Here is a 114,128-nt window from a genome sequence, read left to right on the forward strand (position 1 = left end):
ATGGACGGCATTGGATCAGTCGATCGAGAGCGTGGTTAGCTGGGCCAGGCTCCAGAGCTACGGTAATTGAAATTCAACTAGGCAGCGTGCGAGCGAGGCCGTGACAGGGGGTAACGTGGTGGATTGGGCCTTGATTGCAGGCGGTCGTTGTCAGGGTGAGCCCTGGCGAGTTGGGATCGCTGGAATTCATCTAGGGGTGGAGGATGAGGCTTTCCTCTTGAGTGACGAACAGTGGACACGGCTGCTGTCGTTGCTTCCGCTGGAGCCCTTGCAGTTATATGGTGATGCCAACGGTCTGCGTTTCGAACGTTTGACCGCATTGACCGCGCAAGGCAGTCACGATGCTGTTCTTTTCATCGAACAGGATCTCCCTGGGCAGGGGGCATTGGCGGTTCCTGCCGACGTGCGCCGTTACCTGATGCGGTTGGAGCATACGGATGTGGCGAAAGGCGCATACGACCGTTTTGATCGGGTGTTTCTACCTGCTCGCGAGGCTTTTCAAGGGCAGCACCTGATTCGGCTGAATCAACCACTGGATGTGCCACTCCGGGATTTGCCACCGCGTCCGGCTTTCAACAACAGGGCCCATGTATTCGGGCGTGATGGGGTGAAACTCGAGCACGCTCATTTTGTCGTGTGTGATGCAGATGCCGAACTGGCGGGTTGGCTGTCGCCTAATTGGCAGGAGTGCTTGCTTTGCGGTGCAGTACCAGTGCACAAGGCCGTCACGCCTGTCCCCGACTGGTTTCCGGCTGATTGCTATGTGGATGGCACGGCGTTTGCCAATGACGCTGAGCTGCATGCTTTTCTCGATGCCATGGCCTGGAACGACTACCAGGCCATGGCAGTCCGCCTGCGCTCGTTTCTCATGCAGGGCAGTGCGCGTCCGGACGAGCGAATCTATCCCTATACCATCGACTTCTGGATCAACGCACTGACGTCCGGTATTGCGCTTGATGCTTCGCAGGCTCGTGGTGACGAGCTGTTGCTCAGCGTGGTGATTCCTGCCTTCAACTATGCCCGCTACCTGAAACAGGCGGTGAGTTCTCTGCTCAGCCAGGGCGTAGACTCCATAGAGGTTCTCGTCCTGGATAATGCCTCAACGGATGATACTCAGGATGTGATGGCGGCTTTCGCTGGAGATCCACGGGTGCGGTATATGCGCAACCGACGCAACTTCGGTGTCGGCAATAACAGCGTTAGTGGTCTTTGGGTTGCTAAGGGTAAGTACCTGATCTTGTTTATGGCGGATGATTTCATGAATCCGGGGCATGTGGCCCGGATTCTTCCCGCAATGGAGCGCGATGCCGGAATTGCTGTTGGCTACAGCACTATCAGTTGGGTAAATGAACAGGGTGCACCTTTGGTCGGGCCTCGCCATCCTGGCCACCGTGAGGTCGACTATATCGGTGGGCGCAACGAGGTCGCGGATCTACTGGTGTACGACAACTACATCACGCCCTCTGCGGCGATCATACGGCGACAGGCATTCTTTGAAGCCGGGCAGCGTGACACCAGAATTCGCGGGGCCGGAGATTGGAACCTTATGGTTCAGTTGGCCGAGCGTTACCCCGACTTCATATTTACTAGCACGCCGGGCGTTAGTTACCGCGTGCACGGTGCGCAGCACTCCAATGAATATTTCAGCTCATCTGCTCCGCTGGAAGGGCACCTGTGCATTCTTGAGGGGGTTTTCGAGCGAGGTGCTGAGACCCTCCTCAAGGAGCGCGGACTGGAGGTGGCGGCGCATCTGCGGCGGCGCATGGAGCAACATCCGAGTGAGCGTGAGAGTGAACTGGGTATGCGGGCCAGAAAACTCTGTGAACGCTTGAGCAGTCTTGTTCGAGAAAACGAATGTGCGCTGTTCTCCATCATCCTCACCACCTACAACCGCGCTGATCTGCTGCAGGACGCACTCGCCAGCGTCGGCAGCCAGAGCTTGCGCGACTTCGAAGTCATCCTGATCAACGACAACGGCGGGCCGGTCGAGCATCTGCTTGCCGCCTACGACTTCCCTATCACCTACATCCGTCAGGGGCGCAACCAGGGTCTGTCGGCGGCGCGTAACGCCGGGCTGGCGCTGGCGCGCGGGCGCTACATCGTCTATCTCGACGACGACGACATCTACCTGCCGAACCATCTAGCGGTGCTGGCCGAGGCCTTCGAGCAGCATCCGGACAGCGTCATCTATACCGGCGTGGAATACGTCAACGAGAAGCTCGAAGACGGCCAGCGCATCGAGCTGGGCCGTGGCCAGCCGTTCAAGCATGAGGTGTTCGACCGCGACCGCCTGTTCGTGCAGAACTACATTCCGGTCAATACCTGGGCGCATCCGCGGCAAATGCTGGCGAGCGTTGGTGAGTTCGATACCAGCCTGGCGGCGTTCGAAGACTGGGACATGCTCCTGCGTTTGGCCACGCGCTACCCGTTCGTGCATGTGCCGACCGTTACCAGCGAAGTGCACACGCGAGCGCCGGGTGCCGGTGGCGATCATATGCTGGGGCGCGAGCGTAAGAACTTCCCGGCGCTGTACCGTGAACTGTATGAGCGCTACGCGGGCTCTGCCAGCGAGGGGCTGCAGCAGGGTCGGCAGAAGATGCTCGAAAGCCTCGGGGAACGTCCTCAAGGCGGGCTGACGCAATGGCTGGCCGAACGCCTGCCGACAGCCACCGAGAACCGTTTGATCGGCGAGTACCTGCAGGTGCACCAGGGCGGCCCCTCTATCGGCGTTGTAGTGCTCGATAGCGAAGGGCAGTCTGAAGCCTTGATGGTCACGCTCAAGAGTTTGCTGGGTGAGCGCTTTCTCTACGCCACGTTGCGTATTCTGGTTATCACGCCAGCCGACGTGCCGAGCACATCGGCTGCGGACAAGCTGCACTTCCTGGCAATGACCGATGAGCCTATGGCGGCGCAGATCAATCGTGCCATCGAGGCGAGTGATTGCCAGTGGTTCATGCTGGCGCGCTCTGGTGATGAGTTCACCCAAAGCGGGTTGATGGTCGCGGCGTTAGAACTGGCTGGTAATCCAGATTGCCGCGCGGTTTACGGTGACCAGTTGCAGCGCTTGCCCGATGGCAGCCTGGGCGCCGCCTTCTTGCCGGGGTTCAACCTCGATTTGTTGCTCAGTTTTCCGCTGGTGATGGCGCGTTATTGGCTGTATCGCCGCGATCTCTTCATCAACGCTGGCGGTTTTGATGCCGAGTATCCCGATGCCTTCGAGTTCGAGTTGCTGACCCGGCTCATCGAGCAGGATGGGCTGGTGGGGCTGGGGCATATCGACGAGCCGCTGCTGATTACCGCTGCGCCGACGCTGCGCGATAACGCCGACGAGCGCCGGGTGATCGAACGTCATTTGCGCAATCGTGGCTATCAAGCCCAGGTTTTGCCCGGTTTGCCTGCACGCTACCGCGTGCACTACGGTCATGCTGCCACGCCGCTGGTGTCGATCATCTTATCCACTGATGTTCCACTGCCTGAGCTGCAGCGTTGTATCGACAGCTTGTTGGAAAAAACTGCCTACACCCATTACGAACTGCTGCTGGTTGATACCGGTGCGCGTGCTGACGTCAGTGCCTGGTTGCGAGATGTGGCCGCGCTGGGCGATGACAAGGTGCGTGTGTTGGCAGCCAGTGGTTCGGTGGTGCAGAACCACGCAGCCGAGCAGGCGCGTGGTGAATACGTGCTGCTGCTCTCCGGGGCGGCGGCAATCGTCAATGCGGATTGGTTGGACGAATTGCTCAACCATGCTCAGCGTCCGGAAGTAGGCGTGGTTGGCGGCAAGCTGCTTACACCTAACGGTCGCATTGCTCAGGCGGGTTTGGTGCTGGGGCTCAACGGCCCGGCTACACCTGCCTTCGCGGGCGAGCCGATGGAGGAGGCGGGTTATCTGCAGCGTCTGCAGGTCGATCAAAACTACAGCGCCGTGGGTGAGGCCTGCCTGATGGTACGTGCCGAATTGTTCCGTCAGCTCGGCGGACTGGATGCCAGCTTGGCCGCATTCCGTGACGTGGATCTGTGTCTGAAGGCGCGTGAGGCGGGTTACCTGACTGTTTGGGCGGCGCATGCGGTGGTTTTGCATGAGGCGCAGTCCCAGCCGGTGGAGGCTGCCGTGGAAGATCAGCTCTATGAGCGTTATCTGCCGCAATTGGCCAATGATCCGGCCTACAACCGCAACCTGGCACTCAGTGGTCGGGGGTTTGATCTGGAAAGTGACGTGTCACTGACTTGGCGTCCGCTCAGTTGGCGGCCCCTGCCGGTGATACTGGCGCACCCGGCTGACCCGTGGGGGTGTGGGCACTATCGAGTGATTCAACCATTCTCGGCCATGAAATCCGAGGGGCTTGCCGACGGCATGATGTCCATGGGGTTGTTGCAGGTCACCGACCTTGCCCGCTTCGAGCCGGATGTGGTCGTGCTGCAGCGTCAGATTGGTGACGAGCGCTTGGAGGCCATGCGCCGTATCCGCAAGTTCTCGCGCGCGTTTACCGTTTATGAGCTCGACGACTATCTGCCCAACCTGCCGTTGAAAAGCGTGCACCGTTCGCAGATGCCTAAGGACATCCTCAAGTCCCTGCGTCGTGGGTTGGATTTCGTCGATCGTTTCGTCGTCTCTACCGAGCCGCTGGCTGAGGCGTTTGCCGGATTGCATGGTGACATCCGGGTGATTCAGAACCGCCTGCCAGTGAACTGGTGGCAGGGGCTGGAAAGCCAGCGTCAGCGTGGCAGCAAGCCTCGTGTCGGCTGGGCTGGTGGCATTAGCCACACGGGTGACCTGGATCTGATCGTCGATGTCGTGCGCGAGCTGGCGAACGAGGTCGAGTGGGTCTTTATGGGCATGTGCCCGGATGTGCTCAGGCCTTACGTTCATGAATTCCACGGCGGGGTCGATATTGAATCGTATCCGGCTGCGTTGGCGAAACTGGACCTGGACTTGGCGCTGGCGCCGGTTGAGCAGAATTTGTTCAACGAGTGCAAGAGCAACCTGCGCTTGCTTGAATACGGTGCTTGCGGCTTCCCGGTGGTGTGCAGTGATCTGGTGTGCTATCGCGGTGATCTGCCGGTGACGCGAGTGAAGAACCGCTTCCGTGACTGGGTCGATGCCATCCGCATGCACATTAATGATCTCGATGCTTGTGCCGCAGCGGGTGATCGTCTGCGCGAGGCGGTGTACCGCGACTGGATGCTCGACGGCGAAAATCTCGCGCGCTGGCGCAGCGCCTGGATGCCGGATTGAGGCTGTAAATCCCGTCGGGTCAATACGATTGACCCGACGGGATTCAGACGAAAATCTGTCTTGCACCGTTTTTCCGCGTTAAGTGATTGTCTGTAAAGAATAAAAAAAAGCTTTAAAAAGCCTCTAAAGCTCCTGGGGGAGGCGCCGATAAAGAGATCGAATGCGAACTATCTGGGCGTCTGAGCAAGCAGGCCCGAGCTCGCAGGCTCAGACAAACGGTACTCAAGGTCATCTGGAGGCAATACCATGGCCCTTACAGTCAACACTAACGTTGCGTCCCTCAACACTCAGCGTAACCTGAACTCCTCGTCCAAAGGCCTGGATACTTCCCTCCAGCGTCTGTCCACCGGTTATCGCATCAACAGCGCCAAAGACGACGCTGCTGGTCTGCAGATCTCCAACCGCCTGACCAGCCAGATCAATGGCCTGGGCGTTGCTACTCGTAACGCCAACGACGGTATCTCTCTGTCGCAGACCGCTGAAGGTGCTCTGCAGCAGTCCACCGGTATTCTGCAGCGTATGCGTGACCTGGCCCTGCAATCGGCCAACGGCTCCAACGGCGCCACTGAACGTGCGGCACTGCAAGGTGAAGTGTCTCAGTTGCAACAGGAGCTGGATCGTATCGCTGACACCACCAGCTTCGGTGGCCGCAAGATCCTCGACGGCAGCTTTGGTTCGCAGAGCTTCCAGGTCGGTGCCAACGCCTATGAAACCATCAGCGTTTCCATCGGCTCGGCGGCCACTGATCGTATCGGTATCAACCGTGTTACCACTTCCGGTGGTGCTGCTCAGGCCACTGCTTCGGGCGCAGCTTTCAGCGCGACTTCTGGTAGTGCTTACGGCGACGCCTCGTTCAATATCAACTCCAAACTCTCTGATGGTGATGTCGCGATCGCCGGTACTGCAAGTGGTTCGGCCAGCGAAGTGGCACGTGCTATCAACGCCAAGAGTGATGAAACCGGTGTGACTGCTAACGCCCGTACCGTAGCTACCCTCGGTGGCATCACCGCCTCGGGTACTGTTTCGTTCAACCTGTCGGGCCTTACCAGCAAGTCGACGGCGAGTGACGCGGCCACCGTTTCTGCGGTGGTTAGCGACACCAGCGACCTGTCTTCGCTGGCCGATGCGATCAACCGTGAAACCGGTAAAACTGGTATCTCGGCAGTCTCCAAAGGCAATACCATCGAGTTGACCAGCTCTCGTGGTGATGCAATCAGCATCAGTAACTACGCAGGCTCGGGTGGCGCGACTCTGCAGGCCAATAGCTTTGACGGCACCAGCACTGTCGGTGCTGCTGCAACGATCGCCGTAGGCGGCGGTGCTCGCGCCGATGGCCAAGTGCAGTTGGAGGCGGCTGACGCCTTCCAGGTCAACGGCATGAGCGGTGGTCTGGGTAGTGATACCTTCAGCGAGCTGGATGCGGTTAACACCATCGACATCAGCACCTCAGCCGGGGCGCAGGATGCACTGGGTATCATCAACGGCGCGATCTCCAACATCGACAGCCAGCGTGCCCAGCTCGGTGCGGTGCAGAACCGCTTCGAGAACACCATCTCGAACCTGCAGAACATCTCGGAAAACTCCTCGGCCGCCCGTCAGCGTATCCGTGACACTGACTTCGCTGCCGAAACTTCGGAGCTGACCAAGAACCAGATCCTGCAGCAGGCCGGCACCGCAATCTTGGCCCAGGCCAACCAGTTGCCGCAGGCCGTGCTCAGTCTGCTGGGTTAAGGTAGAAGGCGCTAGACTACGGGGGGAAGGGCACAGCTCTTCTCCCCGTTACCTCATTCTGAGGATTAATTTATGGACGTCAGCTCGATAAAACCCCCGATCAACCCCACCGCTTCGCGCGACGTGGCATCCTCGGCTCCAGCCGTGACCGATTCCCAGCACAAGCAAGGGGTGCCTGGCGTTACGCCCGCTCAATCCACCGAAGAGCAAGGCAGCTCACTCGTCGCTCAGCCCACCGAGGAGGTGAGCCGCGACAAGGTAGAAGAGGCGGTGGCGACTATTCAGGAATTTGTTCAGACAGTGCGGCGCAGTATCAACTTTGCGGTTGACGATGGTTCTGGACGCGTTGTGGTCAAGGTGACCGATGCCGGCTCTGGCGACGTTATCCGACAAATTCCTTCGGAAGAAGCGCTCAAACTGGCAGAAAATCTGACAGAGGTGCGCAGCTTGTTGTTCAAAGCCGAGGCTTGAGAGGTAAACCTTGGCACGGGTTTTGACTGACACTTGTTCATTGAGCGAGTGAAGTCGAATTTTTGACGAGGTAACGCGACATGGCAGGTATCACAGGGATCAACTCGGGGCTCAATATTGACGACATCGTCAAAACATTGGTCAATGCGGAAAGTTCGCCCAAGACCAATCAACTCGATAACCTCGAGAAAGAAACCACGACGCGTATTTCGGCTATCGGTAACCTGACCGGCGCGTTGAATACCTTCAAGACGGCTGTTGACTCGCTGAACAAGACCTCCTTATTCGAGTCACGTACGGCCAGCACTTCCAGCAGCAGCGTGCTGAAAGCCACTGCAGGTGCCACCGCGTCGGCCGGCAGTTACAACGTGCAAGTTCAGCAATTGGCTACCAGCAGTAAGGTGGCTTTGCAGTCTGTCTCCGGCGGCTCTGCTGCAACTTTCAATAGCGGTACGCTTGAGATTTCCAGCGGTACAACCAGCATCAGTGTCGACGTGACGGCGGCCAATAACACCCTGGCCGGTATGCGTGATGCCATCAATGAGGCGGGCAAGGACAGCGGTATCAGCGCGACCATCATCACCGATGACTCCGGTTCTCGGCTGGTGCTTAGCTCCACCAAAACGGGTGCGGGCAATGATATCAATGTGGCTGTCACTGAAGATGGGGTCACGACTGGTAATAATCAGTTGACCTCTCAGGCGTTTGCTCCGACTGCAGATCCTGATAACGCTGATGCGTTCCTCAAGCCAAGTTCCGCTACTGGTGCCGGGGGCGTGATTTCTCAGGCTCAGTCGGCGAAGCTGACCATCGATGGTCTGCAGTTGGTGCGTAGCTCCAATCGAATCGACGATGCGTTGGAGGGGGTGACTCTCGATCTGGCTTCGGCGCAGAGCTCTAGCGATCTCGCAGATGGCAAAACCATCAGCTTGACCGTTGGCGTGGATCGCGCGGGTGTTAAAAGCAATCTGCAGAAATTTGTCGATGCCTACAACGCATTGATCACAACAACGACCCAGCTCACGGCTTATGTGCCAGTAGATGGTTCTGCGCCGGTAACCGGCCCGTTGTTTGGTGATACATCGGTGCGCAGCTTGCTTTCAGGCATGCGTAACGAACTGGTGAGCTCGCCTGGGCAAGAGGGTATTCAGGCTCTGGCGCAGTTAGGCATTACGACTGGCAAAGACGGTAAGTTGTCCCTGGATGACACCAAGCTGACTGCAGCTCTGGATGAGAATTTTGAGCAGGTAGGCGCTTATCTCGCCGGCGATAATGGCCTGATGGGGCGTCTGTCGAGTTTCACCAGCAACTATGTTTCCGATAACGGCGTGTTGAAGCAGCGCAATGATGCCTTGCAAGCTACCAAGAAGGACGTGGACAAGCAGCGCGAGGCGCTGACTAAGCGCGTTGAGAGCCTGCAGACCCGCCTTTACTCCCAGTACAACGCAATGGATTCGCTGGTTGGGCAGCTCAAACGAACCAGCGATAGCCTCAGTGGCATGCTCGCTAACCTGCCCGGCTTCGTGAGGAATGAATAAGGATACCTGGTATGAGTAAGAAGCCCATCGATACCTACAAGCAGGTCAAAACCAGTCAGGATGTATCGCCCTATCGTACCGTGCAGCTTCTGCTCGAAGGGGCATTACAGCGCTTGATGCTGGCACGTCAGGCCCAGGCTGAAGGCGACACGCAAATTCGCGGTATGGCAGTTGGTAGCACTATCACCATTCTGGGCGTGCTGCAGGCTGCGTTGGATAAAGAGCTCGGTGGTGAAATCGCTGAGAATCTCGACTCGCTCTACGACTACATGACCCGCCGTTTGGCTGGCGTTGCGCTGGACGACACTCCACGCACGCTCGATGAAGTACAGGCCTTGCTGGGCGATATCAAAGACGCCTGGGATGCCATCGGCCCCGAAGTTGAGCCTGCACCTGCTGTTTGAGCAAAATCGCTAAAGATTGGCAGAGGCTCGCCGATAGCCTGGATATCCCAGTTCATCGGTAGAGCGAGAGCGATTATGAATGCTATGGCGGCCCTCAAGCAGTACCAGACCGTCAACACCCAAGCCAAAGTGGTTGATGCCAGCCCTCACCGTCTGATTCAGATGTTGATGGAGGGTGGGCTGGCTCGTATCGCTCAGGCGCGGGGGGCGATGGAACGTGACCAAACTGCTCTTAAAGGCGAGTTGCTTGGCAAAAGTGTTGCGATTATCGCTGGCTTGCGTGAGAGTCTTGATCACCAGCAAGGTGGCGAGGTGGCTGCCAACCTCGACAAGTTGTATGAATACATGATCAATCGTCTGACTGAGGCGAATGTCAGCAATGAACCAGCCTTGCTCGAAGAGGTTTCGGGTTTGCTGCTCAACGTCAAGTTAGGCTGGGATGCCATCGCTCAATAAAGCGTGGTGTCGGAGGAGAAATGCAATGAATTCATCCGTCCAGCGTTTGGAAGCGACAGGTGTAGCGCTGCGAGATGCGTTAACCAAGCAGGACTGGGCTGCCATTGGCGAATTGGATTTGCAGTGCCGGATGGCGGTGGATGCGGCAATGGCTGACGGCATCCAAGATGAAGAGTTGTTGCGTAACAGCATGCAGCAACTGCTTAGCCTTTACCGAGAGCTGGTCACTGTTTGCCAGACTGAGCAGCAACGTCTGGCCAATGAGTTGGTGCAATTGAATCATTCCCATCAAGGCGCTAAGGTCTATCAATTGTTTGGTTGATAGCTGCGTCGACATAAGGGCTTGCCGAGAGGCGAGCCCTTCTTCGTTACAGTGTTTCTGCAGTGATGTGCGGCTTTTCATCGAATTCTCCTTCCCGATAATTCAAACAACTGCTTAGCTATTGTTTGCATGCGGGCAAAAAAAGCACGCCATAAAATTGACTGCGGACAAAATATTGACTTTACTAGTGGCCAGTTGCCGGTTATCGCCGAGTCCATGGCGTGCCATTCCTTTTCACTCCTTGGGTCAGACATACACAAGATGTGGCGTGAAACCAAGATTCTTCTGATTGACGACAATGCCGCGCGCCGCCATGAGCTGGCGATCATTCTGAACTTCCTTGGGGAAGAACACCTTAGCTGTAGCAGCCAGGAATGGAAGCAGGTGGTTGCTGCGCTCGATTCCAGCCGCGACGTCCTCAGCGTCCTCCTCGGGGAAGTGCAGAGCAAGGGTGGTGCGCTGGAACTGACTAAGCAGATCGTTGCTTGGGATGAGTTCCTGCCTTTATTGACCGTTGGTGATGCTCCTGCCACCAGTGAGTGGCCAGAGGATTTGCGTCGGCGCGTGCTGGCCGGTCTGGAGATGCCGCTGAGCTACAACAAGCTGCTCGATTCGCTGCATCGTGCTCAGGTATATCGGGAGATGTACGACCAGGCGCGTGATCGTGGACGCCAGCGAGAGCCCAATCTGTTTCGTAGCCTGGTGGGCACCAGTCGTGCCATTGGGCAGGTTAGGCAGATGATGCAGCAGGTGGCCGATACTGAGGCCAGTGTGCTGATTCTGGGTGAATCAGGCACCGGCAAGGAGGTGGTGGCGCGTAACCTGCACTATCACTCCAAGCGGCGTGAGGCCCCGTTCGTGCCAGTCAACTGTGGCGCTATTCCTGCTGAGTTGCTGGAGAGCGAGCTGTTCGGTCATGAAAAGGGCGCTTTCACTGGCGCCATTACCAGCCGGGCGGGGCGTTTCGAGTTGGCCAATGGCGGTACTCTGTTTCTTGACGAGATCGGCGATATGCCGCTGCCGATGCAGGTCAAGCTTCTGCGTGTGTTGCAGGAGCGCACCTTCGAGCGTGTTGGCAGTAACAAGACGCAGACCGCTGACGTGCGGATTATCGCGGCAACCCACAAGAATCTGGAGAAGATGATCGAGGAAGGTAGCTTCCGTGAGGATCTGTACTACCGCCTCAACGTCTTCCCGATCGAAATGGCGCCGTTGCGTGAGCGCATCGAAGACATCCCGTTGCTAATGAACGAACTGATCTCGCGCATGGAGCACGAGAAGCGTGGCTCCATTCGTTTCAATTCGGCAGCCATCATGTCGCTGTGTCGGCATGACTGGGCGGGCAACGTGCGTGAGCTGGCCAATCTGGTCGAGCGTATGGCCATCATGCATCCCTATGGCGTTATCGGGGTGGGTGAGTTGCCGAAAAAATTCCGCCACGTCGATGATGAAGATGAGCAGTTGGCAGCCACTTTGCGCGATGAAATAGAAGAGCGTGCGGCCATCGTGGCCGGCTTGCCTGGATTCGATACGCCGGCGATGTTGCCGCCTGAAGGGCTCGATCTGAAGGATTACCTGGGCAATCTGGAGCAGGGCTTGATTCAGCAGGCGCTGGATGACGCCGGTGGTGTGGTGGCGCGTGCGGCTGAGCGTCTGCGTATTCGTCGTACCACATTGGTCGAGAAGATGCGTAAGTACGGCATGAGTCGCCGCGATGAAGAGGGTGCTGACGAGGAGTAGTCCTAGTCTGTGACGCCATAATCGTGTCGGCATTGCCGAAACTAAAGCCGGAGCTTTGACGCAGACTCCGGCTTTATTTTTTAAGTTATTGAAAAATAACAATAAAAAAATAGGCACGGCTATTGCTAGTTCTCTTGTAAACGACCGTCTTCTGACGGCGCACTGCGAGAAACAGCGATGACTCTACCCATCAGCACTTTGGACGCGCTTAACCCGTCGTCCTCCGCTCCGCTTGAGCAGGCCAGCCGGGCAGGCATGGAGCAGGCTTTTGCTCTGTTCAGCCAGATGTCCAATCAACTCAACGAGTCTTATGGGCTCCTTGAGGCGCGCGTCAGCGAGCTCAAGGGCGAACTGGCGCTGGTCAGTGCTCAGCGTATGCAGGAATTGGCTGAGAAGGAGCGTCTGGCTCATCGACTGCAAAGCCTGCTGGATTTGCTCCCAGGCGGCGTGGTGGTGATTGATGGTCAGGGTGTGGTGCGAGAGGCTAATCCGGTGGCCTGTGCGTTGCTGGGCAAGCCGCTGGTCGGCATGTTGTGGCGTGAGGTCATTGCACGCAATTTCTCGCCTCGTGAAGATGATGGGCATGAAATATCCCTCAAGGATGGACGTCGTCTTTCGATCTCGACCCGCTCGCTGCATGGTGAGCCTGGGCAACTGATTCTGCTCAATGATCTGACGGAAACTCGGCGCTTGCAGGAGCAACTGGCGCGTCATGAGCGGCTGTCTGCGTTGGGGCGCATGGTGGCCTCATTGGCTCACCAAATTCGTACACCACTCTCGGCAGCCATGCTGTACGCCAGTCATCTCAGTGAACAGGTGTTGGCGCATGAACAGCAGCAGCGGTTTGCGGGGCGTCTGAAGGAGCGTCTGCACGAGCTGGAAAACCAGGTGCGCGACATGCTGATCTTTGCGCGTGGTGAGTTGCCGTTGCCTGATCGTTTGGCGCCGCAGGCGCTATTCGATGCATTGCGCGCAGCGGCTGAGCCTCATCTCGTTGGTCTGGCCGTGCGCTGGCAGTGCGATATCCGGGGCGGTGAGTTGTTGTGCAATCGCGATACGTTGGTTGGCGCGGTGATCAATTTGATTGAAAACGCCATCCAGGCCAGTGGTCGCCAGGCACGGCTGAAAATCCATTTTTACTCGCGCGCAAATGAGTTGCGCCTGTGCATCAGCGACAGCGGGCCAGGGATGGATAAGGCAACGCTGCTGCGCTTGGGCGAACCGTTTTTCACCACCAAAACCACGGGTACCGGTCTGGGCTTGGCTGTCGTCAAGGCTGTTGCCAAGGCGCATCAAGGGCGGCTTGTGCTGCGCTCGCGCCCTGGGCGCGGTACTTGTGCCACCGTTTCTCTGCCGCTGCTGAACACAGCGCCGCATGCCTACAGGGAGTAACCTCATGGTAGCCAAAGTCCTGCTTGTCGAAGATGATCGCGCGCTGCGTGAGGCCCTGGCCGATACCCTGTCCATTGGCGGTTATGCCTATCGCGCTGTGGATTGCGCAGAGGCGGCCCTGGCGGCGCTGGCGCAAGAGCCTTTCAGTCTGGTGGTCAGTGATGTGAATATGCCGGGCATGGATGGTCATTGGCTGTTGGCACAGATTCGCAGCCGCCACCCTCAGTTGCCGGTGTTGTTGATGACGGCCTTTGGTGCCGTTGAGCGTGCCGTGGATGCGATTCGCCAAGGCGCCGCTGATTACCTGGTCAAGCCCTTCGAGCCGCGTACCTTGCTTGAGCTGGTGGCGCGTCATGCGCTCGGTCGCCTCGGTGAGGGCGATCAGGCGGGGCCGGTGGCGCTGGAGCCTGCCAGTCGGCAGTTGCTGGAGTTGGCTGCGCGGGTGGCGCAAAGCGATTCGACGGTGATGATTACGGGGGAGTCGGGCACTGGTAAGGAAGTGTTGGCGCGCTATATCCATCAGCAGTCGCCGCGCGCCGCTGGCCCCTTCATCGCGATCAACTGTGCGGCGATTCCAGACAATATGCTTGAAGCTACGTTGTTCGGTCACGAGAAAGGCGCTTTTACTGGCGCGGTTAGTTCGCAGCCTGGCAAGTTCGAGTTGGCTGATGGTGGCACCATCTTGCTCGATGAAATTTCCGAGATGCCTCTGGGTCTGCAGGCCAAGCTGTTGAGGGTCTTGCAGGAGCGTGAAGTGGAGCGGGTTGGGGCGCGTAAGCCGGTGGCGCTGAACATCCGCGTGCTGGCGACCAGTAACCGTGATCTGGCTGGTGAAGTGGCGGCAGGGCGCTTCCGTGAGGATTTGTACTATCGCCTGTCGGTTTTCCCGCTGGCCTGGATGCCGTTGCGTGATCGTCCTGCCGATATTTTGCCGCTGGCCGAGCGCCTCTTGGCGCGCCACGTCAAAAAAATGAATCATGCGCCGGTACGTTTTTCCGAGGCGGCTGTGCAGTCCTTGGTCGAACATGCCTGGCCGGGTAATGTGCGGGAGTTGGATAACGCCGTGCAGCGCGCTCTGATTCTGCAGCAGGGCGGCGTTATTCAGCCTGAGGATCTGTGCTTGAGTGCGTTGCTTGGGCAGGCGGTGCGTATGCCTGCGCCGCGCTTGGCAAGCGTGTCTGTGAGTGCGCCAGCAGTGGCTGCGCCGGTTGCCCAGGCGGCTGCGCAGGCTGCCGAGGCGGGCGCGCTGGGCGAGGATCTGCGTCGCCGAGAATTCCAGGTGATCATTGATACCCTGCGCGCCGAACGTGGCCGCCGCAAAGAGGCTGCCGAGCGCCTGGGCATTAGTCCGCGTACCCTGCGTTACAAGCTCGCGCAAATGCGCGACGCCGGCATGGATGTGGAGGCTTACCTCTACGCCAGTTGATCCTGCCCTGGTAAAACTGCGTTCGCCATCGCCTGGCTCTTCATGTAGGAGCCATTTCACTTGCGATTCTGGCGGGCGCGGGGCTATCCCTTTTCGCGGATGAATCCGCTCCTACCGATTGCGCATCCCGTCACCGGGCTTGCTCTTGCCTGCAGCTTGTTGCTTGCAGTCGCTCTCTTGGCATCCTTGTTGCAGATACCCCTGTAAAGCACCGCTAGTGTCAAAAAGCGGGCAGTGGAGGATGTGATGAGTCAAGGTGTCGAATTCAATCGCTTGATGCTGGAAATGCGCGCTATGCAAGCCGAGGCCATGGCCCGGCAGAAGCCGGTTGCCAGCGAGCCTGTGCAGGGTGTGCCAAGCTTCTCGGAAATGCTTGGTCAGGCGGTGAATAAGGTCAACGAGACTCAGCAAGCTTCCAACAAGTTGGCGACTGCCTTCGAGATGGGGCAGAGCGGCGTCGATCTGACGGATGTGATGATCGCGTCGCAGAAAGCCAGCGTCTCTTTCCAGGCTGTGACCCAGGTGCGTAACAAGCTGGTTCAGGCTTATCAAGACATCATGCAGATGCCGGTCTGAGGATTGATCCATGGCTGAAGCCGCAGTAGCAAACGTACCGGCCAAGTCCGAAACGGCAGACTCGAAGAAGCCGTTGTTGGGGTTGAGCTTTCTGGAAAACCTCTCCGAAATGTCGGTGCTGCGCCAGCTTGGTCTGCTGGTCGGCTTGGCGGCGAGTGTGGCTATCGGTTTTGCTGTCGTGCTGTGGTCGCAGCAGCCTGATTACCGTCCTTTGTATGGCAGCCTCAATGGCATGGACGCGAGCCAGGTCGTCGATGTGTTGACCAACGCTGGCATCAACTACACCGTCGAACCCAACTCCGGCGCGCTATTGGTCAAGGCCGAAGACATGGCCAACGCACGTATGCGCCTGGCGGCAGCCGGTGTGGCCCCGACCGACAATAACGTCGGCTTCGAGATTCTCGACCGTGAGCAGGGCTTGGGCACCAGTCAGTTCATGGAGGCCACGCGCTATCGTCGCGGCTTGGAAGGCGAGCTGGCGCGTACCATTTCCAGCCTCAATAACGTCAAAGGCGCGCGCGTGCATCTGGCGATGCCGAAGGCCTCGGTGTTCGTGCGTGACGAACGCAAACCCAGCGCGTCGGTGTTGGTTGAGCTGTATCCGGGGCGTGGGCTGGAGCCGAGCCAGGTCATGGCTATCGTCAATCTGATCGCCACCAGTGTGCCGGAGTTGGACAAGAATCAAGTCACGGTTGTCGACCAGAAAGGCAATCTGCTGTCCGATCAGCAGGAGCTTTCCGAGTTGACCATGGCCGGCAAGCAGTTCGATTACACCCGCCGCATGGAAAGCCTGTTCACTCAGCGTGTGCACAATATTCTGCAGCCAGTGCTGGGCTCTGGTCGTTACAAGGCCGAGGTTTCGGCGGACGTCGACTTCAGTGCGGTGGAATCCACCTCCGAGATGTTCAACCCGGATCAGCCGGCGTTGCGTAGTGAGCAGCAGGTCAACGAACAACGTCAAAGCAGTCTGCCGCCGCAAGGTGTGCCGGGCGCGCTGTCCAATCAACCGCCTGGCCCGGCTGCTGCGCCGCAGCAGGCTGCTGGTGGGGCTGCCGCGCCTGCCGGGCCGATTGCCGCAGGCCAGCCACTGGTCGATGCCAATGGTCAGCAGATTATGGATCCGACTACCGGTCAGCCGATGTTGGCGCCGTATCCGGCCGACAAGCGCGAGCAGTCTACGCGTAACTTCGAACTGGATCGTTCGGTGAGCTATACCAAGCAGCAGCAAGGTCGCCTGCGTCGTCTGTCGGTGGCAGTGGTGGTGGATGATCAGGTGCGTGTCGACCCGGCTACCGGTGAAGCTACCCGCGTGCCATGGAGCGCCGACGATCTGGCGCGCTTCACTCGCCTGGTGCAGGACTCAGTAGGCTTCGATGCCAGCCGTGGCGATAGCGTCAGTGTCATAAACACGGCCTTCAGTGCGCTGCAGGGCGAAGAGATTCCCGATATCCCGTTCTACACCCAGCCCTGGTTCTGGGACATCGTCAAGCAAGTGCTGGGGGTGCTGTTTATCCTGGTGCTGGTGTTCGGTGTGCTGCGCCCGGTGCTCAACAACATCACTGGTGCCAGCAAGAGCAAAGAGTTGGCCGAGGGCGGCGATGTCGAGCTTGGGCGTATGGCCGGGCTGGATGGTGAGCTGTCCGATGACCGTGTCAGCCTGGGTGGGCCGCAAAGTATCATGTTGCCCAGCCCGACCGAGGGGTATGATGCACAACTGAACGCCATCAAAGGCCTGGTGGCTGAAGACCCAGGCAGGGTCGCCCAGGTGGTGAAAGAGTGGATCAACGGTGATGAGTGACAATCGTACTGCTACCAAGCTAACCAAGGTCGACAAGGCCGCCATTCTCCTGCTCTCGTTGGGCGAGACCGATGCCGCGCAGGTTCTGCGCCACCTCGGGCCGAAAGAGGTGCAGAAGGTTGGTCTGGCTATGGCCGGGATGCGCAATATCCATCGCGAGCAGGTGGAGCAGGTGATGGCCGAGTTTGTCGACATCGTTGGCGATCAGACCAGCCTGGGCGTGGGGTCCGACGGCTATATCCGCAAAATGCTCACCGCTGCGCTGGGTGAAGATAAGGCGGGCAATCTGATCGACCGTATCCTGCTCGGTGGCAGCACCAGCGGTTTGGACAGCCTCAAGTGGATGGAGCCGCGCGCCGTGGCTGACGTGATCCGCTACGAGCACCCGCAGATCCAGGCCATCGTGGTCGCCTACCTTGATCCTGACCAGGCCGGTGAGGTACTCAGCCACTTCGACCACAAAGTGCGTCTGGACATCATCCTGCGCGTGTCCTCGCTCAATACCGTGCAGCCCTCGGCACTCAAGGAACTCAACCAGATCCTCGAGAAACAGTTCTCTGGTAGCGCCAATACCTCGCGCGCCACCATGGGCGGCGTCAAGCGCGCGGCGGACATCATGAACTTCCTCGACAGTTCGGTCGAAGGTCAGTTGATGGATTCGATTCGCGAGGTGGACGAAGACCTGTCGACGCAGATCGAAGACCTGATGTTCGTCTTCGACAACCTGGCCGATGTTGACGACCGTGGCATCCAGGCGCTGATGCGCGAGGTGTCGTCCGAGGTGCTGGTGCTGGCGCTCAAGGGGGCCGACGATGCGATCAAAGACAAGGTCTTCAAGAACATGTCCAAGCGGGCTGCCGAACTGTTGCGCGATGACTTGGAGGCCAAGGGGCCGGTGCGCGTCAGCGATGTCGAGACGGCGCAGAAAGAAATTCTCACCATTGCCCGACGCATGGCCGAAGCCGGAGAAATCGTGCTGGGCGGCAAGGGCGGTGAGGAAATGGTGTAAAGCATGGTGGCCAAGGAGCCTGAAAGCGAGCTGATTCGCGCCAAGGATCTGTCCGTATTCGATCGCTGGGCGTTGCCCAGCTTTGACGAGCCGGGTGCGCCGGATGCCGAGTCACTCGAGGAGGAGGCTGTTGAGCCCGTCATTGAGGAGGCGGCTGCCGAAGAGTCGACGCAGTCCGAAGAAGTCCCTCTGGAAGATGTCAAACCACTGACACTCGATGAGCTTGAGGCCATTCGTCAGGATGCCTACAACGAAGGTTTCGCCACGGGTGAGAAGGACGGTTTTCACGCTGGTCAGATCAAAGCCAAGCAGGAGGGCGATGCGGCCCTGGCGGTCAAGGTCACTAGCCTGGAAACACTCATGAGGCAATTGCTCGACCCCATTGCCGAGCAGGATCAGCAACTGGAAGTGGCTTTGGTAAACCTGGTCAGCCACATGGTGCGAGAGGTGGTGCAGCGCGAGTTGAGCACCGATTCGAGCCAGGTTCGCCAGGTCTTGCGAGAAGCGCTCAAGCTGTTGCCGATGGGGGCTGAGAGTGTGCGTATTCACGTCAATCCGCAGGATTTCCAGACCATCAAGGCACTACGTGAGCGTCACGAAGAGTCTTGGAAAATCCTCGAAGATGAAAGCCTTTTGCCGGGCGGCTGCCGGATTGAGTCCGAACACAGCCTGATCGATGCGAGTATCGAAACGCGTCTGGCGCAGTCGCTCAAGCAGCTATTTGAGCAGCAGCATGCGCAAGTCTCCCAGCCGCCAGAGTCGGATATCAGCCTGGATCTGGAAACCGCCGATGCGCCTTGATCGAACCAGCTTCGCCAGGCGTCTGGCGGGCTATGTCGATGCGATCAACCTGCCCAGTCAGCCTGTCGTCGAAGGGCGTCTGCTGCGTATGGTCGGCCTGACCCTGGAGGCCGAAGGCCTGCGTGCCGCTATTGGTAGCCGCTGCCTGGTGATCAATAGCGACAGTTATCATCCGGTGCAGGTTGAGGCTGAGGTCATGGGCTTCTCTGGCGGCAAGATCTATCTGATGCCGGTTGGCAGTCTGGCCGGGGTCGCACCTGGCGCGCGCGTGGTACCGCTGCCCGATACCGGGCGCTTGCCCATGGGCATGTCGATGCTGGGGCGCGTGCTCGACGGCGCCGGGCGTGCCCTCGATGGCAAAGGTGGCATGAAGGCCGAGGACTGGGTGCCGATGGATGGCCCCGCGATCAACCCACTCAACCGCGACCCCATCAGCCAGCCGCTGGATGTCGGTATCCGTAGCATCAATGGTCTGCTCACTGTCGGGCGTGGCCAGCGCCTTGGCTTGTTCGCCGGTACGGGCGTTGGTAAGTCAGTGCTGCTGGGCATGATGACCCGCTTCACTGAGGCCGAAATTATCGTGGTCGGTCTGATCGGTGAGCGCGGGCGTGAGGTCAAGGAGTTCATCGACGAGATTCTCGGTGAGGAAGGCATCAAGCGCTCCGTGGTGGTGGCATCACCTGCCGATGATGCGCCGCTGATGCGTCTGCGTGCGGCGCAGTACTGCACCCGTATTGCCGAGTATTTTCGCGATAAGGGCAAGAACGTGCTGTTGTTGATGGACTCGCTGACCCGCTATGCCCAGGCGCAGCGTGAAATTGCCCTGGCCATCGGCGAGCCGCCTGCGACCAAGGGTTATCCGCCCTCAGTTTTCGCCAAACTGCCCAAGCTGGTCGAGCGGGCCGGTAATGCCGAGGCTGGTGGCGGCTCGATCACGGCGTTCTACACCGTTCTCTCCGAGGGTGACGATCAGCAGGATCCAATTGCCGATGCCGCGCGCGGTGTGCTTGATGGTCACTTCGTCTTGTCACGCCGACTCGCAGAGGAAGGCCATTACCCGGCCATTGATATCGAAGCGTCGATCAGCCGGGTGATGCCGCAGGTGGTGCCGCCTGAGCAGCTCAAGCGCGCGCAACGCTTCAAGCAGCTATGGTCACGCTATCAGCAGAGCCGTGATTTGATCAGTGTCGGTGCTTATGTGCCGGGTGGCGATGCCGACACTGACCTGGCCATTGCGCGTCAACCGCAAATGGCGCAGTACCTGCGCCAGGGGTTGGGTGAAAGTACAGGGATTGTTCAGAGCCGCGAACAACTGGCGGCAGTGCTGGGGGCGTGATGGCATGTCGCGCTGTGCTGTTGTCTGATTCAGGGGTGTCTGTCTGATGAGTCTGAGTCGCGCCAAGCGGCTGCAGCCCGTCGTGGAAATGGCTGAAAAGGCTGAGCGTGAGGCGGCGCGTCAACTCGGCCACTGTCAGGGCTTGGTCAGGCAGGCAGAAGCCAAGCTGGGCGAGCTGGAGCGCTTTCGCGGCGACTATCAGCAGCAATGGATCAGCGAGGGCAGTAAGGGCGTTTCGGGCCAGTGGCTGATGAACTACCAGCGTTTTTTGTCGCAGCTAGAAGGCGCCATTGGCCAGCAAAGCCAGAGTCTGGATTGGCACCGGGCCAATCTGGAGAAGGTGAGGGGCTTGTGGCAGCAGCGCTATGCGCGTCTGGAGGGGCTGCGCAAGCTTGTGCAGCGCTATCGCGACGAGGCGCGGCTGGCCGAGGATAAGCGTGAGCAGAAGTTGCTCGATGAGCTTGCACAGCGCCTGATCGATCGCGGCGAACCCTAGCTATTGAGCCTCTCTAGATGCCGCTGGCAAGTGCACGGGCTGTGCACTAGATTGCAGTTGCTGATAGATGGTCTTGGGTGCTACACCTTCTAATGCTGCATTCGCTTCTTATCGAGCAAAGCGGCTAAGCTGGGTGGATATCGTAAAAGGAGCAGGGCATGGCCATCATCTCGCAGGCATCTGCCGACGGGCAAGAGCTGACCATCGTGATTCGCGGGCGTTTCGACTTCGCCTCGCATCAGGAATTTCGTGACGCCTATGAGCGCGTCACTATCACCCCACGGCGTTATCTGGTCGATCTGCAGGACACTAGCTACCTCGATAGTTCGGCACTGGGCATGCTTCTGTTGTTGCGCGACCATGCCGGTGGTGAATCGGCGCAGATCCGCCTGACCAACTGCAGCAGTGATGTACGCAAGATTCTGGCGATCTCCAACTTCGAGCAGTTGTTTCAGATCATCTGACCATGGCCGATAGGCTTTCGATTCTGATTGCCGAGGACAACTCGGCAGATCGCATGCTTTTGTCGACCATCGTTAGTCGACAGGGACACCGCGTACTGACCGCCAGCAATGGCTTGGAGGCGGTGGCGCTGTTCGAGTTGGAGCGTCCGCAACTGGTGTTGATGGACGCCTTGATGCCGGTTATGGATGGCTTCGAAGCGGCGCGGCGGATCAAGCTGCAGGCTGGCGATGAACTGGTGCCCATCATCTTTCTCACTTCTCTTAGCGAGGGTGAGGCGCTGGTGCGCTGCCTTGAGGCTGGAGGCGACGATTTTCTGGCCAAGCCCTACAACCGAGTGATACTGGAAGCCAAGATCAAGGCCATGGATCGCTTGCGCCGTTTGCAGGCGACGGTGCTGCGTCAGCGCGATGTGATTGCTCAGCACAACGAGCACCTGTTGCGTGAGCAGCGTGTGGCCAAGGAAGTCTTCGATCGTGTCGCGCATTCGGGCTGCCTGAGCGCCTCGAACATCCGTTATCTGCAATCGCCTTATGCCCTGTTCAATGGCGACCTGCTGTTGGCTGCCTACAGGCCCTCCGGCGGTATGCACGTGATGCTCGGTGACTTTACCGGGCACGGCCTGCCTGCAGCGATTGGCGCTATGCCGCTGGCTGAGGTTTTTTACGGCATGACCGCCAAAGGGCATGCGTTGGCCGAGATTCTTCGCGAGATCAATGCCAAGCTCAAACGTATCCTGCCCGTTGGTGTGTTCTGTTGCGCCACGTTGCTCAATATCAGCAGCAAGCGCGGGCTGCTTGAAGTCTGGAACGGTGGTCTACCCGATGGGTATGTGCTGCACGAGGATGGCCGTCCGCGTCAGGCTCTGGTGTCGCGACATTTGCCGCTGGGTATTTTGGAGCCTGCTGCCTTTAGCGACCGTTGCGAGGTTTATCCGCTGCAGTTGGGCGATCGCATTCTTTTGCTCAGCGATGGCGTGCAGGAGGCGCGTAACGCCGAAGGTCAGTTGTTTGGGGAAAGCCGCCTGCTTGAGGTGATGAACGCCAATCAGCAGTCACGCATGCTATTCGATGAAATCCAGCAAGCCTTGGTTGCCTTTCGTGGCGAGCAGGAAGATGACGTCAGCATGCTTCAGGTCGGTTTCGAAGACGAAGGAACGGTGCTGCATCCGTTGGCGTTCGCTGATGCCGGGCACAGTCAGCCGCAGGACTGGTCGGCGAGTTTTGAGTTTCGCGCGCATAGCCTGCGCCATTTCAACCCCTTACCCTACCTGTTGCAGTTGTTGATGGATGTCAAGGCGCTGCGTCCGCGCGGCGGTGAAATCTATACCGTACTGACCGAGTTGTACTCCAATGCCTTGGAACATGGTGTGATTGGCCTGGATTCTGCGCTGAAGCGAGATGCAAAGGGCTTTGCCGAGTATTACCGCGAGCGCCGTCTGCGCCTGGCGCAACTGCAGGACGGCTACGTGCGTTTTCATCTGCAGTTGCGCGCGCTGGAGCGGGGCGGGCGCCTGACCGTCAGGGTCGAGGACAGTGGTGCGGGCTTTGATCCCCAGGCTCTGGCTGCCGCACCTGCGAGTTTCAGTGGGCGTGGCTTGGGGTTGATCCGGGCGCTGAGCGATGCCTGCTACTGTGGTAATGCTGAACCGGGTGTAAGCGTGGAGTTTTGCTGGGCCTCTGATGCATAATCCCGGCGCTGTTGTTTAGGGAGAGACTCCGTAGTGCCCGACATCCACCTTGATGATGCCGTTCTGGTCGCTTTGCAGGACGTCATGGAAGATGAATACCCGGTCTTGCTCGATACTTTCGTGGCGGATTCTGAGGAACGCCTACGCTCGATCCAGCAAGCTGATCGAGAGGCTGATGCGCAAGCCTTGCGCCTGGCTGCACATAGCTTCAAGGGCAGTTGCAGCAATATGGGCGCGGTTTGTCTGGCCGGTTTGTGCAAACAACTGGAAGAGGCCGGGCGCCGTGAGGAGCTTGAGTTGGCGCCGGAACTGATCGAACAGATTGAGCGTGAGTTCGCCATCGTGCGTATCCTGCTCAAAACCGAACGCCAGAGATACCGCGTCTGACCCACTGATGCAGCCAGGTTTTCATGTGCGCTGCACCGCTCGCTCTGAGTTGGCCCGTCCTTTGCTCTATTACCGTCATTACCCATCAGACGGAGAGCGTCCATGCCCGCGATGCCCGATCTACTGCTTCAGACCTCTTCTGAGGTAAAGAGCAAAGCGAAGCCGCCGGCCAAAGCGCCGCAGCCTAGTAATAACGAGCCTTCTAGCTTCGACAAGGTGTATGCCCGTGAGCGCCAGGTTCGCTCTGGCGAACGTCCTGCGGAAGCCAATAAGGCTACTGATTCGCGTGCTAGCGAGAAGCAGGACGACAGTGAAGCGGCAGTTTCGGATGAGACTGTGCCGCTTGAAGTTGCCGCCGACGGCAAGACCTTGCCGACCGAGGAACCGACTCAGGATGAACTGGATCCGCTGCTGGCGATGGCCATGAGCGGCATGCAGGCTCAGCCGCCGCAAGCAACTGAGGTCCCGGATGGGCAGGGTATGTTGCTTGCTAATACGGAGGCGGTGGTTGAAACAGCCGAAGCTGATCCGTTGGCTGCCGCTGATCCGGCTGACGTGATGCTGGGTAACATGCAGCTAGATAGCGCAAAACAGGTCAAGGTGCAGCCTGTTGTACATGAGAATGCCAAGGCATCGTCTACGTCGGACAGCGCGGATTTCGCCGAGGCCATGGCCAGTATGGGGAAAAAGCTCGAGAGCACTGAGGAGGGTAGGGAGCCCAGTGTCGAAATCGGTCTCGATAAAGCTGCTAGCGAAGCGCTGGATAGTCTCAAGGAAAGTACTCAGCCTAATCGACCGGATCAGTTTGTCAGTAAGCTCAATGCGCTGACGCAGGCCATCAACCAGCAAAGCACTGGCGTTCAGCGCGTGCCTATGGTGCCAGGGCAGCCGGTTGCCATGCAGCAAAATGGCTGGACCGAGGCTGTCGTCGACAAGGTGATGTGGATGTCCAGTCAAAACCTCAAGTCGGCGGAGATTCAGCTCGATCCGGCTGATCTTGGTCGGCTGGAGGTGCGTGTGCACTTGTCGCAGGATGCGGCTCAGGTGACGTTCGCCAGCCCCAATGCGGGTGTGCGCGATGCGCTTGAAGGGCAGATGCATCGGCTGCGCGATATGTTTACTCAGCAGGGGATGAATCTGGCTGACGCCAACGTATCCGACCAGTCGCTCAATCGTGGTTGGCAGGGACAGGAGCAAGGTGACGGCGGGCGTGGTGGCGCTCGTGGCAATGGCTTGTCTGCCGCAGGTGAGGATGGCAGCTTGTCTGTCACTCAGGATATTCGCAGTGAGCGGCTTAGCGTGGGGCGCGGGTTGGTTGATTATTACGCCTGAGGTGCGATAGCCCAGTGGGCTCCGCTAGACTGAGACTCGCCCGAGCGTTCGCAAGAACGCTCGGGCGAATGCATTTTGGGTGACAGAGAAGCGCTGGCACTGTTAAATCCGCAGCCCAGGATTGGACAATCCAGCTAAGTGGCTGGCATAACACTTGCTCTTAACCCTTTGAATGCGAAAAGAGCATAGGCACTGACGGATTATTGGCATGGCTAAAAAAGAAGCGGATTCGGCAGCAGAAGGGCAACCTGCTGGCAAGAGCAAGCTCAAACTCATCATTTTGATCGTCGTCGGCCTGTTGCTGGCCGTTGGTCTGTCCATCGGCGGTACTTGGTTCATTCTCAGCAAGAACGGTAAGACCGAGGAGCCCAAGCATGAGGAGGCTGCCGACGCGGCGCCCGTGCATCATGCGGCGGTCTATCAGGATTTGCAGCCAGCCTTCGTGGTCAACTTCAACGTCCAGGGGCGCACGCGCTACCTGCAGGTGAGCATGGCGCTGATGAGTCGCGATGCCGCTGGCATGGAAAAACTCAAGGTTCATGTGCCGGTACTGCGTAACCGTCTGGTGATGTTGCTCTCGGGGCAGGATTTCACCGCCCTGCAAACGCCGCTGGGCAAGGAAATGCTGCTGCAGCAGGCCCTGGCCAGCGTGCAGGAGTTGGCGCAAAAGGAAACCGGCAGCACCGTGGTTGAGCAAGTGCTGTTCACCAATTTCGTATTGCAGTAGGCGGGAGTCATCATGGCTGTTCAGGATCTGCTTTCCCAGGACGAGATCGACGCGCTACTCCATGGCGTGGACGACGGCCTGGTCGAGACCGAGGACGCCGCCGAACCCGGCAGTGTCAAACAGTACGATCTGACCAGTCAGGACCGTATCGTCCGTGGGCGCATGCCGACCCTGGAGATGATCAACGAGCGTTTTGCTCGTTACACCCGTATCAGCATGTTCAACCTGTTGCGCCGCTCGGCAGATGTCGCGGTTGGCGGTGTGCAGGTGATGAAGTTCGGCGAATACGTGCATTCGCTGTACGTGCCCACCAGCCTCAACCTGGTGAAGATGAAGCCGCTGCGCGGTACGGGGCTGTTTATCCTCGATGCCAAGCTGGTGTTCAAGTTGGTGGATAACTTCTTTGGTGGCGATGGCCGTCACGCCAAGATCGAAGGGCGTGAATTTACCCCGACTGAGCTGCGTGTCGTGAGGATGGTGCTCGACCAGGCATTCATCGACCTGCGTGAGGCGTGGCACGCGGTCATGGATATTCATTTCGAGTACGTCAACTCCGAGGTCAATCCGGCGTTGGCCAATATCGTCAGTCCCAGCGAAGTGGTGGTGGTGTCCACCTTCCATATCGAGCTCGATGGTGGCGGTGGCGATCTGCATATCACCATGCCGTATTCGATGATCGAACCGATCCGCGAGATGCTCGATGCGGGCTTTCAGTCCGATGTCGACGATCAGGACGAGCGGTGGGTCAAGGCGTTGCGCGAGGATATTCTCGATGTCAGCGTGCCGCTGGCCGCGACCGTAGCCCGGCGTCAGTTGAAATTGCGCGACATCTTGCATATGCAGCCCGGCGATGTGATTCCGGTCGAGCTGCCGAGCAGTGTCGTGATGCGCGCCAACGGTGTGCCGACCTTCAAGGTCAAGCTCGGCGCACACAAGGGCAACCTGGCGTTGCAGGTGCTAGAGCCAATTGAACGCCAGCGTTGATTAGATTCGTGGGCCCGCAACGTATGAGGCGGGCCTGATTCAGCACAGATTTCGAACCGGAAACAGGAGCCAGGCGAGGAACTACCATGGCAGACGAAGAAAACACTTCCAGCGAAGAGCAGGCGTTGGCTGACGAATGGGCAGCAGCGTTGGCTGAGGCTGGTGATGCAGATCAGGACGATATCGACGCCATGCTGGCGGCGCAGGAGCAACCCAAGCCAGCGGCTCCACGCGCACCGATGGAAGAATTCGGCAGTGCGCCGTTACCGGGTGTGGGGTTGCCTGCCGGGTTGGACGGCCCGAATCTGGACGTGATTCTCGACATTCCGGTGTCCATTTCCATGGAAGTGGGCAATACCGATATCACCATTCGTAACTTGCTGCAGCTCAACCAGGGCTCTGTGATCGAGCTCGATCGCCTGGCCGGTGAGCCACTCGATGTGTTGGTCAACGGTACGCTGATTGCTCATGGCGAGGTGGTGGTGGTTAACGAAAAATTCGGTATTCGTCTGACCGACGTGATCAGCCCCAGCGAACGCATCAAGAAACTGCGCTGACCATGAGCCGATTTTTCTTTTTGCTGATGGGCTTGCCTGGGTCTGTCTGGGCTGCCGAGGCACCGGCTAAGGCAGCGCCCGTGGCCGGAGGTGACTTGGTTGGGCAGCTTGGGCAAATGCTGTTGGGCTTGCTGTTGGTGATCGGCCTGATCTTCGCACTCGCCTGGTTGCTGCGCCGTGTGCAGCAACTGACGCCTCGCACCGGGCAAGTCATCAAGCTCTTGGCGACGCAGCCGTTGGGGCCGCGCGACCGCCTGGTGCTGGTGCAGGTCGGTAATGAGCAGATTCTGTTGGGCCTGTCTGCCGGGCGCATTGCACCGTTGCATGTGCTCAAAGAACCGATCCATCTGGCCGATGCCGAGCCAGCCACGCCCGAATTCGCGCAGCGCCTGATGGAGCTGCTGGGCAAGGATCAGAAGGACAAGTCCTGATGCTGCGCTTGTTGCTGGTGTTGCTGTTCAGTCTGGCTACCTCATTGGCCTTCGCTGCGGATCCGCCTGCAAGCGGTACGCTGACTCAGCAAGGCAATGGCCCGCTGTCGATCCCGGCGATTACCTTGTCCACGGACGCGCAAGGGCAGCAGGAGTATTCGGTCAGCCTGCAGATTCTGCTGATCATGACGGCGCTGAGCTTCATCCCAGCGTTCGTCATGCTGATGACCAGCTTCACCCGCATCATCATCGTCTTCTCCATCTTGCGGCAGGCGTTGGGGCTGCAGAGCACGCCTTCGAACCAGATTCTGGTTGGCTTGGCGCTGTTCCTGACGCTGTTCATCATGGCGCCGGTATTCGATCGGATAAACAACGATGCCTTGCAGCCTTATTTGAACGAACAGATCGTGGCGCAGGAGGCGATCAAACGCGCCGAGGTGCCCATACGAGACTTTATGCTGGCGCAAACGCGTGAGAGTGATTTGGCGCTGTTCGTGCGTCTGTCCAAGCGCACTGACCTGGCTGGCGCCGAGGATGTGCCGCTCACTATTCTGGTACCGGCTTTCGTTACTTCGGAGTTGAAGACCGCTTTTCAGATCGGCTTCATGATCTTCATTCCCTTCCTGATCATCGATATGGTGGTGGCCAGTATCCTCATGGCGATGGGGATGATGATGCTCTCGCCTTTGATCATCTCCCTGCCGTTCAAGATCATGTTGTTCGTTCTGGTCGATGGTTGGGCGCTGATCATGGGCACCCTGGCGGCCAGTTTCGGCACCATATAGCGAGGCGCACATGACTCCCGAGGTAGCGGTTGACCTGTTTCGCGAAGCGCTCTGGCTGATCGTGCTGATCGTTGGTCTGGCGGTGATCCCTAGTCTGGTTGTCGGTCTGATCGTGGCGATGTTCCAAGCGGCCACGCAGATCAACGAACAGACGCTGAGCTTCCTGCCGCGCCTGATCATCATGCTGGTCACGTTGATCTGGGCTGGCCCCTGGCTGGTACGCGAATTGATGGAGTACACCCAGACGCTGATTCAGAACATTCCGTACCTGATCGGGTGAGGCCTCATGGATAAATCGACTGTGCTCGACATCTCACGCTTCGGCTGTGCCGACAAGGCTCGTGTATTTCACGGCATTGCGCGTAGGCGAAACGCGGTCTGTTTGCGCTCGCAACGCTTTCCCCGTGAGCTCTGAAGCGTGGAGCTAAGCGACGCGCAGATCAGCGGCTGGGTGGCGCAGTTCATGTTGCCGTTCTTTCGCATCGCTGCGCTGCTGATGGTCATGCCGATCATCGGTACGCAACTGGTGCCGACCCGTGTGCGCCTGTATTTGGCGCTGGCCATCAGCGTGGTGCTGGTGCCCGGTATACCGCCGATGCCGCAGGTTGATGCCCTTAGCGTGCGCAGCATCATGATGATCGCTGAGCAAGTTCTCATCGGCGTGATGTTCGGGTTCATCCTGCAACTGTTCTTTCATATCTTCAGCGTCGCGGGGCAGATCATTGCCATGCAGATGGGCATGGGCTTCGCCTCGATGGTCGACCCCACCAATGGAGTTTCCGTGCCGGTGCTGGGGCAGTTCATGCTGATGCTGGTGACCTTGCTGTTCCTGGCAATCAATGGCCACCTGGTGGTGCTTGAGGTGCTTGCGCAAAGCTTTATCAGCCTGCCGCCTGGGCAGGGTTTGATGGTGCAACATTACTGGGAGCTGGCTGGCAAGCTCAGTTGGGTGATCGGTGCTGGTTTGTTGCTGACATTGCCAGCGGTGACGGCGCTGTTAGTGATCAACCTGGCATTCGGTGTGATGACGCGTGCGGCGCCGCAGCTCAACATCTTCTCAATCGGCTTTCCGCTGACTTTGGCTTTGGGTCTGGTGATTTTCTGGATCAGCCTGTCCGACTTTGGCAGCCTGTTCCAAGAACTTGCCAGTGACGCCTTGCAACAACTGGGCGATTTCGCCCGTACGCCCTGAGGAGCGGCCATGGCTGAGAGTGAGAGTGGCGCTGACAAGAGCGAGGAACCCACAGGCAAGCGACTTGAAGAGTCGCGCAAGAAAGGCCAGATCGCTCGCTCCAAGGAGCTCAATACGCTGGCAGTCATGCTGGCTGGCACCATCGCTCTGATTATCTTCGGCGCGCAATTGGGCGTAATGATGATCGATCTGATGCGTAGCAACTTCAGTCTGCCGCGTGAAGTACTGATGAATGAGGGCAGCATGGCGCAATACCTGTTTGCCTCGGGCAAGGAGGCGCTGGCGGCGCTACAGCCCTTTTTCATCGTCTTGCTGATCGCGTCGGTGATTGGCCCCATCGGCTTGGGGGGTTGGCTATTCTCGTCCGAAGCCTTGTTGCCCAAGGGCAGTCGGATGAACCCGCTGGCAGGTTTGAAACGCATGTTTTCCCTGCAGGCTCTGGCTGAACTGCTCAAGGCTTTCGTCAAATTCCTGGTGATTCTGGCTGTGGCACTACTGGTGCTGGCGTCGGATCAGGACGACCTGTTGGCGATTGCCAATGAGTCGGTTGAGCCCGCCATCCTGCACAGTCTGACAGTGGTGGGCTGGAGTGCTTTCTGGTTGTCTTGTGGGCTGATACTGATTGCCGCCGTGGATGTGCCATTCCAGCTCTGGAGTCACAAGCAGAAGCTGATGATGACCAAGCAGGAAGTGCGTGACGAATACAAGGACTCCGAAGGTAAGCCCGAGGTCAAGGGGCGTATTCGTCAACTGCAGCGCGAGATGGCCGAGCGCCGCATGATGCAGTCCGTGCCACAGGCCGATGTGGTGATTACCAACCCGACTCACTTCGCGGTAGCTCTGAAATATGACCAGGACAAGGGCGGTGCGCCGATGTTGCTGGCCAAGGGCAACGACTTCATCGCTCTGAAAATTCGTGAGATTGCCCAGGAACACAAGGTCATGGTGCTCGAATCGCCAGCGCTGGCGCGGGCCGTCTATTACTCAACAGAACTCGATCAGGAGATCCCTGCCGGTCTTTACCTGGCGGTTGCTCAGGTATTGGCGTACGTCTACCAGATTCGCCAGTTCCAGGCTGGTAAGGGTAAGCGTCCCGGCCCGCTGCCTGATCTGCCTATTCCGCCGGATCTGCGTCGCGACGAGTGAGGTGGTACAAGCTGTCAGCCTCCGGTTGCAGATAATGGCGCGCCAGAAGCCATCTCAGGATGGATTTAAGCCATTGGTTTAGCTGGCAAACGATTTTCTGGAACGCTTCTTGCCATAACCCCTTTAGGACGCGTTTTTGCGTCAAAAGATTGAATGAATTGGGGTAAGACCGTGGCAGTAGATCGCGCACAGTTGATCGGTGACGTACGCAGTAACCTGGCTGGGTTGCGGCAGGGCAATCTGGGTATTCCGTTGCTGCTGTTGGTCATGCTCGGCATGGTCATGCTGCCGGTGCCTGCCTTTCTGCTCGACGTGCTGTTCACTTTCAGTATTGCGCTGTCGATTGTGGTGCTGCTGGTCAGTATCTACGCGTTGCGCCCGCTGGACTTTGCCGTTTTCCCGACCATTTTGCTCGCTGCCACGCTGCTGCGTTTGGCGCTGAACGTGGCGTCGACCCGTGTGGTGCTGCTCAACGGTCACGAGGGGCACGGCGCGGCGGGGCAGGTGATTCAGGCGTTCGGTGAGGTGGTGATCGGCGGTAACTACGTGGTCGGTATCGTGGTCTTTGCCATCCTCATGATTATCAACTTCGTGGTGGTCACCAAGGGTGCCGGGCGTATCTCCGAAGTCAGCGCGCGATTCACTCTCGATGCCATGCCCGGCAAGCAGATGGCCATTGATGCTGACCTCAATGCCGGCATCATCGACCAGGCTGAAGCCAAGAAACGGCGTAGCGAAGTGGCGCAGGAAGCTGATTTCTACGGTTCCATGGACGGTGCCAGCAAATTCGTGCGCGGCGATGCCGTTGCCGGTCTGCTGATTCTTTTTATCAACCTCATCGGCGGCATCGCCATCGGCGTGCTGCAGCACCAGTTGGCTTTTGCTGATGCTGGCAAGGTCTACACCCTGCTGACCATCGGTGACGGTCTGGTGGCGCAGATTCCTTCCCTGCTGCTGTCCACCGCCGCCGCTGTCATGGTGACGCGCGTTTCCACCTCCGAGGATATGGGCGCGCAGGTCAACCGGCAGATGTTCGCTTCGCCCAAGGCGCTGGCGGTGGCTGCGGCCATCCTCATCGCCATGGGGCTGGTGCCGGGCATGCCGCACTTTTCCTTCATCAGCCTGGGTTTGATTGCTGCTGGTGGTGCCTACTGGATCGCGCACAAGAACCGCAAGACCAAGGAAGCCGAGGTCAAGGAAGTGCAGCGTCAGCAGGAGCAGTTGCCGGCGCAGAAGGCGCAGGAGGTCAAAGAGCTGGGCTGGGACGATGTCACACCTGTGGACATGGTCGGCCTGGAGGTCGGCTACCGCCTGATTCCCTTGGTTGACCGTAATCAAGGGGGGCAACTGTTGGCGCGGATCAAGGGGGTGCGCAAGAAGTTGTCGCAGGAGATGGGCTTTCTCATGCCATCGGTACACATTCGCGACAACCTTGATCTGGCACCCAACGCCTATCGTTTGACGCTCATGGGCGTCAGCGTGGCTGAGGCTGAGGTGTACCCGGATCGTGAATTGGCGATCAACCCCGGTCAGGTCTTTGGCCCGCTCAACGGCATCGCCGCCAAGGATCCGGCGTTTGGTCTGGAGGCAGTGTGGATCGATCCGAGCCAGCGTGACCAGGCGCAATCGCTCGGTTATACCGTGGTCGATGCCAGCACGGTGGTTGCCACCCATCTCAATCAGATTCTGCACAAGCATGCTCACGAGCTGCTGGGGCACGAAGAAGTACAGCAACTGATGCAACTGCTGGCCAAGAGCTCACCGAAGCTGGCCGAGGAGTTGGTGCCGGGGCTGGTGTCGCTGTCCACTTTGCTCAAGGTGCTACAGGCGTTGCTGCAGGAGCAGGTGCCTGTGCGTGACATCCGTACCATTGCCGAGGCCATCGCCAACGTCGCGCCCAAGAGTCAAGATCCCGCCGCGATGGTGGCGGCCGTTCGCGTCTCGCTGGCCCGTGCAATCGTCCAAGGCATTGTGGGACTAGAGCCGGAGCTGCCTGTGATTACCCTTGAACCAAGGTTGGAACAGATATTGCTGAACAGTCTGCAGAAGGCCGGACAAGGCGGTGAGGATGGCATCCTCCTCGAACCTGGTATGGCCGACAAGCTGCAGCGTTCCCTGGTGGAAGCGGCGCAGCGCCAGGAAATGCTCGGCAAGCCAGTGATCCTGCTGGTGGCCGGTCCGATCCGGGCGATGCTGTCACGGTTCGCGCGGCTGGCGGTGCCCAGCATCTACGTGCTGGCCTACCAGGAAATTCCGGACAACAAGCAGGTCACCATAGTCGCCACTGTGGGCCAGAACTGAGGTAAAGGGTCATGCAGGTTAAACGTTTCTTCGCCGCTGATATGCGGACCGCCATGAAACTGGTGCGTGACGAGTTGGGCGCCGACGCGGCCATCATTGGCAATCGCCGTGTGGCTGGCGGGGTCGAGCTGACTGCCGCGCTCGATTATCAAGTGACGCCAGCGCCAGTACGGCCGAATCCGGCTCTGGAAGCGGAGCTGCGCAAGACTCAGGCGCGTATCGTCAGCGCTCAGGCTGAGCTGGCAACCCGTGCCGAGCAGGACGAGCGTAAAGACCGTCAACTTTTTGCCAATGACTCGTTGGTGGCACCGGAGCTGCCGGTTACTCCGGTCAAACCCCAGCGCGCTGCCGAGAAACCAGCGCCAGCACCTGCTGTACCTAGCGTCGACCCGCGCGCGCTCGATGCCATGCGCTTCGAATTACATGGCCTGCGCCAACTGATCGAAGTACAACTCGGCTCGATTGCCTGGGGGCAGATGCAGAGTCGTCGTCCGCAGCAAGCCAATCTGTGGCGTCGTCTGCAGCGCATGGGCCTGTCGGCCGAGCTGTCGCAAGCCTTGCTTGATCGCGTTGCCGGCGTTGCCGAGCCGCGCCAGGCCTGGCGCATGCTCCTGGCGCATCTGGCGCATGCGATCAAGACTCCCAAGGTGGAACCGCTGGAAGAAGGGGGGGTTATCGCCCTGGTTGGGCCTGCCGGTATGGGGAAAACCACCACGCTGGCCAAACTGGCTGCACGCTACGTGCTTAAGTACGGGGCTCAGCAGGTCGCTTTGGTCAGTATGGACAGCTTCCGTATCGGCGCTCAGGAGCAGCTCAAGACGTTGGGGCGCATCCTTGGCGTATCGGTGACTCAGATCGACCCGGGGCAATCGCTGCTGCAAGCGCTGGCGCCTCTGGCCAAAAAGCGTGTCGTACTGATCGATACCGCTGGCTTACCGAGCAATGACCCAGCTCTACGCTTACAGCTCGAAAGTCTGTCGGCGCGCGGCCTGAAGGCCAAAAATTATCTGGTTCTGGCTGCCACCAGTCAGAGCCAAGTGCTCAAGGCGGCCTACCATAGTTACAAGCGCTGCGGTCTTTCCGGCTGCATACTGACGAAACTGGACGAGGCGGCGAGCCTGGGTGAGGTTTTGGGGCTGGCTATAGGCCAACATCTGCCGGTAGCCTATGTGACGGATGGGCCACGGATTCCGGACGATTTGCATGTTCCACGCAGCCACCAGTTGGTCAGTCGCGCAGTGGGATTGCAGGCCCCGCAGGAGCCGAGCGAAGACGCCATGGCGCAATTGTTCGCCGGTCTTTACCAAGGAACCGCGCGGCGCGCGGGCTGAAGCGCTAAAGTGTTGCAAGCCCTGCGTTTTTTCGCGGGGGCGAACGGCCAGTTGGCCATGTCGAAGTTAGACAAGGTATTTAGAGAACATGGGTATGCATCCCGTACAGGTGATCGCGGTGACCGGCGGCAAGGGCGGTGTCGGCAAGACCAATGTGTCGGTGAATCTGTCCATGGCCCTCGCCGATCTTGGGCGTCGGGTCATGTTGATGGACGCCGACCTGGGGTTGGCCAACGTCGACGTGCTGTTGGGATTGACCCCCAAGCGCACCCTGGCTGATGTGATCGCCGGTGAGTGTGATCTGCGTGACGTCCTGCTACAGGGGCCAGGCGGTATTCGTATCGTGCCAGCGGCGTCTGGTACGCAAAGCATGGTTAATCTATCGCCCATGCAGCATGCCGGGCTGATCCAGGCTTTTAGCGACATCAGTGAAAATCTCGATGTGCTGGTGATCGATACGGCTGCCGGCATTGGTGATGCGGTGGTCAGTTTCGTGCGCGCCGCTCAGGAAATTCTCGTCGTGGTCTGCGATGAGCCGACGTCTATCACGGACGCCTACGCCCTGATCAAACTACTCAACCGTGACCATGGCATCAGTCGTTTCCGTGTACTGGCGAACATGGCGCACAGCCCGCAGGAAGGCCGCAATCTCTTTGCTAAGCTAACCAAAGTGACGGATCGTTTTCTGGATGTCGCCCTGCAGTACGTCGGTGCCGTGCCCTACGACGAGTCGGTACGCAAGGCCGTGCAGAAACAACGCGCCGTTTATGAAGCCTTCCCACGCTCCAAATGTGCGTTGGCGTTCAAAGCAATTGCTCAGAAGGTCGATACCTGGCCGCTGCCGGCTAATCCGCGCGGTCATCTGGAGTTCTTCGTGGAGCGTCTGGTGAAGCAACCGACAGCAGACACGGCCGTATGACAGCAGCTTCTGGACTTCGTATGTACAACAAGGCACAGGCGCAGGACTCCCAGCACCAGTTGATTGAGCGCTATGCGCCGCTGGTCAAGCGCATCGCCTATCACCTGCTGGCGCGTCTGCCAGCCAGTGTGCAGGTGGACGACCTGATTCAGGCAGGCATGATCGGCCTGCTCGAAGCCTCGCGTAAATACGACTCCAGCAAGGGTGCCAGCTTCGAAACCTTCGCCGGTATTCGCATCCGTGGCGCTATGCTTGATGAGGTGCGCAAGGGGGACTGGGCGCCGCGTTCGGTACACCGTAACAGCCGGATGGTCAGCGATGCGATACGCACTGTTGAAGCAAGAACAGGACGTGACGCTAAAGATCATGAGGTTGCTGCCGAACTCCAATTGAGTCTGGAGGATTACTACGGCATCCTTGGCGACACTTTGGGCAGCCGCCTGTTCAGTTTCGACGACCTTCTGCAGGACGGCGAACATGGCGCACTGCATGAAGACGCCGGGCACTCCCACCTCGAACCTTCGCGGGATCTCGAAGATGAACGTTTTCAAGCCGCATTGGCCAATGCCATTGCGGGCTTGCCAGAGCGTGAGCGTCTGGTGTTGGCGCTGTATTACGATGAAGAGCTGAACTTGAAGGAAATCGGTGAAGTGCTGGGGGTCAGCGAATCTCGCGTCAGTCAGTTGCACAGCCAGTGTGCGGCGCGTCTTCGTTCGCGGCTGAGTGAATGGCGCGCTGGCTGAGCAGCAGCGCACTCGCAGGCAGAAACGGTTTCACGATTAAAGGACGTAGTTGCAAGCGCAATACGTTTGGGACTGTACGGAGGTCGACTTGGACAAGAACATGAAAATCCTCATCGTTGATGATTTTTCGACGATGCGACGGATCATCAAGAACCTCTTGCGAGACTTGGGTTTCACCAATACCGCTGAGGCCGATGACGGCACTTCTGCACTGCCGATGTTGCAAAGTGGCAGCTTCGACTTTCTGGTGACCGACTGGAACATGCCGGGAATGACTGGGATCGACCTGCTGCGTGCCGTGCGTGCGGATGAGCGCCTCAAGCACCTGCCGGTGCTGATGGTCACCGCCGAAGCCAAGCGCGATCAGATCATCGAAGCGGCTCAGGCCGGTGTTAATGGCTATGTGGTCAAGCCGTTCACCGCGCAGGTGCTGAAGGAAAAGATCGAGAAGATCTTTGAGCGGGTCAACGGCTGATGTCGGCCGCGAGGGTGCTATGGAACACGATGATTCCACATTGGGCGAACTTGAGTCGTCCCTGAAAACCAATGCCCGCGAGCTGGTTGATAGCCTTGAAAAAGGTAACTTCGGCAACGCGGTGCAACTGATCAATGAACTGAACAAGGTTCGTGATCGTGGCCTGTATCACGAGGTTGGCAAACTGACTCGTGAGCTGCACAACGCCATCGTCAATTTCCAGCTTGATCCGCGCATGCCCCATGCCAAGGAGCTGTCGCAGATATCCGACGCCACCGAGCGTCTGAACTACGTTGTAACCCAGACCGAGAAGGCGGCTAACCGCACCATGGATTTGGTGGAGCAGAGTGCGCCATTGGTCAACGATCTTGCTGATGAAGCGCAGAGCCTTGGTGCCGAATGGGGCCGTTTCATGCGCCGTGAAATCGGTGCCGAAGGCTTCCGCGAGCTGGCCAAGCGAATCGAGTTGTTCCTGGCGCGCAGTGAGCGTGACAGCAACAAACTCTCTGGCCACCTCAACGACATTCTGTTGACGCAGGACTATCAGGATCTGACTGGGCAGGTGATCAAGCGAGTGACGCAGTTGGTCACCGAGGTTGAAAGCAACCTGCTTAAATTAGTTCTGATGGCCAGTTCGGTAGACCGTTTTGCGGGTATCGAACACGACCACGATGCATTGCGTGCCGAGCAACAAAAGCAAAAATCGCCTTCGGCGGGTGAAGGTCCGCAGATTCATGCCGATAAGCGTGATGACGTCGCCTCCAGCCAAGACGATGTCGACGACCTGCTGTCCAGTCTTGGATTCTAAGGAGCACCCACATGAGCTTCGGCGCCGATGAAGAGATCCTCCAGGATTTCCTGGTAGAGGCCGGCGAGATTCTCGAACAGTTGTCCGAGCAGTTAGTCGAGCTGGAAAGCCGACCGGATGACATGAACCTGCTGAATGCCATCTTTCGCGGTTTTCACACCGTCAAGGGCGGGGCGGGATTCCTTCAACTCAACGAGTTGGTGGAGTGCTGTCATATTGCAGAGAACGTGTTCGATATCTTGCGCAAGGGCGAGCGTCGTGTTGACGCTGAGCTGATGGATGTCGTGCTTGAGGCCCTTGATACGGTCAACAGCATGTTTGGCCAGGTTCGTGAACGCACCGAGCCGACACCTGCTTCACCTGAACTGCTTGCTGCGTTGTCACGCTTGGCTGAGCCTGCTGGTGCCGAGCCGCAAAGTGTTGCCGAGCCAGAGCCTGCTTATGTCGAGCCCGAGCCCGAGCCTGTTGCCGCCTCTACCGACTCCTCTGATATCACAGACAGTGAGTTTGAGCAGTTGCTCGATGCACTAGGTGATACGCCACCTGCTGCGGCTCAAGCTGCCGCCAGCAGTGACGAAATTACTGACGACGAGTTCGAGTCGCTGCTTGATCAGTTGCATGGCAAAGGTCAGTTCGCTGCGCCTGCAGCATCGGTTACCCATACTCCTGCAGCGGTTGCGCCTGCGGCACCCGCCAGTGACGACATCACTGACGATGAGTTCGAGGCGCTGCTTGATCAGTTGCATGGTAAAGGCCAGTTTGCTGCACCGACTGCACCGACTGCACCGACTGCACCGACTGCACCAAGTCCAGCGGCAGTTGCGTCTGCCGCGCCTGCCAGTGACGACATCACCGACGACGAATTCGAGTCCTTGCTTGATGAGCTGCATGGTAAGGGCAAGTTTGTTGCCCCGGCGCAGCCAACTGCTCCTGCTGCTCCAGCGGCAAGTGCTGCCAAACCTGCGGCGGCGAAGCCTGCTGCAGCACCTGCGGCGAAACCCGCAGCCAAGCCTGAGCCTGCACCGACGTCGGCGCCCCGTGCGGCGGCAGCTCCCGCTCCTGCGGCGGCGGAGAAGGCACCTGCCAGTGAAGCGGAAACCACTGTTCGGGTCGATACCGCGCGCCTCGACGAGATCATGAACATGGTCGGCGAGCTGGTGCTGGTGCGTAACCGCCTGGTGCGACTGGGGCTTAACAGCGGCGATGAGGCCATGTCCAAAGCCGTGTCGAACCTCGATGTGGTGACGGCTGATCTGCAGACTTCGGTGATGAAGACTCGCATGCAGCCGATCAAGAAGGTTTTCGGCCGCTTCCCGCGCCTGGTTCGCGATCTGGCGCGCAACCTGAAGAAAGAGATCAACCTCGAGCTGGTGGGCGAGGAAACCGACCTCGACAAGAATTTGGTCGAGGCGCTCGCTGATCCGCTCGTGCACTTGGTGCGCAACGCGGTCGACCATGGCGTGGAAACACCAGAAGAACGCGAAAAAGCCGGCAAGGCTCGTTCCGGTCGCGTGGTGCTGTCCGCTGAGCAGGAAGGTGACCACATCCTCTTGTCCATCACCGATGACGGCAAGGGTATGGATGCTGACATCCTGCGCGCCAAAGCAGTAGAGAAGGGCCTGCTGGACAAGGATGCGGCCGAACGTCTGAACGAGTTCGAATGCTACAACCTGATTTTCGCTCCGGGCTTTTCGACCAAGACCGAGATTTCCGATGTGTCCGGCCGCGGTGTCGGCATGGACGTGGTCAAGACCAAGATTTCCCAGCTCAACGGCACGGTCAACGTGTTTTCGCAGAAGGGCCAGGGTTCGAAGATCGTTATTAAGGTCCCGCTGACTCTGGCAATCATGCCGACGCTGATGGTGATGTTGGAGAATCAGGCCTTCGCGTTCCCGCTGGTCAATGTCAACGAAATCTTCCATCTCGACCTGTCGCGTACCAATGTGGTTGACGGTCAGGAAGTGGTGATCGTGCGTGACAAAGCGCTGCCATTGTTCTACCTCAAGCGCTGGCTGGTGCCGCAGGCGTTCATGGAAGAGCAGCGCGAAGGGCATGTGGTGATTCTCACCGTGGGCAGCCAGCGTATTGGTTTTGTCGTCGATCAATTGGTCGGTCAGGAAGAAGTGGTAATTAAGCCACTGGGCAAGATGTTGCAGGGCACTCCGGGCATGTCCGGGGCGACCATCACCGGCGACGGTCGCATCGCGCTTATTCTCGACGTGCCGAGCATGCTCAAGCGCTACGCTCGACGTTTCTGATGGTTTTGCGGCACAGGCGCCTGCCTGTGCCGTCTAGGAGTGTTTATGGCAGTCAAGGTCTTGGTAGTGGACGACTCCGGCTTCTTTCGCCGGCGTGTTTCGGAAATTCTGTCTGCCGATTCCAGCATTCAGGTGGTCGGGACGGCCACCAACGGACGGGAAGCCATCGATCAGGCGCTGGCGCTCAAGCCAGACGTGATCACCATGGACTACGAGATGCCGATGATGGATGGCATCACGGCTGTGCGAAATATCATGCAGCGTTGCCCGACACCGGTACTGATGTTCTCTTCGCTTACCCACGAGGGTGCGCGCGTCACGCTCGATGCATTGGATGCCGGTGCAGTCGATTTCCTGCCGAAGAATTTCGAGGACATCTCGCGTAACCCCGAGAAGGTCAAGCAGCTACTGTGTGAAAAGGTGCATTCCATTGCACGCAGTAATCGGCGTTTCAGCTCTGCGGTTTCTGCACCGACAACTGCTGCGCCCAGCCCGGCAGTGCCGAGCAGTCGTACCGCCGCTCCTGTGCGTGCTCCTGCACCTGCCCCTATTACGCCCGCGCGTCCAGCGAGTAGCGCTAATGCGAGTTTTGCTGCGCCGCGCCGTAAAGCTTACAAACTGGTCGCAATCGGTACTTCCACGGGGGGACCGGTTGCTTTGCAACGGGTTTTGACCCAGTTGCCTGCTAATTTCCCTGCGCCGATCGTACTGATCCAGCACATGCCTGCTGCTTTCACCAAGGCTTTCGCTGAACGTCTGGATAAGCTTTGTCGAATCCAGGTCAAGGAGGCTGAGGATGGCGATATATTGCGTCCCGGCCTGGCACTGCTGGCGCCAGGCGGCAAGCAGATGATGGTGGATAGCCGAGGCGCTGTGAAGATTCTGCCCGGTGACGAGCGACTCAACTACAAACCCTGCGTTGATATCACCTTCGGCTCAGCCGCCAAGTCTTTCAGTGACAAGGTGCTTGCCGTGGTGCTCACGGGTATGGGGGCCGATGGTCGTGAGGGCGCGCGCCTGCTCAAGCAAAGCGGCAGCCAGGTCTGGGCCCAGGATGAAGCGAGCTGCGTGATCTATGGCATGCCAATGGCTGTGGTAAAGGCCGATCTGGCCGATGCGGTCTATTCACTCGACGACATTGGCCGCCATCTGGCTGAGGCCTGTCAGTGATGAGTCCTGAGTCGGGCGGTCGTGCATGGATGTTCTGAGCTTAATTGGCGTCATCCTGGCGTTCATCGCCATCTTGGGAGGCAATTATCTCGAAGGCGGGCAGGTTGCGGCGCTGCTCAATGGCCCGGCTGCCTTGATCGTGCTAGGCGGTACTTTGGGGGCGGTGCTCCTGCAAACACCGATCAGCGTATTCAAGCGTTCGGTTAGTGTGTTGCGCTGGATTTTCTTCCCGCCGCGTATCGATCTGGTTGGCGGTATCAACCGTGTTGTCGGCTGGAGCATGGTGGCGCGTAAAGAGGGTTTGCTCGGTCTGGAGTCAGTGGCAGACGCCGAGCCCGATGCTTATGCGCGTAAGGGGTTGCAATTGCTGGTTGACGGTGCCGAGCCGGAATCCATCCGTAGCATCCTTGAGGTCGATCTCTACACTCAGGAAGCCCGTGATATTCAGGCCGCCAAGGTGTTCGAAAGCATGGGGGGCTACGCGCCGACCATCGGCATCATCGGGGCGGTGATGGGCCTGATCCATGTGATGGGCAATCTGGCTGATCCCAGTATGCTGGGTAGCGGCATCGCCGTGGCGTTCGTTGCCACCATTTATGGTGTCGGTTTCGCCAACCTATTGCTGCTGCCTGCTGGCAATAAGCTCAAGGCGATTGCGCTGCGCCAGTCGCGTTATCGGGAAATGCTGCTTGAGGGCATCCTCTCTATCGCTGAGGGTGAAAACCCGCGCTCCATCGAGCTGAAGCTGCAAGGCTTCATGGACTGATAGAGAGGCACCATGGCCCGTAGACGGCATCAGGAAGAACACGAGAATCACGAGCGCTGGCTGGTGTCCTATGCGGACTTCATTACCCTGCTGTTCGCGTTTTTCGTGGTGATGTACTCCATTTCCTCGATCAACGAAGGTAAGTACAAGATCCTTTCGGAAACCCTGACCGGTGTTTTCAACCAGCCGGATCGTTCGATCAAGCCCATCCCTGTCGGCGAGGAGCGGCCACGTACCGGTGACCCCGAGCGGGCGACGATGAACGAGGATGTCGCTGAGGTGAGTGACAATACGCTGCGTAGTATCGCTGCCAGCGTGCGCGATGCCTTCGGTGATCTGATTCAGAGCGATCAACTGAATATTCGTGGCAACGAAATGTGGATCGAGCTCGAATTGAGCTCCAGCCTGTTGTTCCCCAGTGGTGATGCCTTGCCTAACAACCAGGCATTCGACATTATCGAGAAAGTCGCCAAAATTCTGGCACCTTATGAGAATCCGGTGAAGGTGGAAGGTTTTACTGACAACCTGCCGATTCAGACGCCTCAATATCCGACCAACTGGGAGCTGTCCTCTGCGCGCGCTTCCAGCATTGTGCGTATGCTGGCTATGGATGGGGTCAATCCTATGCGTCTCTCTGCTGTAGGCTATGGTGAGTTTCAGCCAGTTGCAGACAATTCGACAGCCGAGGGGCGAGGCCGTAATCGTCGTGTGGTGTTGGTGATTTCGCGTGATTTGGATAATCGCCGCAACAGCGGTAGCACCGCCGCTATCCAGAGCGGAAGTGGCACGCAACCTGCAAATGCGCCAGAGCAGGGGAGCGCACAACCATGAGCCGTCAAATCCCAGTCGCACTGTTACAGCGGGCGACAGCCATTCTCGGTCTGCATGCGTCGCGCCGGGAGGATGAGAGAAGATGAAAGTCTGGGCAGTAGCCAATCAAAAAGGTGGTGTCGGCAAGACCACCACATCCATTGCACTGGCGGGGTTGCTGGCCGATGCGGGCAAGCGTGTGGTCGTCGTCGACCTGGATCCACACGGATCCATGACCAGCTATTTCGGCCATGACCCAGACACGCTGGAGCATAGTTGCTTCGACCTGTTCCTGCATCAGGGCAACGTGCCGCAGGGGCTGCCTAAGCAGTTACTGCATGCCACCAGCCACGAGAATATCTCCCTGCTGCCATCGAGCACTGCATTGGCGACATTGGAGCGTCAGTCACCGGGCCAGAGTGGTTTGGGATTGGTAATCGCCAAAAGTCTGGCGCAGCTATGGGAGGATTTCGACCATGCTGTCATCGATAGCCCGCCGCTGCTCGGCGTACTCATGGTCAACGCCCTGGCCGCCAGCCAGCAACTGGTGATTCCGGTGCAGACCGAGTTCCTGGCGGTAAAGGGGCTGGAGCGCATGATCACCACGCTGACCATGATCAATCGTTCGCGCAAGCAGGCGTTGCCATACACCATCGTGCCAACGCTATTTGATCGACGCACCCAGGCCTCGATGAGCACGCTCAAGGTTTTGCGTAACACGTACCCCGATCACCTCTGGCCAGCCTATATTCCTGTCGATACACGTTTGCGTGATGCCAGCCGTGCAGGGCGTACACCTTCGCAGTTCGATTCGGGTAGCCGTGGCGTGATTGCCTACCGTGCTTTGCTCAAACACTTGCTAAGCCATCAGCCAGCGGCGCAGGTGGCCTGAAATGCACGCCTGTGTTGAATCGCTCTCAAGTCGAGCCGCTGTCCGGCCGATAGGCTTTACAAGCTTTAACCACGGTGTTTGCCCATGAGTCGTAACCTCGCAACTGCCACGCGCTCCCAATTGGCCCTGCAGTCCTACCTAGACGGTCTGCTGCAAGAGGCGGCTGCCGAGCTTGAGCAGTCGGTTGGCCTTGATGAATTCGAAGCGGCGGTGCTTGAGGAGCAGGTGCGTGATGCGCGCCTGGTGCAGCCGATTATGGTGCCCGTGGTCGCTGAGCCACAGGTGCCGGTGGCCATCCCCGAGGTGGCGATACCTGTCGCGGTGATCGAAGAGGCGCCGCCGCTGGCGGCGCCAGTTGCGGAGCTGACACCGCTGCAAGTGGCGTTCGATGCCGAAGGGCGTCCTGATTGGGCGCAAGAGCCTTTCGAATGCCTACTGTTCGACGTTGCAGGGCTGACGTTGGCGGTTCCGCTGATTTGCCTGGGATCGATCTATCCGCTGGAAGGGCAGGAGCTAACGCCACTGTTCGGCCAACCGGATTGGTTTCTTGGCATCCTGCCGAGTCAGTCAGGCAACTTGAAAGTGCTGGATACGGCGCGTTGGGTGATGCCTGACCGCTACCGCGATGACTTCCGAGAGGGCCTGCAGTACGTGATTTCTGTGCAGGGCTATGAATGGGGGCTGGCTGTGCATCAGGTCAGTCGTTCTATTCGTCTTGATCCGCAAGAGGTCAAGTGGCGCAGTCAGCGAACCCAGCGTCCCTGGTTGGCGGGTACAGTGATCGAGCACATGTGCGCGCTACTCGATGTGGCTGCGCTCGCCGAATTGATCGCCAGCGGAGGTGCCAAGCACCTAAAAGGCGGAAAACTGCATTAAGAATTGGTGGGCTCGTGCTAACGGGCTCTATAGTTGATGACAAGCGGGTGTAATCCGCGCGTGCCGCACTGAGCGGTTTTTGATGAGGCTAGGGACATGAAGAAAAGTTCTGCACAAGGTGCCGAAGATCCGATTCTGCAGTGGGTGACCTTTCGCCTGGACAACGAGACCTACGGCATCAACGTGATGCAAGTGCAGGAAGTCCTGCGCTACACCGAGATCGCGCCAGTGCCTGGGGCTCCGAGTTATGTGCTGGGCATCATCAACCTGCGTGGCAACGTAGTTACGGTGATCGATACTCGTCAGCGCTTTGGTCTGGGTTCGGCTCCTGTGACTGATAACACTCGTATCGTCATCATCGAAGCGGACAAACAGGTTGTGGGCATTTTGGTCGACAGCGTCGCCGAGGTGGTTTACCTGCGCCAATCCGAGATCGAGACTGCACCGAACGTCGGTAACGATGAGACAGCCAAGTTCATCCAGGGCGTTTGCAACAAGAACGGCGAACTGCTGATTCTGGTCGAACTCGACAAGTTGATGTCCGAGGAAGAGTGGTCGGAGCTGGAGAGCATCTGAACCATGTCCGAGTTTGCCATGCTCGCCGCGGCCCTGGCCTTCGTGGCACTGCTATGCGTGGCCTTGGGCATCGTCTGCAATGGCCTGTATCGCAATCAGCAACGGCTCATGGCGGAGCAGGCCAGGCGTGACGCCGCGCGCGATGCGCGAATTAGGGAGCTAGGCAAGCGCCTGGATACTTACCTGACCGGCAGTATTCGCATGGGCGAAGAGCTGCATGAACTGCGTCGTATCGTGGCGCCGCTGCCGGACAAGGTGAGTCAGATCGAGCAGCGCGACCCCAACAGTTTGTCCTTTACCCAGGCCGCACGTCTGGTGGGGATGGGCGCCAGTGTTGATGATCTGACCCAGTCCTGCGGGCTTAGCAAGGCCGAGGCCGAGTTGATCAGCCGCCTGCATCAGCCTCGCGCCAGTCAGTTGAAGTGATGTCCTGACGGCTTACTTCTCTCGTTAACCCCCTCGGGTTGTCGGCGCTCTTCGAGTGGTTGTCGGCATCAGGTTTCAGGGGCGTTTAGCCGAAGGAGGTTGGGCGTCACATCGCGCTCACCGCCTTCATCGAAGCCGGGCGGTCGCTTACCTTGCAGATACCATGCGAATGCAATGATTTCGGCGATGCAGCGATATAGGGCCTCGGGAATCGCGTCGCCTAATTCCAGGCGGGCCAGCAAGCGTACCAGCTCGGCATTTTCATAGATCGGCACTTCATATTCGCGGGCGATGGCGAGGATGGCTTCGGCTAGCTCGTCATCGCCTTTTGCGCTGAGCACGGGGGCACTTTGGCCATCGTAGTTCAGGGCAATCGCCTGGCGCGGTTCTGGCTGCGATTTGCGGCTCATGCGGTTTCATCCACCCAGCGTTGTTCCAGTGAGGTCTTCGGTCCTTGCGGCGGCATACCTTGGTTGCAGGCCAGCTCACCGACTTCGAGCCCCGCGTTTTGTAGGCGCTCGCGCAGGTGATTCAGTTCGGCGTTGATCAGCGCTGTGGTGTCGGCTCGTTCGGCCCAGAGCTGGCTGGACAGGCTGCCGCGCAATAACTGCGCACGTACCTGCAATGGGCCGAGGTGCGGTAGGTCGAAGGCCAGGTCGATGCGCCACAGCGGTTCTCTGTGTTCGCTCTTGTCCGGTTTGGCGTTGCTCTCTTCACGCTGCAGCTTGACCTGCAGCGGCAGGATGTCCTGCTGGTGACGCATGGGCAGTTCCAGTTGCCAGGTCGTAACCAGATTGCCGTTGGTGTCGACTTGAGTTTGCGCCAGGCTCGACAACTGATGCGTCTGGAGTCGTGAGATAGCCGCAGCGGCCAGCTTGAGCAGTGCCTCCAGATCGGCTTCGCCTTCTTCCATGTTTTGCAGCAGGCGTGAGGGCAATGGAAAGCTCAAGGCTTGCTGGCGTGCGGAGCTGCCGGTGCTGTTGATGCCTAGCATTTGGCGCGCTAGGGCTGGCAGGTTCTGGCTGATCGCACCTTGCAAGCCTGCAAGGCTGGCGCCTGGCAATTGCGGGAGCAATTGAGCGACCAGCCGCAGCAGGTTGGCTTTGAGGTCCTGTGGTAGAGCGCCAGTCTGTCCTTGCAGTAATTTGCTTTCGAACAGCAAGCCGCTGCTTTCCAGGGCTTTTGCCAGGCCTTTTGCATCGCTTAGCTGGCTGCTGTCCGGTAGTGCGCCGAGCAGCTTGTCGATGCTGCCGCGCAGGGCATCATCGCCGCCCGTCAGGCTTTGCAGTCCCTTGAATAGGCCCTCCAGAGAGGCTTGCCGGTTTTGTTGGGCTGCCAGTTGTTGGCCCAGCACCAGTTGGTCAAGGCGACCACTCAGCGGCACAAAGGCGAGGCTCTGACTGCCTTGTACCTGAGCGCTGAGTAGGCTGCCAATCGGCAGCGGCATGGCGCTGTCGAGTGCCAGTTTGTTGCCAGCCAGTGGAGTGTTGAGCAGGTTGACCACCACGCGATAGACCTGCTGGGCGTTCTGCGCTGGCAGGGCGTCACGGCTGATGACTTTGCCCTGTACCAGCGTGCCTGGCGGTAATTGCTGCAGGTCGAGGTTGGTCAGTGGTTTGTCACCGCCAGCTTGCAACGCTAAGGCCAGACGCGTATCGGATAATGCGGTTACCACCAGCGCGCTGCCCTGCGCCAATGGACGTGGGCTTTCGGCTTGCAGGGTGGTTTGCTTGCCGCCATCAAGGGTCAGTTTTAGTAGTACCTGAAAACTTTGTGCTTGCTCGCGTACTGCGACCACTTCGGCCTTGGCGCTTTCTCCTGCTGCCAGCATGCCTTCCAGTGGCTGTAGAAGGCGCACGGCCATGTCAGCCGCCGTAGCGGTATTGCGCATCACCGGCGTCGAGGGGGGAAGCGGGCGTGGGCTGCTGATTTCGCTCATGGGCTCTCACGAGTGGCGCACTCCTGCACGAGTACGCCCTAAATCCGTTGTCTGCGATAGCTTAACACCCTGTCTAAAATGCCGACTGCGGGTGTTGTCCTATGACATGTATAATGCCGCCCCGTTGCACACTGCGCCTCCGGCACGCCTCAGTATAGCGGCCGAACCATCGCCGACTTGAACCCTGCCAGGTATCGATGACCTCTTCTGTTCCTTTTCTCGAAGCCGTGGCGCTCAGTTGTGAGCGGGACTGGCGCATGCTCTTCGAGCATCTTGCATTGCGCCTCGACAGCGGCGACATGCTGCAGATCAGTGGCCCCAATGGTAGTGGCAAGACCAGCCTGTTGCGGTTGATCGCCGGGCTGCGTCAGCCAACCGCCGGGGACATCCTGCTACAGGGCCGAGCGCTGGCCGAACAGCGTGGTGAGCTGGCGCGTAACCTCTTGTGGATCGGCCATGCGGCCGGCATCAAGAGCTTGCTGACGGCTGAGGAGAACCTGGCCTGGTTGTGTGCCTTGCATCGTCCGGCCAGTCGCGAGTCGATCTGGCAGGCGCTGGAGGCGGTCGGTCTGAGAGGTTTTGAAGACGTACCTTGCCATACGCTGTCTGCCGGCCAGCAACGCCGCGTTGCTCTGGCACGCCTTTATTTGGATGACACGCCGCCGCTTTGGGTGCTCGATGAGCCCTTCACCGCGTTGGACAAACACGGCGTTGCGCAGTTGGAGGTGCACCTGGCCGCGCATTGCGAACGTGGTGGCGTGGTGGTGCTGACCACGCACCACAGCCTGCAGCACAAGCCGTCGACCTATCGCGAACTCGACCTGGGGCAGCACGTGGCATGAGCAATGTATTCACGCAAGTGCTGAGCCGCGAGATGCGTCTGCTGGCACGTCGTCCTTCTGATCTGGCCAATCCGCTGGTGTTCTTCGCCATCGTCATCGCCCTGTTCCCCCTGGCGGTGGGGCCGGAGACACAATTGTTGCAAACCCTTTCTCCGGGCCTGGTCTGGGTGGCAGCGCTACTGGCCGTGCTGCTCTCGCTGGACGGGCTGTTTCGCAGTGATTTCGAGGACGGCTCGCTGGAACAGTGGGTCCTTTCGTCGCACCCACTGCCTCTTCTGGTGTTGGCCAAGGTGCTGGCACACTGGTTATTCAGCGGCCTGGCGTTGGTTTTGCTGGCACCTTTGCTGGCGCTGATGCTGGGGTTGCCTGGGCGTTGTCTGCCGGTGTTATTGGCTTCTCTGTTGCTCGGTACACCAGTGTTGAGTTTGTTGGGCGCGGTGGGGGCCGCGCTTACTGTTGGCCTCAAGCGCGGCGGCTTGCTGTTGGCGCTGCTGATTTTGCCGCTGTACATCCCGGTGCTGATTCTTGGCAGCGGGGCATTGCAGGCGGCTCTGCAAGGATTACCGGCAAGCGGCCATCTGTTGTGGCTGGCGAGCCTCACCGCTCTGTCGGTGACCCTGACACCTTTTGCGATTGCCGCTGGCTTGAACATCAGTGTCGGCGAATAAGAACGAACCGTGATGTAGCCCGGATGCAATCCAGGAGTTCTCGATAGCCTCCCGGATTGCATCCGGGCTACGTGTAGATGATGAGCGATCTGAATGAACTGGACGTGGTTTCACAAGTGGGGTTCGCCCAAGTGGTTCTATGAGATGAGCGGCCGCTGGCTGCCTTGGCTCAGTGTCGCTGCGGTGCTGTTGATCATCGCAGGTCTGGTTTGGGGCCTGGCTTTCGCGCCGCCGGATTACCAGCAGGGCAACAGTTTTCGCATCATCTACATTCACGTGCCGGCTGCATTTCTGGCTCAGTCGATCTACGTCATGCTTGCCGTTGCCGGTGTGGTCGGCCTGGTATGGAAGATGAAGCTGGCCGACGTTGCCCTGCAGCAAGCCGCGCCCATCGGCGCCTGGATGACCTTCATTGCACTGATCACCGGCGCCATCTGGGGCAAGCCGACCTGGGGCACCTATTGGGTGTGGGACGCGCGTCTGACCTCCATGCTGATTCTGCTGTTCCTCTATTTCGGCGTCATCGCCCTGGGCAACGCCATCAGCAACCGTGACAGCGCCGCCAAGGCTTGCGCTGTGCTGGCCATCGTTGGTGTGGTCAATATCCCGATCATCAAGTACTCGGTGGAGTGGTGGAACTCGCTGCACCAGAGCGCCACCTTCAAACTCACCGAGAAACCGGCCATGCCCGTTGAAATGTGGCTGCCGCTGCTGCTCGGGGTGCTGGGTTTCTATTGTTTCTTCGGCGCTGTGCTGCTCTATCGCATGCGCCTGGAAGTGCTCAAGCGCGAAGCACGCAGTAGCTGGGTGAAGGCTGAAGTGCAGAAGCTGGTGGAGGGCCGGGCATGAGCTTTTCCTCGTTTGCCGAGTTTCTCGCCATGGGCACCCATGGTGCCTACGTCTGGAGTGCCTATGGCATCAGCCTGGCGGTTCTGGCGTTGAATGTGGCTCTGCCGATGTTGGCGCGTCGCCGTTACCTGCAAGACGAGGCGCGCCGTTTGCGCCGGGAGAAGTCCAAGTGAATCCGGTTCGCAAGAAACGCCTGTACATCGTCCTCGCCATTCTTTGTGGTGTGGGCGTCGCCGTGGCGCTGGCGCTTAGCGCCCTGCAGCAGAACATCAACCTGTTCTACACCCCTACGCAGATTGCCAATGGCGAGGCGCCACAGGGCACTCGCATTCGCGCGGGCGGCCTGGTCGAGGAAGGTTCGGTGAAGCGTTCGGCTGATTCGCTGGAAGTGGACTTCGTCGTCACCGATGGCGCCCATGAGGTGACCATCCGTTACCACGGCATCCTCCCGGATCTATTCCGCGAAGGGCAGGGCATTGTTGCCCTCGGCCGGGTCAACGAGCAGGGCGTGCTGGTGGCCGACGAGGTGCTGGCCAAGCACGACGAAAACTACATGCCACCGGAAGTGATGCAGGCGCTGGAGAAGAGCGGGATGAAGCAGCAGCACGACGCGGCGACTGCAGGCAAGCAGGGTTATCAGCAGGAGCGCGCGCAATGATTCCTGAACTCGGCCACCTGGCGTTGATACTGGCTCTGTGCTTGGCAGCCGTACAGGCCACGCTGCCGCTGATCGGCGCCTGGCGCGGCGACCACCAGTGGATGAGCCTGGCGCAGCCGGCGGCCTGGGGGCAGTTTGTCTTCCTGCTGTTCTCCTTCGTCTGCCTGACCTACGCCTTTATGGTCGACGATTTCTCCGTTGCCTACGTGGCCAGTAACTCCAACACGGCACTGCCCTGGTACTACAAGTTCAGCGCCGTATGGGGCGCGCACGAGGGCTCCTTGTTGCTGTGGGCGCTGATCCTCGGTGGCTGGACGTTCGCCGTGGCGATCTTCTCGCGCCACCTGCCGGAAGAGATGCTGGCCCGTGTGCTGGCGGTGATGGGCATGATCAGCGTCGGTTTCCTGCTGTTTTTGATCATCACTTCCAATCCCTTCGAGCGGCTGCTGCCCAACGTGCCGGTCGACGGTCGTGACCTCAACCCGCTACTGCAGGACTTCGGCCTGATCGTGCATCCGCCGATGCTGTACATGGGTTATGTAGGCTTCTCCGTGGCCTTCGCCTTCGCCATCGCCGCATTGCTCGGCGGCAAGTTGGACGCTGCCTGGGCGCGCTGGTCGCGGCCCTGGACCATCGTGGCCTGGGCTTTCCTCGGCATTGGTATCGCGCTCGGTTCCTGGTGGGCCTACTACGAACTGGGTTGGGGTGGCTGGTGGTTCTGGGATCCGGTGGAGAACGCCTCGTTCATGCCCTGGTTGGTGGGCACCGCGCTGATCCACTCGCTGGCCGTGACCGAGAAGCGCGGCGTGTTCAAGAGCTGGACGGTGCTGCTGGCCATCGCTGCCTTCTCCCTCAGCCTGCTCGGTACCTTCTTGGTGCGCTCTGGCGTGCTGACCTCGGTGCATGCCTTCGCCACCGACCCGGAGCGCGGCGTGTTCATCCTTGCCTTCCTGCTGGTGGTGGTGGGCGGCTCGCTGACGTTGTTCGCCCTGCGCGCGCCGGTGGTACGCAGCCAAGTTGGCTTTGGCCTGTGGTCGCGCGAGACGCTGCTGCTGGTCAACAACATCGTGCTGGTGGTGGCCGCCGCGATGATCCTGCTCGGCACCCTCTACCCGCTGGTGCTCGACGCCCTGACCGGCGCCAAGCTGTCGGTCGGCCCGCCTTACTTCAATGCGCTGTTCCTGCCGTTGATGGGGCTGCTGATGGCGGTGATCGCCGTCGGTGTGCTGGTGCGCTGGAAGGACACTCCGCTGAAATGGCTGGGCAGCATGTTGACGCCGGTACTGCTGGCCAGTGTGGTGCTAGCGCTGATCGCCACCTTCCTGATTGGTGACTTCCACTGGGCGGTGCTGGCCGTCTGTCTGCTGGCTTTCTGGGTGATCCTGGCCGGTGTGCGCGATGTGCTCGACAAGACCCGTCACAAAGGCTTGCTCAAGGGCCTGTCGAGCCTGGGCCGCAGCTACTGGGGCATGCAACTGGCGCATTTTGGTTTCGCCTTCTGCGCCCTCGGCGTGGTGCTGACCAGCCTGGGCAGCTACGAGCGCGACCTGCGCATGGCACCGGGCGACTCGGTGGAACTGGGCGGCTATCGCTTCCAGTTCGACGGTGCCGAGCATTTCGAAGGCCCCAACTTCATTTCCGACAAGGGCACGGTGCGGGTCTTCGACGGCGAGCGGCAGATCAAGGTGCTGCACCCGGAGAAACGCCTGTACACCGTGCAGCAAGCGACCATGACCGAGGCGGGCATCGATGCTGGTTTTACTCGTGACCTGTTTGTCGCCCTCGGCGAGCCGCTGGAGCAGGGCGCCTGGGCTGTGCGCGTGCATATCAAGCCCTTCGTCCGCTGGATCTGGCTCGGCGGTTTGCTGATGGCCTTCGGCGGCTTGCTCGCCGCTGCCGACAAGCGTTACCGCATCAAGGTCAGAACCCGTGTGCGCGAAGCGCTGGGCATGGAGGCAAGCGCATGAGACGTCTATTACTGCTGCTACCGCTGCTGGCTTTCCTGGCCATTGCTGTATTGCTCTATCGCGGTCTGTTCCTCGATCCGTCCGAATTGCCATCGGCACTCATCGGCAAGCCGTTCCCGGCGTTCAGCCTACCGTTGGTGACCGATCCCTCGCGCACCCTGAGCCAGGATGACCTCAAGGGCAAACCGGCCCTGGTCAATGTCTGGGGCACCTGGTGCCCGGCCTGCCGCCACGAGCACCCGGTGCTGAACAAGCTGGCCGAAGCCGGTGTGGTGATTCATGGGATCAACTACAAGGATGACCGTGAGCCAGCGCAGAAGTGGCTGCGTGAGCTGCACAATCCTTATCAACTCAATATCGAAGACGCCAAGGGCACCCTGGGCCTGGATCTGGGCGTTTATGGCGCGCCGGAAACTTTCTTCATCGATGCTCAGGGCATCATTCGGCACAAGTTTGTCGGCCCTATCGACGAGCGCGTCTGGCGCGAGCAACTGGCGCCGATTTACCAGCAACTGGTTGACGAGGCTCAGCCATGAAACGTCTGCTGATCGCCACCGGCCTGGCCCTTGGGTTGCTCGCCAGCGCCCATGCCGCTATCGACACCTACGAGTTCGCCAACGATGCCGAGCGCGAGCGCTACCGCACCCTGGTCGAAGAACTGCGCTGCCCCAAGTGCCAGAACCAGAACATCGCTGACTCCAATGCGCCGATCGCCATGGATCTGCGCAACGAGGTCTACCAGATGGTCGAAGCGGGCAAGAGCGACGCGCAGATCATCGACTTTCTCGTCGCGCGTTACGGTGACTTCGTCCTCTACAACCCGCCTGTGACCAGCCGCACCCTGCTGCTCTGGTACGGTCCGGCAGGTTTGCTGCTGATTGGCTTTGGCGTGCTCGGGGTGATTGTCCTGCGCCGCCGTGGGCAGCAGGCGCGCCCTGACGTTGGCCTTAGTCTCGACGAACAGCAGCGTCTCGCGGCACTGCTCGAACAAGCCTCTCAGGACAAGAAAACCCCATGATCGATTTCTGGTTGCCCGCCGGGCTGCTGTTGCTCACTGCCTTGGCGTTCCTGCTGATCCCCGTACTGCGCGTACGCAAGTTGCAGGCCGAAGAAGACCGCACGGCCCTCAATGTCACCCTCTATCAGGAGCGCCTGCAGGAGCTGCAGACGCAGCACCAGCGTGGCGTGCTCGACGATGCGCAATTGGCGGCCGGGCGTGCCGAGGCGGCTCGTGAACTGCTGACCGATACCGAGGGCGTGCAGCACCGCAGTGGTGTGCTGGGCGGCAAGATTCCGCTGCTGGCGGCCATTCTGGTGCCGGTAGTGGGCATCGGCCTGTACATGCACTGGGGCGCGCTGGAGCCATTGCAGCAAGCGCGTGAGATGGCCGCGCAAGCACCGAAAAACATCATCGAAATGACTGCGCGTCTGGAGCGCGCGGTCAAGGAAACACCTGACTCCGCCGAGGCTTGGTACTTCCTTGGCCGTACCTATATGGCGCAGGAGCGCGCGGTCGATGCCGCCAAGGCCTTCGAGCAGGCTGTTGGCCTGGCGGGGCGCGCCCCCGAGCTGCTCGGGCAGTGGGCTCAGGCCCTGTACTTCGCCAATGACAAGCAGTGGAGTGCGCAAATGCAGGCGCTGACTGATGAGGCCTTGAAAGCTGATGCGCAGGAAGTCACCAGCCTGGGTCTGCTCGGTATTGCCGCCTACGAAAGCCAGCGTTATGCCGATGCCGTGCATTACTGGGAGCGCCTGGTGGCGGTGTTGCCCGAGCAGGACCCGTCACGTGTCGCCATCGCTGGCGGCATCGAGCGTGCCCGCGAGCAGATGGGCGAGCAGCCCAGCCCAGCCGCCGAGTCTGCGGCCAAGGTGCACGCCCTGGAGGTCAGCGTCTCGCTGGCGCCCGATGTGCAGGCGCAGGTGCAGCCGGATGACGCCGTATTTATTTTCGCCCGTGCCCTCAGCGGCCCGCCGATGCCATTGGCGGTCAAGCGCCTGAAGGTATCCGAGCTACCCGCGCAGGTCAGTCTCTCCGATGTCGATGCGATGATGCCGGAGCTGAAACTCTCAGGCTTCGAGCAGGTGCAACTGCTCGCCCGTGTCTCGCGTGCCGGCAATGCCACGCAGGGCGAGTGGATTGGCAAACTTGGCCCGGTGCCGAACACCGCCCGTGAGGTGCAGAGCGTGGTGATCGACAGCCGCGATGGGCAGTCTCAATGAAGCGCCTGGTACTGCTCTGCGTGCTCGGTTTTGGCCTCACAGGCTGCGCCGTGCAGCCAGGTGCTCCGCTTAATGATTTGCCGCCGGTGCAGCAGCCCTCGCATCCACGTTATGCGCCGCCGCCTGCCGTGAAAAGCCACTGGAGCCCGGCGTTGGGCGTCTATGTGGTCGAGGGACGGTCTGATCTGTTCTACCGCGAGCGTGTCTTCTATCGCTTCGATGGGGGGTGGAGCTGGTCGACGCAACCGGGTGGGCCATGGCAGGCAACGGACAGCTCAGGCATCCCGCCAGGCTTGTTTCGGCATTATCAGAACCGTTGAGGCTAGGGCGGGTGCAACCCGCCGCCTCGGTTCTGGCGGGTTGCACCCGCCCTACATAAGAACGGCGCCCGTAGGCGCCGTTTTTCTTAGGGGCTCAATGCGCCCAGATCAGCCCCACCAGCAGGTAGCTGAGCAGCGTCACCAGCACCACGCCGAACAGGTTCAGGGCAAAGCCGGCCTTGATCATCGATTGAATACGCATGTGCCCGGTCCCGAACACGATGGCATTCGGCGGGGTTGCTACCGGCATCATGAAGGCACAACTGGCGGCAATGGCCGCAGGGATTGCCAGCAGCTCGGCAGGCATTCCCTGCGACACGGCAAGCGCGCCGAGCAGCGGTAGAAAAGCTGCTGCCGTGGCGGTGTTGGACGTCACCTCGGTAAGGAAGATGATCACCAGTACCACCAGCCCGATCATCGCCAGAGTGGGCAGCGCGCCGAGGCTACCGAGCCCCTGGGCAATCCATGCTGCCAGCCCGGTGTTACCGATCACCGCCGCCAGAGTCAAGCCTCCGCCAAACAGCAGCAGCACGCCCCAGGGCAGTTTGCTGGCGCTTTCCCAGTCCATCAGGAATACGCGCTTATCAGCATCCACAGGGATGATGAACAGCGCCAGGGCAGCGGCAATGGCAATGCTGGTGTCATTGACCCCTGGCACGAGCCCAACGATCAGTGGCTGGAAGACCCAGGCCAGGGCGGTGGCCACGAACACCAGCGCCACCAGCTTCTCACCACGGCTGAGTGGGCCGAGTCCGTCCAGCTCCTGGCGGATCAGCGCGTTGCTATCGTGGCTACTGAGTGCGAAACCGCCACGAGTCAGCCACCACCAGGTAAACACCAACATCAGGCTCGCTACCGGCAAACCAATCAACATCCACTGACCGAAACCGATCTGTACGTCATAGTTTTCTGCCAGGAATGCGGCAAGCAGCGCATTAGGCGGCGTACCGATCAGCGTGGCGATACCGCCGATGCTGGCAGCGTAGGCAATGGCCAGCAGCAGTGAGGTTGCGAAACGCTTGCGTTCGGCTGCGCTGGCGCCTTGCTCGTCGGCCAGCAGGCCTACGACGGAGAGGCCGATGGGCAGCATCATGATCGTGGTAGCGGTGTTGCTCACCCACATGCTGAGAAAGGCGGTGGCCAGCATGAAACCAGCCACCTGGCGACTCGGTTTGCTGCCTACTGCGAGCAGCGTCATCAAGGCGATGCGCTTGTGCAGGTTCCAGCGCTCCATTGCCAGACCGATAACGAAACCGCCGAGGAACAAGTAGATGGTGGGGTTGGCATAGGGCGCGGTCGCCGCGTTGAGGCTGTCGATGCCCAGCGCCGGGATCAGCAGGATCGGCAGCAGCGAGGTGGCGGGAATCGGGATAGCCTCGGTCGACCACCAAGTGGCCATCAGCAGGGTCAGCCCGACCGTGGCCCAGGCAGCCTCGGAAAGACCGTTCGGTGGTTCGGTGAACAGGCATAGCAGCAACAGCACAGGGCCGAGGACAAGGCCTACCCAGGCGGCTTTGGCTGGTGCTGTCGAATTATTGGTGGTTACAGCCATAGGGCGCTTCCTTCTGCTAAAGGGCGGTTTGTAGCTTTGTGAGCCCCTGTCAGACCACGCCCGCTCCCTATGGTTTGCTTCGCTGCGTCTCTGGGTGGGCTAACCCTCGTGCTGGCGTTTGAACAGCGGCCCGCCGCAGCGGTTGCAAAAAGCAGCGCTGTGCTCATGGCGCGACTTATGGCAGTGCGGGCAGTCGTGCTCCATTTGCCCTTCCTGGCGCATCGCCGTGGCCAGTTCAGCGGTGAAAATACCGGTGGGTACGGCGATGATCGAATAACCGGTGATCATCACCATCGTAGCCAGCATCTGCCCCACGGGCGTCTGCGGGGTGATGTCGCCGAATCCCACGGTGGTCAGCGTCACCACCGCCCAGTAGATGCTGATGGGAATGCTGGTAAAGCCATTGCTCGGGCCCTCGACTACATACATCAGCGCGCCGAATACGGTTACCAGCGTGGAGACCGTGACCAGAAAGACGATGATCTTCTGCTTGCTGCCGCGTAGCGCCACCAGCAGAAAGTTGGCCTGAGTCAGGTACTGGCGCAGCTTGAGGATACGGAAGACACGCACCATGCGAATGACCCGGACGATCATCAGGTACTGCGCATCGACGAATATCAACGCCAGCACGGCCGGCAGCACGGCGAGCAAATCGACCAAGCCGAAGAAGCTGAAGGCGTAGCGCAGCGGTTTGGGCGAGCAATACAGGCGCAGGCCGTATTCGATGGCGAACAGCAGGGTAAAGCCCCATTCCAGCATGCTGAACACATCGGCATGTTGAGTGTGAAAGCGCTCGATGCTGTCGAGCATCACCACCACCAGACTGGCGAGGATGGCCAGCAGCAGCCAGTTGTCGAAGCGCTGCCCGGCACGGGTGCTGGTCTCGAAGATGATGATGTACAGGCGCTGGCGCCAGGTCTGGCCTTTGTCCACGGCATGATTCTCCTAGGGGTGCGAGGGGCAAGCCTAGGCAGCGTTAGCGGGCAGTGGCAAGCCCGTGACTGCGCGGCTAGCCAATTGCCATTCGTCTGGAAACGGCCTGTCGATAGGGCAATTTGTGACGTCGCTCAGCAAATTGACGTTTGATGGCTTTGTGCTACGTGTTCTAATTTCGCCGAAATAACGCCGCCATTATTCCGCTATTCAAAGGACTGAAAGCATGGCTTTCCGTTGTAGCCCTTTGGCCGTATGGCTATGTGCACTGTCGCTGTCGACCCCTGTTCTGGCCGAAACACCGGGTGAGCGTGCGCTGATCCGTGATCGCCAGGAGCGCTTGCTGCAGGAGCAGCAACAGCGCCTTGAGGATCTTCGTCAACTACCCGGCAATAGACCCCAGCTCGAGAACGCTCCAGTCGAAGACGAGCGATGCTTCGATATCGGGCAGATTCGTCTCGACGGGGCGAATCTGCTGAGCCAGGCCGACCAGGCACATATTCTCGAGCCCTTCGCCGGGCAGTGCCTCGGTGTCGGTAAGCTCAACGAGCTGCTCAAGGCCATCACCCAGTTCTATATCGACCGTGGTTACGTCACGTCGCGGGCCTACCTGCCGCAGCAGGATCTGTCCTCCGGTGAGCTGCGCGTCATCGTGGTGGAAGGGCGCCTGGAGGGGCTGGACAGCTCCGAGCTGGCCTCCGACCGTGAACTGGTCATGGGCTTTCCCGGCCAGACCGGCGAAGTGCTGGATCTTCGTGAACTAGAACAGTTGGTCGACCAGCTCAATCGCCTGCCATCGCGCCAGGCGCAACTGGAGCTGGTACCGGGGCAAGAGGTCGGCGGCAGCCGCGTGCGCTTGCAGGGCAAGCGCAGCAAGCCTTGGCGTGCTGGCCTGAGTCGCAACAATGATGGTCAGGAAAGCACCGGCGAGCAGCAGTGGGGTCTGAATTTCGACTGGGACAGCCCGCTCGGTCTGGCCGATCAACTCAGCCTGCGTGCCACGGGCGATGCGGTCAGCGACACCTATCGCCACTCCCACAGCCAGAGCCTGATCTACCAGGTGCCCTACGGTTGGTGGAACGTCAGCTACAGCTTCAGCCAGAGCTACTACCGCACACAGAGCGAGGGCAATGGCTTCATCTTCGACCAGGACGGCGACAGCCAGACCCACGCCCTGCGTGGTGAACGTGTTCTGCATCGCGATGCTGTGAGCAAGACCGCCTTCAACCTGGGGGTCAGCCACCAGCGCAGCAACAACTTCCTGCTCGGCAACCGTATCGACACCTCCAGCACGCGCTTGTCCGAAGCGCAACTGGGCTTCAACCATGGCCGCCGTATCGGCACGGCCTTCGTCAACGCCGATATCGGCTGGCAGCGCGGCATCGGTGCCTTCGACGCCCAGCGTGCTGGTGATCCGCAGGGCAGCCAGCCGGTGGCGCGCTACAACAAATACAGCCTGACCCTGAGCTACCTGCAGCCGTTCGAGCTGTGGGGCCAATCCTTCAGCTTCGACAGCCTGGCCTACGGGCAGAAGAGTGAAGACGTGCTGTTCAGCCCGCAACGTATCAGCATCGGTGGGCTGAGCTCGGTGCGCGGTTTCAAGGAGGAGTCGCTGTCCGGCGATAGCGGCGGCTACTGGCGCAACCAGTTGCGCTGGCGCCGCCCGGTGAGCTGGGAAGTGCTGCGGCCCTTCGTTCACGAGTACAGCCTGGCCTTCGCCTATGACGTCGGGGTGATCCACGGTGGCCGCTACAACCCCGAACAACGCGGGCGCATGAGCGGCAACGCCCTCGAATTTGCCCTGCGCGGTCAGAACCTAGCCGCTTCGGTGAGTTTCGCCCACTCCCTTGACCGACCTGATGCAATCGCGCGCGACGAGCGTCCGGTCTATTTCCGCTTCGATCTTTTTTTCTGATGATTTGCCGGCCGGATGGCTGGTTGGAGTATCGACATGGACGTACGCAGCCCTCTCTATCAGAACATCGCCCTCATCGTTGCTGGCGTGCTGTTTCTCAATCCCATCGTCGCCACCGCAGCGCAGTTGGCGGTCGACCAGGCTGCCGGTGGCAATACTAGCCTGACCCAGGCTGGCAACGGCGTACCTGTGGTCAACATCGCCACGCCCAATGGCAGCGGCCTGTCGCATAACAAATTCACCGACTACAACGTCGGTCAGCAGGGTTTGATCCTCAACAACTCCACGGAGAGGCTTCAAAGCAGTCAGCTTGGCGGCCTCATCATCGGTAACTCCAACCTAAAGAACGGCACTGCGGGGCTGATCCTTAACGAAGTCACCGGCGGTAACGCCAGCCAGCTTAAAGGCTACACGGAAGTAGCTGGGCGCTCGGCAGCGGTCATCGTGGCCAACCCCCACGGCATCACCTGTGATGGCTGCGGCTTCATCAATACCCCGCGCGTCACTCTCACTACTGGTACGCCAGTGGTCGAGGGCGGTCGTCTACAGCGCTTCGATGTCGACGGTGGGCAAGTCAGCATCGAAGGGCAGGGCCTCAATGCCGACAACGTCGATCAGTTCGACCTGATCACCCGCAGCGCCAAGCTCAACGCCGAGCTGTACGCCAACAAGCTCAATATCATCACCGGCCGCAACGCAGTGGATGCCACCACCCTTGCCGCCACGGCCAAGGCCGATGACGGCTCGGACAAGCCCCTGCTGGCCATCGACAGCTCGGCCCTCGGCGGCATGTACGCCGGTGCTATTCGCCTAGTGGGCACCGAGCAGGGTGTGGGGGTGAAACTGGCTGGCGACATGGCCGCCAGTGCCGGGGATATCCAGATCGATGCCAACGGCAAGCTGAGCCTGGCGCAGACCTCGGCCAGTGGCAACCTGGCACTGAAGGCCGCTGAGGTGGCGTTGACCGGTAAGACCTACGCTGCCGGCAAGGCGGATATCGGCGCCCAGAATCAGATCGAGGTGCAGCAAAGTCTGGCCGCAGCGGGGGATATCCAGCTTGAGGCTGGGCAGGTGCTCAACCAAGGCGTGATCGAGGCCGGTATCAAGGCCGATAACAGCCGCACAGAGGCGGATCTGAGCCTCAAGGCGCAGCAGGTGCGCAACGCCGGCACCCTGATCGGTAATCGTCAGTTGCAAGTCAAGGCCAGCCAGCGTCTGGACAACCAGGGCGGCACGCTCAGTGCCAAGGGGGCCACGCAGATCAGTGCCGGGCAGGTGGATAACCGCGCTGGCAGGGTGCTGGCGGACCGCGATCTGAAACTCAGCGCCAGTGCCCTGGATAACCGCCAGGGTGGGTTGCTGCATAGTCAGGGTGCTGCCGATATGCAGGTGGCCGGTGCGCTGCAGAACCAGCAGGGCAAACTCGTTAGCCAGGGTGCTCTGACGCTGGGTGCTGGCCGTTTGGTCAACCAGGGTGGGCAGGTGCTCAGTATCGAGGCTTTGAGCCTGCAAGCCGAGGGGCTCGACAACGGCGATGCCGGGGTCATCTCCACGCAGGCCGATGCCCATATCACAGCGGGCAGTCTGCGCAATGCTCAGGCTGGTGAAATCTCTGCCGCTGGCACGATGCAGCTCGACGCCCAGCGACTGGATAACTCGGCCAAGGGCATCATCAGCAGTGCCCAGGCACTGACGGTGAAGGCCGAGCAGCTCGACAACCGTGGCCAGGGTGTGATCAGTGGCAGCGAGACCCTGAGTCTCGCTGCGGCCAGTCTGGACAACAGCACGGGTGGCCGTATCGAGAGCCAGGGCGATCTTCGGGCGAACCTGGGCCAGCTCAAGCAGCAGGGCGGGGCACTGCTCAGCCAAGGGCAGTTGACCCTTGAAGCCGGAGCGGTGGACAACAGCCAGGCCGGAGTGATCTTCGGTCGTCAGGGCCTGCAGGTACAGGCCGACCAGGTGGACAACCGTGACAAAGGGCGGATCAGCAGTCAGGGCGCGCTGACGGCTCTGCTCAAGGGGCTCGATCAACGAGGGGGTGGCCAGTTCGTCAGTCAGGAGGCCCTGAGCCTCGATCTGGCAGGTGGGCGTCTGAACAACAGCCAGCAAGGCCTGCTGGCTACACCGGGCGGTCTGTTGCTGACGAACGTAGCGGCCATCGATAACAGTCAGGGCGGTGAGATTTCCAGCGATCAGGGCTTCAGCCTGCTGACCGGGGAGCTGAACAACGACGCAGGCAGGATCATCAGCGCCGCTGCATTGGAACTGCGTATCGCCCAGGCTTTGCTCAACGGTAACGGCGGCCTGCTTGATGCGGGCAAGACCTTGCAGTTGCGCGCCGCCAGCTTGAACAACAGCGGTGCCGGGCAGATCAGCAGCCAGGGCGATATGCGGCTATTTGTCGCGGGGGCGCTGAGCAACGCCCAGCAGGGGCTGATCGCTAGCCAGGCGGTCTTGCACATCGAGGCGGATGCCCTCGACAACCAGGAACGAGGCGAGCTTTCCAGTGGCGCAGCCCTGGCGATCACGGGGCGCAGTCTGGATAACCGGGGCGGCCTGATCGCCAGCGACACCGTGCTTGAGCTGGACGCGAGTGAACGGCTCGACAACAGCCAAGGCGGTGTCCTGACCTCTGCAGCCGCACTCGACCTTGAGGCCGGGCAGCTAAGCAACCACGACGGCGGTTTGATCCAGAGCGATGGCGAAGTGCAGGCCAAGGTTAAGGGCGCATTCGACAACCGCGCCGGCAGCCTGCTCTCGGGGCGCGACTTGCTGCTGGTCAGCGGTGCGCTGGACAACCGCGGCGGTAGCCTATCCAGCGCTGGCGCTCTACAGGTACGTGGCAGCAGCCTGAATGCCAGTGTGGGCGGGCGTGTGGTGGCCAATGGCGCGGTCGATATCCAGCTTGCCGAGCGCTTCGATCTGAGTGCCGGAGGTCGCCTGCTCAGCGGCGCAGACCTGCTGTTGCGCGCAAATGTCCTCGACAACCACGACCTGGGCTTGATCTTCGCCAAAGGCGACACATCGCTTGAGGCTAGCCAGGTGGATAACCGTCAGGGCGGCGAAATTTCCAGCAAGGGTGACCTGAGCGTTCAGGTCGATGAGCTGGATAACCGTGAGCAAGGGCGGCTGATCGCCGAAGCCGGTCTCAAGCTGGTGGCTGACCGTGTACTCAACAGTGCGCTAGGCGCACTCAGCGCAGCGCAGAAGATGCAGGTGCAGACTCGCGTGCTGGCTAACGCTGGCGGTCGGGTGCTGAGCGGTGCCGCGCTCGAGCTGAGCGCAACGCAGCTCGACAACCAGGCACAAGGGCGCATTAGCGCGGCGGCTGACCTGTCGCTGCTGACCGAGCAGCTCGATAACCAGCAGCGTGGCGAAGTACGCAGTGGCGGCACCTTGACGCTGCACGCCAAGGCGGTCGACGCGCATGATCAGGGTCTGATCGCGGCGGCAGGGGCGGCGACAGTGGTGGTCGACGAGGCTCTGGATCTGTCGCAAGGCGGCCAGCTTATCGGTGAGGCTGCGCTCGGGCTTCAGGTCGGCAGCCTGAGTACCCATCAGCAGGGGCTGGTTGCCGCCAAGGGCGACCTGCAGGTCGAGGCCTCGAACATCGACAATGGCGCCGGTGGCGAGATGTCCACTCAGGGCAGTCTGACGCTGACGGCGGATCAACTGGATAACCAGGACGCCGGGCGCGTCATCGCACAGGCCGGGTTGAATGCCACAGTCGCGCGCGTGAACAACCAGCGCAGTGGCGTATTGGCCAGCAATGCCGCCTTGCTGCTGCACGCCAAGCAGATCGACAACAGCGTTGGTGGTGCCCTGAGCGGCGCACAGCTACTGACCTTGCAGGCTGACAGCCTGGATAACCAGGGAGGTGGCCGGGTGCTCAGCGGTGGTGCGGCGAGCATCGTGCTGCAGCAGTTGAATAATAGTGAGGCCGGTTTGCTCAGCAGCCGCGGCGACCTCCTGTTACAGGGCAATCGCCTGAACAACCGGGCTGGCAGCATCCTGGTCGATGGCAAGGGCAAGGTGCAGGCCGACAGCCTGGATTCCAGCTCGGGTGGGCAGCTTTCCAGCCTGGGCGATCTCGATGTCGATGTCGCTAGCCTGGATCAGCACGAGGGCGGCGAGCTGCTCAGCAAGGGCCTGCTCGATCTACACACGACCACGTTGGACAATCGTGATGGCCTCGTCTCGGCGCTCGGCCTGAATATCCAGGCCGAGCGCCTGAGCAACCAGGGCGGTGAATTGTCCAGTGCAGGCAGCCTGAGCATCGAGGGCGAACACCTGGACAACAGTGGCGCCGGCAAGGTACTGGCCGACGGCGCCTTGAGCCTGAAGGTGGCGCAACTGCTCAACCAGGCCAAGGGCGTGCTGTCTGGTGCCAACGGCCTGAGCCTGCAGGGTACCGTGCTGAACAACAGCGCTGGTGGTCGACTGCTCAGTCAGGGCGCCATCGACCTGGCGCTGACTGGGCAGCTAAACAACCGAGAGGGTGGCTCGCTGTTGGCCCAGGGGCCATTGCGTATCAAGGCGGCCAGCCTGGACAACGCTGAAGCCGGTCTGCTTTCGAGCCAGCAAGAGATGGCCTTGTTGCTGGCTGGACAGCTCGACAACCAGGGCGGTGCGCTGATGGCCGATGGCGCGCTGAATGTTCAGGCGCAAGGCCTGGATAACCGCCAGAAAGGTGTGCTTAGCGGTAAAGGCAACCTGAAGCTGAAGGCTCAGCAGATCGACAACCGCACGGGGCACATCGTCAGCGATGCCCGCCTCGACCTTGATGCCGAGCGCCTGGACAACAGCCAGGGGCAAGTGGCGGGCAAGGGCGACCTCAAGCTCGAACTGAAGCAACTCGTGCAACAGGGCGGGGCACTGCTCAGCGAAGGTACGCTCGATCTTGAAGCGGACAGCATCGACAACAGCCAAGCGGGTTTGATTGCCGCGACCCAGGGCCTTGCCATACGGGCCGCGTCGCTGAACAACAGCGCCAAGGGGGAAATTTCCAGTCAAGGCGCCGTTGGCCTCGATGTTGATGATTTGAACAACAGTACTGCCGGCCTGGTGCTCGCTGGCAGCGATCTGCGCTTGACCGTCAAGCGCCTGCTGAACCACAGCCTGGGGCTGATCTCGGGGCGCACGGGTCTGGTGTTGCAGGCCGACAGCCTGGACAACAGCCAGGGCGGTACGCTGACCAGCGAGCAAGGCCTCGACCTGCAGGTCAGCGGGCTGCTGGATAACTATGACCAGGGCGCCTTGCTGAGTGAAGGCACCTTGCAAGTGCGTGCTGGCACCTTGAATAACGCTGCGGGCGTGCTCTCCAGCGCTGGCGAACTGACCCTAGACGGCGGTGCCCTGAACAACCAGGGGGGCAAGCTGGTGACCGATGCCAAGCTGACCCTCGACAGCAGCAGCCTGGACAACAGCCAGGGGGGGCGCATCAGCGCCCGCCAGGCGCTTAACATCGAAACCGGCACGCTCGACAACCAGCAGCAAGGCCTGATCAATGGTGCTGCCGATGTCACCGTACAAGTCGCCAGGCTCGACAACCATGGCAAGGGCCGGATCGCCGGCAAGGGCGCCGTTCAGGTCAGCGCCACGGCGCTGGATCAGCACGACGGTGGCGAACTGATCAGCGAAAGCGCGCTGACTCTCGACTTGCAGGGTGGCGACCTCGACAACAGCGGCCAGGGCCTGATCGCCACGCCGGGCGCTTTGCTGCTGAAGAACCTCGGCAAGGTTGACAACAGCGCAGGCGGTGAAATTTCCAGCAGCCAGGGCTTTCTCTTGAAGGCTCGCGAGCTGAACAACAGCGCGGGCCGGGTGATCAGCGCCCAGGATCTGCAACTGCAGATCACCCAACTGCTGAAAAACAGCCTCAAGGGCGTGCTCTCGGCTGGCAGCCTGGAAGTGACGGCGGCTGGTCTGGACAACTCCGCCGCTGGCGTACTGGCCAGCAAAGGCGATCTCCAGGTCAAACTCACCGGCAAGCTGGATAACCATGATCTGGGCACCCTCTCGGCGGCCCAAGCGTTGACCGTTGCAGCAGCCGAGTTGGACAACGGCAACGCCGGGTTACTGGCCAGCGGTGCGGACCTGCAGATCAAGACCGGCACCCTGAACAACCAGGGCGGCAGCCTGCTCAGCCAGGCTGCGTTCGAACTTGAGTCCGATGACCTCGACAACCGCAGCGGCGTTATCAGCAGCCGCCAGGCCCTCGGTATGGTGGCCGGTGCGGTCGACAACCGCGACAACGGCCTGATCACCAGTGCCGATAGCCTCGAAATGACCGCCACGCGCCTGGACTCCAGCCAAGGTGGCGAACTCTCCGCCAAGAAAGACCTGCAACTGACCGTTACCGAACTGATCCAGCGCCAGGGCCGCCTAATCGGCGAAGCGGGCGTGCGCCTCGACCTCAAGGGCGGCAACCTGGACAACCGTGGCGGTTTGCTCACTGCCAATGGCCCACTGAGCCTGCAAGCGCTGGGTAAGCTGGACAACCGCAATGGCGGGGAAATCTCCAGCATCCAGAGTTACCAACTGCGCGCCAGTGCTATCGACAACGGCGAGCAGGGCCGCATCATCAGTGCTGGAAAGCTCGGCCTCGATGTGGGCACTGGCGACCTGCGTAACGCCGCAGGCGGGCTGATCTCCGGTTGGCAGGGCGTGGATATCGCCGCTGGCAGCCTGGACAACAGCGCGCGCGGCACCGTCTCCAGCCGGGACGGCGCGCTAACGGTCAAGCTCAATGGCAGCCAGCGTGCGCTCAACAACAGCGATGAAGGCGCCCTGGTCAGCAAAGGTGCGCTCGAAATCGAGGCCGCCAGCCTGAACAACAGCGTCAAGGGCATCGTCTCCAGCGGGAGCGATCTTGACCTGCGCCTGAGTGCTGCCCTCGACAACAGCGGCAGCGGCCTGATCGACAGCCAGGGCACCCTGACGGCCAATGCCGGGGCCGTGCACAACAACACCGGGCAGATTGGTAGCGCACAAGCGGCCAGCATCAATGCCGCCAGCCTGGATAACCGCGCCGGCCAGCTTGCCAGCGACGCAGCGCTCGACCTGACCCTCACAGGCAATCTGCTCAACGGCCAGCAGGGCAAACTGGCCAGCGCCGGCCCGCTAGTGCTCAAGGCAAACGCCATCGACAACCAAAGCGGCAACCTGATCAGCCAGAACCTGCTTGACCTGACCGCCAGCAGCCTGAACAACGCAGGCGGCGGCACCATCGCTGCGCGTAATGGCCTCAGCCTGCTGCTGAGCGGCGCCCTGAACAACACCAATGAAGGCCTGATCCACAGTCAGCAAGGTAACCTTGGCATCCGCGCACAAGGCATCGACAACAGCGCCGGCAGCCTGAGCAGCCAAGGGGATCTGCTGCTCGCCCTGGACGGCAAACTGGATAACCAGAACGGCCAAATCCAGAGCCGTGGCGGCAACCTCGACCTGCGGCGTTCCACCAGCGTCGACAACCGTGGCGGTGTGCTCAACAGCCTGAGCGGCTGGCTCAAGCTGGTCAGCACCGGGCTGTTCGACAACGACGGCGGCACCACCCAGGCGCAGACGCTCGACATCGAGACCCAGGGCCTGAACAACCGTGGTGGGCATATTTCTGCGCTGGCAGGCAACACCACGATCGACCTGGGCAATACCACCTTCAACAACCAGGGCGGCGGTCTGTATGCCCATCAGTTGCTCGATGTCATCACTGGCGACTTCAACAACCAGGGCGAAGCGTCGGGGCAGGGCGGCAAGGTGGCCGCCGAACGCATCGACTTCGGCTTGGCAGGGGCGTTGAACAACGCTTACGGCATCGTCGAAAGCGCCAGCAGCCTGAGCCTGACCAGCACCGGGCTGGACAACCGCTTCGGTAGCCTGCGTGCATTGGGCAGCAGTGGCGATACCCGTATCACCGCCAGCAGCCTGGACAACCGCGATGGCCGTATCGAAACCGCCAACACCAACCTCGTGCTCGACACAGCCCGCCTGCAGAGCAGCGGCGGCAGCATCCTGCATGTCGGCACCGGTAACTTCGGCCTCAGCGCTGCTCAGGTCATGGGCGCTGGCGGCGACCTCAGCACCAACGGCTTGCTCAGCCTGAGCGCCGATAGCTGGACCAACAGCGGCGTGCTGCAAGCCGGGCGCCTGGTGCTGAACATTGGCAACTTCACCCAGACCGCCACCGGCCAATTGCTGGCCAGCCAGTCCTTGGTCGGCAGCGGTAGCACCTGGATCAACGACGGCCTGCTGGCCAGCGACGGCAGCCTCAGCCTCGACCTGACGGGGGCGTACAGTGGCGCAGGGCAGGTCACTAGCCTGGGTGACTTGAGCCTGCAAGCCGCCAGCCTAGACTTGGCGAGCGCCGCTCGTATCAGTGGCGGCGGGGTGAGCAGCGTCAGCAGCACTGGCAGCCTGACCAACCGTGGTCGGCTGACTTCGGCCAGTAGCCTGACCGTCAGTGCCAATACCCTGAACAACTACGGCACTCTAGGTGGCAGCGAGACACTGCGAGTGGTCGCGCCCAACCTACTCAACGAAAACGGTTTGATTTTCAGTGGCGACGATATGGCGCTGCGGGTGGATAACTTCACTAATCAGTATGCTGATGTGTATAGCTTGGGTGCTTTAAACATTGCCCGGGATGATGCACAGGCGGCTGCCTTGTCGGTTAACAATGTTTCGAGTGTTATAGAAAGTGCTGCGGATATTTCAATTAATTCCGGCGTGCTGAGTAATCGAAGTGATGTATTTTCGATTGGGCGCAAATTGGTGTCGGGGTTTATTACTGTAGTTTGTCGGGATTGCAGTGGCGATAATTACGTTGTGGAGTACTTTGCGCGGGAGATATATAAGAGTGAGGCGGTGAGTGTCTCGCCTGCGTCAAGTATATTGGCTGGTCGGAATTTTGATTTTGTTGGTGGTAATTTTGAAAATAAAGCGAGTGTTGTTTCTGCTTTAGGGGATGTAAATATAGCTGCCCAGGACTTCTCTAATCTGGGGGCTGTAAATGGCACGATTGAAAGGACACGTGTTTATTTGGCCTCTGTCACTGACGGCACTGTTAGGCGTTTTACTACTGGCACTCTTATAGATTATAACTTGAGGAATAATCCGGCTTCACCAGGCTTTTATTATATTGCGAAGTCTGGTGATGTGCGCTTGGCAATACCTGATAAAACCTTTGATGATGGTGATGGTAATATTTCTACGAGGTATGAGGACTCGATAACAGGGAGTTGGGTTTCAGATTACCTGTTGGATCATCTGTCGACAATGGAGCCGCAGAAGTCTAAGTATGATCCTGATAATCTTCTGCCGCTGCCTTCGCGGTTGGATAATTACAGGCTTGTCAGTGACTTGGAAGAGTTAAGTCCTGATGGTGTTGCGTATCCCAGTATTGTTCAGGCAGGCGGTAGTGTCTTTCTGAATGCGGTTAATAACTTGGAAAACGGCCAGATTCGTGAGGATGCAGCTATCCAAAATGGTGCTAACCGTATTGCAGACACTCGTGCTCTCGGTACCGGTAAAACCACCGTTGTCTCGCTCAATGCCCAGCTCCCACCAAACCTACAACAACAGCAAGTCAACCCACTGACGCTTCCCGGCTTCACCCTGCCGCAAGGCGAGAACGGCCTGTTCCGCCTGAGCAGCCAGCAAACGCAAAACGCCACGGCCAAACAGGCTCAGGCAGGATTCACCGACCGCACCCTAGGTGGGCGCAGCATTGCTCTCGACCAACAGGAGCGCAGCCAGGCAGCCGTCGCAGCCCAAGGGCGCAGCTTCGTTATCGCCACGCAGAACGGCCAAACAGTCGCAACATTAGCTGCCACAGATAGGCAGCTTCAGGCGAGCGCAGCCAACTTACAGGCCAGCAGTAGTGCCGCGACGGTCGTTGCCGATGTCAAGCCGCTGCCAGCCACCATTGCTGGTCAGGCATCCACGGCGCCTTCAAACGGCCCTATCGCTGTTCAGCCCACTCGCCCCAGCGTAGTTGCCAGCGCTATCAGTGGCGGCTTGCCCGAGTTGAGCGGCGATCCCTCGCAGGCCAGCCTGGCGCCCAGTGTTCAGGCGTCGGCCATGGCGACGCCTGGTGTAGAACCGTCAGCCGTCGTGCCGGACTTCAGCATTGCACCGCCCGTGCAGCACAAATACCTGATCGAAACCAACCCGGCGCTGACTGACCTCAAGCAATTCGTCAGCTCCGACTACCTGCTGGGCAACCTCGGCTATGACCCCGATCAGGCGCAGAAACGCCTGGGCGATGGCCTCTACGAACAGCGCCTAGTGCGTGAAGCCATCGTGGCGCGCACAGGCCAGCGTTACCTCGCTGGCCTAACCAGCGACGACGCGATGTTCCGTTATCTGATGGATAACGCCATCGCCAGTAAGGATGCTCTGGGCCTGAGCCTGGGCGTGACCCTCAGTGCCGAGCAAGTGGCGGCGCTGACCCACGACATCGTTTGGCTCGAAGAGCACGAGGTGGCAGGCGAGAAAGTGCTGGTACCCGTGCTCTACCTGGCCCAAGCCGAAGGTCGCCTGGCGGCCAACGGCGCACTGATCCAGGGCCGCGACGTCACCCTGATCAGCGGTGGTGAGCTGGTCAACCAGGGCACCTTACGCGCCAGCGACAACCTCACGGCCACGGCAGGCAACATCAGTAACAGCGGCTTGGTCGAGGCGGGTAATCGTCTGCAACTGTTGGCCACCGACAGCATCCGCAATGCCCAGGGCGGCATCATCGCCGGGCGCGATGTCAGCCTGATCGCGCTGACGGGGGATGTGAGCAACGAACGCAGCGTGACGCGTCATGAAACCAGTTATGGCAGTAGGCGCACAATTCAGGACTTCGTCGACAGCGCCGCGCGCATCGAGGCCGCCAACGACCTGAGCATCATTGCCGGGCGTGACGTCAGCAACCTGGGCGGTGTGCTGGACAGCCGTGGCGACCTGGCCATTGAGGCTGGGCGTGACGTCACCATCAGCTCGGTGCAAGAGACCGTCAGCCAGGCGCGTGGCAACAAATACCTCAATGAGCGGGTGACCCAGATGGGCGCCGAGGTCAGTGCCGGGCGTGATCTGGATATCAGCGCCGGGCGCGACCTAGGCGTGATCGCCAGCCGTTTGGAGGCGGGGCGTGATGTTGCCTTGGCGGCAGGCAATGATGCCCTGATCGCCTCTGCGGCTAACGAAAGCCACTTCTTGTCCAAGAGCAAGAAGCTCATTCGCCAGACTGATCAGGTTCGTCAGCAGTCCAGCGAAATCGCGGCAGGCGGCGATCTCAGCGTCAGCGCCAAGAGTGATCTGGTGGTATCGGCCAGCAAGCTGGAGGCTGGCGACGAAGCCTACCTGGTGGCTGGCGAGAACCTAGCCCTACTTAGCGCCGAAGACTACGACTACTCGCTGTACCAGAAGAAGAAAAAGGGCAGCTTCGGGCGTAAGAGCTTCAAGCGTAACGAAGACACCAAAGTCACCAACATTGGCAGCGAGATCAGCACCGGCGGTGATCTGACGCTGGTTAGCGAAGGTGACCAGCTCTATCAGAAGGCACACCTGGAAAGTGATAACGACCTGAGCCTTATCAGTGGTGGGGAAATCACCTTCGAGGGCGTCAAGGATCTCAAACAGAAAAGCCGCGAGAAGAGCAAGAGCAGCTTCGCCTGGCAGTCGGCCAAAGGTAAGGGTAAGACCGACGAAACCCTGCGCCAGAGCGAACTGATCGCCCAGGGCGACTTGGTGATCCAGGCCGTGGACGGTCTGAACATCGACATCAAGCAAGTCAACCGGCAAAGCGTGAGCCAGACCATCGATGCCATGGTCAAGGCTGACCCCAATCTGGCTTGGCTGAAAGAGGCCGAAGCCCGAGGTGATGTGGATTGGCGGCGCGTGAAGGAGGTGCATGACTCCTTCAAGTACAGCAGCTCGGGGTTGGGGGCTGGGGCGTCGATGGTGATTGCTATTGTGGTTGCCTATTTCACTGCAGGCGCCATGAGTGGCCTTGTCGCCAACGGTGCAACCGCTGCTGGTGCATCTACCGCTGCTACGTCAGCAGGCGGCGCCTGGGCTGCCGGCAGCGGTATCGGTTGGGCCAATGCTGCCGTGACCGCTGGCCTAACGGGTATGACCAGCAATGCTGCAATCAGCACCATCAACAACCGGGGCAATCTTGGCGCTGTAGTCAAAGACATCACCTCTGAGGATGCCCTGCGTGGTTATGCCGTAGCAGGTGTCACTGCCGGTTTGACGAATGGTCTTTATGACGGCTGGGTCGGGACGGAAACGGGGACGGCAGGCGCTATCCAGAACGGCGGCAAAGTCATCGCTAGCGGCGGTGGTCTATCCACCTTGGAGGGTATTGGCCGCTTTGCTGGAAATCAGTTGCTGCAAAACGGCACTTCTACCGTCCTCGATCGTGCTCTGGGTGGTGATAGCTCGTTCAGTGACGCGCTTCGTAACAGCCTGGCCAACACCTTTGCGGCAGCGGGCTTCAACCTGATCGGTGATGTAACGGCGAAGGGGCAATTGAACCTGGCCGATGGCAGTCCCGCCAAGATTGCCATGCATGCTGTGATGGGCGGTCTGGCAGCAGAAGCGGCTGGTGGGGATTTCAAAACTGGCGCGTTGGCCGCAGGCGTCAACGAGGCTCTGGTCGGTCATCTATCGGATTGGTATGGGCAGATGGATCCCGAGCAGAAGAAAAGTCTGCTCGTGATGAACTCGCAGGTGATTGGTGTTCTGGCGGCTGCGGTGCAGGGTGGTGATGAGAAGGCGCTGCAGGTTGGTTCACAGGTGGCGGGGACGGCTACCCAATACAACCATTTAGATCACGGCGATTCGCAATCTTTTGCAGATGCAATGGAGTCTTGTGGCCCCAGTGAAGCTTGCCAAAGAGATCTATGGCAGCAAGAAAAATATGCAGAAGAAAGTGCATACAATGACTCATTTGTTGAGAACGTAGCTGGGGGTACCTTAGCAAGAGACAAGATGGGGCAGGTTGCAGCAGGGTTGGAAGTCCTGTTGGCTATGACATGCTCTACACCTACCTGTGATGGGTATAAGCTAGATCTTATTGAAAGCGCGCTTAATAACTATGCCACGTTGAGTGAGATAGCTGGTGAGTGGTCGCCCACGTTTGAACGTCTTGGGCTACTCTCTGGGGTAGGAAGTACTACAGGGGCACAGGGGCTGCGGCCTCGTCCGGCTGGTACACCACTTTCCGTAGGTGTAGCTCAGTTTGAAAAAGCTGTAGCATACTTAGCTAGTGTTAAAGCTGGAACAAAAACGACAGGTGTAGTCGATCAAACTGCGGGCTCAATAAAGAATGTTAATCCGGGTTATCCAGAGGCGGGGCGAACTCATAACTGCGTTAACTGCTCTATTGCTACTGATGCAACACTGGCGGGAAATCCAGCATCGGCATTGCCAATCAACCATACGAAGGGGGTTCCGCTGAGTGTGCTGGAAAAACAATTTGGCTCTAAATTTGGCCCTATAACAGCGCCTGAGAATATTGCGCAACAAATGGCAAGCTCTGGAAATGGCGCTCGAGGGATCGTTTTTGGCTCTTATGGGCCGGGTCAGCCAGGACATGTTTTTAATGTGGTTAACCAAAATGGTGTTGTTAGATTCCTTGATGGGCAAACTGGGAGGTCAGCAAATCTCAGTGATTTCAAAACTTTGCAACTATTGAGAACCAATTAATGATTACTTATGCGTGTGCCTTGGGGCGGGCAAAGGAGTATTTGGCGGATTCTGAAGTTCCTTTGCAAATTACATTTGAGGGTGAGTTTTCCGAGGGGTGGTACTTTTGCTATCAATCAAAGGAATTTTTGGAGACTGGTGAGCTGTCAGCTCAGCTCGCAGGGAATGCCCCATTTTTAATTGATAAGCAGTCCGGTGAGCTTCATGTTCTTGGAACAGCAAAGCCCTTAGAGAGTTATTTGGAGGACTACATGAGAGAGAAATCCCTGAAGTCAAGGTGATTTAATGGGGTGGAAAAAAAGGTTCTTCGCGGGATCGTGGGGAAGAGCGGATTGACAGACAGGGAAGCAGGTAAATTGGCAGTCGCCAAACACACCCTTCACCTGTCCCTGCTGTCGCCATGCATCCTATTGATCTTGCTGCTTTCTGGCCAGGCTACGACGTCGTAGCCTGCAGCCATTCTGTCGAAAAAAACTCACGCTGACACTCGAACCCCGAGCAGCCGACCTTCCATGCTGTGGACGCTGTCAGCAGCCCTGCCCTCTGATCCATGACCGACGCATTCGCCTTGTTCGTGACCGGGATCTGTTCGATCAGCGCGTCCTGTTGCGACTCCCTGTACGCCGAGTGGATTGCCTGACGTGCGAAAAAGGGGACAGATTTATTTTTTTAGTTGGTGAGAGCGCCAATAAATAAATCTGTGTGCGCCAGTACAAACTGGCAAGAGGTAGTCGGTGCAAGTCCGATACGAGAACGAAGTGGCGAATCATCTTGGCCCCGAGTCAATGCGTTGGTCGTCGTGAGGCTGGCAGCGAAGCGTTGACAGGGGAAACGACAGGCCAGCCATTGAGCCGCGAAATCATAAGTCCCGGGATGCCGACGCTATACAGATAAGCGGAAGGCGACACGGAGTGGGGTGTCAATCGCAAGCCCTGTGACGATCCCGCGCGGTCGAAGACCCTGAGCATGTCGGGAAGCTTCTTGCACAGGAACTGGGAGGTCTCAACGGTGCCCGGCAGCAGTAAGCCGGGCGGGGCGGGAAAGGGCAACCGCAACCCCGCCATCGACGCCGCTGAGAAGTCGGATACGTCCGTAGTACCGAGGAAACCATCGAACAAGGGGAGTGCTGCGGAGATGGTGGAGGAAAGGGACGTAGCCAAGGGAAACGCTGGAGAGCCGCCCGCGCCCCGGACACAGAGCCGGACAAGCGCGTCGATGGGGCTTGAAGGCGTACGTGAAGTGGCTCGCCGTGACAAGCGAGCCCAGTTCACGGCACTGCTGCATCAGAGGCTACTCATGAAAAAGGGGACAGATTTATTTTCAGCATGAAAAAGGGGACAGATTTATTTTCCACCTGATCGACTAAGCTGAAGGTCTCAACGGAAGGAGATCGTTATGCCAAGGATGGGACGTATTGTGTTGCCGAACTACCCACATCATGTGGTGCAGCGAGGGCATAACCGGCAGGTGGTGTTTGCTGCTGAGCAGGATTATCAACGTTATATTTCTGATCTGCGTGAGCTGAAAGATGTCTTCGGGGTTAAGGTTTACGCCTATTGTCTGATGACCAATCATGTCCACCTGCTGCTGGCCCCCGGTGAAGCTGTTGCCGGGCTGGGGCAGTTGATGAAGGCGCTGGCGGCGCGAGCTACGCGTTATCGAAATCGTCTGGAGGGGCGCACCGGCACTCTCTGGGAGAGTCGCTACAAGTCCAGCGTGGTCGAGTCAGACGCCTACTTGCTTGCCTGCTGTCGCTATATCGAACTGAACCCGGTTCGAGCTCGTATGGTTGTCGAGGCGGGTGATTATCCCTGGTCGAGCTACCGGATGCGGGTTGCGAGTCAAACGGACAGCGATTGGCTGGATAACGATCCTTGCTTCATAGCACTTGGCGACACACCAGAAAGGCGTCGCATTCGATACATGGAGTTCATGCGCCAAGCCGTTCCATCATGTGAGATTGATCTGATTCGTGCAGCATTGCAGAGGGGGCAGCTAACCGGGAGTGCTCGTTTCGTGGATGAAATAGAAAGAATCCAAGGGCTGCGGGTTGAATTACGAGGTCAGGGCAGACCGAGGCGTAATCCCAGAAAATAAATCTGTGTGCGCCAGTACAAACTGGCAAGAGGTAGTCGGTGCAAGTCCGATACGAGAACGAAGTGGCGAATCATCTTGGCCCCGAGTCATGCGTTGGTCGTCGTGAGGCGGGCAGCGAAGCGTTGACAGGGGAAACGACAGGCCAGCCATTGAGCCGCGAAATCATAAGTCCCGGGATGCCGACGCTATACAGATAAGCGGAAGGCGACACGGAGTGGGGTGTCAATCGCAAGCCCTGTGACGATCCCGCGCGGTCGAAGACCCTGAGCATGTCGGGAAGCTTCTTGCACAGGAACTGGGAGGTCTCAACGGTGCCCGGCAGCAGTAAGCCGGGCGGGGCGGGAAAGGGCAACCGCAACCCCGCCATCGACGCCGCTGAGAAGTCGGATACGTCCGTAGTACCGAGGAAACCATCGAACAAGGGGAGTGCTGCGGAGATGGTGGAGGAAAGGGACGTAGCCAAGGGAAACGCTGGAGAGCCGCCCGCGCCCCGGACACAGAGCCGGACAAGCGCGTCGATGGGGCTTGAAGGCGTACGTGAAGTGGCTCGCCGTGACAAGCGAGCCCAGTTCACGGCACTGCTGCATCACGTTACGCCGAGGCTACTGGTAGAGAGCTTTTATGCACTCAAGCGGGATGCTGCGGCGGGTGTGGACGGCATAACGTGGCGGGAATATGAGGGAAAGCTGCACGGTCGAGTGCATGAGTTGCACCGGGAGATACATACCCACAGGTGCACGCCTTGGGCCTCGGTGATGATGCGCGGGCCCTTCTCGGCCAACTGCTTGTAATCACTGAACGGCGCCAGATGGTGGGCCTGGCTCAGGGCCTGCCAGTGTGCGGTCTTGGGGTTGTTTGCGGCCTTGTTCATATCGCCTCCTCAGAACCAGCCCACGATCTGCCGCGCGTCGGCTAAACGGCGTTGAAATCACCTCAGAACGCTCATTTACAGCGCGTAAACTCCGCTTCTTCGGCGATTTCGCCACGGTTTATCTCTAGCTCGCAAGATCGTGAACAGGTTCTTAGCTTGGGGACATCACAGATACCAGCGGTATTCGCGCGGGCTGATGTCGTGCATGAAGGCCAGGTGATCCTGGCGTTTGTTCTCGCAATAAACCATGACGAACTCGCTGCCGAGACCGGCGGCGACGCGCTCGCTAGCCTGCATGCGGCGCACGGCGTCGAGCATGTCCTTGGGGAAATCGACGCCACTGGCGCGGTCGTCATTGAGCGGCGCGATGGGCTCGACCTGGGCATCAAGCCCCTGCTCGATACTGCTCAAAAGCGCCGCCAATACCAGATACGGGTTGGCATCGGCACCCGGCAAGCGGAACTCCAGGCGTAGATTGCGCGCATCCGACTCGGGTATGCGTACGCAGGCGTCACGATCTTCGAAGCCCCAGCTAGCCTTGCTCGCCGCGTTTACCTGAGCACCGAAGCGGCGGTAGCTGTTGTGATTCGGCGCGTAAATCGGCATCAATTCCGGCAGCAGCTTCAGGCAACCCGCCACGGCATGGCGCAACGGGCACAGCTCGTCGCGGGCCAGCAGGTTGTCACCCGCCTCGTCGTACAGACTGATGTGCACATGCATGCCACTACCCGGATATTGCAGGTAGGGCTTGGCCATAAAGCTGGCACGATGGCCATGCTTCAAGGCCACACCGCGGGTCAGCCTGCAGAACAGTGCAGACCAATCCGCCGCCTGCAACGGGTCAGCGTTGTGGCTGAAATTGATCTCGAACTGCCCCGGCGCGATCTCAGCGGTAATCACCGTGGTGTCGATACCTTGCAGGCGAGCGGTCATGCTGATGTCATCGAGTACCTCGGCAAAACGCGACAAGCGCTCGATATGCATACTCGGCTGGTCATCGGCATCGCCGCTCAGTTCATCGCGCGGGTATTGCGGCAAGCCGTCCTTGAGCGCCTTGTCGAACAAGTAAAACTCTAACTCGAAGGCCACCACCGGGCGAATGCCGCGTGCGGCCAGGCGATGCACCACACGTGCCAGCACCTCGCGCGGCTCGAATTCAATCGGCGCTTCGGTGCCATCGGAACTGATCAGCATTTGCCCGAGAGGCTGGCGCTCCCAATTCACCGGTTTGAGCGTGCCGGGGATCAGCCGCCGCGGCGCGTCCGGGTCGCCGTCATGGAAGCAGTAGTCACCAATCTCGTAAAGGCCGCCCTGAGCCCCCAGCAGCGCGCAGTTCTGCGGCAGCTTCAAGGTACTGCCGGCGGCGACCTTTTCCAGCATTTCGATGGGATAGCGCTTGCCATAGAAATGCCCTGCGATATCCAGGCAGATCAGGTCAACAAAGCGCACTTCGGGGTGGGCCTGACGGAATTGGCGGACTTCGTCGAGAAGCTCATCCGGCGTGATGTTCATAGTGCATGCTTCCCGTCAGGTATAGATCCATAACACCCGTGTTCGGGTATCGCCTTGATTGGCATAGCGCAGGCGCGCGTAACTCGGAACCTGGAAGACATCGCCGGGATACAGCGTGGCGCTTTCTTCGTCCTCCCCCAGCCACAGGGTCAACTGGCCTTCGAGCACATAACCCGCCTGCTCCGAACGATCGCTCATCTGCCGCTCGCCACTGCTGGCACCGGGTTCAAGCAGGCTGTCGGCCACCATGAATGCGCCTTGCAGCGTTGGCGAAGCCATGATGTCGGTGATGCCACCGGCCAGATACAGGGTGCGCCGCTCATCCGGGCGAGTGACCCAGTCAAGCGCCTTGGGTTTAGGCAGGCTATAAAAATAGGCAGTCGGCACGTCGAGTGCCTCGGCGATGGCGGTCAGATCGGCCACCGTAGGCCGCGACAAGCCGCGCTCAACCTGCGACAGAAAACCAACCGAGCGACCAATACGCTCAGCCAATTCGTTGAGGGTGACCTTCTTGTGCTTGCGCAAGTCGTGGATGAGTACGGCCAAAGCCGCCATCTCTAGATTCTGGCTCTCCATCTCAGGCCTGCCTCATACTCGATAACCAGTGCGGCATAACACGAGCACAACACAAGCGACAGCCAGCCATCAGCGCACTGAAGGTGACACGCCAGCCATCAACAGACAGATCGACATGCAAGCACATAGGAGCCATGAAATTTTAAAAAATAAATTTCATGAAAAACTATCCGGATAATTTCACAAAAGCAAGCAAGAGCTCTTAAACGGCCTTCTGCGGCACCTCTTGCGTGCATTGCAGGCTCGCGATCAAATCAGCGTCAACGGCCTGCGCCAGTACTTCCGCCAGTGCATCACCCTGCAAAAAAGCGTCCCGCGCTACAGGCGAACACCAAGCCCCTTGAACGACCCACACCGCCGCCTCCGCGGGGTGCTGCCACAGTTTCAGCTCCAGGCAATCACCATCACTTGCCGGGATAGTCTTCAGACGCGCCAGGCAACGCCCCAATTGGGCTGTACGTGCATGACGAGCACGTAACGTCATACGGTGAATGATGCACATGGCAACCTCCAGGCATGGTTTCAGTTCAGTGATATCGAATGCAAAACTGCTGGTCGCAGGGGAATCGAACCAAGGATGGTAGGCAGCAGCGCAATCGACGATACGAGCAGCACTTGCCAAATATGGCTACGCGCGCCGCCGCGAAGAGGCCGTGCGTTTGCTGAAAATCAACGTGTTCAGCCGCGCCATCTCGCTCATTGTTGCAAGCAGCGAAGCAACGATATGCCCCACAAAGAGGCTAAGCGATCAAGCGACATGCTGTTAGTCGATTACTGATCAATAATTGCCTAATTCTGCGAGACGATTTTCAAGCATCCGGCCGAACATACATCGCCAGAAAAGCCTGAAAAACCCTGTATCACTGACCACTTGCACATTTCTAGCAAATATCTGCCTAATCCTCCGTCGTCTCATGACTTGCCTGAAAAACCAAGCTAGGCTTCATCAATTTGTTGGAGGCTCCCATGCCATCGCCCCACTCCACCACCGCGCCCCTGGAAACTCCACTGGCCGAACTTAGCCATGAACTGGCGCGACTTGTGGAGCGATTCATCCCCGAAGACGGCTTTCATCTGACAGCGATTAGCGGCCTGAAACTGGCGCGTGCAACAACGCCTAGCCTGCCCATGCAGACGGTCTACGATCCTTGCCTGTGCATCATTGCTCAAGGCAGCAAGGAGGTACGCCTGGGTGACGAGCTCTACACCTACGACCCGCTCAATTATCTGGTGGCATCCGTGGTACTGCCGGTTACCGGGCGAGTCGTCGAAGCAAGCCCTGAGCGCCCATACCTGGGCTTGGCCATAGAAATCGATCCAGCCCTGATCTCCAGCTTGCTCGCCGAGATGCCGCCGTTGCCCGCGCCCGATGCCGCCGCCAAGCGCGCCCTGTTCTTTGATCGTCTCGACCCGCGCCTTCTGGATGCCGTAATCCGCCTCCTGCGCTTGTTGGAAACCCCGCGCGACATCCCCATGCTGGCTCCCTTAGCACTACGCGAGATTTTCTACCGCATGCTGCACAGCCCACAGGGGCACCGCCTGCATGAAGTGGTCATCGCCGACAGCCAGGGACAGCGGATTTCCCGCGCCATTGAATGGTTACGCAGAAATTTCGACAAACCACTGCGCATCGAAGAACTGGCCCGCGAGGTCAACCTGAGCCCGTCGACACTGCACCACCGCTTCAAGGCCGTTACGGCGTTCAGCCCACTGCAGTACCAGAAGCAATTGCGCCTGCAGGAAGCGCGGCGATTGATGCTGTCCGAAAATCTTGAGGCTTCGGCGGCTAGCTACCGCGTGGGTTACGAAAGCCCCTCACAGTTCAGTCGCGAGTACAGCCGCCTGTTCGGCGCCCCGCCACAGCGCGATATCGCACGCTTGCGCCAAACGATGCAGAGCCAGGTTGCGTCATAAGTTTCATCTGACATGGGCAAATGTCCGCGATTAACGCAGCGCCCGCCTGACCCGAGCCTGCATCTGATAGGCGGGCCCTTCCACCGCCTGGAAATCGCGGGTGTAGCGCCGTGCAAACTCGGCACTCCCCCAATCCCGATACTGCTGCACGTGCCAAAGCTCATGGGCCCAGAGCGCAGCATCATTGGCGGCAGCATTGGCATCGCGAAACACCACCACATCAACCAATGTCACGGCTTGCACATCCGGGTTCTGCAGCATGACGCTGGCGGCATCCATCTCGTCAGTAATACCGACGCGAAAGCGCACGGCATCGAACAAGGCGTCATCATAAAAAGGCGCTAGCTGCGCGCGAATCATCAGGGGAATCGGCTCGGTACCAGCTCGTAGCGTTGCCTGACGGGACTGTAGCAACCAGGCTTGCAGCCGCGTTGCCGCCATGTTCAAGCCATCCTCACGCACCCGTACTGGGTCCGGCACACAGAGGCAGGAGGCGCCCAAACACACCTGAACCTGCCCGTTTGGACACTGCTCAGCCTGCACGGCAACCGACGCAGCGAACACGAACAGCGCAGAGAACCAGCGCAGAAAGGCGGCGTTCAAGGATGCTCCGTAGCGGGAGGAGAAACCTAGAGGTTGATCGGACGCCGACCGGCCAGTGCATGGGCCAGGGTGCCGCCGTCGACCAGTTCCAGCTCGCCACCCAGCGGCATGCCATGGGCAATGCGCGAGGCGACCAGGCCCTTACCGGCGAGGATTTGCGCGATGTAGTGCGCCGTGGCTTCACCCTCCACCGTCGGATTGGTGGCCAGGATCACTTCGCTGAAAGCGCCAGCTTCGATGCGTTCCAACAACTCGGGAATACCGATGGCTTCCGGGCCGAGCCCATCGAGCGGCGACAGATGCCCCTTGAGCACGAAATAACGGCCGCGATAGCCAGTCTGCTCCACCGCATGCACATCCATCGGCCCCTCGACGACGCACAACAGGCTGTCATCGCGGCGCTCGTCCAAGCAAAGTTGGCAAAGATCGTCCTCACTCAGGCTGCGGCAGCGCTTGCAGTGGCCCACGCCTTCCATCGCCGCATTGAGCGCCTGAGCCAGGCGCTGACCACCACTACGATCGCGTTCGAGTAACTGCAGCGCCATGCGCTGCGCGGTCTTCTGCCCGACACCGGGCAGGATGCGCAGCGAATCGATCAGTTGGCGAATCAGGGGGCTGAAACTCATGGAAGTCCTGCAGAAGTTGGCGGGCAATGATCGGCTGGGCTAAAGCCCACCCTACGAACTGAACATGCGAGCAACACCAGTAAGAGTGGCGATCAGGCGGCGTACAGGGCAAGGCGCCGACGGACGAGGAACCGCAGTGTGCTGGAACACATGAGGATTCCGAGTTCGTCGGCAACGCCGCCATGTGCGTCGACTGGACGCCACGTGGCCTGTCAGAAAGGCATTTTGAAGCCGGGGGGGAGCTGCATACCTGCGGTCATGCCGGACATTTTTTCCTGGCTGTTCTGCTCGACCTTGCGCACGGCGTCATTGACGGCGGCAGCGATCAGGTCTTCGAGCACTTCCTTGTCTTCCTGCATCAGGCTGTCGTCCAGGGTGATGCGCTTGACGTCGTGGCGACCGGTCATCACCACGCTGACCAGGCCAGCGCCGGACTGGCCGGTAACTTCGGCATTGGCCAGTTCTTCCTGCATCTTCTGCATTTTTTCCTGCATCTGCTGAGCCTGCTTCATCAGGCCTGCCATGCCACCTTTCATCATCTCGGTATCCTCGGTGTTCGGGTTTAACTTGCGGTATCTAGGGGCTCGATGCTGTCGTCACGCACCTTGGCAGCAAACTGCTGAATCATCTGCTGCACCAGTGGATCGGCATGAATCGAGGCTTCGGCACTGCGCTGGCGCTCGGCACGCTTGCGCGCTGCGGCCTGTGCCGGGGTTTCCTGTTCGGGTTTGCGCAGCTCGATGCGCAGTTTAATGCTGCGCCCCTGCTGCTGGTTCAAGGCATCGTTGAGGCGGCGCTGCTGGGTCGGGTTGAACAGCGCACTGTGCGCCGGATCCAGGTGCAACAGCCAGTCTTCGCCATTGGCTTCGATCAGGGTGCAGTTGGCGGCGATGCTGCCGGTCATGCCACCCAGGCCCAGCAGCGGGAACAGCGCGAGCCATTCTGCAGCCAGGCCGGTCGCCGGGGCGACGGCAGGCAAAGGTTCGGGCTCGACCTCAGCCTCGGCTTCGCTCGGCAGATCGAAGTCATAGTCCAGCGCGCCGTTGTCTACTTCGACGTAATCGTAGTCGCCGGGTGGCGGCTCTTCGTCATCGACCGGCACTGCAATCACCTGCGGCTCCGCAGTCGTTGCAACCGGCGCAGTCACGGCTGCTGGTGCTGGTGCTGGTGCTGGTGCTGGTGCTGCAGCAACCGGTACGACCGGCGCACTGGCAACCTCGGCCATGGCAGATGTTTCGGTGATAGCCGCCGCCACTGGCGCGTTGTCCCACGGCACATCGACAGGCTCAGCAACTGCAATCGGTGCTGCAGGCTCAGGCTCAGGCTCAGGCTCAGGCTCAGGCTCAGGCTCAGGCTCAGGCTCAGGCTCAGGCTCAGCGGCGATTGTCGGGGCAACCGGCTCGATTGGCGCAAGCGCTGCAACAGGTTCGTCCGCTACCACGACCGGCTCGGGCGCAGGCGCGGTAACGACGGGCGCTGCAGGCGCAACGACAGCCGGTGCCACCACGGCGGCACCGGCCACTGGGTTGGATTGGGAATCAGCAGTGGCCTGGCTGATCCCCAAGGGCTTTAGCGTGACCTTTGGCGCGTCATCGGCTCCCGCCGGGCGAAAGGCCAACATGCGCAGCAAGACCATTTCGAAGCCACCGCGCGGATCCGGCGCCAGCGGCAGGTCGCGGCGGCCGATCAGGCCCATCTGGTAGTAGAACTGCACGTCTTCGGCCGGCAGCGCCTGTGCCAGTTGCAGAACCCGCTCGCGGTCACCCTGGCCGTTGTCCACGGCATCGGGCAGCGCCTGGGCGATGGCCACGCGGTGCAGGACGTTGAGCATTTCCGAGAGCACACCATTCCAGTCCGGCCCCTGCTCGGCCAGGTGGCGCACCGCTTCGATCAGCGCGCGCGCATCACCTTCGATCAACGCATGCAGCACGCCGTAGACCTGGCCGTGGTCCAGCGTGCCGAGCATCGCGCGCACATCGGCCGCCAGGACCTTGCCCTCACCGAAGGCGATGGCCTGGTCGGTCAGGCTCATGGCGTCGCGCATCGAACCGTCGGCGGCGCGGCCGAGCAGCCACAGAGCATCGTCCTCGAACGGCACGTTCTCGGCAGTCAGCACATGGGTCAGGTGCTCGACCACCCGCTCCGGCGGCATGTTCTTCAGCGAAAACTGCAAGCAGCGCGACAGCACGGTAACCGGCAGTTTCTGTGGATCGGTGGTGGCCAGGAGGAACTTGACGTGGGGCGGCGGCTCTTCCAGGGTTTTCAACAGGGCGTTGAAGGAACTGGTAGAGAGCATGTGCACTTCGTCGATCAGGTAGACCTTGAAGCGCCCACGGCTCGGCGAGTACTGCACGTTGTCGAGCAACTCGCGGGTGTCCTCGACCTTGGTGCGGCTGGCGGCATCCACTTCGATCAGGTCGACGAAGCGGCCCTCATCGATCTCCCGGCATACCGAGCAGGTGCCGCAAGGCGTGGAACTGATGCCGGTCTCGCAGTTCAGGCACTTGGCGATAATCCGCGCGATGGTGGTCTTGCCCACCCCGCGAGTGCCGGTAAACAGGTAGGCGTGGTGCAGACGTTGGCTATCCAGGGCGTTGATCAGGGCTTTGAGCACATGGGTCTGGCCGACCATTTCGCGGAACGAGCGCGGACGCCATTTACGTGCAAGAACCTGATAACTCATGGAAAACCGTCACATAGGGAAAGCAAAAGTGGGCTAATGCTAGCGGAGCAACCGGCAAATTGCATCCGCCAGCGGCACGCCAGGCATGGATGTGTTGCAGAGACGAAAATAACGCTGGTTATTTCTTGAACAAGCGCCTATGATCAGCGCCGTTCGTACCACGCTGCAAGTCATCAAGGCCTTCGCGCCTCCCCGCTGGTTTCACGGTTCAACGTCTAGCGCCTCTCTGCGCTGCCGCCCTCCCCGATCCCATCTGCTGACTGTTCAGGCCGACTCGCCTCAATTCATTCATGGCGCTGTCTTTCTGCCTGCCTCCGCCGTACCGACCACGTCGAAGAACCGTAACAATGGAACTTTATCGTGCTAATAAAGCTCCTATGGGTCTACTTGTTAAGGCCGCTTTTCGGCCGACCTCACGGAGCAACACCACGCGCACTGATGCGCAATTGCGTTAAAGGAAATACCAGAAAAATGACGACTCAACATCAGATCCAGAAAGCCATCAGCACCCTGACCCACGCCTTCGCGCCATTCGATTGCCGTATCCTGGCAACACGCAAGGGCAGCTTCAGTTTTACCCTGGTCGACAAGACCGGTATCGCCCAGTACAGCCAGCGCCTGTATCCGGGTCAGTACAACGACGATTCGCTGCAGCAAGTAATCGAGCGCACCCGCCAATCGCTGGTTGCCTGAACTAACTCACCATCCTGAGGTCGAAATTAGCCAATCTCAGGACGGAGTAGGTCATGGAACTCACCAACCAGCAACTCGTCGATCACCTGTTCAATCCGCTGCGCTCCAGCTTCAGTTCGCCACGGCCGGATGGCAGCATCATCCTCGCCCTGCATGACGAGAGCGACAGCACCGTCTACAGCCGCGTATTGGCCAAACCGCAGTTCGACAACCAGGATGCCTTCGCTCAGAGCCTGGAGGAAATTCGCCTGGAATTGGCCGTGCGCGCCGGCAATATCCCCGCCGACCTGCGCAAGACACTCAAGGAACAGGACAGCGTGCTGAGTTATCGCACAGCCTGATGTCCACGCAATGAAAAACGCCCGATGCCATTGGCATCGGGCGTTTTCGTTTACGGCTCAAGCAATCAGGAATTGCGCAGCGGCATGACAGGCGCCAGCGCACCCAACCTCTCGGCTTCTTCCTGATACAGCGCCTTGACCAGGCAATAGCAGATCAGCAGCAGGATCACCGAGAACGGCAGCGCCGCGGCAATGGTGGCGGCCTGCAGGCCCTGCAGACCACCGGCCAGCAGCAGCGTGCCGGCCAACGCCCCCAGGCCCAAGCCCCAGATCACCCGGTAACGCTGCGGCGGGTTCTGATTACCCATCGATAGGATGGTGCAGATCACCAACGTAGCCGAGTCAGCCGAAGTAACGAACCAGCTAACGATCATCAGCGTCGCCAGACCAGCCATAGGCAGCGTCGCCCACTCCACGCCGAGCCCCTCGATGGTTTTGTACAGCACCATGGTCAGGTCGCTGTTGGCGACGCTGGACAGATCCACGCCATTGAGCTGCAGATGTACACCCGTGCCACCCATAATCACGATCCACAGGAAGGCACCAAGGGTCGAAGACAGCATGCCCCCCAACACCACCTGGCGCACCGTGCGACCGCGCGAGATGCGCGCGATGAACATACCGACGAACGGGCCCCAGGACAGCCACCAGCCCCAATAGAAGATCGTCCACCAGCCTTGCCACTGACGCTCGGGATCCGGGTCGGTCCACAGCCCCATCGGCACGAAGTGCGCCAGATAGTCACCGATGCTCGACGCGTACAGCCCCAGCAGGAACACGGTTGGCCCAGCCAGCAGCAGGAACAGGAAGAGAATGCTGCTCAGGCGAATGTTCCATTCGCTGAGCCAGAGAATGCCACGGCGCACCCCGGAAACCGCCGACAGCGTGGCAACCACCGAAGTCCCAGCGATCAGCAGCAACTGGTTGGTGGTGGAAATCTCCCAGCCGAACATATAGTTCAGCCCCGCATTCATCTGCGACACGCCAAGGCCCATGGTGGTCGCGGTGCCGAACAAGGTGCTGAAGATCGCCAGCAAATCCACGGCATGGCCTATCGGGCCATGAATACGCTCACCCAGCAGCGGATAAAGCGCAGAACGGATAGTCAGTGGCAGATTGCGACGGTAGGCGAAATAGGCCAGCACCAGCCCAACCAGAATGTAGATACTCCAACCATGCAACCCCCAATGAAACAGCGTGATGCGCAGGGCGATCTGCCCGGCCTCGGGCGTGTCGGCCTTGACCCCGGCCATTTCCATGAAGGGGTTGCCCTGCATGTGCATCAATGGTTCGGCAATACTCCAGAACAGCAGGCCGGTGCCGACCGCCGCGCTGAACAGCATAGCGAACCAGGAGAAGTTGCTGAACTCGGGACGCTCATGATCGGCGCCGAGGCGCAGGTCACCGAAACGGCTGAGCCCCACCCAGAAGGTGAAGAACAGCACCAGGCTCACCACCGCCACGTAGTACCAGCCAAGTGAGCGCTCAATCCAGGCCTTGATACCGGTGTAGATGCCGTTGGCCAGCTCGGCATTGCTCAGGGTGAATAGCAGGAAGAGCAGAACCATCGCGATCGAGGCTATCGCCATCGTCGGATTGACTCCGGCGAACCAGCGTTCGCGGTTGAGGAAGGGATGTGCGCGCACAGGCGTCTCCTTATTTTTGTTGTAAACCAGAGCAGCGTGACAGTGACAAGCCGCCAGGCATCAGAACGTCCGCACACCACGCAGATGTCCTGAGACCCTGCACAGGAAACGCCTCACGTCCAAAAGCCTATGCCGAATTCAAGCAAACAATCACGCTGCGTATTACGGTATACCATCAACCAAGATTGATTATCAACGCCACATCACACCACCCAGGTACTCACGCCAGAGCGCCTATAACGCGATACTTGCGCATTCCGTATTATGGTATACCATAAGGCAGCAAACCGCCTTTACCCCTGCTCGGAGTGATTGCCCCATGAGTTTCGAAATTCGCAAAATCGTCACCTATACCGAAGAAACCCGCATCGAGGGCGGCAAAGCCACTGACAAGCCGGTGACCATGGTGGGGCTGGCCGTCGTGATCAAGAACCCCTGGCTAGGCCGCGGCTTCGTCGAAGACCTCAAGCCGGAAATCAAGGCCAACTGCTCGGACCTCGGCGCCATGATGGTCGAGCGCTTGACGGCCGCCATCGGCGGTGCTGAGAAGATCGAAGCCTATGGCAAGGCCGCCGTGATTGGTGCAGATGGTGAGATCGAGCATGCCTCGGCGGTGATTCACACCCTGCGCTTTGGCAACCACTACCGCCAAGCCGTCAACGCCAAGAGCTACCTGAGCTTCACCAATAAGCGCGGCGGCCCCGGCACCTCGATCCAGATTCCGATGATGCATAAGGACGACGAAGGCCTGCGCTCGCACTACATCACCCTGGAAATGCAGATCGAAGACGCCCCGCGCGCGGACGAAATCATCGTCGTGCTCGGCGCCGCCGACGGCGGCCGCCTGCACCCGCGCATCGGCAACCGCTACATCGACCTGGAAGAACTGGCTGCCGAAAAAGCCAGCTCCCAGTAACCCGCGAACGTGCAGGAGCACTCCATGATTCGGCTCACAGCTGAGCGTACTCCGAAGGGCACCAGCTACCTGACCACCGGTCAGGGTCAGCCCGTGGTGCTGATCCATGGTGTCGGCCTGAACAAGGAAATGTGGGGCGGCCAGATCGTCGGTCTGGCCCCGCACTTTCAGGTCATCGCTTACGACATGCTGGGTCATGGCGACAGCCCACGTCCGGCGCCCGGCACCACTCTAGAAGGCTATGCAGCGCAACTGCGTGACCTGCTCGACCATCTCGGCCTGGCACGCGCCAGCGTCATCGGTTTCTCCATGGGCGGCCTGGTCGCGCGGGCCTTCGCCCTGCACCACCCGGAGCGGCTCGACAGCCTGGTGATTCTCAACAGCGTGTTCAACCGTAGCGCCGAACAGCGCGCCGGGGTGATCGAGCGTACGCGCCAGGCCGCCGAGCATGGCCCGGATGCCAATGCCGAGGCGGCGCTGTCGCGCTGGTTCAGCCGCGAGTACCAAGCGGCCAACCCGGCGCAGATGGCGGCGATTCGGCAGACCCTGGCGAGCAATGACCCGCAGGGTTACCTCACCACCTATGAGCTGTTCGCCACCCAAGACATGTATCGTGTCGACGATCTGGGCAGCATCCAGGCACCTACACTGGTCGCCACTGGTGAGCTGGACCCCGGCTCCACACCGGACATGGCTCGCCAATTGGCCGCACGTATTCCGGGCGCCCAGGTGGCCATACTCGATGAGCAGCGGCACATGATGCCCGTGGAGTCGCCGCGCTTGGTCAACCAGACGCTGCTGGGCTTCCTGCAGCAAGTGCAGAGTTTTCAGAATCAGAACAAGGGGATCGTTGCATGACGCTCGCACGCTTCCAAATGTGCATCGACGGCCAGTGGCTCGATGCGCTCTCCGGCAAGACTTTCCAGAGCCTCAACCCAGCGCTGGCCGAGCCCTGGGCCGAACTGCCCGATGCCGATGAACGTGACGTCGACCGCGCCGTGCAGGCTGCACAGGCCGCCTTCGACAACCCGGCCTGGCGCGCGCTCAGTGCCACCGCGCGCGGCAAGCTGCTACGCCGCCTGGGCGACCTGATCGCCGAGAACAAGGAACAACTGGCGCAACTGGAAAGCCGCGACAACGGCAAGCTGATCCGCGAAACCCGCGGCCAGGTCGGCTACCTGCCGGAGTTTTTCTATTACACCGCTGGTCTGGCTGACAAACTCGAAGGCGGCACCCTGCCACTGGATAAGCCGGATATGTTCGCCTACACCACTCACGAGCCGCTCGGTGTGGTGGCTGGCATCATCCCGTGGAACAGCCCGCTGTACCTGACGGCAATCAAACTGGCTCCGGCCCTGGCCGCCGGCAACACCATCGTGCTCAAGCCGTCCGAACACGCCTCAGCAACCATCCTTGAACTGGCCCGCCTGGCCCTCGAAGCCGGTTTCCCGGCTGGCGTGGTCAACGTGGTCACCGGCTATGGCCCAAGCACCGGCGCGGCGCTGACCCGCCATCCGCTGGTGCGCAAGATCGCCTTCACCGGCGGTACTGCCACCGCGCGTCATGTGGTGCGCAGCAGCGCGGAGAACTTCGCCAAGCTGTCGCTGGAACTGGGCGGCAAGTCGCCCAACATCATCTTCGCCGACGCGGATCTGGACAGCGCCATCAACGGCGCCGTGGCCGGCATCTATGCCGCTTCCGGGCAAAGCTGCGTGGCCGGTTCGCGCCTGCTGGTGCAGGACGATATCTACGACGAATTCGTCGAACGCCTGATCGAACGCGCCCAGCGCATCCGCATCGGCAACCCACAGGATGACGCCAGCGAAATGGGCCCCATGGCCACGGCGCAACAACTGGCCGTGGTCGAAGGCTTGGTGGCAGATGCTATCGCCGAAGGCGCGCGCCTGCGCATAGGTGGCAAGCGTCCCGCCATCGACGGCAACGGCTGGTACTACGAGCCGACCCTGTTCGAGTGCGACCGCCACTCGCTGAAGATCATGCAGGAAGAGGTCTTCGGCCCGGTGGCCTCGGTGATCCGCTTCAAGGACGAAGCCGAAGCGCTGGCCATGGCCAACGACTCGCAATTCGGCCTGGCTGCAGGCATCTGGACACGCGACCTGGGCCGTGCCCATCGCCTGGCCAAAGGCATTCGCTCCGGCATCATCTGGGTCAACACCTACCGCGCGGTATCGGCCATGGCGCCGATCGGCGGCTTCAACAACAGCGGCTACGGCCGCGAGAGCGGCATCGACTCAGTGCTGGCCTATACCGAACTGAAAACGGTGTGGATCAACCTCTCACAGGCGCCCATGCCTGATCCCTTCGTGATGCGCTAGGAGACTCCAAAGATGATCGAACCCGGCATCTATAAAGAAGTGATGGGCTCCTTCCCGTCCGGTGTCACCGTGGTGACCACCCTGGACAGCGAAGGCGGCATCGTCGGCATCACCGCCAGCGCCTTCAGCGCGCTGTCCATTGACCCGGCGCTGGTGCTGTTCTGCCCCAACTACGCCTCCGACACCTACCCGATCCTGCGTGACAGCAAGCGCTTCGCCATCCACCTGCTGGGCGCCGACCAGCAGGCCGAGGCCTACGCCTTCGCCGGTAAGGGCAAGGACAAGGCCAAAGGCATCGAATGGCACCTGAGCGAACTGGGTAACCCGCTGCTGAGCAAGGCCACCGCCATCATCGAATGCGAACTGTGGCGTGAATACGACGGTGGCGACCACGCCATCATCGTCGGCGCGGTGAAGAACCTGATCCTGCCCGAACAGGAAGTCACGCCCATGCTCTACCACCGCGGCAAGCTCGGCGCCCTGCCCCGGCTAACCTGATTATTCTTGGCCGCGCTATTACCCCCTCGGTCGCGGCTCTTTTTATTCCGAACGCGACGCCCTCCAGGCGTCGCGGCAGGCCCGCCCCGCTAGCAGCCGAGCGCGGTAGGCCTTCTGTCCCCATCAGCTCTGGCTCCCAAGGAGCCAGTTTGCAACGGAGCCATCATGACCTCTCTGTTTCGCCAGCAGGCTTTCATCGACGGACACTGGCTCGACGCCCATGACGGCTCGACCACGGCCATCTTCAACCCGGCCAGCGGCCAGCAAATCGGCAGCGTGCCGCACATGGGTGCGATGGAAACGCAGCAGGCCATTGCCGCCGCCAACCGTGCCTGGCCGACCTGGCGAGCACTGACCGCCAAGGAACGCAGCCACCTGCTCAAGCGCTGGCACGCGCTGATCATCGAGCACAGCGATGCCCTGGCAGAGATTCTCACCCTGGAACAGGGCAAGCCACTGGCCGAGGCCAAGGGCGAAATCCTCTATGCCGCCAGCTTCATCGAATGGTTCGCCGAGGAAGCCAAGCGTATCTACGGCGACACCATCCCCAGCCACAAGGGCGATGCGCGCATCGTCGTGAGCAAGGAGCCGATTGGCGTGGTCGCGGCGATCACGCCGTGGAACTTCCCGGCGGCGATGATCACCCGCAAGGTCGGCCCGGCATTGGCCGCTGGCTGCACCTGCATCGTCAAACCGGCTCCGGAAACTCCCTTCAGCGCCCTAGCCCTGGCGGCCCTGGCGGAACAGGCCGGGATTCCCGCCGGCGTGCTCAACGTGGTCACCGGCGATGCCGTAGCCATCGGCGGCGAGCTGACCAGCAGCCCGCAGGTGCGCAAGCTCTCCTTCACCGGCTCGACACCCATCGGCAAACTGCTGATGGCACAATCGGCCAACACGCTGAAAAAGGTGTCGCTGGAGCTGGGCGGCAACGCGCCCTTTATCGTCTTCGACGATGCCGACCTGGAAAAGGCCGTGGACGGCGCGCTGATCGCCAAGTACCGCAACAACGGCCAGACCTGCGTGTGCGTCAATCGCTTCCTGGTGCAGGCCGGCATCCACGATGCCTTCGTCGCGCGCTTGGCAGAGCGGGTCGCTGAACTCGGCGTTGGCGACGGCTTCAGCGAGGGCGTCAAACTCGGTCCGTTGATCAACGAACGCGCCGTGCAGAAGGTCGAGGATCACGTGCTCGACGCGCTAAGCAAAGGCGCACGCCTGGTGCTGGGTGGCGAACGCCATCCGCTGGGCCACGGTTTCTTCCAGCCCACTGTGCTGGCCGAGGTGACCGAGCAGATGAAGGTCGCCCGCGACGAAACCTTCGGCCCGCTGGCAGCGATCTTCCGCTTCAGCGATGAAGCGCAAGCGATGCGTATGGCCAATGACACCGAATATGGCCTGGCCGCCTACTGCTACACCCGCGACCTGGGCCGCGCCTGGCGTATGAGCGAGGCGCTGGAATATGGCATGGTCGGCATCAACGAAGGGCTGATCTCCACTGAGGTCGCCCCCTTCGGTGGCGTCAAGTCGTCCGGCCTGGGCCGCGAAGGCTCGAAGTACGGTATCGACGATTATCTGGAGATCAAGTACACCCTGATGGGTGGCCTGTAGCAGGCCGTCGAAAAACTACCTGCGTTGGCAATACTGCGTTAAAAACGGCCTCGCGTGCGAGCCCAGGCTAGGCGCCCCCGTCAAAAATGCTCATTTACAACAGGTAAAGTCGAACGCGACTCCGAGCGTTTTTCGGCCGTTTTTGCGGGGCCGCCATCGGTATTGTCCTACCTGCCTCGCCTACGTTTTTCTACGATCTGTAAACCACAGAAGGATGAGCAAATGAGCAACGAAAAGTACGAAAAAGGCCTAGCCATTCGCACTCAGGTGCTGGGCGAGGCCTACGTCAACAAATCCATCGAGAACGCCGACGACTTCAACCGCCCACTGCAGGAACTGGTCACCGAGTACTGCTGGGGGCATGTCTGGGGCCGCGAGGGTTTATCGCTGACAGAGCGCAGCATGATAAACTTGGCCATGATTTCGGCCCTCAACCGACCGCATGAACTGAAGCTGCACATTCGCGGCGCCCTGCGTAACGGCCTGAGCCGTGAGCAGATCCGCGAGATTCTGCTGCAGGTTGGCATTTATTGCGGCGTACCGGCAGCGGTAGACAGCTTCCGCATCGCTCGGGAAGCCTTCGCAGAAGCAGACGCGGAGCAGGGCCAGTAAGACTGATGAAGGAGCGCCCACGGGCGCTCCTTCGTTGTTTTTCTACGAATAGCCTCACAAGAGCGGACCCCATGAAACGCCTGCCACTCGACGACAGCTTCAAGGTCAATCGCAACCCGGTCACCCTGCGCGAAATCGTGCTGGACAAGTTGCGCAGCGCCATCATGAACTTCCAGCTCCTGCCGGGTGATCGCCTGGTCGAGCGCGATCTCTGCGATCGCCTCGGGGTTAGCCGCACCTCGGTACGCGAGGCGTTGCGCCATCTGGAATCCGAGGGTCTGGTGGAGTTCGCCGGCGCCAAAGGGCCGCGCGTGGCCATCATCACCCTGGAAGACGCCCGCGATATCTACGAGCTGCGCTGCGTACTGGAAGGCCTGATCGTCCAACTGTTCACCCTCAACGCCAAGCCCAAGGACATTCGCGCCCTGGAAAAGGCCTTGGAGGAGAATCGCAAGACGCTGGAGAGCGGCGACCTGCAGGCCGTACTGGAATCGGTTCAAGGCTTCTACGAGGTACTGTTCGAAGGCTCCGGCAACCAGATCGCCGCCACTCAACTGCGTCAGTTGCAGGCGCGTATCAGCTACCTGCGCGCCACCTCGGTGTCACAAACCAACCGTCGCGGCACCAGCAACCAGGAAATGGAGCGCATCGTCGAGGCGATCAAGAGCGGCGATCCGCTGGTCGCACACCAGGCCTCGGTGGATCACGTGCGGGCCGCGGCCAAGGTGGCGCTGGATTACCTCAAGTCCAAGCAGGACGAAACCGGGGAGATACGCGACTTCGTCACCCCTATCGCCCAGCAAGAGCCGCGCATCGGACGCTGACGCCATGCCCGCCCCGCGCTTCTGCCCGCAGTGCGGCTCGGGCGATCTCAGCCGCCGGCAGCCCGATGGCGACACCCATGAGCGCCTGATATGCGGCGCCTGCAGCTATATCCACTACGAGAACCCAAAGGTCATCGCCGGCTGCATCATCGAGCGCGAGGGCCGCTACCTGCTTTGTCAGCGTGCTATCGCGCCACGTGTCGGCACATGGACGCTGCCGGCCGGCTTCATGGAAAACGGCGAGACCACCGAACAGGCCGCCCTGCGCGAAGTCTGGGAAGAAACCGGTGTACGCGCCGAAATCCTCTCGCCCTACTCCATCTTCAGCGTGCCGCGTATCAGCGAGGTGTACATCATCTTCCGCGCCTGCGCGCTGGAGATCACCGGCCAGCATGGCCCGGAAACCCTCGCCTATCGCTTTTTCGCCCCCGAGGAAATTCCCTGGGGCGAGATCTATTACCCAGCCATCCGGCAGATTCTCGAACGCTATATCGAGGAACGCCAGGCCGGTGTGTACGGCATCTACATGGGCAACGACGACACCGGCAAAGTGCATTTCATGCGCTGAACGTCGTCCGTAGCCCGGATGCAGTCCGGGCTAGATCGCAGGCTCTTGCGGCGCTACGCCTCAATACCCTCGACGATGATCACCTCTGCCTTTGCCACGCCCTGGCGGTGTAGGCAGGCCTCCTGGTATTCAGCCGAGTTGTAGCAGGCCAGTGCCTGCTCATAAGAGTCGAACTCGATCACCACGCTGCGCTGCGGTGTCGGTCGTCCTTCCATGGCCTGCGAACGGCCACCACGAGCCAGGAAACGCCCGCCATGCAGGCTGAACGCAGCGGGCGCGCGGCGGGTGTATTCGCTGTATTGCTGCGGGTCGGTGACATCGATGTGAGCGATCCAGTAAGCCTTCATGCTGACTCCGGTAGAGGGTGGTTTTCTAGGTATTATGGTATACCATGATTTCATCATTCCAAGACAACCCCAGGTGCCGCCTCATGTCATTCAACTCCATCGAAGAAATCATCGAAGACTACCGCCAGGGCAAGATGGTGTTGCTGGTCGACGACGAGGATCGCGAGAACGAGGGCGACCTGCTACTAGCCGCAGAAAAATGCACCCCCGCCGCAATCAACTTCATGGCGCGCGAGGCGCGTGGCCTGATCTGCCTGACGCTGACCGAGGAACACTGCCAGCGTCTGGGCCTGGAGCAGATGGTGCCGGCCAATGGCAGCGCCTTCAGCACCGCGTTCACCATTTCCATCGAAGCCGCCCAGGGCGTGACCACCGGCATTTCCGCAGCCGATCGCTGCCACACGGTTTTGACTGCCGTGGCGCCGAACGCTGTGGCCGAGGATCTGGTGCAGCCTGGGCACATCTTTCCGCTGCGCGCCCGCGACGGCGGTGTACTGACCCGTGCCGGACACACCGAAGCCGGTTGCGATCTGGCCCGCCTAGCCGGACTGACGCCTGCCTCGGTGATCGTCGAGGTGATGAACGAAGACGGCAGCATGGCGCGCCGCCCGGATCTGGAAGTATTCGCCCGTCAACACGGCATCAAGATCGGCACCATCGCCGATCTCATCCACTATCGCCTGAGCAACGAACACACCGTGGTGCGTATCGGTGAACGTGAGCTGCCCACCGTGCACGGCACCTTCCGCCTGGTCACCTACGAGGATCGCATCGCCGGTGGCGTGCACATGGCCATGGTGATGGGTGATATCCGTCACGATGAGCCGACGCTGGTACGCGTGCACGTGATAGACCCGCTACGCGATCTGGTCGGCGCCGAATACACCGGCCCGCAAAACTGGACGTTGTGGGCGGCCCTACAGAAAGTGGCGGAAACCGGGCATGGCGTGGTGGTGGTGCTGGCCAACAACGAATCGTCGCAAGCCCTGCTCGAACGCGTACCACAGTTGACCCAACCGCGCCGACCGTTCAGCCGCACGCAATCGCGTATATATTCAGAAGTGGGCACTGGCGCCCAGATCCTACAGGACCTGGGCGCTGGCAAGTTGCGCCATCTAGGCCCACCGCTCAAGTATGCGGGCTTGACTGGCTACGACCTAGAGGTCGTGGAAAGCATTGCCTTCGAAGGCTGACAAAGTCTTGCACAAATCTTGGAATACCATAATATGACATTCCGTAGGCCGAAGAACTGACAGACGCATCAGCACAACACCAAAAAGCTCTCTGTCACGGCCAGACTTAACACACCCCGAATGGGGTCACTGCTCCCTGAAAAGCGGGCGTGAACAATCGCCCGCTTGCGTAAAAACACAACAACGAGGGCAAGCAAGATGGTGTTCAAGAAAACGATAGCGGCCATTCTGGCCTCCACGCTCATGGGCACGGCCGCCGTCAGCGCGAACGCAGCCGAGAGTTTGAGTTTCGTCAGTTGGGGTGGCACCACTCAGGACGCACAGAAAGACGCCTGGGCCGTCCCCTTCAGCAAAGAGACTGGCGTAAAAGTGCTGCAAGACGGCCCGACCGACTACGGCAAACTGAAGGCCATGGTTGAAAGTGGCAACGTGCAGTGGGACGTGGTCGACGTCGAGGCGGATTTCGCTTTGCGTGCTGCACGCGAAGGCCTGCTCGAACCCCTGGACTTCAACGTCATCAAGCGTGATCGCCTCGACCCGCGCTTCGTTTCCGACCACGGCGTCGGCTCCTTCTTCTTCTCCTTCGTACTCGGCTACAACGAGCGCAAGCTCGGCAAAGGCAAACCGCAAGACTGGACGGCGCTGTTCGACACCGCCACCTACCCAGGCAAGCGTGCGCTGTACAAATGGCCGAGCCCCGGCGTGCTAGAACTGGCCCTACTGGCTGACGGCGTACCCGCCGACAAACTCTACCCACTGGATCTTGACCGCGCCTTCAAGAAACTCGACACCATCAAGAAGGACATCGTCTGGTGGGGCGGTGGTGCTCAGTCGCAGCAACTGCTCGCCTCCGGCGAGGCCAGCATCGGCCAATTCTGGAACGGGCGCATCCATGCTCTGGAACAAGAAGGCGCCTCGGTGGGCGTGAGCTGGAAGCAGAACCTGGTGATGGCCGACTTCTTGGTCATCCCCAAGGGTGCGAAAAACAAGGATGCCGCCATGAAGTTCCTGGCCATGGCCAGTGGTGCAGAAGGGCAGGCTGAGTTCGCCAACCTCACGGCCTACGCACCGGTCAACCTGGACTCGGTAGCGCAGCTCGATAAAGAGTTGGCTCCCAGCCTGCCTACCGCACATGAGGCCGATCAGGTGACTCTGGACTTCGCTTACTGGGCCGAGCATGGCAATGACATCGCCGCCCGCTGGAATGAGTGGTTGCTGAAATGAAGATCGCCGCCGTGCCGTTGACCCAGTCACCCGCCGGCGGCTCTCCCCGCCCGGCGCGTCTGGCTCGCTGGAAGGGTTCGCTCCCGCTGTTGCCTGCTCTGCTGTTCCTCGCGCTGTGCTTTCTCGCACCACTGATCGGGCTACTGCTGCGTGGCGTGCTGGAGCCGACGCCCGGACTGGGCAACTATGCAACCCTGTTCGCCAATTCGTCTTATGCCAAGGTGTTGTTCAACACCTTCTCGGTGGCGGGGCTGGTCACGCTGATCAGCCTGCTGCTGGGCTTTCCCCTGGCCTGGGCCATCACCCTCGCCCCGCGTGGTTGGGGCCGGTGGCTGTTAAGCATCGTCTTGCTGTCGATGTGGACCAGCCTACTGGCACGCAGCTACGCCTGGCTAGTGCTGTTGCAAGGCTCAGGGGCAATCAACTCGGCGCTGATGTGGCTTGGCCTGATCGATGAACCACTTGAGCTGGTGCACAACCTGACCGGCGTGGTGATCGGCATGAGCTACATCATGATCCCGTTCATCGTCCTGCCGCTGCAGGCGACCATGAGCGCCATCGACCCGATGGTGTTGCAGGCCGGCTCGATCTGCGGCGCCAGCCCCTGGAGCAACTTCTTCCGCGTGTTCCTGCCACTGTGCCGACCCGGCCTGTTCTCTGGCGGCCTGATGGTATTCGTCATGTCCCTGGGCTACTACGTCACGCCGGCGTTGCTCGGTGGTGCGCAGAACATGATGCTGCCGGAGTTCATCGTCCAGCAGGTGCAGTCCTTCCTCAACTGGGGCTTGGCCAGCGCGGCGGCAGCCCTACTGATCGCCATTACCCTGCTGCTGTTCTACGTCTACCTGAAGCTGCAGGCGGAATCGCCGGTCGCCTCCAGTAACGCGAGGTAAACATGCTGCTCTCCCCCAATGCCATCGGCGGTCGGCTACGTGCTGGCCTATACCTGACCACCGGAGCGATCGCTGCCTTCTTGCTGCTACCGATCGTGTTCATCGTGCTGCTTTCGTTCGGCTCCTCGCAGTGGCTGGTCTTCCCGCCACCGGGCTGGACATTGAAGTGGTACGGCCAGTTCTTCGCCAACCCGGAGTGGATGGACTCGGCGCTGGCCAGCCTCAAGGTCGCCGTGCTGACTACGCTCTGCGCCGTCGCCCTGGGCCTGCCCTGTGCCTTTGCCCTCGTGCGCGGTAAATTTCCGGGCCGCGAAGCGCTATACGCGCTATTCACCCTGCCGATGATCGTGCCGCTGGTGATCATCGCCGTGGCGGTCTACGCGCTGTTCCTCAAGCTCGGCTATACCGGCACGCTGCTGGCCTTCGTGATCAGCCACGTGATCGTCGCCCTGCCCTTCACCATCATCTCGATCATCAACTCGCTGAAGCTGTTCGATCAGTCCATCGAGGACGCTGCGGTGATTTGCGGCGCCTCGCGCCTGCAAGCCATCGTTAAGGTGACCTTCCCGGCCATCCGCCCCGGCATCGTCGCCGGCGCCTTGTTCGCCTTCCTGGTGTCGTGGGACGAGGTGGTGCTGAGCGTGATGATGGCCAGCCCAGAGCTACAGACCCTGCCGGTGAAAATGTGGACCACCCTGCGCCAGGATCTGACACCGGTAATCGCAGTGGCCTCGACCCTACTCATCGGCCTGTCCATTGCCATCATGCTGATCGCCGCGCTGCTGCGCCGGCGCAGCGAAACGAACGCCTGATAATCCGAGGTACATGAGATGAGCGCGGTACTCAAAACGTCCGATGAACAGGTGCCCCTGGTCAGCCTGCGTAACCTGAACAAGCATTACGGCGACTTCGCCGCCGTCGACAACATCAACCTGGATATCCGTGACGGCGAGTTCCTCACCTTCCTGGGCTCCAGCGGCTCGGGCAAGAGCACCACGCTGGCCATGCTCGCCGGCTTCGAAACGCCCAGCTCCGGGGAAATTCTGGTCAACGGCCAGTCGCTGGTGAAAGTGCCACCGCACAAGCGCGATATCGGCATGGTGTTCCAGCGCTACTCGCTGTTCCCGCACCTCGACGTGCGTGCCAACATCGCCTTCCCGCTGACCCTGCGCAAACTGAGCACAGCCGAGATCGAAAAACGCGTCGACGCCATGCTCAAGCTGGTGCAACTCGAAGCCTTCGCCCACCGGCGTCCAGCGCAGCTCTCCGGTGGCCAGCAGCAGCGCGTGGCCATCGCTCGCGCGCTGGTCTACGAGCCGCGCATCCTGCTGATGGACGAACCACTTGGCGCACTCGACAAGAAACTGCGTGAAGACCTGCAAGACGAACTGCGCCACCTGCATCGGCGCCTGGGCATCACCATCGTCTACGTCACCCATGACCAGGAAGAAGCCATGCGCCTGTCGCAGCGTATCGCCATCTTCAGCCACGGCAAGATTGTCGGCCTGGGCACCGGCAGCGACCTCTATCAGGCACCACCGAGCGCATTCGTAGCGTCTTTCCTGGGTAACTCAAACTTCCTGCGCGCCAAGGTCGTCGACACTCAGCAGGCGATGTTCGAACAGCGCCCACTGCTAGTACCAGCGCAATCGACGCAACACCTAGGCCAGGAAGTCCTGCTGATGATCCGCCCTGAGCAGGCGCAACTGCTGACGGTCGAGCAGGCCAATGCAACACCGCTGCCACTCGGCCACAACGAGATCGATGCACGGGTCGAGGAAATAGTCTTTCTCGGTGAAAGCCTGACGTGCAGCGTGATAACCGCCGGCGGCAGCCGACTCAGCCTCAAGGCCTTGTCCATCGCTGCCACAGCCCACCAACCGGGTAGCGAAGTACGTGTGCGCTGGCAGGCGGCGCGCACCTGCATCTACTATGACTGGAACGAGAGCGATCTACTCAAGGGCGCCGGTAGTCATTGATGCCTAACCCTCAGCGCCGCGCTTCAGAGCGGCGCCTGGGTAAACCCTATAGCGCCGATATGCTTGAGGCTGGCGCTGCGCCATGACGATCGCACTCGCGTTTGACTTCACAGCCGGAGAGGCAGTATCTGGCAAGTGCTGCTCGGCCCATCCGACATCACGACCAGACCGCATGAACGCAATAAATATAACTGTTAGAGCAATACAGGAAGTCATGTCGAGGCATCTCTAGAATCACCCCATAACATCGGGAGGGGTCATATGAACAACAGGCTGTTAGCGGTGGCGACACTGATCGCTGTTTGCCAGTTCACGTCGGCGCAGGCCGAACAACAAACCCTAACCTTCGTAAGCTGGGGCGGTTCGACCCAAGCCGCACAGGAGCAAGCCTGGGCTGTACCGTTCGAGCGCGAAACAGGCATTCGCATTAAGCAAGCTGGCCCTACGGATTACGACAGCTTTCGTAAGATGGTCGAGAGCGGCGACGTGACGTGGGACGTGGTCGATGTCGAAGCGGACTTCGCCTTACGCGCCGGCCGTGAAGGCCTGCTAGAGCCGCTTGATCTAAAGCAGGTTGCCCAGCGCCAGATCGACCCACGCTTCGTCACTATCTATGGCGTCGGCTCGTTCTACTTTTCCTTCATCCTCGGCTACAACACCCAATCCCTAAGCGAAGCGCCCTCTGGCTGGGCGGCACTGTTCGACCTACAGCGCTATCCAGGTAAACGCGCTCTGTACAAATGGCCAAGCCCTGGCGTGTTGGAGATGGCCCTGCTGGCCGACGGTGTAACGACCGACAAGCTCTATCCACTGGATCTCGACCGCGCCTTCAGGAAGCTCGACACCATCAAGAAAGACATCGTTTGGTGGGGCAGTGGCGATCAATCACAGCAACTGCTGGCTTCCGGCCAAGCCAGTCTAGGCATGTTCTGGAACGGGCGGGTCAGCGCCCTGCAACGCGAAGGAGCAGCCGTGGGCATTGATTGGCAGCAGAACCTGGTCACGGGTGACTTTCTGGTCATCCCGCGAGGTACACGCAACAAGGAGGCAGCCAAACACTTCCTAGGCTATGCCACCAGCGCCGCTGCTCAAGCTGATTTCGCCATGCGCAGCGGCTATGCCCCCGTCAACCTGGGCAGTGCCGCCCTGATCCCGGCGCAACTCGCCAAGGAACTGCCAAGTGACCACGCAGCGGGCCAGATCACCCTCAACTTCAAATACTGGAGCCGAAACGGCGCGGCCATCAGCGAGCGCTGGTACGCCTGGCAAGAGCAATAGCAGGGAGAACTTGCACGCCTTACCCATTGGTATACCATATTACGGTATAACAAATGCAGTTCACTCAGAGGCCAGTGCGATGATTAACCCCGATACCTACAAAAAAGTCATGGGCGCCTTCCCTTCCGGCGTTACCGTCATCACCACTCTCGACGGCGACGGCCAGGTCGCTGGCCTGACCGCCAGTGCCTTCAGCTCGCTGTCGCTGGATCCTGCCCTAGTACTGTTCTGCCCCAACTACAGCTCCGACTCCTACCCAGTGCTGATTCGTAACAAGCGCTTTGCCATTCACCTGCTCTCTGCTGGGCAGCAGCATGAAGCCTATGCCTTCGCCAAGAAAGGTAAGGACAAGGCGCAGGGTATCGAATGGACGTTGAGCGAGCTGGGCAACCCGCTTCTGGCAGGTGCCACAGCGATCATCGAGTGCGAGCTATGGCGCGAGTACGAAGGCGGTGACCATGCCATTCTGGTCGGCGCGGTGAAGAATCTGATCGTCCCCGAGCAGAGCCCTGCTCCGATGATCTACTGCCGCGGCAAGATGGGCGCGCTGGCCGCCACGGTCTGATGCCTCAAGCGGCCACCCATTGAGGTGGCCGTGTTTTCTCGTCCTCAGGTCTTGAAACGACGCACGAGGCTATTCAACTCGTCCGACAGCACCGTCAGAGTCTTCGCATCACTGCTGGTTGCGCTGGCCAGCTCGGCCACCTGTTGCGCATCACCGTGAATCTGAGTGATGTGGCGGTTAATATCCTCGGCTACCTGATGTTGCTCCTCGGCAGCCGTCGCGATTTGCGTACTCATGTCACGGATATTATCCACCGCCTCGCGGATCATCTCGAAGCTAGAGCGCGCCTCGCCGATAACGCTAACAGTCTGCTGCGACACATCGAGGCTGGCATGCATCTGCCGCGCGGTGTCCTGGGTGCGCCGGGCCAGGTTGCCAAGCAGGCCGTCAATCTCCTCGGTGGCATCGGAAGAGCGCTTTGCCAACGCCCGCACCTCGTCGGCCACCACGGCGAAACCACGGCCCTGTTCGCCCGCACGCGCCGCCTCAATAGCGGCATTGAGTGCCAGCAGGTTGGTCTGCTCAGCAATCGAGCGAATGGTGCCGAGAATCGACTGGATCGATTCGCTGTCCTGCTCCAGTTGCTGCATCGACTGCACCGAACGAGCAATCTCATCGCTCAACCGAGTGACACTGTCGGACGACGCCTGGATCTGCTGCTGCCCCGAATGCGCCTGACGCTGACCGGCATCGGCCGAACCGGCAGCCTCGGAACAGGCACGCGCGACCTCGTTGGCCGTCATGACCATCTCATGGAAAGCCGTCGATACCATGTCCACCGCCTCACGCTGGCGGGCTGCGACGTCTTCAAGTTCCTGCGCGACGCCAGCGGAGCGGCTCGAACTGCTGTGGATGCTCCCCGCCGCACGACCGATGCTGAGGATCATGTCGCGGATGGCCGCCAAAAACTGGTTGAACCAGCCCGCAAGCTGCGCGGTTTCATCGCGGCCACGCACCTGCAGATTGTTGGTCAGATCGCCCTCCCCCTGAGCGATGCCTTCAAGACCACTGGCCACGGCCTGGATCGGCCGCACGATCATCCCGGCGAACAGCGCACCAAGCGCAGCGAAAGCCAGCGTCACGATGACAGCCAGGGAGACGATGAGCCAGGTCATGTGCGTCGCGCCAGCCATCACCTCGCTCTTCTTGATCAGACCGACGAACTGCCAGCCCAGCTTGTTCGAGGAATAGACGTTGGCCATGTACGCCTCGCCATCTAGATTCAGCTCTACCGCGCCGCTGCGCGTCGCGGCCAGCTCGGCATAACCAGGACCGAGATCCTTGAGCGCCTTGAAGTTGTGCTTAGGCTGGCTCGGATCGACCAGCACGGTGCCGTTGCTCTCCATTAGCATCAGGTAACCACTGTCACCGAGCTTGATCTGTTTGACGATATCGGTGAGCTGGCGCAGCGAGACATCGATATTGACTACCCCGCCCTGCTGCCCCAGCCGGTTGGCGAAGCTGCGCACGGTGCTGACCAACACCACATCGTCGGCTGCCCAATAGTAGGCCTCGGTGCGCAGAGTTTTGTCCGGCTGGGCCATCGCCCGCTGATACCATGGGCGTGTGCGCGGATCATAGTTATTCAGGCTCGGATCGCCCGGCCAGAACACGTAGCCACCTTCACTGGTACCTAGCGATACATAGGCATAGGCCGGATGGCTGTTCGCCAGACCTGCGAACAAATCGAACAGAGCACGATCCTGCTCGCTTTCCGGCTGGCTGGCCGCATCGGCGGAGATATAGCGTTTGACGCCCGTATCGATGCCAGCCAGTTGCGGATGCTTGGCCAGATAGTCGACGTTCTGCTCGATGCCTTCGAAGAACAGGCGCATGGCATTGTCCACCTGCCGGATCTCACGCCCGCTGCTGTCGATAAAATCATCCCTGGCGGCATCACGCAGGCTTACCACCACCACAATAGCAATCAGAATGACCGGAAGGCTGGCAATGACTGCAAAGGTCATGACCAGTTTTTGCTTGATACTCATGTATTGCCCTTGGTTTTAAGAGTAGACAGGAAGCTTGCAGACATTCCATATTATGGTATACCAATATATAGCGATCCGCGCCGCCTTGCATAGCGCCCGAGCCCGACAGCGGAGTCACCCACCGAGAAGCGCAGCGCACGCTTCACCGTAGCCGGTAGAACACGGCCCAACAGACTTGAGGACAGCAGCATGAAATTCTCTTTGTTCGTTCATATGGAGCGTTACGACGAGCAGGTCGGCCATCGCCAACTCTTCGACGAGCTCACCGAACTGACACTCATGGCCGAAGCTGGCGGCTTCTCCACCGTATGGATCGGCGAACACCACGCCATGGAATACACCATATCCCCTAGCCCCATGCCGCTGCTGGCCTACCTGGCCGCCCGCACCACGACTATCCGCCTCGGTGCCGGCACCATCATCGCGCCGTTCTGGCACCCCATCCGCGTGGCCGGTGAGTGCGCCCTGCTCGACGTGATCAGTAACGGTCGCATGGAAGTCGGCCTAGCCCGTGGTGCCTACCAGTACGAATTCGATCGCATGATGAATGGCATGCCCGCCACCGACGGCGGCAAATACCTGCGCGAGATGGTGCCGGTGGTCAAAGCACTGTGGCAGGGCGATGTCGCTCATGAGGGCGACATCTGGAAATTCCCCACCGCCACCTCCTCACCACGTCCGCTGCAGCAGCCCACCCCCCCCATGTGGATCGCCGCTCGCGACCCTGACTCGCACAATTTCGCCGTCGCCAATGGCTGCAACGTCATGGTCACGCCATTGATGAAGGGCGACGAAGAAGTTGTGGACCTTAAGAACAAATTCGAAAACGCTCTGGCCAACAACCCGCACGTGCCACGCCCACAACTGATGGTGCTGCGCCACACCCATGTGCACAGCGCAGACGACCCGGAAGGTTGGAAGATCGGCGCCGAAGCCATCTCGCGCTTCTACCGCACCTTCGACGCCTGGTTCGGCAACAAGCAAACACCGGTAAACGGCCTGCTACCACCGAGCCCGGAAGAGAAGTTCAAGGAGCGCCCAGAGTTCGAACTGGAGAACATCCGCAAGAACACCATGATCGGCACCCCGGAAGAAATCATCGCGCGCATCCGCCACTATCAGGAACTGGGCGTCGACGAATTCAGCTTCTGGGCCGACAACAGCCTGCCCTACGCCGAGAAGAAGAAGTCCCTGGAACTGTTCATCAAGCACGTGGTGCCAGCGTTCCGCTGATCGCCGTCACACGCAACACCGACGCCCGTCATGGCTCACGCCTGGCGGGCGTTTTCGTATGACAGAGGCAGAACATTGCAGACAAGCAGCGACTGACGCGCCATAGCATTGACTGGCGATAAAAGAGACTGGGGAATAAACGATATGGAGGCGAACCCTGCCAGCCACACCCCGGCACACGATGTTCCCGCTGTGGCTGCTCCCTTCCGGGCCTGACCAGGTTCACGGGTAATCGTTGCGAGGGGACCGACAGGGCCCACCATAACGAAGCCCGTCATTGCGACGGGCCGCGCCATTGTAACGACTAAATGCAAACTTACAACTGCCTCAAGCACTTAGATGCCAGAGTCGGCCTCATCAGACGCGGAAGCGGCCTACCAATTGAGCCAGACCATGGGACAGTTCCGACAAGTGACGACTGGCAATCGTGCTGTGCTCGGACGTCTGCGCAGCCTCGTCGGACAGATCACGAATGTCGCTGATGTTACGGGCAATCTCTTCAGTGACGCTGCTCTGCTCTTCGCAGGCGGTAGCGATCTGCGCGGCCATATCGTTGATACGCTGTACCGACTCGCTGGTAACGCTCAGTGCTTGATCGACACCCGCCGCCTGCTCGACGCTCTGACGCGCACGCTCACTGCCGCTGTGAGTCGCCTTGACGGCATTTTGCACACCGACTTGTAGGCGCTCGATCATGCCTTGAATGTCCTTGGTGGACTCCTGCGTTCGCGCAGCCAGTGCCCTGACTTCATCGGCCACGACCGCGAAGCCACGCCCCTGCTCACCGGCACGCGCGGCCTCAATAGCCGCATTGAGCGCCAATAGGTTGGTCTGTTCGGCAATACCTTTGATTACCGCCAACACAGCACCGATATTGGCGGCCTCTTGCTCCAGAGTCTGGATGGTCGAAGATGCACTCTCCACCTCCTGAGCCAGTTGACGAATGGAACGGATGGTCGCGCCCACCACCTGGGCGCCTTCGCGTGACTGCTGTTCGGCGTTGCGCGCCGCATCAGCCGCGTTTTGCGCGTTGCGCGCGACCTCATGAACAGCAGTGCTCATTTCGGTCGCAGCCGTACTGACCTGATCAACCGCCGCGTGCTCACTGCTGATCAGCCGATCATTAGCGGCAGCAAGGCCCGCCAGATTCTTAGCCGAATCAGCCACCTCATCAGTGACGCGCCCCACTTCCTTGATCAATGGCTGCAACTTATCGAGAAAACGGTTGAAGGCATGGCTGAGCTTACCCAGCTCATCCTTGGACATCACATCGAGGCGTACTCGCAAATCACCATCGCCATCGGCGATCTGTTCAATACGATGCAGGAGGCTGTGCAGCGGGCGAGTCACCAATACCGGGAAGCCGACTACCAGTACCAGGCATACCGCCAGGCCGAAGGTGATGACCATACCCTGCTGCCATGCCAGCTCCTCACCACGGGCAATTGCCGCAGTACCGACGGAATTGGCTGCACTGTCTTCGAGCTCGCCCAGTTTGTTGATAGCGCCACGCATCTGCTCGAACTGAGCCTCGCTATCACCGAAGCTCAGACGACTGGCCGCATCTGCATCGGTCGTGCTCAGTTGCAGAACCTTCAAGGTGGTGGTTTTCCACAATGTGAAGCCACGGTCAAATTCGGCAACCAGTGCCAAGGCCTCGGCACCCGGCTGCATGGCCGCAAACTTATGCACACGATCATAGGCCTGCTGTAGGTTTTCAGTGTGTGCAGCCAGTAAGTCTTTGGCATAACTACCGGAGCCTTCGTCGAGCATGCTGCGCTCGGCAACGAAAGCCTGGTACAGATCCCGGTCAGCGTTGAGCAACAAGCTGATACCGGGCAAATGGCGATTGGTAAGCGTTGTGGTGGACTCCGCGACCTGCGTGATGCCACGCATACCAAGTACACCCATAACGACCAGAAGAGCCGCCAAAAGCAGGATGGGTAGAGCGATCTTCCAGCGAAAACCAAGATCAGCAAAGGTACGCAACATGATTGCACTCCTAATCTCAATCAGGCCACTAGAGCATAGTCGAGACTGACATACGCGATATGTGCCTGATAGAAATACTAGGCGGCAATACTTAGCCCATTGTTAAGCACCGGGATGCCTGGGTTTTTTCTGCAACCCTCGGAACCACCTGCCACAGTGCGACACTAAGCCCTATCGGTAAGAACGCTGCCCGTTCTCCCGAACCACAGCCTTTGTGCTAGTTTCCCCCGGCGTTTTCGGGCGCCGCCTCATGGTAAGCGCACCGAACCCTTAACCCGAATATGGAGTGACATCATGGCAATCACCAAAGACCAACTGATCAGCGACCTGGCCGAAGCCGTTTCCCTGCCCAAAGCCAGCGTTCGCAGCCTGATTGATCAGTTGGGCGAGATCGTCGGCGACGCACTGGAAAACGACGGCGAGATCACTCTGCCGGGTATCGGCAAACTGAAGGTGAGCGAGCGCCCGGCCCGCACAGGTCGTAACCCGCAGACCGGCAAGAGCATCGAAATCGCGGCCAAGAAGGTCGTCAAGCTGGTACCCGCCAAGTCCCTGACCGACAGCCTGAACTAATTGACGGTGTGTGGCCGCGATCGCGGCCACACCTTTCGCTAGCGCCTCACTGCGCCAAGACCTCGACGCTACCGCGCATCCCCGCCTGATAATGACCTGCGATCAGGCAGGCGAACTCGAAGCGCCCCGCCCGGTTGAAGGTCCAGATCATCTCCCCCTGCTGCGCCGGCTCGACGTGAGCCATGTAAGCCTCACCGTGCATCATCCCGGCTTGCTTGAGCATGGCCTCGGCATGTTCATCCAGGGTCTGCTGGGTGCCGAGCACGAACTCATGCATCAGCTTGCCGTCGTTGTGATGGACGAAACGGATGGTCTCACCCTGTTTGACCTGTAGCGTTTCTGGAGTGAAGCGCATGCGATCGTCCATACGAATCTCGATGGTGCGGTCCACCTGATCCGGGCGCCCGGCAATGCCCCAGGGCTTTTGCTCAGCAGCAGATTCGTGCTGCATATGCATCGAGCCGTGGTCTTCGTGGCCCTCAGCCTGAGCAAAAACCTGAGCGCTGAGCAGCGCGCTCATCAACAGAGCGGGAAAAGTGATGATGTGTCGCATCTGAAACTGTCTCCAATCGTTTGATCCGGGCGCCAACGGCACACCGGCGCACGTCGCCATATCGGGGCGCCGTGCTGGAAGTTAGGGTCGATCAGAAAGACAGGTGCCGTGGAGGCCGCTCCGGTGTATCGAGGATCACCTCCGGCAAACGTGGGCTGGCCATCAATGCCAGAACCTGGCTAGCGCCATCGCGCTGCGAGATGAAGGGCTGAGCCAGAGCAACAGCGCTCACGCAGAACGCGCACAGGCTGCAGAAACTCAGTTTGAAATACGGGTGACCGGAGCCCGGCGCATGCGCGGCCATTTGCCCGTGCTCCATACGCATCGAACACTCGGCATGGGCTACCGGGATCGGCTCGTATCGAGGCATGCCGAGCGCGGCCTGGGCCTGCATCGGCAGTACCAGGATCAGCAAGAGGATCAGCGCGCTGTGCAGCCGGTTGCGCATGGGCGATATCGACGACGTAAGAAGGTGGCGAGGATTATCACGCCAGCCACGGTTCTCTCCAAGCCCATTCAGCAACTTATTGAGAACCGTGCCGAGCGCGCCATCAGCCGAGCATGGTCACATGCCGTGGATGGCTGGCAACCCGCTCAAGCCAGGCGCGAATGGCCGGGAAGCCCTCGAGGCAGAAGCCACCTTCGTCCGCGACATGGGTATAGGCGTACAGGGCGATATCGGCAATCGAGTATTGCTCACCGACCAGATACGGTGTGCGCTCCAGTTGCTTCTCCATCACCTTCAGCGCCTTGTAGCCACCGACCACGCAACGCGCATGTTCTTCACGACGCCCATCCGGCATGCCCAAATAGAGCTGGATGAAACGCGCCACCGCCACATAAGGCTCGTGGCTGTACTGCTCGAAGAACTGCCACTGCAGCACCTGGGTGCGCAAGCGCGGCTCGCTGGGCAGAAACTCGCTACCATCGGCGAGGAAGTTGAGGATGGCGTTGGACTCCCACAAGCAAGTGCCATCCTCCAGCTCCAGCACCGGAATCTTGCCGTTGGGGTTCTTGGCCAAGAAGGCCTCGCTCTGCGTCTCGCCCTTGAGAATATCGACGCCAACCCACTGGTACTCCCTGCCCAGCAGATGCAGCATCAGTTTGACCTTGTAGCAGTTGCCTGAACGGTAATCTCCATAAACCTTCAACATCGTGCTTCCCTCCCTTTCCAACTTCGCGGCACGCTCGCCGCCAATGGCCCTTGCTTTTGTGGGCGCGGATTTATCCGCGAAAATCGCGTGTGATAAGCAATACCGCCCGACCACACCTACGGGGCTAAACCTTGGTCACGCACCCTGCGCCTCACGGATCACCGCAGCCAGACGACGCAGCCCTTCACCCAGACGCTCCGGCGCCACGTGGCTGAAGTTCAGCCGCAAGTGACCCGGATTGGCGTCCGGGTCGATGAAGAAGGGCTCGCCCGGCATAAAGGCGACGTTCTGCGCCAACGCCGCGTCGAGCAGCGTGCGGGTGTCCAGCGGCTGCTTGAGGGTCAGCCAGAAGAACAAGCCACCCTGCGGAATTTCCCAGGTGGCCAGCTCGCCGAAATGCTCGACCAACGCACCCTGCATGGCATCACGACGCACGCGGTAGAAATCGCGCAGTTCGGCCAGGTGGCCACGATACTGCTCGCTACCCAGCCACTGCAACGCTTGCCATTGACCGATGCGGTTGGTGTGCAAATCCGCCGATTGCTTCAGGCGCAGCAGGTGCGGGAACAGATCGGGCGTGGCGATCAGATAGCCGACGCGCAGCCCCGGCAGCAGGGTTTTGGAGACAGTACCGGTGTAGATCCAGCTCGCCTTCTTCAGGCGGCTGACGATGGGCGTGGCGCTGCCAGCATCGAACACCAGCTCACGGTACGGTTCGTCTTCGATCAGGGTTACGCCAAATTCGTCGAGCAGCGCCGCCACGGCATCACGCTTGGCCTCGCTGTAACGGGTGCCGGACGGATTCTGGAAGGTCGGAATCAGATAGGCGAAAGCCGGTTTGTGGTTTTCCAGACGCTGACGCAACGCCGCCAGCTCGGGGCCATCGGCCTCCTGCGGCACACTGATGCAATCGGCACCGAATAGCTGGAAGGCTTGCAGCGCAGCCAGGTAGGTTGGCGCCTCAAGCAGCACCTCGGTGCCATGATCGATGAACAATTTGGAGGCCAGATCCAGCGTCTGTTGCGAACCGCTGACGATCAACACCTGGCTGGCTTCGCACGGTACACCCAGGGCACGTGCCTCGTCGGCAATGATCTCGCGTAGCGCCGGCTCCCCTTCGCTCATGCCGTACTGGCCCATACTCTTCGGCATCTCGGCCCACTCGACCTTCGGCAGCATCGGCTCCGCCGGCAGACCACCGGCGAAGGACATCACCTCGGGGCGCTGCGCCGCGGCAAGGATTTCACGGATCAGGGAGCTTTTCAGGCGGGCGATACGTTCGGAGAAGGCCATGGGATGTCCTGGGTGCCAAAGTCGAAAAATTAAGTCAAACTGCTTGACCGAAACTACGCCGCTGTCCAGAGATACGTCAATATGCCTGACCTAAAAAATTTCCCCGAGAAATTTTTAACGTCGCCCAGCGACCCTTCGCAGGGCGGGCGCCAGGGAGCACAAGCGCTGAAGAACGCGGCTGTCCAGCATGCTGCGATGGAGGCGTTCTTCTTTGGCTACCAGGCCTTCACCGCCAAACCTGACGAGATGCTGGCCAAACGCGGCCTGTCGCGCGTACACCACCGCATCCTGTTCTTCATCGCCAAATATCCGGGGCTGAACATGACCGAACTGCTGGGTTATCTGGGCGTGAGCAAGCAGGCGCTGAACACGCCGTTGCGACAACTGATCGAGATGAACCTGGTACTCAGCGAAGCCGCCCCGGACGACAAACGCAAGCGCCTGCTGGTTTTCACACCCGAGGGGGCCAAGCTGGAACAGGCCCTGCGCCGCGAACAGGCGCGCCTGTTGCAGCGGGTATTCGACGAGATGGGCGAAGAGGCCGTGAACGGCTGGCTGGAGGTCAATCGAGCGCTGGCACGGGGTCGCCAGGAACGCAGTTGACTCCAGTGCCGGAACCGCCCATCGCCGCAGTTAACGCGTGATTGCACCTAGACATGACCTCTGCGAACATATGCGAATAGTTATCAACTAAATCTGCATGTTCGGCGAGGTGGCCGTGTCTGTTCGGGATTCCAGCAATCAACAGCTGGTCGGTCTGCTCTACCGCGATCATCGCGACTGGCTCTTGGGCTGGTTACGCAAGAACCTGAACGGCTCGGATCGGGCCGAGGATCTCAGCCAGGACACCTTCGTACGCTTGCTCGCCCGCCCTGATCTGCAGCCCCCGCGTGAGCCTCGGGCACTGCTCACCACCATCGCCAAGGGCCTGCTGGTCGATCAGTTTCGCCGCAGCGCCCTGGAGCGCGCCTACCTAGACGAACTCGCCCAAGTCCCTGAAGCCCTGCATCCAAGCCCGGAGGAGCAGGCGCTGGCACTGGAACAACTGGGTGCAATCGACCGTTTGCTCGGGCAACTGTCGAGCAAAGCCCGCGCCGCATTCCTGCACAGCCGCCTCGACGGCCTTGGCCATGCCGAAATCGCCGAGCGCTTAGGCGTTTCGCCCTCCCGCGTACGTCAATACCTGGCTCAAGGGCTGCGCCAGTGCTACATCGCGCTCTATGGAGAGCCGCGATGAGCCAGGTCAGCGCCCGCGTTCTGGATGAAGCCATTGCCTGGCAACTGTGCCTGGATTCTGGCGAGGCTAACGCCCAGAAGCAGCATGAATTTCGTATGTGGCTGGCCGCTCATGCCGATCACGCACTGGTGTGGCGACAGCTCGGCGGCATCGATCAACACCTGAGCGCTGCCGCGCCTACGCCCGCGCGGCGTGCCCTGTTACACGGCGGCGCGGCTCGTCGGCGCGGTGTACGCCGCATCAGCAGCAGCGCGCTGGGCCTGTTTCTGGCCACAGGCATTGCCCTCGCGCTACTGGCTCAACAGCGGCCACTCGGTGACTACCTGGCCGACTACCACACCGCAGCAGGCGAGCAGCGCGAAGTACGGCTTGCCGACCGCAGCCAGGTTCGCCTCAACAGCCGCAGCGCGCTGGACGTCATGTTCGACGAGCACGAGCGGCGCCTGGTGCTACACACCGGTGAAATCCTGATCCAGACCGCCAAAGGCAACGATACACGGCCATTCGTGGTCGAGACGCCGCAAGGCCGACTGCGGGCACTGGGCACGCGCTTTCTGGTGCGCCGCACAGGCGAGAGTACCGAGCTGATCGTGCTGCGCTCGGCGGTCGCGGCCAAACCTGTCGCAGCCGCACAAGAACGCATCGTGCGCAGCGGCGAGCAGGTTCGCATGGAGCGCCAGCACCTGAGCGCCAGCACCCGCGCGCCAATCGCTGCCGATGCCTGGAGCCGCGGCATGCTGGTCGCTGACGCGCTGCCCCTGGCGCAGTTGATCGAGACACTCGGTGAATACCGCAGCGGTTATCTCAGCCTCGACCCAAGCCTGGCCAACCTGCCCATCAGCGGCAGTTTCCCGTTGCACGACACAGACAAGGCGCTAGCCGCCTTGCCGCTCAGCCTGCCGGTTCGCATCGAACACGTCGGCCCGTGGTGGACGCGCGTGCTGCCAGCCAAGGAGTGATAGCCACTGGGCGCCAGCGCGAAACTGGCCGCTCAGAGCGATCACGAAAAAATTGCGCCGAGCCCCTGTCACTTTTTCATTCTGCTTCGGCAACAAGACATTGAGATGCATTCCCGCCTAGGAGAAATTCGCAATGTCCTTCCGCCCTGCCCCTTTACGCCGTACTCTGCTGGCCCTGACCATCGCCATGGCTGGCCACATGGGTATGGCTCAGGCAGAAACCTACCAACTGCCTGCAGGCCCGCTGTCCAGCACGCTCAGTCAAATCGCCAGCCAGGCGGGTATCACCCTGAGCATCGACCCGGCCCTGACCGCAGGCAAGCGCTCGGCGCCGGTCAACGGCGACTTCGCTGCCCTTGACGCTCTCAACCAGGCGCTACGCGGCACCGGCTTACAGCTCAACAGCAACAGCTCGGGCGTCTATAGCTTGGCCCCCGCCGACACGCAAAGCATGGCCTTGCCGAACATGAGCGTTACCGGTCAGGCCAGCGAAAGCGCCTGGGGACCGACCACTGGCTACCTGGCCAACCGTATAGCGGTGGGCAGCAAAACCGACACGCCGCTGCTGGAAAGCCCACGCTCGATCTCCGTGACCACACGCGAGCAACTGCGCGACCGCAACGTGCAGAACCTCGACGACGCCGTGCGCTACATGCCTGGCGTGATCGCCAGCAGCTACGGCAGCGACAGCCGCGCCGACTGGATGAAGATTCGCGGCTTCGAGCCGATCCAGATGCTCGACGGCCTGCCACTGCCCAAAGGCAGTTATGCCATGCCCAAGCTGGAAACCTGGAACCTGGAGCGTGTCGCCATCCTGCGCGGCCCGGCGTCTGCGGTTTACGGGCAGACGCCGCCAGGCGGTCTGGTCGATGCCGTCAGCCTGCGCCCGCAAGACGAAAGCCAGCATGAAATCGAGGTGCAGGTCGGCAACTACCAGCACAAGCAGATCAACTTCGACAGCACCGGGCGCCTCGACGATGAGGGGCGTTTTCTCTATCGCTTCAGCGGTATGGGCCGTGACAGCGGTACGGCGGTCGAGCACATCGACGACCAGCGCTTCAACCTGGCGCCCAGCCTGACCTGGAACATCGCCGAGCAAACCAAGCTGACGTTCCTTGGCCAGTTCAACCGCGACGATACCGGCGGCACCAGCCAGTTCCTGCCGCTGCAAGGCACACGGTTGAGCACCCCGGCCGGCAAGATCGACTACAACAAGAACCTCGGCGACCCGGACTGGGAGTTCTACGACAAGACCTTCTATGCCCTGGGCTATGCCTTCGAGCATCGCCTCGACGATGTCTGGCAGTTCCGTCAGAACCTGCGCTACAGCAAGCTGGAACTGGATAACCAGATCATCACCGCTGGCGGCAACGCCAGTGCCGTGGCCGCAGACGGCACCGTGACGCGTGGCGCCAACGTCTATGACGAAAACATCAGCCACTTTGCCATCGACAACAACTTCCAGGCTGACTTCGACACTGGCGCGATCAGTCACACCCTGCTGCTGGGCCTCGACTACCTGCGAGTCAACACCGACTACCGCTGGCTGTTCGGCAGCGCCCCGACCAGCAATATCATCAACCCCGTTTACGGTCAGGATTTCAGCAACATCGCCTACACCGCCTTCCAGAACTACAACCAGAAGCGCCATGGCACAGGCTTGTACCTGCAAGATCAACTGGCCTTGGACGCCTGGCGCCTGACACTGGGCGGGCGCTGGGATCGCCTGGAAACCGATTCGCTGTTCTACAACGTCAACAACGCCAGGGACAGCCGCCGCGACAGCGCCTTCAGCGGCAATGCGGCGCTGAGCTACGTGTTCGATTCAGGCTTCACACCGTACATTTCCTATGCCGAATCCTTCCAGGCCGAAGCCGGTGGTAGCAATGGCCGCACCTATCGCCCCAGTACCGGTAAACAGTACGAGGCGGGCATCAAGTATCAGGCACCTGGCAGCGATCTGCTGCTGACGGCGGCGGTCTACGATCTGACTCGGCAGAACATCCTCAGCACCAACAGCCGCGGCGTCACCTCGCCGGTGGGTGAAGTGCAAGTGCGCGGCTTCGAGCTGGAAGCAGTTGGCAACCTCACCGACAACCTCAAGCTGACGGCCTCCTACACCTACGCCAACAGCAAGATGACCAAGGTGGGCGACCCACTGGACCAGAATCGCCCGCTGCCGCTGACGCCCGAACACCAGGCCTCGATCTGGGCCAACTACGATTGGAGCGTCGGCCCGCTGGCCGGTCTGGGTATCGGCGTCGGCGCGCGCTATGTCGGCGCCACGGACAATATCGCGGTGGGCAGCATGGGCTTCGTGCGTGATCCAGCCGACGGCCACAGCGGCGACTACACGGTCTACGACGCAGCCGTGCGCTACGACCTCGGCCAGATCGATGCCAGCCTGCG

Annotated in this window: 99 protein-coding genes, 1 other RNA gene and 5 pseudogenes (1 of these 105 running past the window's edge); 82 read left to right on the top strand and 23 right to left on the bottom strand. The window is 60.2% G+C overall.

The window, feature by feature from the left end:
• Window positions 1-217: 217 nt before the first annotated feature.
• From AERO9A_RS10910 to AERO9A_RS11115, 42 genes are all read left to right on the top strand, one after another.
• Complete coding sequence (locus tag AERO9A_RS10910; RefSeq protein WP_256665921.1) at window positions 218-5,233, top strand: glycosyltransferase; 5,016 nt, start codon at window positions 218-220, stop codon at window positions 5,231-5,233.
• Between the two features lie 246 nt (window positions 5,234-5,479).
• Window positions 5,480-6,964, top strand: a complete 1,485-nt coding sequence (locus AERO9A_RS10915) for a flagellin (protein ID WP_159971979.1) — start codon at window positions 5,480-5,482, stop codon at window positions 6,962-6,964.
• 72 nt (window positions 6,965-7,036) lie between these two features.
• Window positions 7,037-7,435, top strand: coding sequence for a flagellar protein FlaG (locus tag AERO9A_RS10920; RefSeq protein WP_159971980.1), 399 nt, complete (start codon window positions 7,037-7,039; stop codon window positions 7,433-7,435).
• 80 nt (window positions 7,436-7,515) lie between these two features.
• Entirely contained in the window at window positions 7,516-8,973 is a 1,458-nt protein-coding gene (gene fliD, locus AERO9A_RS10925; RefSeq protein WP_159971981.1) for a flagellar filament capping protein FliD, read from the top strand.
• An 11-nt stretch (window positions 8,974-8,984) separates the two neighbouring features.
• On the top strand, window positions 8,985-9,377 hold the full coding sequence (gene fliS, locus AERO9A_RS10930; protein WP_159971982.1) for a flagellar export chaperone FliS: 393 nt from the start codon (window positions 8,985-8,987) through the stop codon (window positions 9,375-9,377).
• Window positions 9,378-9,452: 75 nt separating this feature from the next.
• A complete protein-coding gene (fliS, locus tag AERO9A_RS10935; RefSeq protein ID WP_159971983.1) occupies window positions 9,453-9,833 on the top strand; it encodes a flagellar export chaperone FliS in 381 nt (126 codons plus the stop codon).
• 25 nt (window positions 9,834-9,858) lie between these two features.
• Window positions 9,859-10,155 carry a flagellar protein FliT gene (gene fliT, locus AERO9A_RS10940; protein ID WP_159971984.1) on the top strand — a complete coding sequence of 99 codons (297 nt, stop codon included), beginning with the start codon at window positions 9,859-9,861 and terminating at the stop codon, window positions 10,153-10,155.
• Window positions 10,156-10,416: 261 nt separating this feature from the next.
• Window positions 10,417-11,895 carry a sigma-54 dependent transcriptional regulator gene (locus AERO9A_RS10945; protein ID WP_159971985.1) on the top strand — a complete coding sequence of 493 codons (1,479 nt, stop codon included), beginning with the start codon at window positions 10,417-10,419 and terminating at the stop codon, window positions 11,893-11,895.
• Window positions 11,896-12,150: 255 nt separating this feature from the next.
• A complete protein-coding gene (locus AERO9A_RS10950) occupies window positions 12,151-13,287 on the top strand; it encodes a PAS domain-containing sensor histidine kinase (RefSeq protein ID WP_372239673.1) in 1,137 nt (378 codons plus the stop codon).
• A 4-nt stretch (window positions 13,288-13,291) separates the two neighbouring features.
• On the top strand, window positions 13,292-14,713 hold the full coding sequence (locus AERO9A_RS10955) for a sigma-54 dependent transcriptional regulator (RefSeq protein ID WP_159971987.1): 1,422 nt from the start codon (window positions 13,292-13,294) through the stop codon (window positions 14,711-14,713).
• A gap of 246 nt (window positions 14,714-14,959) precedes the next feature.
• Window positions 14,960-15,289, top strand: coding sequence for a flagellar hook-basal body complex protein FliE (fliE, locus tag AERO9A_RS10960; RefSeq protein ID WP_159971988.1), 330 nt, complete (start codon window positions 14,960-14,962; stop codon window positions 15,287-15,289).
• A gap of 10 nt (window positions 15,290-15,299) precedes the next feature.
• A complete protein-coding gene (gene fliF, locus AERO9A_RS10965; protein WP_159971989.1) occupies window positions 15,300-17,087 on the top strand; it encodes a flagellar basal-body MS-ring/collar protein FliF in 1,788 nt (595 codons plus the stop codon).
• Complete coding sequence (fliG, locus tag AERO9A_RS10970) at window positions 17,080-18,096, top strand: flagellar motor switch protein FliG (protein WP_159971990.1); 1,017 nt, start codon at window positions 17,080-17,082, stop codon at window positions 18,094-18,096. Before fliF ends, fliG begins: the two co-directional genes overlap by 8 nt.
• 3 nt (window positions 18,097-18,099) lie before the next feature.
• Window positions 18,100-18,897 carry a flagellar assembly protein FliH gene (fliH, locus tag AERO9A_RS10975; protein WP_159971991.1) on the top strand — a complete coding sequence of 266 codons (798 nt, stop codon included), beginning with the start codon at window positions 18,100-18,102 and terminating at the stop codon, window positions 18,895-18,897.
• Entirely contained in the window at window positions 18,887-20,233 is a 1,347-nt protein-coding gene (gene fliI / locus AERO9A_RS10980; RefSeq protein ID WP_159971992.1) for a flagellar protein export ATPase FliI, read from the top strand. The genes fliH and fliI overlap by 11 nt, the downstream gene beginning before the upstream one ends.
• 46 nt (window positions 20,234-20,279) lie before the next feature.
• Window positions 20,280-20,729: a flagellar export protein FliJ gene (gene fliJ, locus AERO9A_RS10985; RefSeq protein WP_159971993.1), complete on the top strand. Its 450-nt coding sequence runs from the start codon at window positions 20,280-20,282 to the stop codon at window positions 20,727-20,729.
• Between the two features lie 158 nt (window positions 20,730-20,887).
• The gene (locus tag AERO9A_RS10990) at window positions 20,888-21,193 is read left to right on the top strand and encodes an STAS domain-containing protein (protein WP_159971994.1); all 306 of its coding nucleotides are present in this window, start codon (window positions 20,888-20,890) and stop codon (window positions 21,191-21,193) included.
• Between the two features lie 2 nt (window positions 21,194-21,195).
• On the top strand, window positions 21,196-22,881 hold the full coding sequence (locus AERO9A_RS10995) for a fused response regulator/phosphatase (RefSeq protein ID WP_159971995.1): 1,686 nt from the start codon (window positions 21,196-21,198) through the stop codon (window positions 22,879-22,881).
• Window positions 22,882-22,965: 84 nt separating this feature from the next.
• Window positions 22,966-23,268, top strand: a complete 303-nt coding sequence (locus tag AERO9A_RS11000; RefSeq protein ID WP_372239674.1) for an Hpt domain-containing protein — start codon at window positions 22,966-22,968, stop codon at window positions 23,266-23,268.
• A gap of 111 nt (window positions 23,269-23,379) precedes the next feature.
• On the top strand, window positions 23,380-24,600 hold the full coding sequence (locus AERO9A_RS11005) for a flagellar hook-length control protein FliK (protein WP_372239664.1): 1,221 nt from the start codon (window positions 23,380-23,382) through the stop codon (window positions 24,598-24,600).
• 208 nt (window positions 24,601-24,808) lie between these two features.
• Window positions 24,809-25,327: a flagellar basal body-associated protein FliL gene (gene fliL / locus AERO9A_RS11010; protein ID WP_159971998.1), complete on the top strand. Its 519-nt coding sequence runs from the start codon at window positions 24,809-24,811 to the stop codon at window positions 25,325-25,327.
• A gap of 12 nt (window positions 25,328-25,339) precedes the next feature.
• Window positions 25,340-26,311: a flagellar motor switch protein FliM gene (gene fliM / locus AERO9A_RS11015; RefSeq protein ID WP_159971999.1), complete on the top strand. Its 972-nt coding sequence runs from the start codon at window positions 25,340-25,342 to the stop codon at window positions 26,309-26,311.
• 86 nt (window positions 26,312-26,397) lie between these two features.
• The gene (fliN, locus tag AERO9A_RS11020) at window positions 26,398-26,868 is read left to right on the top strand and encodes a flagellar motor switch protein FliN (RefSeq protein WP_159972000.1); all 471 of its coding nucleotides are present in this window, start codon (window positions 26,398-26,400) and stop codon (window positions 26,866-26,868) included.
• A gap of 2 nt (window positions 26,869-26,870) precedes the next feature.
• A complete protein-coding gene (gene fliO, locus AERO9A_RS11025; protein WP_159972001.1) occupies window positions 26,871-27,299 on the top strand; it encodes a flagellar biosynthetic protein FliO in 429 nt (142 codons plus the stop codon).
• On the top strand, window positions 27,299-28,084 hold the full coding sequence (fliP, locus tag AERO9A_RS11030; RefSeq protein ID WP_159972002.1) for a flagellar type III secretion system pore protein FliP: 786 nt from the start codon (window positions 27,299-27,301) through the stop codon (window positions 28,082-28,084). The genes fliO and fliP overlap by 1 nt, the downstream gene beginning before the upstream one ends.
• Before the next feature lie 10 nt (window positions 28,085-28,094).
• Window positions 28,095-28,364, top strand: coding sequence for a flagellar biosynthesis protein FliQ (gene fliQ / locus AERO9A_RS11035; RefSeq protein WP_159972003.1), 270 nt, complete (start codon window positions 28,095-28,097; stop codon window positions 28,362-28,364).
• Window positions 28,365-28,547: 183 nt separating this feature from the next.
• On the top strand, window positions 28,548-29,276 hold the full coding sequence (gene fliR, locus AERO9A_RS11040) for a flagellar biosynthetic protein FliR (RefSeq protein WP_159972311.1): 729 nt from the start codon (window positions 28,548-28,550) through the stop codon (window positions 29,274-29,276).
• Between the two features lie 9 nt (window positions 29,277-29,285).
• Window positions 29,286-30,422 carry a flagellar biosynthesis protein FlhB gene (flhB, locus tag AERO9A_RS11045; protein ID WP_159972004.1) on the top strand — a complete coding sequence of 379 codons (1,137 nt, stop codon included), beginning with the start codon at window positions 29,286-29,288 and terminating at the stop codon, window positions 30,420-30,422.
• Between the two features lie 153 nt (window positions 30,423-30,575).
• Window positions 30,576-32,723, top strand: coding sequence for a flagellar biosynthesis protein FlhA (flhA, locus tag AERO9A_RS11050; protein WP_159972005.1), 2,148 nt, complete (start codon window positions 30,576-30,578; stop codon window positions 32,721-32,723).
• 11 nt (window positions 32,724-32,734) lie between these two features.
• On the top strand, window positions 32,735-34,054 hold the full coding sequence (flhF, locus tag AERO9A_RS11055; RefSeq protein ID WP_159972006.1) for a flagellar biosynthesis protein FlhF: 1,320 nt from the start codon (window positions 32,735-32,737) through the stop codon (window positions 34,052-34,054).
• 88 nt (window positions 34,055-34,142) lie between these two features.
• A complete protein-coding gene (gene fleN, locus AERO9A_RS11060; RefSeq protein ID WP_178111127.1) occupies window positions 34,143-34,973 on the top strand; it encodes a flagellar synthesis regulator FleN in 831 nt (276 codons plus the stop codon).
• Window positions 34,970-35,716, top strand: a complete 747-nt coding sequence (gene fliA, locus AERO9A_RS11065; protein WP_159972007.1) for an RNA polymerase sigma factor FliA — start codon at window positions 34,970-34,972, stop codon at window positions 35,714-35,716. Before fleN ends, fliA begins: the two co-directional genes overlap by 4 nt.
• 100 nt (window positions 35,717-35,816) lie before the next feature.
• On the top strand, window positions 35,817-36,191 hold the full coding sequence (locus tag AERO9A_RS11070; RefSeq protein WP_169968482.1) for a chemotaxis response regulator CheY: 375 nt from the start codon (window positions 35,817-35,819) through the stop codon (window positions 36,189-36,191).
• A gap of 19 nt (window positions 36,192-36,210) precedes the next feature.
• Window positions 36,211-36,999, top strand: a complete 789-nt coding sequence (locus AERO9A_RS11075) for a protein phosphatase CheZ (RefSeq protein WP_159972008.1) — start codon at window positions 36,211-36,213, stop codon at window positions 36,997-36,999.
• Between the two features lie 11 nt (window positions 37,000-37,010).
• Window positions 37,011-39,257, top strand: coding sequence for a chemotaxis protein CheA (locus AERO9A_RS11080; protein ID WP_159972009.1), 2,247 nt, complete (start codon window positions 37,011-37,013; stop codon window positions 39,255-39,257).
• Between the two features lie 45 nt (window positions 39,258-39,302).
• Complete coding sequence (locus AERO9A_RS11085) at window positions 39,303-40,427, top strand: chemotaxis response regulator protein-glutamate methylesterase (RefSeq protein ID WP_159972010.1); 1,125 nt, start codon at window positions 39,303-39,305, stop codon at window positions 40,425-40,427.
• 25 nt (window positions 40,428-40,452) lie between these two features.
• Window positions 40,453-41,193 (top strand): flagellar motor protein, encoded by a 741-nt coding sequence (locus tag AERO9A_RS11090; RefSeq protein ID WP_159972011.1) that lies wholly within the window; start codon window positions 40,453-40,455, stop codon window positions 41,191-41,193.
• Between the two features lie 12 nt (window positions 41,194-41,205).
• Window positions 41,206-42,024, top strand: coding sequence for a flagellar motor protein MotD (gene motD / locus AERO9A_RS11095; protein ID WP_159972012.1), 819 nt, complete (start codon window positions 41,206-41,208; stop codon window positions 42,022-42,024).
• An 82-nt stretch (window positions 42,025-42,106) separates the two neighbouring features.
• Window positions 42,107-42,895 (top strand): ParA family protein, encoded by a 789-nt coding sequence (locus AERO9A_RS11100; protein ID WP_159972013.1) that lies wholly within the window; start codon window positions 42,107-42,109, stop codon window positions 42,893-42,895.
• 84 nt (window positions 42,896-42,979) lie between these two features.
• A complete protein-coding gene (locus tag AERO9A_RS11105; RefSeq protein WP_159972014.1) occupies window positions 42,980-43,771 on the top strand; it encodes a CheW domain-containing protein in 792 nt (263 codons plus the stop codon).
• Between the two features lie 96 nt (window positions 43,772-43,867).
• Window positions 43,868-44,347, top strand: coding sequence for a chemotaxis protein CheW (locus AERO9A_RS11110; RefSeq protein WP_159972015.1), 480 nt, complete (start codon window positions 43,868-43,870; stop codon window positions 44,345-44,347).
• A gap of 3 nt (window positions 44,348-44,350) precedes the next feature.
• A complete protein-coding gene (locus tag AERO9A_RS11115; RefSeq protein WP_159972016.1) occupies window positions 44,351-44,773 on the top strand; it encodes a DUF2802 domain-containing protein in 423 nt (140 codons plus the stop codon).
• A gap of 68 nt (window positions 44,774-44,841) precedes the next feature.
• Here the strand turns inward: AERO9A_RS11115 and AERO9A_RS11120 are convergent, their stop codons facing one another.
• Window positions 44,842-45,183 carry an EscU/YscU/HrcU family type III secretion system export apparatus switch protein gene (locus AERO9A_RS11120; protein ID WP_159972017.1) on the bottom strand — a complete coding sequence of 114 codons (342 nt, stop codon included), beginning with the start codon at window positions 45,181-45,183 and terminating at the stop codon, window positions 44,842-44,844.
• Window positions 45,180-46,712 (bottom strand): flagellar hook-length control protein FliK, encoded by a 1,533-nt coding sequence (locus AERO9A_RS11125; protein ID WP_159972018.1) that lies wholly within the window; start codon window positions 46,710-46,712, stop codon window positions 45,180-45,182. The genes AERO9A_RS11120 and AERO9A_RS11125 overlap by 4 nt, the downstream gene beginning before the upstream one ends.
• A 197-nt stretch (window positions 46,713-46,909) precedes the next feature.
• On the opposite strand from AERO9A_RS11125, the gene ccmA reads away from it, so the two are divergent.
• The 10 genes from ccmA (at window position 46,910) to AERO9A_RS11175 (ending at window position 54,236) form a co-directional block, all read left to right on the top strand.
• Window positions 46,910-47,554, top strand: a complete 645-nt coding sequence (ccmA, locus tag AERO9A_RS11130; protein ID WP_159972019.1) for a cytochrome c biogenesis heme-transporting ATPase CcmA — start codon at window positions 46,910-46,912, stop codon at window positions 47,552-47,554.
• A complete protein-coding gene (gene ccmB / locus AERO9A_RS11135; protein ID WP_159972020.1) occupies window positions 47,551-48,222 on the top strand; it encodes a heme exporter protein CcmB in 672 nt (223 codons plus the stop codon). Before ccmA ends, ccmB begins: the two co-directional genes overlap by 4 nt.
• Window positions 48,223-48,315: 93 nt before the next feature.
• Window positions 48,316-49,071 (top strand): heme ABC transporter permease, encoded by a 756-nt coding sequence (locus AERO9A_RS11140; RefSeq protein WP_159972021.1) that lies wholly within the window; start codon window positions 48,316-48,318, stop codon window positions 49,069-49,071.
• On the top strand, window positions 49,068-49,244 hold the full coding sequence (ccmD, locus tag AERO9A_RS11145) for a heme exporter protein CcmD (protein WP_159972022.1): 177 nt from the start codon (window positions 49,068-49,070) through the stop codon (window positions 49,242-49,244). The genes AERO9A_RS11140 and ccmD overlap by 4 nt, the downstream gene beginning before the upstream one ends.
• Window positions 49,241-49,729, top strand: coding sequence for a cytochrome c maturation protein CcmE (ccmE, locus tag AERO9A_RS11150; RefSeq protein WP_159972023.1), 489 nt, complete (start codon window positions 49,241-49,243; stop codon window positions 49,727-49,729). The genes ccmD and ccmE overlap by 4 nt, the downstream gene beginning before the upstream one ends.
• The gene (locus AERO9A_RS11155; RefSeq protein ID WP_159972024.1) at window positions 49,726-51,696 is read left to right on the top strand and encodes a heme lyase CcmF/NrfE family subunit; all 1,971 of its coding nucleotides are present in this window, start codon (window positions 49,726-49,728) and stop codon (window positions 51,694-51,696) included. The genes ccmE and AERO9A_RS11155 overlap by 4 nt, the downstream gene beginning before the upstream one ends.
• Window positions 51,693-52,232, top strand: a complete 540-nt coding sequence (locus AERO9A_RS11160; protein ID WP_159972025.1) for a DsbE family thiol:disulfide interchange protein — start codon at window positions 51,693-51,695, stop codon at window positions 52,230-52,232. The genes AERO9A_RS11155 and AERO9A_RS11160 overlap by 4 nt, the downstream gene beginning before the upstream one ends.
• A complete protein-coding gene (locus AERO9A_RS11165) occupies window positions 52,229-52,714 on the top strand; it encodes a cytochrome c-type biogenesis protein (RefSeq protein WP_159972026.1) in 486 nt (161 codons plus the stop codon). The genes AERO9A_RS11160 and AERO9A_RS11165 overlap by 4 nt, the downstream gene beginning before the upstream one ends.
• Window positions 52,711-53,916, top strand: a complete 1,206-nt coding sequence (gene ccmI, locus AERO9A_RS11170) for a c-type cytochrome biogenesis protein CcmI (RefSeq protein ID WP_159972027.1) — start codon at window positions 52,711-52,713, stop codon at window positions 53,914-53,916. Before AERO9A_RS11165 ends, ccmI begins: the two co-directional genes overlap by 4 nt.
• A complete protein-coding gene (locus AERO9A_RS11175; protein WP_159972028.1) occupies window positions 53,913-54,236 on the top strand; it encodes a hypothetical protein in 324 nt (107 codons plus the stop codon). Before ccmI ends, AERO9A_RS11175 begins: the two co-directional genes overlap by 4 nt.
• A 94-nt stretch (window positions 54,237-54,330) precedes the next feature.
• Here the strand turns inward: AERO9A_RS11175 and AERO9A_RS11180 are convergent, their stop codons facing one another.
• A complete protein-coding gene (locus AERO9A_RS11180; RefSeq protein WP_159972029.1) occupies window positions 54,331-55,788 on the bottom strand; it encodes a DASS family sodium-coupled anion symporter in 1,458 nt (485 codons plus the stop codon).
• Between the two features lie 99 nt (window positions 55,789-55,887).
• Window positions 55,888-56,721 (bottom strand): ion transporter, encoded by an 834-nt coding sequence (locus tag AERO9A_RS11185; RefSeq protein ID WP_159972030.1) that lies wholly within the window; start codon window positions 56,719-56,721, stop codon window positions 55,888-55,890.
• Window positions 56,722-56,947: 226 nt separating this feature from the next.
• Here AERO9A_RS11185 and AERO9A_RS11190 point away from each other — a divergent pair, with 226 nt between their 5' ends.
• The 6 genes and pseudogenes from AERO9A_RS11190 (at window position 56,948) to AERO9A_RS11215 (ending at window position 75,222) form a co-directional block, all read left to right on the top strand.
• Window positions 56,948-58,636 carry a ShlB/FhaC/HecB family hemolysin secretion/activation protein gene (locus AERO9A_RS11190; protein ID WP_159972031.1) on the top strand — a complete coding sequence of 563 codons (1,689 nt, stop codon included), beginning with the start codon at window positions 56,948-56,950 and terminating at the stop codon, window positions 58,634-58,636.
• A gap of 36 nt (window positions 58,637-58,672) precedes the next feature.
• Complete coding sequence (locus AERO9A_RS11195) at window positions 58,673-72,334, top strand: filamentous hemagglutinin N-terminal domain-containing protein (RefSeq protein WP_159972032.1); 13,662 nt, start codon at window positions 58,673-58,675, stop codon at window positions 72,332-72,334.
• Window positions 72,334-72,615: a YrhB domain-containing protein gene (locus AERO9A_RS11200; RefSeq protein WP_159972033.1), complete on the top strand. Its 282-nt coding sequence runs from the start codon at window positions 72,334-72,336 to the stop codon at window positions 72,613-72,615. Before AERO9A_RS11195 ends, AERO9A_RS11200 begins: the two co-directional genes overlap by 1 nt.
• Before the next feature lie 119 nt (window positions 72,616-72,734).
• Window positions 72,735-72,979 (top strand): annotated as a pseudogene (locus tag AERO9A_RS11205) (transposase family protein); the annotation flags it as partial.
• A 750-nt stretch (window positions 72,980-73,729) separates the two neighbouring features.
• Window positions 73,730-74,431: a transposase gene (locus AERO9A_RS11210; RefSeq protein WP_159972034.1), complete on the top strand. Its 702-nt coding sequence runs from the start codon at window positions 73,730-73,732 to the stop codon at window positions 74,429-74,431.
• Between the two features lie 269 nt (window positions 74,432-74,700).
• Entirely contained in the window at window positions 74,701-75,222 is a 522-nt protein-coding gene (locus AERO9A_RS11215) for a hypothetical protein (protein ID WP_178111122.1), read from the top strand.
• On the opposite strand, the pseudogene AERO9A_RS11220 reads toward AERO9A_RS11215, so the two are convergent.
• The 4 genes and pseudogenes from AERO9A_RS11220 to AERO9A_RS11235 form a co-directional block, all read right to left on the bottom strand.
• Window positions 75,159-75,302, bottom strand: a pseudogene (locus AERO9A_RS11220) (aspartate aminotransferase family protein); the annotation flags it as partial. The gene AERO9A_RS11215 and the pseudogene AERO9A_RS11220 sit on opposite strands and share 64 nt — an antisense overlap.
• Window positions 75,303-75,467: 165 nt before the next feature.
• Window positions 75,468-76,814: a glutamine synthetase family protein gene (locus tag AERO9A_RS11225; RefSeq protein ID WP_159972035.1), complete on the bottom strand. Its 1,347-nt coding sequence runs from the start codon at window positions 76,812-76,814 to the stop codon at window positions 75,468-75,470.
• Window positions 76,815-76,829: 15 nt separating this feature from the next.
• Window positions 76,830-77,390, bottom strand: a complete 561-nt coding sequence (locus tag AERO9A_RS11230; protein WP_159972036.1) for a helix-turn-helix domain-containing protein — start codon at window positions 77,388-77,390, stop codon at window positions 76,830-76,832.
• Window positions 77,391-77,592: 202 nt separating this feature from the next.
• Window positions 77,593-77,892, bottom strand: a complete 300-nt coding sequence (locus AERO9A_RS11235; protein ID WP_159972037.1) for an antibiotic biosynthesis monooxygenase — start codon at window positions 77,890-77,892, stop codon at window positions 77,593-77,595.
• A gap of 464 nt (window positions 77,893-78,356) precedes the next feature.
• Between AERO9A_RS11235 and AERO9A_RS11240 the strand changes: the two genes are divergently transcribed.
• Window positions 78,357-79,304, top strand: coding sequence for an AraC family transcriptional regulator (locus AERO9A_RS11240; protein WP_159972038.1), 948 nt, complete (start codon window positions 78,357-78,359; stop codon window positions 79,302-79,304).
• Between the two features lie 30 nt (window positions 79,305-79,334).
• Here the strand turns inward: AERO9A_RS11240 and AERO9A_RS11245 are convergent, their stop codons facing one another.
• The 4 genes from AERO9A_RS11245 to dnaX all read right to left on the bottom strand — a co-directional run bounded on the left by AERO9A_RS11245 (window position 79,335) and on the right by dnaX (window position 83,216).
• A complete protein-coding gene (locus AERO9A_RS11245) occupies window positions 79,335-79,892 on the bottom strand; it encodes a DUF4157 domain-containing protein (RefSeq protein ID WP_306109803.1) in 558 nt (185 codons plus the stop codon).
• Between the two features lie 41 nt (window positions 79,893-79,933).
• Window positions 79,934-80,533, bottom strand: a complete 600-nt coding sequence (recR, locus tag AERO9A_RS11250) for a recombination mediator RecR (protein WP_159972039.1) — start codon at window positions 80,531-80,533, stop codon at window positions 79,934-79,936.
• Between the two features lie 212 nt (window positions 80,534-80,745).
• Window positions 80,746-81,072: a YbaB/EbfC family nucleoid-associated protein gene (locus AERO9A_RS11255; RefSeq protein ID WP_003460931.1), complete on the bottom strand. Its 327-nt coding sequence runs from the start codon at window positions 81,070-81,072 to the stop codon at window positions 80,746-80,748.
• Window positions 81,073-81,095: 23 nt separating this feature from the next.
• Window positions 81,096-83,216, bottom strand: a complete 2,121-nt coding sequence (dnaX, locus tag AERO9A_RS11260) for a DNA polymerase III subunit gamma/tau (protein ID WP_159972040.1) — start codon at window positions 83,214-83,216, stop codon at window positions 81,096-81,098.
• Window positions 83,217-83,687: 471 nt separating this feature from the next.
• Here dnaX and AERO9A_RS11265 point away from each other — a divergent pair, with 471 nt between their 5' ends.
• Both AERO9A_RS11265 and AERO9A_RS11270 read left to right on the top strand, forming a co-directional pair.
• Window positions 83,688-83,909, top strand: a complete 222-nt coding sequence (locus AERO9A_RS11265) for a hypothetical protein (protein WP_159972041.1) — start codon at window positions 83,688-83,690, stop codon at window positions 83,907-83,909.
• 53 nt (window positions 83,910-83,962) lie between these two features.
• The gene (locus AERO9A_RS11270) at window positions 83,963-84,250 is read left to right on the top strand and encodes a DUF3509 domain-containing protein (RefSeq protein ID WP_159972042.1); all 288 of its coding nucleotides are present in this window, start codon (window positions 83,963-83,965) and stop codon (window positions 84,248-84,250) included.
• A gap of 65 nt (window positions 84,251-84,315) precedes the next feature.
• On the opposite strand, the gene AERO9A_RS11275 is transcribed toward AERO9A_RS11270, so the two are convergent.
• Complete coding sequence (locus AERO9A_RS11275; protein WP_256665932.1) at window positions 84,316-85,896, bottom strand: BCCT family transporter; 1,581 nt, start codon at window positions 85,894-85,896, stop codon at window positions 84,316-84,318.
• Window positions 85,897-86,215: 319 nt separating this feature from the next.
• Between AERO9A_RS11275 and AERO9A_RS11280 the strand changes: the two genes are divergently transcribed.
• The 8 genes from AERO9A_RS11280 to AERO9A_RS11315 all read left to right on the top strand — a co-directional run bounded on the left by AERO9A_RS11280 (window position 86,216) and on the right by AERO9A_RS11315 (window position 93,255).
• Entirely contained in the window at window positions 86,216-86,812 is a 597-nt protein-coding gene (locus tag AERO9A_RS11280) for an amino acid synthesis family protein (RefSeq protein WP_159972043.1), read from the top strand.
• A gap of 24 nt (window positions 86,813-86,836) precedes the next feature.
• On the top strand, window positions 86,837-87,670 hold the full coding sequence (locus AERO9A_RS11285; protein ID WP_159972044.1) for an alpha/beta fold hydrolase: 834 nt from the start codon (window positions 86,837-86,839) through the stop codon (window positions 87,668-87,670).
• Window positions 87,667-89,148 carry an aldehyde dehydrogenase gene (locus AERO9A_RS11290; RefSeq protein WP_159972045.1) on the top strand — a complete coding sequence of 494 codons (1,482 nt, stop codon included), beginning with the start codon at window positions 87,667-87,669 and terminating at the stop codon, window positions 89,146-89,148. Before AERO9A_RS11285 ends, AERO9A_RS11290 begins: the two co-directional genes overlap by 4 nt.
• Window positions 89,149-89,160: 12 nt before the next feature.
• Window positions 89,161-89,646 (top strand): flavin reductase family protein, encoded by a 486-nt coding sequence (locus AERO9A_RS11295; RefSeq protein ID WP_159972046.1) that lies wholly within the window; start codon window positions 89,161-89,163, stop codon window positions 89,644-89,646.
• A gap of 165 nt (window positions 89,647-89,811) precedes the next feature.
• Entirely contained in the window at window positions 89,812-91,251 is a 1,440-nt protein-coding gene (locus AERO9A_RS11300) for an NAD-dependent succinate-semialdehyde dehydrogenase (RefSeq protein WP_159972047.1), read from the top strand.
• A 222-nt stretch (window positions 91,252-91,473) separates the two neighbouring features.
• Window positions 91,474-91,863: a carboxymuconolactone decarboxylase family protein gene (locus tag AERO9A_RS11305; RefSeq protein ID WP_159972048.1), complete on the top strand. Its 390-nt coding sequence runs from the start codon at window positions 91,474-91,476 to the stop codon at window positions 91,861-91,863.
• A gap of 71 nt (window positions 91,864-91,934) precedes the next feature.
• A complete protein-coding gene (locus tag AERO9A_RS11310) occupies window positions 91,935-92,687 on the top strand; it encodes a GntR family transcriptional regulator (protein WP_159972049.1) in 753 nt (250 codons plus the stop codon).
• Window positions 92,688-92,691: 4 nt separating this feature from the next.
• On the top strand, window positions 92,692-93,255 hold the full coding sequence (locus tag AERO9A_RS11315; RefSeq protein WP_159972050.1) for an NUDIX hydrolase: 564 nt from the start codon (window positions 92,692-92,694) through the stop codon (window positions 93,253-93,255).
• A gap of 53 nt (window positions 93,256-93,308) precedes the next feature.
• On the opposite strand, the gene AERO9A_RS11320 is transcribed toward AERO9A_RS11315, so the two are convergent.
• The gene (locus AERO9A_RS11320; protein ID WP_159972051.1) at window positions 93,309-93,602 is read right to left on the bottom strand and encodes a DUF1330 domain-containing protein; all 294 of its coding nucleotides are present in this window, start codon (window positions 93,600-93,602) and stop codon (window positions 93,309-93,311) included.
• An 83-nt stretch (window positions 93,603-93,685) separates the two neighbouring features.
• On the opposite strand from AERO9A_RS11320, the gene ribBA reads away from it, so the two are divergent.
• The 7 genes from ribBA to AERO9A_RS11355 all read left to right on the top strand — a co-directional run bounded on the left by ribBA (window position 93,686) and on the right by AERO9A_RS11355 (window position 100,734).
• Window positions 93,686-94,795 (top strand): bifunctional 3,4-dihydroxy-2-butanone-4-phosphate synthase/GTP cyclohydrolase II, encoded by a 1,110-nt coding sequence (gene ribBA, locus AERO9A_RS11325; protein WP_159972052.1) that lies wholly within the window; start codon window positions 93,686-93,688, stop codon window positions 94,793-94,795.
• A gap of 198 nt (window positions 94,796-94,993) precedes the next feature.
• Complete coding sequence (locus AERO9A_RS11330; protein WP_159972053.1) at window positions 94,994-96,019, top strand: polyamine ABC transporter substrate-binding protein; 1,026 nt, start codon at window positions 94,994-94,996, stop codon at window positions 96,017-96,019.
• A complete protein-coding gene (locus AERO9A_RS11335; protein WP_159972054.1) occupies window positions 96,016-96,912 on the top strand; it encodes an ABC transporter permease in 897 nt (298 codons plus the stop codon). Before AERO9A_RS11330 ends, AERO9A_RS11335 begins: the two co-directional genes overlap by 4 nt.
• Before the next feature lie 2 nt (window positions 96,913-96,914).
• The gene (locus AERO9A_RS11340) at window positions 96,915-97,724 is read left to right on the top strand and encodes an ABC transporter permease (protein WP_159972055.1); all 810 of its coding nucleotides are present in this window, start codon (window positions 96,915-96,917) and stop codon (window positions 97,722-97,724) included.
• An 18-nt stretch (window positions 97,725-97,742) separates the two neighbouring features.
• Window positions 97,743-98,891 carry an ABC transporter ATP-binding protein gene (locus AERO9A_RS11345; RefSeq protein WP_159972056.1) on the top strand — a complete coding sequence of 383 codons (1,149 nt, stop codon included), beginning with the start codon at window positions 97,743-97,745 and terminating at the stop codon, window positions 98,889-98,891.
• Between the two features lie 261 nt (window positions 98,892-99,152).
• Window positions 99,153-100,169 (top strand): ABC transporter substrate-binding protein, encoded by a 1,017-nt coding sequence (locus AERO9A_RS11350; protein ID WP_159972057.1) that lies wholly within the window; start codon window positions 99,153-99,155, stop codon window positions 100,167-100,169.
• 79 nt (window positions 100,170-100,248) lie between these two features.
• Window positions 100,249-100,734, top strand: coding sequence for a flavin reductase family protein (locus AERO9A_RS11355; protein ID WP_159972058.1), 486 nt, complete (start codon window positions 100,249-100,251; stop codon window positions 100,732-100,734).
• Window positions 100,735-100,778: 44 nt separating this feature from the next.
• Here AERO9A_RS11355 and AERO9A_RS22800 read toward each other — a convergent pair.
• A pseudogene (locus AERO9A_RS22800) lies at window positions 100,779-101,315 on the bottom strand (methyl-accepting chemotaxis protein); the annotation flags it as partial.
• Window positions 101,316-101,633: 318 nt separating this feature from the next.
• Window positions 101,634-102,725: pseudogene (locus AERO9A_RS22805) on the bottom strand (cache domain-containing protein); the annotation flags it as partial.
• 189 nt (window positions 102,726-102,914) lie between these two features.
• On the opposite strand from AERO9A_RS22805, the gene AERO9A_RS11365 reads away from it, so the two are divergent.
• Window positions 102,915-103,958 (top strand): LLM class flavin-dependent oxidoreductase, encoded by a 1,044-nt coding sequence (locus AERO9A_RS11365; protein WP_159972060.1) that lies wholly within the window; start codon window positions 102,915-102,917, stop codon window positions 103,956-103,958.
• 155 nt (window positions 103,959-104,113) lie between these two features.
• Here AERO9A_RS11365 and ffs read toward each other — a convergent pair.
• From ffs to AERO9A_RS22815, 3 genes and pseudogenes are all read right to left on the bottom strand, one after another.
• Window positions 104,114-104,210: signal recognition particle sRNA small type (gene ffs / locus AERO9A_RS11370), an RNA gene on the bottom strand.
• 105 nt (window positions 104,211-104,315) lie between these two features.
• Entirely contained in the window at window positions 104,316-105,020 is a 705-nt protein-coding gene (locus tag AERO9A_RS22810) for a methyl-accepting chemotaxis protein (RefSeq protein ID WP_372239675.1), read from the bottom strand.
• Between the two features lie 153 nt (window positions 105,021-105,173).
• Window positions 105,174-105,950, bottom strand: a pseudogene (locus tag AERO9A_RS22815) (MCP four helix bundle domain-containing protein); the annotation flags it as partial.
• Between the two features lie 294 nt (window positions 105,951-106,244).
• Between AERO9A_RS22815 and AERO9A_RS11380 the strand changes: the two are divergent.
• Window positions 106,245-106,523 carry an HU family DNA-binding protein gene (locus tag AERO9A_RS11380; RefSeq protein ID WP_159972062.1) on the top strand — a complete coding sequence of 93 codons (279 nt, stop codon included), beginning with the start codon at window positions 106,245-106,247 and terminating at the stop codon, window positions 106,521-106,523.
• 46 nt (window positions 106,524-106,569) lie between these two features.
• Here AERO9A_RS11380 and AERO9A_RS11385 read toward each other — a convergent pair whose 3' ends face one another.
• From AERO9A_RS11385 to AERO9A_RS11400, 4 genes are all read right to left on the bottom strand, one after another.
• Window positions 106,570-107,076, bottom strand: coding sequence for a cupredoxin family protein (locus AERO9A_RS11385; RefSeq protein WP_256665934.1), 507 nt, complete (start codon window positions 107,074-107,076; stop codon window positions 106,570-106,572).
• A 91-nt stretch (window positions 107,077-107,167) separates the two neighbouring features.
• Window positions 107,168-107,524: a hypothetical protein gene (locus tag AERO9A_RS11390; protein ID WP_159972063.1), complete on the bottom strand. Its 357-nt coding sequence runs from the start codon at window positions 107,522-107,524 to the stop codon at window positions 107,168-107,170.
• A gap of 103 nt (window positions 107,525-107,627) precedes the next feature.
• A complete protein-coding gene (locus AERO9A_RS11395) occupies window positions 107,628-108,230 on the bottom strand; it encodes a glutathione S-transferase family protein (RefSeq protein WP_159972064.1) in 603 nt (200 codons plus the stop codon).
• Between the two features lie 135 nt (window positions 108,231-108,365).
• Window positions 108,366-109,523: a PLP-dependent aminotransferase family protein gene (locus AERO9A_RS11400; RefSeq protein WP_159972065.1), complete on the bottom strand. Its 1,158-nt coding sequence runs from the start codon at window positions 109,521-109,523 to the stop codon at window positions 108,366-108,368.
• An 81-nt stretch (window positions 109,524-109,604) separates the two neighbouring features.
• Here AERO9A_RS11400 and AERO9A_RS11405 point away from each other — a divergent pair, with 81 nt between their 5' ends.
• The 4 genes from AERO9A_RS11405 to AERO9A_RS11420 form a co-directional block, all read left to right on the top strand.
• The gene (locus AERO9A_RS11405; protein WP_159972066.1) at window positions 109,605-110,126 is read left to right on the top strand and encodes a MarR family winged helix-turn-helix transcriptional regulator; all 522 of its coding nucleotides are present in this window, start codon (window positions 109,605-109,607) and stop codon (window positions 110,124-110,126) included.
• Window positions 110,127-110,223: 97 nt separating this feature from the next.
• Window positions 110,224-110,760 carry an RNA polymerase sigma factor gene (locus AERO9A_RS11410; protein ID WP_372239667.1) on the top strand — a complete coding sequence of 179 codons (537 nt, stop codon included), beginning with the start codon at window positions 110,224-110,226 and terminating at the stop codon, window positions 110,758-110,760.
• Window positions 110,757-111,719: a FecR family protein gene (locus AERO9A_RS11415; RefSeq protein ID WP_159972068.1), complete on the top strand. Its 963-nt coding sequence runs from the start codon at window positions 110,757-110,759 to the stop codon at window positions 111,717-111,719. The genes AERO9A_RS11410 and AERO9A_RS11415 overlap by 4 nt, the downstream gene beginning before the upstream one ends.
• Window positions 111,720-111,852: 133 nt before the next feature.
• A protein-coding gene (locus AERO9A_RS11420) for a TonB-dependent siderophore receptor (protein WP_159972069.1) crosses the window boundary here: on the top strand, window positions 111,853-114,128 show its 5' portion. Its footprint extends 127 nt past the window's final position; only the first 2,276 of its 2,403 coding nucleotides appear in the window; the start codon lies at window positions 111,853-111,855; the stop codon falls past the right edge of the window.

It is taken from the genome of Pseudomonas sp. 8Z, from assembly GCF_902506535.1.
Taxonomy (GTDB): domain Bacteria; phylum Pseudomonadota; class Gammaproteobacteria; order Pseudomonadales; family Pseudomonadaceae; genus Aquipseudomonas.

What these genes read in the sequence shown, in the direction of transcription:
- AERO9A_RS10915 (WP_159971979.1), top strand. Translation starts at nt 5,480, where the DNA reads ATGGCCCTTACAGTCAACACTAACGTTGCGTCCCTCAACACTCAGCGT.
- AERO9A_RS10920 (WP_159971980.1), top strand. Translation starts at nt 7,037, where the DNA reads ATGGACGTCAGCTCGATAAAACCCCCGATCAACCCCACCGCTTCGCGC.
- fliD (WP_159971981.1), top strand. Translation starts at nt 7,516, where the DNA reads ATGGCAGGTATCACAGGGATCAACTCGGGGCTCAATATTGACGACATC.
- fliS (WP_159971982.1), top strand. Translation starts at nt 8,985, where the DNA reads ATGAGTAAGAAGCCCATCGATACCTACAAGCAGGTCAAAACCAGTCAG.
- fliS (WP_159971983.1), top strand. Translation starts at nt 9,453, where the DNA reads ATGAATGCTATGGCGGCCCTCAAGCAGTACCAGACCGTCAACACCCAA.
- fliT (WP_159971984.1), top strand. Translation starts at nt 9,859, where the DNA reads ATGAATTCATCCGTCCAGCGTTTGGAAGCGACAGGTGTAGCGCTGCGA.
- AERO9A_RS10945 (WP_159971985.1), top strand. Translation starts at nt 10,417, where the DNA reads ATGTGGCGTGAAACCAAGATTCTTCTGATTGACGACAATGCCGCGCGC.
- AERO9A_RS10950 (WP_372239673.1), top strand. Translation starts at nt 12,151, where the DNA reads ATGGAGCAGGCTTTTGCTCTGTTCAGCCAGATGTCCAATCAACTCAAC.
- AERO9A_RS10955 (WP_159971987.1), top strand. Translation starts at nt 13,292, where the DNA reads ATGGTAGCCAAAGTCCTGCTTGTCGAAGATGATCGCGCGCTGCGTGAG.
- fliE (WP_159971988.1), top strand. Translation starts at nt 14,960, where the DNA reads ATGAGTCAAGGTGTCGAATTCAATCGCTTGATGCTGGAAATGCGCGCT.
- fliF (WP_159971989.1), top strand. Translation starts at nt 15,300, where the DNA reads ATGGCTGAAGCCGCAGTAGCAAACGTACCGGCCAAGTCCGAAACGGCA.
- fliG (WP_159971990.1), top strand. Translation starts at nt 17,080, where the DNA reads ATGAGTGACAATCGTACTGCTACCAAGCTAACCAAGGTCGACAAGGCC.
- fliH (WP_159971991.1), top strand. Translation starts at nt 18,100, where the DNA reads ATGGTGGCCAAGGAGCCTGAAAGCGAGCTGATTCGCGCCAAGGATCTG.
- fliI (WP_159971992.1), top strand. Translation starts at nt 18,887, where the DNA reads ATGCGCCTTGATCGAACCAGCTTCGCCAGGCGTCTGGCGGGCTATGTC.
- fliJ (WP_159971993.1), top strand. Translation starts at nt 20,280, where the DNA reads ATGAGTCTGAGTCGCGCCAAGCGGCTGCAGCCCGTCGTGGAAATGGCT.
- AERO9A_RS10990 (WP_159971994.1), top strand. Translation starts at nt 20,888, where the DNA reads ATGGCCATCATCTCGCAGGCATCTGCCGACGGGCAAGAGCTGACCATC.
- AERO9A_RS10995 (WP_159971995.1), top strand. Translation starts at nt 21,196, where the DNA reads ATGGCCGATAGGCTTTCGATTCTGATTGCCGAGGACAACTCGGCAGAT.
- AERO9A_RS11000 (WP_372239674.1), top strand. Translation starts at nt 22,966, where the DNA reads ATGGAAGATGAATACCCGGTCTTGCTCGATACTTTCGTGGCGGATTCT.
- AERO9A_RS11005 (WP_372239664.1), top strand. Translation starts at nt 23,380, where the DNA reads ATGCCCGATCTACTGCTTCAGACCTCTTCTGAGGTAAAGAGCAAAGCG.
- fliL (WP_159971998.1), top strand. Translation starts at nt 24,809, where the DNA reads ATGGCTAAAAAAGAAGCGGATTCGGCAGCAGAAGGGCAACCTGCTGGC.
- fliM (WP_159971999.1), top strand. Translation starts at nt 25,340, where the DNA reads ATGGCTGTTCAGGATCTGCTTTCCCAGGACGAGATCGACGCGCTACTC.
- fliN (WP_159972000.1), top strand. Translation starts at nt 26,398, where the DNA reads ATGGCAGACGAAGAAAACACTTCCAGCGAAGAGCAGGCGTTGGCTGAC.
- fliO (WP_159972001.1), top strand. Translation starts at nt 26,871, where the DNA reads ATGAGCCGATTTTTCTTTTTGCTGATGGGCTTGCCTGGGTCTGTCTGG.
- fliP (WP_159972002.1), top strand. Translation starts at nt 27,299, where the DNA reads ATGCTGCGCTTGTTGCTGGTGTTGCTGTTCAGTCTGGCTACCTCATTG.
- fliQ (WP_159972003.1), top strand. Translation starts at nt 28,095, where the DNA reads ATGACTCCCGAGGTAGCGGTTGACCTGTTTCGCGAAGCGCTCTGGCTG.
- fliR (WP_159972311.1), top strand. Translation starts at nt 28,548, where the DNA reads ATGTTGCCGTTCTTTCGCATCGCTGCGCTGCTGATGGTCATGCCGATC.
- flhB (WP_159972004.1), top strand. Translation starts at nt 29,286, where the DNA reads ATGGCTGAGAGTGAGAGTGGCGCTGACAAGAGCGAGGAACCCACAGGC.
- flhA (WP_159972005.1), top strand. Translation starts at nt 30,576, where the DNA reads ATGAATTGGGGTAAGACCGTGGCAGTAGATCGCGCACAGTTGATCGGT.
- flhF (WP_159972006.1), top strand. Translation starts at nt 32,735, where the DNA reads ATGCAGGTTAAACGTTTCTTCGCCGCTGATATGCGGACCGCCATGAAA.
- fleN (WP_178111127.1), top strand. Translation starts at nt 34,143, where the DNA reads ATGGGTATGCATCCCGTACAGGTGATCGCGGTGACCGGCGGCAAGGGC.
- fliA (WP_159972007.1), top strand. Translation starts at nt 34,970, where the DNA reads ATGACAGCAGCTTCTGGACTTCGTATGTACAACAAGGCACAGGCGCAG.
- AERO9A_RS11070 (WP_169968482.1), top strand. Translation starts at nt 35,817, where the DNA reads ATGAAAATCCTCATCGTTGATGATTTTTCGACGATGCGACGGATCATC.
- AERO9A_RS11075 (WP_159972008.1), top strand. Translation starts at nt 36,211, where the DNA reads ATGGAACACGATGATTCCACATTGGGCGAACTTGAGTCGTCCCTGAAA.
- AERO9A_RS11080 (WP_159972009.1), top strand. Translation starts at nt 37,011, where the DNA reads ATGAGCTTCGGCGCCGATGAAGAGATCCTCCAGGATTTCCTGGTAGAG.
- AERO9A_RS11085 (WP_159972010.1), top strand. Translation starts at nt 39,303, where the DNA reads ATGGCAGTCAAGGTCTTGGTAGTGGACGACTCCGGCTTCTTTCGCCGG.
- AERO9A_RS11090 (WP_159972011.1), top strand. Translation starts at nt 40,453, where the DNA reads ATGGATGTTCTGAGCTTAATTGGCGTCATCCTGGCGTTCATCGCCATC.
- motD (WP_159972012.1), top strand. Translation starts at nt 41,206, where the DNA reads ATGGCCCGTAGACGGCATCAGGAAGAACACGAGAATCACGAGCGCTGG.
- AERO9A_RS11100 (WP_159972013.1), top strand. Translation starts at nt 42,107, where the DNA reads ATGAAAGTCTGGGCAGTAGCCAATCAAAAAGGTGGTGTCGGCAAGACC.
- AERO9A_RS11105 (WP_159972014.1), top strand. Translation starts at nt 42,980, where the DNA reads ATGAGTCGTAACCTCGCAACTGCCACGCGCTCCCAATTGGCCCTGCAG.
- AERO9A_RS11110 (WP_159972015.1), top strand. Translation starts at nt 43,868, where the DNA reads ATGAAGAAAAGTTCTGCACAAGGTGCCGAAGATCCGATTCTGCAGTGG.
- AERO9A_RS11115 (WP_159972016.1), top strand. Translation starts at nt 44,351, where the DNA reads ATGTCCGAGTTTGCCATGCTCGCCGCGGCCCTGGCCTTCGTGGCACTG.
- AERO9A_RS11120 (WP_159972017.1), bottom strand. Translation starts at nt 45,183, where the DNA reads ATGAGCCGCAAATCGCAGCCAGAACCGCGCCAGGCGATTGCCCTGAAC.
- AERO9A_RS11125 (WP_159972018.1), bottom strand. Translation starts at nt 46,712, where the DNA reads ATGAGCGAAATCAGCAGCCCACGCCCGCTTCCCCCCTCGACGCCGGTG.
- ccmA (WP_159972019.1), top strand. Translation starts at nt 46,910, where the DNA reads ATGACCTCTTCTGTTCCTTTTCTCGAAGCCGTGGCGCTCAGTTGTGAG.
- ccmB (WP_159972020.1), top strand. Translation starts at nt 47,551, where the DNA reads ATGAGCAATGTATTCACGCAAGTGCTGAGCCGCGAGATGCGTCTGCTG.
- AERO9A_RS11140 (WP_159972021.1), top strand. Translation starts at nt 48,316, where the DNA reads ATGAACTGGACGTGGTTTCACAAGTGGGGTTCGCCCAAGTGGTTCTAT.
- ccmD (WP_159972022.1), top strand. Translation starts at nt 49,068, where the DNA reads ATGAGCTTTTCCTCGTTTGCCGAGTTTCTCGCCATGGGCACCCATGGT.
- AERO9A_RS11155 (WP_159972024.1), top strand. Translation starts at nt 49,726, where the DNA reads ATGATTCCTGAACTCGGCCACCTGGCGTTGATACTGGCTCTGTGCTTG.
- AERO9A_RS11160 (WP_159972025.1), top strand. Translation starts at nt 51,693, where the DNA reads ATGAGACGTCTATTACTGCTGCTACCGCTGCTGGCTTTCCTGGCCATT.
- AERO9A_RS11165 (WP_159972026.1), top strand. Translation starts at nt 52,229, where the DNA reads ATGAAACGTCTGCTGATCGCCACCGGCCTGGCCCTTGGGTTGCTCGCC.
- ccmI (WP_159972027.1), top strand. Translation starts at nt 52,711, where the DNA reads ATGATCGATTTCTGGTTGCCCGCCGGGCTGCTGTTGCTCACTGCCTTG.
- AERO9A_RS11175 (WP_159972028.1), top strand. Translation starts at nt 53,913, where the DNA reads ATGAAGCGCCTGGTACTGCTCTGCGTGCTCGGTTTTGGCCTCACAGGC.
- AERO9A_RS11180 (WP_159972029.1), bottom strand. Translation starts at nt 55,788, where the DNA reads ATGGCTGTAACCACCAATAATTCGACAGCACCAGCCAAAGCCGCCTGG.
- AERO9A_RS11190 (WP_159972031.1), top strand. Translation starts at nt 56,948, where the DNA reads ATGGCTTTCCGTTGTAGCCCTTTGGCCGTATGGCTATGTGCACTGTCG.
- AERO9A_RS11195 (WP_159972032.1), top strand. Translation starts at nt 58,673, where the DNA reads ATGGACGTACGCAGCCCTCTCTATCAGAACATCGCCCTCATCGTTGCT.
- AERO9A_RS11200 (WP_159972033.1), top strand. Translation starts at nt 72,334, where the DNA reads ATGATTACTTATGCGTGTGCCTTGGGGCGGGCAAAGGAGTATTTGGCG.
- AERO9A_RS11210 (WP_159972034.1), top strand. Translation starts at nt 73,730, where the DNA reads ATGCCAAGGATGGGACGTATTGTGTTGCCGAACTACCCACATCATGTG.
- AERO9A_RS11215 (WP_178111122.1), top strand. Translation starts at nt 74,701, where the DNA reads ATGTCGGGAAGCTTCTTGCACAGGAACTGGGAGGTCTCAACGGTGCCC.
- AERO9A_RS11225 (WP_159972035.1), bottom strand. Translation starts at nt 76,814, where the DNA reads ATGAACATCACGCCGGATGAGCTTCTCGACGAAGTCCGCCAATTCCGT.
- AERO9A_RS11230 (WP_159972036.1), bottom strand. Translation starts at nt 77,390, where the DNA reads ATGGAGAGCCAGAATCTAGAGATGGCGGCTTTGGCCGTACTCATCCAC.
- AERO9A_RS11235 (WP_159972037.1), bottom strand. Translation starts at nt 77,892, where the DNA reads ATGTGCATCATTCACCGTATGACGTTACGTGCTCGTCATGCACGTACA.
- AERO9A_RS11240 (WP_159972038.1), top strand. Translation starts at nt 78,357, where the DNA reads ATGCCATCGCCCCACTCCACCACCGCGCCCCTGGAAACTCCACTGGCC.
- recR (WP_159972039.1), bottom strand. Translation starts at nt 80,533, where the DNA reads ATGAGTTTCAGCCCCCTGATTCGCCAACTGATCGATTCGCTGCGCATC.
- AERO9A_RS11255 (WP_003460931.1), bottom strand. Translation starts at nt 81,072, where the DNA reads ATGATGAAAGGTGGCATGGCAGGCCTGATGAAGCAGGCTCAGCAGATG.
- dnaX (WP_159972040.1), bottom strand. Translation starts at nt 83,216, where the DNA reads ATGAGTTATCAGGTTCTTGCACGTAAATGGCGTCCGCGCTCGTTCCGC.
- AERO9A_RS11265 (WP_159972041.1), top strand. Translation starts at nt 83,688, where the DNA reads ATGACGACTCAACATCAGATCCAGAAAGCCATCAGCACCCTGACCCAC.
- AERO9A_RS11270 (WP_159972042.1), top strand. Translation starts at nt 83,963, where the DNA reads ATGGAACTCACCAACCAGCAACTCGTCGATCACCTGTTCAATCCGCTG.
- AERO9A_RS11280 (WP_159972043.1), top strand. Translation starts at nt 86,216, where the DNA reads ATGAGTTTCGAAATTCGCAAAATCGTCACCTATACCGAAGAAACCCGC.
- AERO9A_RS11285 (WP_159972044.1), top strand. Translation starts at nt 86,837, where the DNA reads ATGATTCGGCTCACAGCTGAGCGTACTCCGAAGGGCACCAGCTACCTG.
- AERO9A_RS11290 (WP_159972045.1), top strand. Translation starts at nt 87,667, where the DNA reads ATGACGCTCGCACGCTTCCAAATGTGCATCGACGGCCAGTGGCTCGAT.
- AERO9A_RS11295 (WP_159972046.1), top strand. Translation starts at nt 89,161, where the DNA reads ATGATCGAACCCGGCATCTATAAAGAAGTGATGGGCTCCTTCCCGTCC.
- AERO9A_RS11300 (WP_159972047.1), top strand. Translation starts at nt 89,812, where the DNA reads ATGACCTCTCTGTTTCGCCAGCAGGCTTTCATCGACGGACACTGGCTC.
- AERO9A_RS11305 (WP_159972048.1), top strand. Translation starts at nt 91,474, where the DNA reads ATGAGCAACGAAAAGTACGAAAAAGGCCTAGCCATTCGCACTCAGGTG.
- AERO9A_RS11310 (WP_159972049.1), top strand. Translation starts at nt 91,935, where the DNA reads ATGAAACGCCTGCCACTCGACGACAGCTTCAAGGTCAATCGCAACCCG.
- AERO9A_RS11315 (WP_159972050.1), top strand. Translation starts at nt 92,692, where the DNA reads ATGCCCGCCCCGCGCTTCTGCCCGCAGTGCGGCTCGGGCGATCTCAGC.
- AERO9A_RS11320 (WP_159972051.1), bottom strand. Translation starts at nt 93,602, where the DNA reads ATGAAGGCTTACTGGATCGCTCACATCGATGTCACCGACCCGCAGCAA.
- ribBA (WP_159972052.1), top strand. Translation starts at nt 93,686, where the DNA reads ATGTCATTCAACTCCATCGAAGAAATCATCGAAGACTACCGCCAGGGC.
- AERO9A_RS11330 (WP_159972053.1), top strand. Translation starts at nt 94,994, where the DNA reads ATGGTGTTCAAGAAAACGATAGCGGCCATTCTGGCCTCCACGCTCATG.
- AERO9A_RS11335 (WP_159972054.1), top strand. Translation starts at nt 96,016, where the DNA reads ATGAAGATCGCCGCCGTGCCGTTGACCCAGTCACCCGCCGGCGGCTCT.
- AERO9A_RS11340 (WP_159972055.1), top strand. Translation starts at nt 96,915, where the DNA reads ATGCTGCTCTCCCCCAATGCCATCGGCGGTCGGCTACGTGCTGGCCTA.
- AERO9A_RS11345 (WP_159972056.1), top strand. Translation starts at nt 97,743, where the DNA reads ATGAGCGCGGTACTCAAAACGTCCGATGAACAGGTGCCCCTGGTCAGC.
- AERO9A_RS11350 (WP_159972057.1), top strand. Translation starts at nt 99,153, where the DNA reads ATGAACAACAGGCTGTTAGCGGTGGCGACACTGATCGCTGTTTGCCAG.
- AERO9A_RS11355 (WP_159972058.1), top strand. Translation starts at nt 100,249, where the DNA reads ATGATTAACCCCGATACCTACAAAAAAGTCATGGGCGCCTTCCCTTCC.
- AERO9A_RS11365 (WP_159972060.1), top strand. Translation starts at nt 102,915, where the DNA reads ATGAAATTCTCTTTGTTCGTTCATATGGAGCGTTACGACGAGCAGGTC.
- AERO9A_RS22810 (WP_372239675.1), bottom strand. Translation starts at nt 105,020, where the DNA reads ATGAGCACTGCTGTTCATGAGGTCGCGCGCAACGCGCAAAACGCGGCT.
- AERO9A_RS11380 (WP_159972062.1), top strand. Translation starts at nt 106,245, where the DNA reads ATGGCAATCACCAAAGACCAACTGATCAGCGACCTGGCCGAAGCCGTT.
- AERO9A_RS11385 (WP_256665934.1), bottom strand. Translation starts at nt 107,076, where the DNA reads ATGCGACACATCATCACTTTTCCCGCTCTGTTGATGAGCGCGCTGCTC.
- AERO9A_RS11390 (WP_159972063.1), bottom strand. Translation starts at nt 107,524, where the DNA reads ATGCGCAACCGGCTGCACAGCGCGCTGATCCTCTTGCTGATCCTGGTA.
- AERO9A_RS11395 (WP_159972064.1), bottom strand. Translation starts at nt 108,230, where the DNA reads ATGTTGAAGGTTTATGGAGATTACCGTTCAGGCAACTGCTACAAGGTC.
- AERO9A_RS11400 (WP_159972065.1), bottom strand. Translation starts at nt 109,523, where the DNA reads ATGGCCTTCTCCGAACGTATCGCCCGCCTGAAAAGCTCCCTGATCCGT.
- AERO9A_RS11405 (WP_159972066.1), top strand. Translation starts at nt 109,605, where the DNA reads ATGCCTGACCTAAAAAATTTCCCCGAGAAATTTTTAACGTCGCCCAGC.
- AERO9A_RS11410 (WP_372239667.1), top strand. Translation starts at nt 110,224, where the DNA reads ATGTTCGGCGAGGTGGCCGTGTCTGTTCGGGATTCCAGCAATCAACAG.
- AERO9A_RS11415 (WP_159972068.1), top strand. Translation starts at nt 110,757, where the DNA reads ATGAGCCAGGTCAGCGCCCGCGTTCTGGATGAAGCCATTGCCTGGCAA.